The organism is Thermoactinomyces sp. CICC 10523, from assembly GCF_016055105.1.
GTDB classification, from domain to species: Bacteria; Bacillota; Bacilli; order Thermoactinomycetales; family Thermoactinomycetaceae; genus Thermoactinomyces_A; species Thermoactinomyces_A daqus.
Genome location: NZ_JAECVX010000010.1, coordinates 1 through 114260, shown reverse-complemented (window position 1 = coordinate 114260; position 114260 = coordinate 1). Strand labels below are relative to the sequence as shown.

119 protein-coding genes and 2 tRNA genes (1 of these 121 running past the window's edge) are annotated in these 114260 nt (G+C 48.8%); 88 read left to right on the top strand and 33 right to left on the bottom strand.

The genetic code is table 11. The features are described from left to right. Both aceA and I8U19_RS12985 read left to right on the top strand, forming a co-directional pair. Positions 1 to 675, top strand: partial view of an isocitrate lyase gene (gene aceA / locus I8U19_RS12990; protein ID WP_198056090.1) — the 3' portion only. Its footprint begins 606 nt before the window's first position; only the last 675 of its 1281 coding nucleotides appear in the window; its start codon lies off the left edge, out of view; the stop codon is at positions 673 to 675. A gap of 124 nt (positions 676 to 799) precedes the next feature. Beyond that, on the top strand, positions 800 to 1501 hold the full coding sequence (locus I8U19_RS12985) for a creatininase family protein (RefSeq protein ID WP_198056089.1): 702 nt from the start codon (positions 800 to 802) through the stop codon (positions 1499 to 1501). A 103-nt stretch (positions 1502 to 1604) separates the two neighbouring features. Here the strand turns inward: I8U19_RS12985 and I8U19_RS12980 are convergent, their stop codons facing one another. Next, positions 1605 to 3077 carry a nicotinate phosphoribosyltransferase gene (locus tag I8U19_RS12980; RefSeq protein ID WP_198056088.1) on the bottom strand — a complete coding sequence of 491 codons (1473 nt, stop codon included), beginning with the start codon at positions 3075 to 3077 and terminating at the stop codon, positions 1605 to 1607. A gap of 37 nt (positions 3078 to 3114) precedes the next feature. Further along, positions 3115 to 3525, bottom strand: coding sequence for a M67 family metallopeptidase (locus I8U19_RS12975; RefSeq protein WP_052153939.1), 411 nt, complete (start codon positions 3523 to 3525; stop codon positions 3115 to 3117). A gap of 273 nt (positions 3526 to 3798) precedes the next feature. On the opposite strand from I8U19_RS12975, the gene I8U19_RS12970 reads away from it, so the two are divergent. The 4 genes from I8U19_RS12970 (at position 3799) to I8U19_RS12955 (ending at position 7022) form a co-directional block, all read left to right on the top strand. Further along, on the top strand, positions 3799 to 4665 hold the full coding sequence (locus I8U19_RS12970; RefSeq protein WP_033099540.1) for a DUF72 domain-containing protein: 867 nt from the start codon (positions 3799 to 3801) through the stop codon (positions 4663 to 4665). Between the two features lie 50 nt (positions 4666 to 4715). Further along, positions 4716 to 6191: a bifunctional metallophosphatase/5'-nucleotidase gene (locus tag I8U19_RS12965; RefSeq protein ID WP_198056087.1), complete on the top strand. Its 1476-nt coding sequence runs from the start codon at positions 4716 to 4718 to the stop codon at positions 6189 to 6191. Positions 6192 to 6373: 182 nt separating this feature from the next. Next, positions 6374 to 6631 carry a DUF6154 family protein gene (locus I8U19_RS12960; protein ID WP_033099539.1) on the top strand — a complete coding sequence of 86 codons (258 nt, stop codon included), beginning with the start codon at positions 6374 to 6376 and terminating at the stop codon, positions 6629 to 6631. An 88-nt stretch (positions 6632 to 6719) separates the two neighbouring features. Beyond that, a complete protein-coding gene (locus I8U19_RS12955; protein WP_198056086.1) occupies positions 6720 to 7022 on the top strand; it encodes a YunC family protein in 303 nt (100 codons plus the stop codon). Positions 7023 to 7126: 104 nt separating this feature from the next. Here the strand turns inward: I8U19_RS12955 and I8U19_RS12950 are convergent, their stop codons facing one another. Then, positions 7127 to 8053, bottom strand: a complete 927-nt coding sequence (locus tag I8U19_RS12950) for an RluA family pseudouridine synthase (protein ID WP_052153937.1) — start codon at positions 8051 to 8053, stop codon at positions 7127 to 7129. A gap of 216 nt (positions 8054 to 8269) precedes the next feature. Here I8U19_RS12950 and I8U19_RS12945 point away from each other — a divergent pair, with 216 nt between their 5' ends. After that, entirely contained in the window at positions 8270 to 8689 is a 420-nt protein-coding gene (locus tag I8U19_RS12945) for a thiol-disulfide oxidoreductase DCC family protein (RefSeq protein WP_033099537.1), read from the top strand. A gap of 435 nt (positions 8690 to 9124) precedes the next feature. Here the strand turns inward: I8U19_RS12945 and I8U19_RS12940 are convergent, their stop codons facing one another. After that, the gene (locus I8U19_RS12940) at positions 9125 to 10384 is read right to left on the bottom strand and encodes a helix-turn-helix domain-containing protein (protein ID WP_033099536.1); all 1260 of its coding nucleotides are present in this window, start codon (positions 10382 to 10384) and stop codon (positions 9125 to 9127) included. Between the two features lie 405 nt (positions 10385 to 10789). Between I8U19_RS12940 and I8U19_RS12935 the strand changes: the two genes are divergently transcribed. Next, entirely contained in the window at positions 10790 to 11242 is a 453-nt protein-coding gene (locus I8U19_RS12935; protein ID WP_033099535.1) for a hypothetical protein, read from the top strand. A gap of 64 nt (positions 11243 to 11306) precedes the next feature. Here I8U19_RS12935 and I8U19_RS12930 read toward each other — a convergent pair whose 3' ends face one another. Both I8U19_RS12930 and I8U19_RS12925 read right to left on the bottom strand, forming a co-directional pair. Beyond that, a complete protein-coding gene (locus tag I8U19_RS12930; RefSeq protein WP_033099534.1) occupies positions 11307 to 11516 on the bottom strand; it encodes a cold shock domain-containing protein in 210 nt (69 codons plus the stop codon). 172 nt (positions 11517 to 11688) lie between these two features. Next, complete coding sequence (locus I8U19_RS12925; RefSeq protein ID WP_198056085.1) at positions 11689 to 12120, bottom strand: DUF2621 family protein; 432 nt, start codon at positions 12118 to 12120, stop codon at positions 11689 to 11691. A gap of 859 nt (positions 12121 to 12979) precedes the next feature. Here I8U19_RS12925 and yfkAB point away from each other — a divergent pair. Both yfkAB and I8U19_RS12915 read left to right on the top strand, forming a co-directional pair. Further along, on the top strand, positions 12980 to 14110 hold the full coding sequence (yfkAB, locus tag I8U19_RS12920) for a radical SAM/CxCxxxxC motif protein YfkAB (RefSeq protein WP_033099531.1): 1131 nt from the start codon (positions 12980 to 12982) through the stop codon (positions 14108 to 14110). A 260-nt stretch (positions 14111 to 14370) separates the two neighbouring features. Then, entirely contained in the window at positions 14371 to 15033 is a 663-nt protein-coding gene (locus I8U19_RS12915) for a DUF975 family protein (RefSeq protein WP_033099530.1), read from the top strand. Positions 15034 to 15205: 172 nt separating this feature from the next. On the opposite strand, the gene I8U19_RS12910 is transcribed toward I8U19_RS12915, so the two are convergent. Further along, a complete protein-coding gene (locus tag I8U19_RS12910; protein ID WP_198056084.1) occupies positions 15206 to 15760 on the bottom strand; it encodes a GNAT family N-acetyltransferase in 555 nt (184 codons plus the stop codon). A 267-nt stretch (positions 15761 to 16027) separates the two neighbouring features. On the opposite strand from I8U19_RS12910, the gene I8U19_RS12905 reads away from it, so the two are divergent. The 18 genes from I8U19_RS12905 (at position 16028) to I8U19_RS12820 (ending at position 33171) form a co-directional block, all read left to right on the top strand. Further along, positions 16028 to 16279, top strand: coding sequence for a hypothetical protein (locus I8U19_RS12905; RefSeq protein WP_033099528.1), 252 nt, complete (start codon positions 16028 to 16030; stop codon positions 16277 to 16279). Positions 16280 to 16487: 208 nt separating this feature from the next. Next, positions 16488 to 17180, top strand: coding sequence for a DUF3891 family protein (locus tag I8U19_RS12900; protein ID WP_198056083.1), 693 nt, complete (start codon positions 16488 to 16490; stop codon positions 17178 to 17180). Positions 17181 to 17390: 210 nt separating this feature from the next. Further along, positions 17391 to 17777 (top strand): VOC family protein, encoded by a 387-nt coding sequence (locus I8U19_RS12895; protein WP_198056082.1) that lies wholly within the window; start codon positions 17391 to 17393, stop codon positions 17775 to 17777. Positions 17778 to 18388: 611 nt separating this feature from the next. Then, the gene (locus tag I8U19_RS12890; protein ID WP_198056081.1) at positions 18389 to 19297 is read left to right on the top strand and encodes a hypothetical protein; all 909 of its coding nucleotides are present in this window, start codon (positions 18389 to 18391) and stop codon (positions 19295 to 19297) included. Further along, positions 19294 to 19926, top strand: a complete 633-nt coding sequence (locus I8U19_RS12885; protein ID WP_232337272.1) for a class D sortase — start codon at positions 19294 to 19296, stop codon at positions 19924 to 19926. The genes I8U19_RS12890 and I8U19_RS12885 overlap by 4 nt, the downstream gene beginning before the upstream one ends. A 20-nt stretch (positions 19927 to 19946) precedes the next feature. Then, positions 19947 to 20858 carry a conjugal transfer protein gene (locus I8U19_RS12880; protein ID WP_033099525.1) on the top strand — a complete coding sequence of 304 codons (912 nt, stop codon included), beginning with the start codon at positions 19947 to 19949 and terminating at the stop codon, positions 20856 to 20858. A gap of 1 nt (position 20859) precedes the next feature. Then, positions 20860 to 21123 carry a hypothetical protein gene (locus I8U19_RS12875; RefSeq protein WP_033099524.1) on the top strand — a complete coding sequence of 88 codons (264 nt, stop codon included), beginning with the start codon at positions 20860 to 20862 and terminating at the stop codon, positions 21121 to 21123. After that, positions 21120 to 21515 carry a TcpE family conjugal transfer membrane protein gene (locus tag I8U19_RS12870; protein ID WP_052153934.1) on the top strand — a complete coding sequence of 132 codons (396 nt, stop codon included), beginning with the start codon at positions 21120 to 21122 and terminating at the stop codon, positions 21513 to 21515. Before I8U19_RS12875 ends, I8U19_RS12870 begins: the two co-directional genes overlap by 4 nt. Continuing rightward, positions 21512 to 24043, top strand: coding sequence for an ATP-binding protein (locus tag I8U19_RS17685; RefSeq protein ID WP_198056080.1), 2532 nt, complete (start codon positions 21512 to 21514; stop codon positions 24041 to 24043). Before I8U19_RS12870 ends, I8U19_RS17685 begins: the two co-directional genes overlap by 4 nt. Positions 24044 to 24085: 42 nt before the next feature. Beyond that, positions 24086 to 25564, top strand: coding sequence for a CD3337/EF1877 family mobilome membrane protein (locus I8U19_RS12860; protein WP_033099523.1), 1479 nt, complete (start codon positions 24086 to 24088; stop codon positions 25562 to 25564). A gap of 43 nt (positions 25565 to 25607) precedes the next feature. Further along, the gene (locus tag I8U19_RS12855; protein ID WP_198056079.1) at positions 25608 to 26174 is read left to right on the top strand and encodes a hypothetical protein; all 567 of its coding nucleotides are present in this window, start codon (positions 25608 to 25610) and stop codon (positions 26172 to 26174) included. Continuing rightward, positions 26158 to 27285: a peptidoglycan DD-metalloendopeptidase family protein gene (locus tag I8U19_RS12850; protein ID WP_052153933.1), complete on the top strand. Its 1128-nt coding sequence runs from the start codon at positions 26158 to 26160 to the stop codon at positions 27283 to 27285. Before I8U19_RS12855 ends, I8U19_RS12850 begins: the two co-directional genes overlap by 17 nt. A 63-nt stretch (positions 27286 to 27348) precedes the next feature. Then, a complete protein-coding gene (locus I8U19_RS12845; RefSeq protein ID WP_198056078.1) occupies positions 27349 to 29982 on the top strand; it encodes a helicase HerA domain-containing protein in 2634 nt (877 codons plus the stop codon). Between the two features lie 105 nt (positions 29983 to 30087). Then, positions 30088 to 30387 (top strand): hypothetical protein, encoded by a 300-nt coding sequence (locus tag I8U19_RS12840; RefSeq protein WP_033099520.1) that lies wholly within the window; start codon positions 30088 to 30090, stop codon positions 30385 to 30387. 151 nt (positions 30388 to 30538) lie between these two features. Beyond that, a complete protein-coding gene (locus I8U19_RS12835; protein WP_198056077.1) occupies positions 30539 to 31675 on the top strand; it encodes a type III polyketide synthase in 1137 nt (378 codons plus the stop codon). Then, positions 31672 to 32208 carry an isoprenylcysteine carboxyl methyltransferase family protein gene (locus tag I8U19_RS12830; protein ID WP_033099519.1) on the top strand — a complete coding sequence of 179 codons (537 nt, stop codon included), beginning with the start codon at positions 31672 to 31674 and terminating at the stop codon, positions 32206 to 32208. Before I8U19_RS12835 ends, I8U19_RS12830 begins: the two co-directional genes overlap by 4 nt. Before the next feature lie 143 nt (positions 32209 to 32351). Further along, on the top strand, positions 32352 to 32924 hold the full coding sequence (locus I8U19_RS12825; RefSeq protein WP_052153932.1) for a S1 RNA-binding domain-containing protein: 573 nt from the start codon (positions 32352 to 32354) through the stop codon (positions 32922 to 32924). Between the two features lie 28 nt (positions 32925 to 32952). After that, positions 32953 to 33171: a hypothetical protein gene (locus tag I8U19_RS12820; protein WP_033099518.1), complete on the top strand. Its 219-nt coding sequence runs from the start codon at positions 32953 to 32955 to the stop codon at positions 33169 to 33171. Positions 33172 to 33261: 90 nt separating this feature from the next. On the opposite strand, the gene I8U19_RS12815 is transcribed toward I8U19_RS12820, so the two are convergent. The 3 genes from I8U19_RS12815 to I8U19_RS12805 form a co-directional block, all read right to left on the bottom strand. Further along, complete coding sequence (locus I8U19_RS12815; protein ID WP_033099517.1) at positions 33262 to 33633, bottom strand: type II toxin-antitoxin system RelE/ParE family toxin; 372 nt, start codon at positions 33631 to 33633, stop codon at positions 33262 to 33264. Further along, a complete protein-coding gene (locus I8U19_RS12810) occupies positions 33630 to 33953 on the bottom strand; it encodes a hypothetical protein (protein ID WP_033099516.1) in 324 nt (107 codons plus the stop codon). The genes I8U19_RS12815 and I8U19_RS12810 overlap by 4 nt, the downstream gene beginning before the upstream one ends. Positions 33954 to 34092: 139 nt before the next feature. Continuing rightward, the gene (locus I8U19_RS12805) at positions 34093 to 35580 is read right to left on the bottom strand and encodes an FAD-dependent thymidylate synthase (RefSeq protein ID WP_198056076.1); all 1488 of its coding nucleotides are present in this window, start codon (positions 35578 to 35580) and stop codon (positions 34093 to 34095) included. A gap of 201 nt (positions 35581 to 35781) precedes the next feature. On the opposite strand from I8U19_RS12805, the gene pdxK reads away from it, so the two are divergent. The 7 genes from pdxK to I8U19_RS12770 all read left to right on the top strand — a co-directional run bounded on the left by pdxK (position 35782) and on the right by I8U19_RS12770 (position 43526). Further along, complete coding sequence (gene pdxK / locus I8U19_RS12800; RefSeq protein WP_198056075.1) at positions 35782 to 36597, top strand: pyridoxine/pyridoxal/pyridoxamine kinase; 816 nt, start codon at positions 35782 to 35784, stop codon at positions 36595 to 36597. 390 nt (positions 36598 to 36987) lie between these two features. Continuing rightward, positions 36988 to 37989, top strand: a complete 1002-nt coding sequence (locus tag I8U19_RS12795) for an ABC transporter ATP-binding protein (protein ID WP_198056074.1) — start codon at positions 36988 to 36990, stop codon at positions 37987 to 37989. Continuing rightward, a complete protein-coding gene (locus I8U19_RS12790) occupies positions 37967 to 38932 on the top strand; it encodes an ABC transporter ATP-binding protein (RefSeq protein WP_033099512.1) in 966 nt (321 codons plus the stop codon). Before I8U19_RS12795 ends, I8U19_RS12790 begins: the two co-directional genes overlap by 23 nt. 80 nt (positions 38933 to 39012) lie before the next feature. Further along, positions 39013 to 40620 (top strand): ABC transporter substrate-binding protein, encoded by a 1608-nt coding sequence (locus I8U19_RS12785; protein ID WP_198056073.1) that lies wholly within the window; start codon positions 39013 to 39015, stop codon positions 40618 to 40620. Positions 40621 to 40701: 81 nt separating this feature from the next. After that, entirely contained in the window at positions 40702 to 41712 is a 1011-nt protein-coding gene (locus I8U19_RS12780; RefSeq protein ID WP_198056072.1) for an ABC transporter permease, read from the top strand. A gap of 24 nt (positions 41713 to 41736) precedes the next feature. Further along, the gene (gene nikC, locus I8U19_RS12775; protein ID WP_198056105.1) at positions 41737 to 42624 is read left to right on the top strand and encodes a nickel transporter permease; all 888 of its coding nucleotides are present in this window, start codon (positions 41737 to 41739) and stop codon (positions 42622 to 42624) included. A gap of 119 nt (positions 42625 to 42743) precedes the next feature. Further along, on the top strand, positions 42744 to 43526 hold the full coding sequence (locus I8U19_RS12770) for a TIGR00266 family protein (RefSeq protein WP_033099599.1): 783 nt from the start codon (positions 42744 to 42746) through the stop codon (positions 43524 to 43526). A gap of 37 nt (positions 43527 to 43563) precedes the next feature. Here the strand turns inward: I8U19_RS12770 and I8U19_RS12765 are convergent, their stop codons facing one another. Continuing rightward, positions 43564 to 45324 carry a UbiD family decarboxylase gene (locus tag I8U19_RS12765; protein WP_370589778.1) on the bottom strand — a complete coding sequence of 587 codons (1761 nt, stop codon included), beginning with the start codon at positions 45322 to 45324 and terminating at the stop codon, positions 43564 to 43566. Between the two features lie 318 nt (positions 45325 to 45642). Here I8U19_RS12765 and I8U19_RS12760 point away from each other — a divergent pair, with 318 nt between their 5' ends. Both I8U19_RS12760 and bcaP read left to right on the top strand, forming a co-directional pair. Beyond that, on the top strand, positions 45643 to 45879 hold the full coding sequence (locus I8U19_RS12760) for a glutaredoxin family protein (protein ID WP_033099508.1): 237 nt from the start codon (positions 45643 to 45645) through the stop codon (positions 45877 to 45879). Between the two features lie 128 nt (positions 45880 to 46007). Continuing rightward, positions 46008 to 47426 (top strand): branched-chain amino acid transporter BcaP, encoded by a 1419-nt coding sequence (gene bcaP / locus I8U19_RS12755; protein WP_370589257.1) that lies wholly within the window; start codon positions 46008 to 46010, stop codon positions 47424 to 47426. A 31-nt stretch (positions 47427 to 47457) separates the two neighbouring features. On the opposite strand, the gene I8U19_RS12750 is transcribed toward bcaP, so the two are convergent. Together I8U19_RS12750 and I8U19_RS12745 are read right to left on the bottom strand one after the other, a co-directional pair. Then, entirely contained in the window at positions 47458 to 48534 is a 1077-nt protein-coding gene (locus tag I8U19_RS12750; RefSeq protein WP_081943667.1) for a M23 family metallopeptidase, read from the bottom strand. Between the two features lie 164 nt (positions 48535 to 48698). Beyond that, positions 48699 to 49661 carry an ABC transporter substrate-binding protein gene (locus I8U19_RS12745; protein WP_198056070.1) on the bottom strand — a complete coding sequence of 321 codons (963 nt, stop codon included), beginning with the start codon at positions 49659 to 49661 and terminating at the stop codon, positions 48699 to 48701. Between the two features lie 175 nt (positions 49662 to 49836). On the opposite strand from I8U19_RS12745, the gene I8U19_RS12740 reads away from it, so the two are divergent. From I8U19_RS12740 to lipA, 3 genes are all read left to right on the top strand, one after another. Continuing rightward, entirely contained in the window at positions 49837 to 50850 is a 1014-nt protein-coding gene (locus I8U19_RS12740) for a FecCD family ABC transporter permease (RefSeq protein ID WP_198056069.1), read from the top strand. Continuing rightward, positions 50847 to 51896 carry a FecCD family ABC transporter permease gene (locus I8U19_RS12735; protein WP_198056068.1) on the top strand — a complete coding sequence of 350 codons (1050 nt, stop codon included), beginning with the start codon at positions 50847 to 50849 and terminating at the stop codon, positions 51894 to 51896. The genes I8U19_RS12740 and I8U19_RS12735 overlap by 4 nt, the downstream gene beginning before the upstream one ends. A 115-nt stretch (positions 51897 to 52011) precedes the next feature. After that, complete coding sequence (lipA, locus tag I8U19_RS12730) at positions 52012 to 52911, top strand: lipoyl synthase (protein WP_033099505.1); 900 nt, start codon at positions 52012 to 52014, stop codon at positions 52909 to 52911. A gap of 105 nt (positions 52912 to 53016) precedes the next feature. Here lipA and I8U19_RS12725 read toward each other — a convergent pair whose 3' ends face one another. Then, entirely contained in the window at positions 53017 to 53682 is a 666-nt protein-coding gene (locus I8U19_RS12725; RefSeq protein ID WP_198056067.1) for a YhcN/YlaJ family sporulation lipoprotein, read from the bottom strand. 130 nt (positions 53683 to 53812) lie between these two features. Here I8U19_RS12725 and I8U19_RS12720 point away from each other — a divergent pair, with 130 nt between their 5' ends. After that, complete coding sequence (locus tag I8U19_RS12720) at positions 53813 to 54115, top strand: YutD family protein (RefSeq protein WP_033099503.1); 303 nt, start codon at positions 53813 to 53815, stop codon at positions 54113 to 54115. Between the two features lie 11 nt (positions 54116 to 54126). Here I8U19_RS12720 and I8U19_RS12715 read toward each other — a convergent pair whose 3' ends face one another. From I8U19_RS12715 to I8U19_RS12695, 5 genes are all read right to left on the bottom strand, one after another. Next, positions 54127 to 54372 carry a hypothetical protein gene (locus tag I8U19_RS12715; RefSeq protein WP_033099502.1) on the bottom strand — a complete coding sequence of 82 codons (246 nt, stop codon included), beginning with the start codon at positions 54370 to 54372 and terminating at the stop codon, positions 54127 to 54129. Between the two features lie 53 nt (positions 54373 to 54425). Then, on the bottom strand, positions 54426 to 54698 hold the full coding sequence (locus tag I8U19_RS12710; RefSeq protein ID WP_033099501.1) for a DUF3055 domain-containing protein: 273 nt from the start codon (positions 54696 to 54698) through the stop codon (positions 54426 to 54428). Positions 54699 to 54854: 156 nt separating this feature from the next. Further along, entirely contained in the window at positions 54855 to 55475 is a 621-nt protein-coding gene (locus I8U19_RS12705) for a helix-turn-helix domain-containing protein (protein WP_033099500.1), read from the bottom strand. Positions 55476 to 55655: 180 nt separating this feature from the next. Further along, positions 55656 to 55991: a spore coat protein gene (locus I8U19_RS12700; RefSeq protein ID WP_033099499.1), complete on the bottom strand. Its 336-nt coding sequence runs from the start codon at positions 55989 to 55991 to the stop codon at positions 55656 to 55658. A 15-nt stretch (positions 55992 to 56006) separates the two neighbouring features. Further along, positions 56007 to 56246: a hypothetical protein gene (locus tag I8U19_RS12695; protein WP_370589393.1), complete on the bottom strand. Its 240-nt coding sequence runs from the start codon at positions 56244 to 56246 to the stop codon at positions 56007 to 56009. A 254-nt stretch (positions 56247 to 56500) separates the two neighbouring features. Here I8U19_RS12695 and I8U19_RS17510 point away from each other — a divergent pair, with 254 nt between their 5' ends. The 5 genes from I8U19_RS17510 to I8U19_RS12670 all read left to right on the top strand — a co-directional run bounded on the left by I8U19_RS17510 (position 56501) and on the right by I8U19_RS12670 (position 60391). Beyond that, the gene (locus I8U19_RS17510) at positions 56501 to 56935 is read left to right on the top strand and encodes a DUF86 domain-containing protein (RefSeq protein ID WP_052153930.1); all 435 of its coding nucleotides are present in this window, start codon (positions 56501 to 56503) and stop codon (positions 56933 to 56935) included. Positions 56936 to 56989: 54 nt separating this feature from the next. Continuing rightward, on the top strand, positions 56990 to 57628 hold the full coding sequence (locus tag I8U19_RS12685) for a helix-turn-helix transcriptional regulator (RefSeq protein WP_198056065.1): 639 nt from the start codon (positions 56990 to 56992) through the stop codon (positions 57626 to 57628). Positions 57629 to 57900: 272 nt separating this feature from the next. Then, entirely contained in the window at positions 57901 to 58632 is a 732-nt protein-coding gene (locus I8U19_RS12680) for a class I SAM-dependent methyltransferase (RefSeq protein ID WP_033099497.1), read from the top strand. Further along, a complete protein-coding gene (locus I8U19_RS12675; protein ID WP_198056064.1) occupies positions 58629 to 59420 on the top strand; it encodes a TIGR01457 family HAD-type hydrolase in 792 nt (263 codons plus the stop codon). The genes I8U19_RS12680 and I8U19_RS12675 overlap by 4 nt, the downstream gene beginning before the upstream one ends. Further along, on the top strand, positions 59417 to 60391 hold the full coding sequence (locus I8U19_RS12670; RefSeq protein WP_198056063.1) for an MBL fold metallo-hydrolase: 975 nt from the start codon (positions 59417 to 59419) through the stop codon (positions 60389 to 60391). The genes I8U19_RS12675 and I8U19_RS12670 overlap by 4 nt, the downstream gene beginning before the upstream one ends. A 208-nt stretch (positions 60392 to 60599) precedes the next feature. Here the strand turns inward: I8U19_RS12670 and I8U19_RS12665 are convergent, their stop codons facing one another. After that, a complete protein-coding gene (locus I8U19_RS12665; RefSeq protein ID WP_033099494.1) occupies positions 60600 to 61118 on the bottom strand; it encodes a phosphatidylglycerophosphatase A family protein in 519 nt (172 codons plus the stop codon). A gap of 265 nt (positions 61119 to 61383) precedes the next feature. On the opposite strand from I8U19_RS12665, the gene I8U19_RS12660 reads away from it, so the two are divergent. The 8 genes from I8U19_RS12660 (at position 61384) to I8U19_RS12625 (ending at position 72629) form a co-directional block, all read left to right on the top strand. Further along, positions 61384 to 62169, top strand: a complete 786-nt coding sequence (locus tag I8U19_RS12660; protein ID WP_198056062.1) for an SDR family oxidoreductase — start codon at positions 61384 to 61386, stop codon at positions 62167 to 62169. Between the two features lie 52 nt (positions 62170 to 62221). After that, complete coding sequence (locus tag I8U19_RS12655; protein WP_198056061.1) at positions 62222 to 63319, top strand: phosphotransferase; 1098 nt, start codon at positions 62222 to 62224, stop codon at positions 63317 to 63319. Positions 63320 to 63544: 225 nt separating this feature from the next. After that, positions 63545 to 64816, top strand: coding sequence for a dicarboxylate/amino acid:cation symporter (locus I8U19_RS12650; RefSeq protein ID WP_198056060.1), 1272 nt, complete (start codon positions 63545 to 63547; stop codon positions 64814 to 64816). Positions 64817 to 65180: 364 nt separating this feature from the next. Continuing rightward, complete coding sequence (locus I8U19_RS12645) at positions 65181 to 67067, top strand: OPT family oligopeptide transporter (RefSeq protein ID WP_198056059.1); 1887 nt, start codon at positions 65181 to 65183, stop codon at positions 67065 to 67067. A gap of 6 nt (positions 67068 to 67073) precedes the next feature. After that, positions 67074 to 67430, top strand: coding sequence for a PqqD family protein (locus I8U19_RS12640; protein WP_052153928.1), 357 nt, complete (start codon positions 67074 to 67076; stop codon positions 67428 to 67430). Positions 67431 to 67702: 272 nt separating this feature from the next. Beyond that, a complete protein-coding gene (locus tag I8U19_RS12635) occupies positions 67703 to 69316 on the top strand; it encodes a peptide ABC transporter substrate-binding protein (RefSeq protein ID WP_198056058.1) in 1614 nt (537 codons plus the stop codon). Between the two features lie 69 nt (positions 69317 to 69385). Continuing rightward, on the top strand, positions 69386 to 70444 hold the full coding sequence (locus I8U19_RS12630) for a M42 family metallopeptidase (RefSeq protein WP_232337270.1): 1059 nt from the start codon (positions 69386 to 69388) through the stop codon (positions 70442 to 70444). A gap of 34 nt (positions 70445 to 70478) precedes the next feature. Next, positions 70479 to 72629 carry an aKG-HExxH-type peptide beta-hydroxylase gene (locus I8U19_RS12625; protein ID WP_198056056.1) on the top strand — a complete coding sequence of 717 codons (2151 nt, stop codon included), beginning with the start codon at positions 70479 to 70481 and terminating at the stop codon, positions 72627 to 72629. A gap of 72 nt (positions 72630 to 72701) precedes the next feature. Here the strand turns inward: I8U19_RS12625 and I8U19_RS12620 are convergent, their stop codons facing one another. After that, positions 72702 to 74081 carry an MFS transporter gene (locus I8U19_RS12620; protein WP_198056055.1) on the bottom strand — a complete coding sequence of 460 codons (1380 nt, stop codon included), beginning with the start codon at positions 74079 to 74081 and terminating at the stop codon, positions 72702 to 72704. A gap of 445 nt (positions 74082 to 74526) precedes the next feature. Between I8U19_RS12620 and I8U19_RS12615 the strand changes: the two genes are divergently transcribed. From I8U19_RS12615 to I8U19_RS12585, 7 genes are all read left to right on the top strand, one after another. Beyond that, positions 74527 to 74718 carry a hypothetical protein gene (locus I8U19_RS12615; protein WP_033099486.1) on the top strand — a complete coding sequence of 64 codons (192 nt, stop codon included), beginning with the start codon at positions 74527 to 74529 and terminating at the stop codon, positions 74716 to 74718. Between the two features lie 92 nt (positions 74719 to 74810). Continuing rightward, positions 74811 to 76754 (top strand): radical SAM protein, encoded by a 1944-nt coding sequence (locus I8U19_RS12610; protein WP_033099485.1) that lies wholly within the window; start codon positions 74811 to 74813, stop codon positions 76752 to 76754. A gap of 14 nt (positions 76755 to 76768) precedes the next feature. Beyond that, positions 76769 to 77734 (top strand): multinuclear nonheme iron-dependent oxidase, encoded by a 966-nt coding sequence (locus tag I8U19_RS12605; RefSeq protein WP_198056054.1) that lies wholly within the window; start codon positions 76769 to 76771, stop codon positions 77732 to 77734. Continuing rightward, positions 77719 to 78540, top strand: coding sequence for a hypothetical protein (locus I8U19_RS12600; RefSeq protein WP_033099484.1), 822 nt, complete (start codon positions 77719 to 77721; stop codon positions 78538 to 78540). Before I8U19_RS12605 ends, I8U19_RS12600 begins: the two co-directional genes overlap by 16 nt. Continuing rightward, positions 78537 to 79790, top strand: coding sequence for a tetratricopeptide repeat protein (locus I8U19_RS12595; protein WP_198056053.1), 1254 nt, complete (start codon positions 78537 to 78539; stop codon positions 79788 to 79790). The genes I8U19_RS12600 and I8U19_RS12595 overlap by 4 nt, the downstream gene beginning before the upstream one ends. Beyond that, complete coding sequence (locus I8U19_RS12590; RefSeq protein WP_198056052.1) at positions 79763 to 80941, top strand: TldD/PmbA family protein; 1179 nt, start codon at positions 79763 to 79765, stop codon at positions 80939 to 80941. The genes I8U19_RS12595 and I8U19_RS12590 overlap by 28 nt, the downstream gene beginning before the upstream one ends. A 191-nt stretch (positions 80942 to 81132) precedes the next feature. Continuing rightward, positions 81133 to 81381: a YuzB family protein gene (locus tag I8U19_RS12585; RefSeq protein ID WP_033099481.1), complete on the top strand. Its 249-nt coding sequence runs from the start codon at positions 81133 to 81135 to the stop codon at positions 81379 to 81381. On the opposite strand, the gene I8U19_RS12580 is transcribed toward I8U19_RS12585, so the two are convergent. Then, positions 81369 to 81728, bottom strand: coding sequence for a DUF3899 domain-containing protein (locus I8U19_RS12580; RefSeq protein ID WP_033099480.1), 360 nt, complete (start codon positions 81726 to 81728; stop codon positions 81369 to 81371). The two genes, I8U19_RS12585 and I8U19_RS12580, sit on opposite strands and share 13 nt — an antisense overlap. A gap of 189 nt (positions 81729 to 81917) precedes the next feature. Here I8U19_RS12580 and I8U19_RS12575 point away from each other — a divergent pair, with 189 nt between their 5' ends. From I8U19_RS12575 to I8U19_RS12545, 7 genes are all read left to right on the top strand, one after another. Continuing rightward, positions 81918 to 83564 (top strand): peptide ABC transporter substrate-binding protein, encoded by a 1647-nt coding sequence (locus I8U19_RS12575; protein WP_198056051.1) that lies wholly within the window; start codon positions 81918 to 81920, stop codon positions 83562 to 83564. A gap of 339 nt (positions 83565 to 83903) precedes the next feature. Continuing rightward, positions 83904 to 85538 (top strand): peptide ABC transporter substrate-binding protein, encoded by a 1635-nt coding sequence (locus I8U19_RS12570; RefSeq protein ID WP_198056050.1) that lies wholly within the window; start codon positions 83904 to 83906, stop codon positions 85536 to 85538. Between the two features lie 89 nt (positions 85539 to 85627). Next, positions 85628 to 86557 (top strand): ABC transporter permease, encoded by a 930-nt coding sequence (locus I8U19_RS12565; protein ID WP_198056049.1) that lies wholly within the window; start codon positions 85628 to 85630, stop codon positions 86555 to 86557. A 7-nt stretch (positions 86558 to 86564) separates the two neighbouring features. Further along, positions 86565 to 87497: an ABC transporter permease gene (locus I8U19_RS12560; RefSeq protein ID WP_198056048.1), complete on the top strand. Its 933-nt coding sequence runs from the start codon at positions 86565 to 86567 to the stop codon at positions 87495 to 87497. Between the two features lie 13 nt (positions 87498 to 87510). Then, a complete protein-coding gene (locus I8U19_RS12555) occupies positions 87511 to 88536 on the top strand; it encodes an ABC transporter ATP-binding protein (RefSeq protein WP_198056047.1) in 1026 nt (341 codons plus the stop codon). Continuing rightward, complete coding sequence (locus I8U19_RS12550; protein WP_033099475.1) at positions 88529 to 89509, top strand: ABC transporter ATP-binding protein; 981 nt, start codon at positions 88529 to 88531, stop codon at positions 89507 to 89509. Before I8U19_RS12555 ends, I8U19_RS12550 begins: the two co-directional genes overlap by 8 nt. An 86-nt stretch (positions 89510 to 89595) precedes the next feature. Continuing rightward, entirely contained in the window at positions 89596 to 90420 is an 825-nt protein-coding gene (locus I8U19_RS12545; RefSeq protein ID WP_033099474.1) for an MBL fold metallo-hydrolase, read from the top strand. 32 nt (positions 90421 to 90452) lie between these two features. On the opposite strand, the gene I8U19_RS12540 is transcribed toward I8U19_RS12545, so the two are convergent. Beyond that, positions 90453 to 91070, bottom strand: a complete 618-nt coding sequence (locus tag I8U19_RS12540) for a DUF975 family protein (protein WP_232331070.1) — start codon at positions 91068 to 91070, stop codon at positions 90453 to 90455. 145 nt (positions 91071 to 91215) lie between these two features. After that, a complete protein-coding gene (locus I8U19_RS12535) occupies positions 91216 to 91443 on the bottom strand; it encodes a NifU family protein (protein WP_033099472.1) in 228 nt (75 codons plus the stop codon). Positions 91444 to 91666: 223 nt separating this feature from the next. Between I8U19_RS12535 and cysK the strand changes: the two genes are divergently transcribed. The 4 genes from cysK to I8U19_RS12515 all read left to right on the top strand — a co-directional run bounded on the left by cysK (position 91667) and on the right by I8U19_RS12515 (position 94456). Further along, a complete protein-coding gene (gene cysK, locus I8U19_RS12530) occupies positions 91667 to 92593 on the top strand; it encodes a cysteine synthase A (protein WP_198056045.1) in 927 nt (308 codons plus the stop codon). Positions 92594 to 92597: 4 nt separating this feature from the next. Continuing rightward, the gene (locus tag I8U19_RS12525) at positions 92598 to 93731 is read left to right on the top strand and encodes a bifunctional cystathionine gamma-lyase/homocysteine desulfhydrase (RefSeq protein ID WP_033099470.1); all 1134 of its coding nucleotides are present in this window, start codon (positions 92598 to 92600) and stop codon (positions 93729 to 93731) included. A gap of 19 nt (positions 93732 to 93750) precedes the next feature. After that, positions 93751 to 94071: a YuzD family protein gene (locus I8U19_RS12520; RefSeq protein WP_198056044.1), complete on the top strand. Its 321-nt coding sequence runs from the start codon at positions 93751 to 93753 to the stop codon at positions 94069 to 94071. A 145-nt stretch (positions 94072 to 94216) separates the two neighbouring features. Continuing rightward, the gene (locus tag I8U19_RS12515) at positions 94217 to 94456 is read left to right on the top strand and encodes a DUF1450 domain-containing protein (protein ID WP_033099468.1); all 240 of its coding nucleotides are present in this window, start codon (positions 94217 to 94219) and stop codon (positions 94454 to 94456) included. A 98-nt stretch (positions 94457 to 94554) separates the two neighbouring features. Here the strand turns inward: I8U19_RS12515 and mqnE are convergent, their stop codons facing one another. After that, a complete protein-coding gene (gene mqnE / locus I8U19_RS12510; protein ID WP_033099467.1) occupies positions 94555 to 95655 on the bottom strand; it encodes an aminofutalosine synthase MqnE in 1101 nt (366 codons plus the stop codon). A gap of 534 nt (positions 95656 to 96189) precedes the next feature. Between mqnE and I8U19_RS12505 the strand changes: the two genes are divergently transcribed. Both I8U19_RS12505 and I8U19_RS12500 read left to right on the top strand, forming a co-directional pair. Then, the gene (locus tag I8U19_RS12505; protein ID WP_198056043.1) at positions 96190 to 96438 is read left to right on the top strand and encodes an aspartyl-phosphate phosphatase Spo0E family protein; all 249 of its coding nucleotides are present in this window, start codon (positions 96190 to 96192) and stop codon (positions 96436 to 96438) included. 74 nt (positions 96439 to 96512) lie between these two features. After that, positions 96513 to 96869 carry a HesB/IscA family protein gene (locus tag I8U19_RS12500; RefSeq protein WP_033099464.1) on the top strand — a complete coding sequence of 119 codons (357 nt, stop codon included), beginning with the start codon at positions 96513 to 96515 and terminating at the stop codon, positions 96867 to 96869. Between the two features lie 50 nt (positions 96870 to 96919). Here the strand turns inward: I8U19_RS12500 and I8U19_RS12495 are convergent, their stop codons facing one another. After that, the gene (locus I8U19_RS12495) at positions 96920 to 97180 is read right to left on the bottom strand and encodes a hypothetical protein (RefSeq protein ID WP_232331071.1); all 261 of its coding nucleotides are present in this window, start codon (positions 97178 to 97180) and stop codon (positions 96920 to 96922) included. Positions 97181 to 97299: 119 nt separating this feature from the next. Beyond that, a complete protein-coding gene (locus I8U19_RS12490) occupies positions 97300 to 98304 on the bottom strand; it encodes an NAD(P)/FAD-dependent oxidoreductase (protein WP_033099463.1) in 1005 nt (334 codons plus the stop codon). Positions 98305 to 98675: 371 nt separating this feature from the next. Between I8U19_RS12490 and I8U19_RS12485 the strand changes: the two genes are divergently transcribed. Both I8U19_RS12485 and I8U19_RS12480 read left to right on the top strand, forming a co-directional pair. Next, entirely contained in the window at positions 98676 to 99863 is a 1188-nt protein-coding gene (locus I8U19_RS12485) for an NAD(P)/FAD-dependent oxidoreductase (RefSeq protein WP_033099462.1), read from the top strand. Between the two features lie 330 nt (positions 99864 to 100193). Further along, positions 100194 to 100346 (top strand): YuiA family protein, encoded by a 153-nt coding sequence (locus I8U19_RS12480; RefSeq protein WP_198056042.1) that lies wholly within the window; start codon positions 100194 to 100196, stop codon positions 100344 to 100346. A 49-nt stretch (positions 100347 to 100395) separates the two neighbouring features. Here the strand turns inward: I8U19_RS12480 and I8U19_RS12475 are convergent, their stop codons facing one another. Further along, positions 100396 to 101163: a chlorite dismutase family protein gene (locus I8U19_RS12475; RefSeq protein WP_033099461.1), complete on the bottom strand. Its 768-nt coding sequence runs from the start codon at positions 101161 to 101163 to the stop codon at positions 100396 to 100398. Positions 101164 to 101347: 184 nt separating this feature from the next. On the opposite strand from I8U19_RS12475, the gene I8U19_RS12470 reads away from it, so the two are divergent. Next, positions 101348 to 101608, top strand: coding sequence for a YuiB family protein (locus I8U19_RS12470; protein WP_033099460.1), 261 nt, complete (start codon positions 101348 to 101350; stop codon positions 101606 to 101608). Positions 101609 to 102110: 502 nt separating this feature from the next. On the opposite strand, the gene I8U19_RS12465 is transcribed toward I8U19_RS12470, so the two are convergent. After that, the gene (locus I8U19_RS12465; RefSeq protein WP_152568457.1) at positions 102111 to 102554 is read right to left on the bottom strand and encodes a hypothetical protein; all 444 of its coding nucleotides are present in this window, start codon (positions 102552 to 102554) and stop codon (positions 102111 to 102113) included. Next, entirely contained in the window at positions 102464 to 102715 is a 252-nt protein-coding gene (locus I8U19_RS17880; RefSeq protein ID WP_198059481.1) for a transposase, read from the bottom strand. The genes I8U19_RS12465 and I8U19_RS17880 overlap by 91 nt, the downstream gene beginning before the upstream one ends. Positions 102716 to 102894: 179 nt before the next feature. Between I8U19_RS17880 and I8U19_RS12460 the strand changes: the two genes are divergently transcribed. Genes I8U19_RS12460 through I8U19_RS12450 form a run of 3 tightly spaced genes read left to right on the top strand, consistent with a single transcriptional unit; the run spans position 102895 to position 105685 of the window. Beyond that, on the top strand, positions 102895 to 103983 hold the full coding sequence (locus tag I8U19_RS12460) for a class II aldolase/adducin family protein (protein WP_033099456.1): 1089 nt from the start codon (positions 102895 to 102897) through the stop codon (positions 103981 to 103983). A gap of 12 nt (positions 103984 to 103995) precedes the next feature. After that, entirely contained in the window at positions 103996 to 104799 is an 804-nt protein-coding gene (locus tag I8U19_RS12455; RefSeq protein ID WP_052153922.1) for an SDR family NAD(P)-dependent oxidoreductase, read from the top strand. 13 nt (positions 104800 to 104812) lie between these two features. Continuing rightward, positions 104813 to 105685 (top strand): diacylglycerol/lipid kinase family protein, encoded by an 873-nt coding sequence (locus I8U19_RS12450; protein ID WP_198056041.1) that lies wholly within the window; start codon positions 104813 to 104815, stop codon positions 105683 to 105685. 87 nt (positions 105686 to 105772) lie between these two features. Here the strand turns inward: I8U19_RS12450 and I8U19_RS12445 are convergent, their stop codons facing one another. Together I8U19_RS12445 and I8U19_RS12440 are read right to left on the bottom strand one after the other, a co-directional pair. Then, positions 105773 to 106567, bottom strand: a complete 795-nt coding sequence (locus I8U19_RS12445) for a cobalamin-binding protein (RefSeq protein WP_198056040.1) — start codon at positions 106565 to 106567, stop codon at positions 105773 to 105775. A 24-nt stretch (positions 106568 to 106591) separates the two neighbouring features. After that, positions 106592 to 107077 (bottom strand): divergent PAP2 family protein, encoded by a 486-nt coding sequence (locus I8U19_RS12440; RefSeq protein WP_198056102.1) that lies wholly within the window; start codon positions 107075 to 107077, stop codon positions 106592 to 106594. Between the two features lie 402 nt (positions 107078 to 107479). On the opposite strand from I8U19_RS12440, the gene I8U19_RS12435 reads away from it, so the two are divergent. The 7 genes from I8U19_RS12435 (at position 107480) to I8U19_RS12405 (ending at position 111832) form a co-directional block, all read left to right on the top strand. Next, positions 107480 to 107746, top strand: coding sequence for a hypothetical protein (locus I8U19_RS12435; RefSeq protein WP_033099453.1), 267 nt, complete (start codon positions 107480 to 107482; stop codon positions 107744 to 107746). Between the two features lie 73 nt (positions 107747 to 107819). Further along, positions 107820 to 107905: transfer RNA gene (locus I8U19_RS12430), tRNA-Leu, on the top strand. Positions 107906 to 107912: 7 nt separating this feature from the next. Continuing rightward, positions 107913 to 108001: transfer RNA gene (locus I8U19_RS12425), tRNA-Leu, on the top strand. A gap of 173 nt (positions 108002 to 108174) precedes the next feature. Beyond that, positions 108175 to 108765, top strand: coding sequence for a Uma2 family endonuclease (locus tag I8U19_RS12420; protein WP_198056039.1), 591 nt, complete (start codon positions 108175 to 108177; stop codon positions 108763 to 108765). Between the two features lie 630 nt (positions 108766 to 109395). Continuing rightward, on the top strand, positions 109396 to 110232 hold the full coding sequence (locus I8U19_RS12415) for a sulfurtransferase (RefSeq protein WP_198056038.1): 837 nt from the start codon (positions 109396 to 109398) through the stop codon (positions 110230 to 110232). Between the two features lie 3 nt (positions 110233 to 110235). Further along, positions 110236 to 110625, top strand: coding sequence for a hypothetical protein (locus I8U19_RS12410; protein WP_033099408.1), 390 nt, complete (start codon positions 110236 to 110238; stop codon positions 110623 to 110625). Between the two features lie 295 nt (positions 110626 to 110920). After that, positions 110921 to 111832 carry an aldo/keto reductase gene (locus tag I8U19_RS12405; RefSeq protein WP_198056037.1) on the top strand — a complete coding sequence of 304 codons (912 nt, stop codon included), beginning with the start codon at positions 110921 to 110923 and terminating at the stop codon, positions 111830 to 111832. A gap of 160 nt (positions 111833 to 111992) precedes the next feature. On the opposite strand, the gene I8U19_RS12400 is transcribed toward I8U19_RS12405, so the two are convergent. After that, on the bottom strand, positions 111993 to 113387 hold the full coding sequence (locus tag I8U19_RS12400) for an RNA-binding domain-containing protein (RefSeq protein WP_198056036.1): 1395 nt from the start codon (positions 113385 to 113387) through the stop codon (positions 111993 to 111995). A 176-nt stretch (positions 113388 to 113563) separates the two neighbouring features. On the opposite strand from I8U19_RS12400, the gene I8U19_RS12395 reads away from it, so the two are divergent. After that, a partial coding sequence (locus tag I8U19_RS12395) for an IS256 family transposase (protein ID WP_198056035.1) occupies positions 113564 to 114260 on the top strand: 697 nt, incomplete at its 3' end.

Below are 114260 nucleotides of genomic sequence, written 5' to 3'. Positions count from 1 at the left end.
CGCAATCTGATTGCGGCGAGGCTGGCCGCAGATGTGATGGGGGTGCCGACCGTGCTGATTGCCCGCACGGATGCCAATGCCGCCCAATTGATTACCAGTGACATCGATCCACGTGATCACGAGTTTATCACCGATGAACGAACGGCGGAGGGATTCTACCGGATTCGCAACGGACTGAAAACAGCGATTGCCCGCGGGCTTGCTTACGCACCGTATGCCGATCTCATCTGGTGTGAAACGTCGGAGCCCGATCTGGAGGAAGCACGGCAGTTCGCTGAAGCGATTCATGCCAAGTTTCCGGGGAAAATGCTGGCTTACAACTGCTCTCCGTCGTTCAATTGGAAAAAGAAATTGGATGAAAAAACGATTCTCCGCTTCCAAGAGGAGCTCGGGAAAATGGGATACAAATTCCAATTTGTGACCTTGGCCGGCTTCCATGCCCTGAACCACAGCATGTTCCGGCTGGCCAAAGAGTACAACAGAGAGGGAATGGCCGCCTACTCCAGGCTGCAACAGGCCGAATTTGCACTGGAGAACGAAGGGTACAGCGCCACGCGCCATCAGCGGGAAGTGGGTACGGGCTACTTTGATGAAGTTTCCATGGTCATCTCCGGAGGAACCTCTTCAACCACTGCCATGTCAGGTTCGACAGAAGAAGAACAGTTTACGGCGTGACCGGGAGATTGTCTGGAAGAAAGCCGTCCGGGTTGCTGCGGGCGGCTTCTTTGATGTGTCCGGCAGGCAAGAGTTGATCCCGGATCGAACAGTTTATAGAAGAGTTCCTTAGGGGGATGAATCAATGAACCATTTTTCAACATGGCCCGAAGTGAAAAACGTGGAGATCGCCTTTTTGCCCATCGGTTCGCTGGAGCAGCATGGGTATCATTTGCCAATCGCTGCCGACAGCATCATTGCCGAAGCGATTGCACATGAATGCGCCAAAAGATTTGACCACTCGTTTGTCTGCCCGGTGCTTCCTTATTCCGCATCATTCGAGCATGCGGGCTTTCCTGGTTCGATCTCGTTGCAGTCCATTACGATTATCATGGTTGTCAAGGATATTATCCGCTCATTGGAGCGCATGGGCGTGGACAAGATCGTGATGATCAACGGGCACGGCGGAAACTATTTGTTGGGGAATATTGCACAGGAGATGAATGTGGATCATTCACGCATTTTGCTTGCGCCCAGCCGCAAACATTGGGAAAAGGCGTATGAACAGGCCGGGATTTCGGCCGCTCCTTCGCGTGACATGCATGCGGGGGAGGGAGAAACATCCATTCTCATGTACTTGGATGAGGCATTGGTGAGGATGGAGCAGAGGGTGGATGTGGATTCGCCGGAACGCGATCTGCTGACGGCATGCGGAATAAAACCTTATACGGAAACGGGAGCGATTGGATTTCCGACCCGGGCCAGTGCAGACAAAGGGAGAATCCTCCTGCAAGCTTTGGGGGAGCAAATTTCAATGACAGTTCGGAAATTCATGGAAGGAACATGATAAGCAAGACTTAAAGCCAACCAAAACAAAGAGCGACACAAAACCGGGGCAAACCCCGTTTGCGTCGCTCTTTGTTTTGGATTCTCATCCGGTTCATCGCATCCTAATCGTGGTGGCCATTTTCCGCTTTGATCGATTCATAGATATCATGCAAAAGCTGTTGTTTCGTCTGCCATAAGTTTTCTGATAGATCCACATGGTATTCTTCTGGATTTAATATGCGCAAATGCTCCTCCCAGAAGAGAGAGAGCTGCTGTTGATGATAACGGCGGATTTCGTCCAATGAAGGCAGCTCGTAAACCCGTTCGCCGTTTTTAAAAATCGGTTGCAAGAGGGGAATGGCCCGGAAATGTTTCACCTTTTTGCGTCGGAAAGGTTGCAGCGGGTGAAACAGAACCAGCGGTTTGGATTCATCCACTTGTTCTTCAAGCAGGGTGAGCAGATCGCCGCGGGCTTTTCCGTTCTTGCGGTCCACAATGCGATAAATGTTTTTGAGGCCCGGAGTCGTCACTTTCGATGGATTGGAAGAAATTTTAATCGTCGGTTTCCATTCGCCGTTTTCATAACGGGAGACCATTTTGTACACAGCGCCCAATGCCGGTTTGTCATAGGCGGTGATCAATTTGGTGCCGACGCCCCATGCGTCGATCTTCGCCCCCTGCGATTTCAGATTTAAAATGGTGAATTCGTCCAAATCGCTGGAAGCGACGATTTTGGTTTCCGTAAGTCCGGCTTCGTCCAACATTTTCCGGGCTTTTTTGGAAAGGTAAGCGAGGTCGCCGCTGTCCAGACGGATTCCGGCCAGGGTTTTTCCTTGCTGTTTTAACTCCAGTCCCACCTGAATGGCGTGCGGAATACCGCTTTTCAAGGTGTCGTAGGTGTCGACGAGAAGCACCGCTTGATCCGGAAAAGCAGCGGCATAGGCCCGGAACGCTTCCAACTCGCTGTCAAAGTCCTGCACCCAGGAGTGCGAATGCGTGCCCGATGTGGGAATGCCGAACACATTGCCGGCCAGTGTGTTGGAGGTGGCGTCAAACCCGCCGATATAGGCGGCCCTGGCTCCCCAGACGGCGGCATCCATTTCCTGGGCGCGGCGTGTCCCGAATTCCAGAAGCATGTCGTCTTTGGCAATATGGCGAATACGGGCTGCCTTGGTGGCGATCAGTGACTGGTAACCGATGAAATTGAGGAGCGCCGTTTCAATCAACTGAAGCTCGATCACCGTTCCCTCCAGCCTGACCAGGGGTTCATCGGGAAAAACGATGGTTCCCTCCGGCATGGCATGGATATTTCCGGTAAAGCGGAACGAACGTAACAGATCAAAAAATTCCGGTTCAAAGTGTTCATTCATTGAACGCAGGTATTCGATGTCTTCTTCGGTGAAACGCAGATTCTCCAGATAATGAACGGCTCTTTCCAAACCGGCGAAGACAACATATCCGTTGCCGAACGGCAGGCTGCGAAAATACAGGTCAAATGCCCGCCGGTGATGATGCGTTTTGTTTTTGAAGTGTGCGTACATCATGGTGATTTGGTATTTATCCGTATGCAGTGCGGAAATCGGTGGCAAATTCATTTTTTGTAAACTCCTGTCTGTCTGTATTGCCATGGGATTAATCAGTGATTTTATAAATGATCGGGATCGCTTGGTTTTTCTTTATATAGTAAGCGCCTAGTTGCACTTGTTTATCCTTCAGGGAAAGAATCCAAAAACTTTTGTGGACAAAATGCCAGCCTGAGCGGTCGCGGGCCGATGGATAAGCATCGCTGAGCGGATGGGAATGCAAAACGCCGAGCCATTCCAGCTGAAGGGAACGGATTTTTTTGACGGCTTCAAAGTAGGCACGCGGTTCAAAATCAAGGAAACAAGGGCCGCTGTTTTGTCCGGGGATTGGAAAAAAATGCGTGATCACGGACCCGTGGCCGGCCAAAAAACCGTATCCCTGATGCGGATACTGATTCAGGCAGTACTCCTTCATCTGTTCAATTACATAAGAGTGAATGGTAAGAAAGGATGGCTTCATCCCTCAGCTCTCCCCGCCGGATTTGATCAACCCAATCTATGAATCTCCCATTATTTTATATTTCTCTGAAGATGAAGTCTATGGGCAACTTGCGTGATTGGGAGAAAACGATCAGGGATTTCCGGCATAAGCGGTTGATGGAACAAGCTTAAGCAAACTTGCAACACACTTTTGAAGAATACGCGACCTGACGTTTTTTTCCGATATCACTAATGGTAGAATGAAGGGAGAAGCTCATTATTTACGGAATTTTACCAGAAAGGCAGATTTCTGATGAGTAGAATAGTAAACCCGGTTCAAGTGGGTTTATGCGGATGGGGAGATCATGATTTGTACCCGCCGGGAACGGGATCGCGGGAGAAGCTGGCGATTTACGCCGGTTATTTTCCTGTAGTGGAAGTGGACAGCACCTATCATGCGATCGCCCCGAAGGAGCGGATGGAGCGATGGGCAGAGGAGACACCGGAGTCATTTCGCTTTGTCGTCAAGGCTTACCGCGAATTGACCGGTCACGGGCGAACGGAGCGGGCGCCGGTACGCTCCTGGACGCAGCTGGTCGAAGAAATGATCGAATCGGTTATGCCGATGATGAAGTCGGGCAAACTATCAATGTTACTTTTTCAGTTCCCTCCTTGGTATGATTGTAGCCAAAAACATGTGAAATATATTCGCCGGGTTCGGGAAGCGTTTCGCGATTTTCCGGTGGCGATCGAGTTCCGCAACCAGAGCTGGTTCCGGGCGGAGTTTCATGATAAAACGCTGCAATTTTTGGAGCGGGAAAAATTGATACACGTTATTTGCGATGAACCCCAGGCCGGGGAAGGTTCGGTTCCGGTTGTACTGGCGGTGACGAATCCGGAGCAGGTACTGATTCGCTTTCACGGACGCAATCGGTCTGGATGGAATAATACCGGCCAGCCCAACTGGCGGGACGTCCGTTATGCATACCGTTATTCCGATCAGGAGCTGGAGGAATGGGTCGGGCCGATTCGGGAATTGCAGAAAAAAGCGAAGAGCATTACGATCCTTTTTAATAACAATTCGCAGGGGGATGCCAAGGACAGCGCCATGAAAATGATCGGGAAATTGGGATTGCAGTTCGAGGGGTTGGCGCCGAGACAGCTGGCCTTTTTTGAATAACCGGATGTGAAAGCCGGCCGGCAAGAGAGCCGACTTAAGGGAGGTTTTTTGTGGGCTTGATAAAACGATTCCACCTTTTGCATACCAATGATTTGCACAGCCGTTTGGACGGGGCGGCGCAAATTCACCATCTGGTCACTTCGCTTCGGGAGAAATGGGCCGCGCAGGGAGAAGAAGGACTTTTAATCGATGTCGGCGATCATATGGATCGCATGCGCATGGAAACGGAAGGGACGGATGGGTGGGTAAACCGGGCGATTTTGGAGAAAACCGGCTATGATTTGTTTACATTTGGCAACAATGAATTGCTCACTTTTTCCAAGGATCATCTTGATGCTCTCTTCCGTGATGCTTCTTTTTCGGTGATCAGCAGCAATGTTTTTGAATACGGAAGCGATCGCCAGCCCGGTTGGCTTTCGCCGTACAAGATCAAGGAAGTAGCCGGGGTGAAATTTGGTTTCCTGGCGGCGACGATTCCGTACCCGCTGGTGTATGAGCAAATGGGCTGGACCGTGAAAGATCCGCTGACCGTTCTGAAAGAGGCCGTTCATTCTCTGCGGGGGCAGGTGGATTTGCTCATTTTGCTGTCGCATTTGGGATTGCCGAACGACCGGTTGCTGGCAGGCCAACTGGAGGGAATTGATATGATTCTCGGTGCGCACACGCACCATTTGCTCCCCGAACCGGAGCGGGAGAAGGGGACATGGATCGCGGCGGCCGGCAAGTTTGCCGAGTATCTCGGCCATGTTTCCTTGGAAATCGATCTTGAGCAGAAGCGTTTAATCCGTGTGGAGGGGCGCTGTTATGAGCTGAAAGGCCAGGAGGCATCGGCTGAAATTCTCAGTTTGATTGACCGCTACCGGGAAGAGGCGGAACGTAATTTGTCCGAACCCATCACTTATTTGCCCGAACCGTTGATTACCGACTGGTATGGTGAAGCGCCATTTGCCAATCTGCTGGCTGACAGCCTGCGTGACTGGGTGCAGGCCGACATCGCCCTGGTGAACAGCGGCCAATTGCTCAAGTCGGTCCGTTCCGGCCTGATTACCCGCAAAGATTTGCACCGGGTTTGTCCGCACCCGATCAACCCGGCTTTAATCAGGATTAAAGGAAAAGCAATCAAGGAGACGCTGGAAGAATCGCTGTTGCCCGAATTTCAGGAACAGCCGATTCGCGGATTTGGCTTTCGGGGAAAAGTTCTCGGATCGATGGCTGTGTCGGGAATGAAGGTAGAGTATGATTCCCGTGCCAAACCGCATGAAAAAATTCTTCGCATCATGGTAGGGCCGAGGGAACTGAATGAGGAAGAAGAATATGAGCTGGCCACCATCGACATGTTTACCTTTGGTGCCGGATACCTCGGCTTGAAAGAAGGGGAGATCATTCGCTTTTATCTGCCTGAGTTTTTGCGGGATTTGCTGGCAGTGCAGCTCAAAAAAACAGATGCGCTCCAAAGATGCAGGGAGCCGAGATGGATTGATGAAACAAGGAAACATTCATGTCTTTTCGGCACAACCCAAGTGTGAAAGCACAAGCAAAATCAGGTGGGGTGCGGGAACCGCGCTTCGGATTGCGATGGCTCTTTCTGAGATGGATTCCGTGGATCATTCTTGAAACGCATTAATAAACCATTTATTGTTAACCTAAAGGAAAAACCTCGCAAAAGGATAAGCACTGTTCTACAATATACATAAGGGAGGTTGCCGCGATGAGTTTTGTGGATGAAGTATATTCGCTATACAGGGATCAGTTAAATGATGATGAAGAAGATGCGGTTGCGATCGTTCTCAGCATTCTGGAAGAGCAGTCACGCGAGAATGTACTCCAGTTGATTGATGAGATGAGCGATGATGAGATTATGCAGATGCTGGGTGTCTATTTGGTGGAGATGCTGAAAATGAAAATGATTCAGGATGGAAAGCTCCAGCCGCACAGGTCGTTGTTAACTCCGTCCCGGTATCATTGATTCATAAAAAAATTGGCGCATTCTCTCACTTTTTTGGGCGTTTGCTCATACTTTGTTGTAAGAAGTAAGGGCTGAGGAGGGAATGCGCTTGATTGAGATGAAGCCGATTGACATCGATGGTCGCCAGGTTCTCGGAATCGAGGTTAAGTTGCCGAAAACAACATTGCTGGTGATCACAACCGATAAGGGATATATCATGTGTGGAGCATTGGATATCGCTTTATTGAACGAACGTCTTTCCGACCGCAACATAATTGCGGCAAGGGCAGTGGGAGTCCGTACATTGGAACAGCTGCTCGATGCTCCCCTCGAATCGGTTACGCACACGGCCGAGTCGATGGGAATTACTTCGGGAATGACGGGCAAAGAAGCACTGGTCAAGATGATGTGAAGAATACCTTTGTTGATTTTTGTCTACAGCCTCACCTTCGGATGTGATGTTCCGAAGGTTTTTCATTTTCCGCGAAAGTGGATTGCCGGTCAGGCCGTCCTGTCTCACGGATCAGTATGGCAGCAAAGCCGCAATCGATCTGCCGCCTGTTTCATATCGTCCGGAAGCGGGGAGGTGAAACGCATTTCTTTCCCCTGCAAGGGATGGAGGAAAGAGAGCACGCTGGAATGAAGCGCTTGCCTTTTGATCAGGGAAAGTTCCCCTTGATACAAGCTGTCTCCCATAAGGGGAGCTTGTAAATGAGCAAAGTGGACGCGAATTTGATGCGTTCGTCCGGTTTCCAGGCGCACCTCGACCAAGGCTCCCTGTTCATTTTGGTCTCGCACTTGATAATGGGTAACCGCATGCTCTCCGCCCTTCTTTATCTTCCGGCGGGTGGGGTGGCCGGGATCACGACCGATCGGGGCATCAATCGTGCCGGCAAGACGGGGCAGAGGGCGGCCGAGCAGCGCCAAATATCGGCGTTCGATTTTTTTCTGCCGCAGTTGCCGGTCGAGCAGCTGGTGCATGTATGCATTTTTGGCAATCAGGATCAAACCCGAGGTATTCCGGTCGAGGCGGTGAACGGGTCTCGGTACGCCCGAAACCCCTTGCTGTTCCCATACATGCAGGATGCCGTGAACCAGAGTGCTCCTGTCATCGGGACGGACGGGATGAACGGTCACCCCGGCCGGTTTGTCGATTACCATCAGATCGAGATCTTCATAAACGATGGTGAACGGCACCGGCTCGGGTTGCAGATCGGATTTCTCGAGCGGGCGAACGGCAGCCTTGATCTGATCGCCTGTTTTCACTTTTTGTTTCATCCAGGGGGAACGTCCGTTTAACAGAATTCCCTTCCGCCGGGTTAACCGATTGATCATGCGGCCGGACAGCTGGAGGGGGCCTTTGAGAATTTCTTCAACGGTCATCCCTTCCAAATCGGCCTTGATCGTATAGGTAATCCATTTATTGTTCATTGTTTTCACCATGGCGTTTTCCCTTTTCCAAAGATGTGATAAAGAATATGGTTTAACTACAGTTTAACTCCATTCAAACAAAAGGCAAACGTACCATGAAACATAAATGTGAATGTCTTTTTGGGAAAAACCGGGGATGGAAGAAAAAATGAGCGGAGAGTGCTGCCCCTTGACTGATCATTCGGAACCGGGGGAGCTCAAGGCGGAAGAACAGAGAGGGTGGGTAAAATGAATGGGAGGAATTTCCCGTTTGCGGTGATTTTTTTCGACGGGGTATGCAACTTCTGCAATCATTGGGTGCAATTTTTGCTTAAAAAGGATAAGGCCGGTGTTTTTCGTTTTGCCTCGTTGCAATCCAAAGTGGCCTGTTCCGTTTTGCCTGGATATGGAATTGAACCGGGGGCGCTGGAATCGATCGTTTTACTGGAAAACGGACGATGTTACACAGAATCTGCAGCAGTCCTGAGGATTTGCCGGCGGCTGAAAGGAGGATGGAGATGGTTTTCCCTCCTTGGAGCGATTCCGCGTCCGGTTCGCGATTATCTGTACCGCCAGGTGGCCAAACGGCGTTACCGTTGGTTTGGGCGTACCGAGAGCTGCATGGTGCCGGACAAGGAGATGCGGGACCGCTTTCTTGAAGATTTTTAAACCAATTTGATCGGCCGCACCACATCCCTCTGTCGAAAAATCGCCTTCCGATTTTTTCACGAATTGCTGAAGGTGTCCGGAGATCGGGGAGGGCGGGAGGCGGTCGGAAAATATGCGTTCGCCAGGGAATGTGTGAAGTCGTTAACAGGTGAGAGAAATTGATGCAAGGGGAGATTACCGAGATGTCATCCTGAAGCGATGAACCCGGAGGGACGATTGATCCGAAAGTCTCCATACCAAGGGAAAAGTTGTCGCAAACGGATAAAGGGAAGGCTCCCTTTCATGATGGGAATGGTTCGGTACCCAAGAGCACCAAAATTTTTCTTTCACACACGAGTAAGGAAGCCCTCCATTTTTTAATCAATCGGTTCGGTATCACTTGGAGGATCGCCGAAAACGCCGAGATACACCACAGGAAGCCCCTCCTTTTTCAACTTACCCCTTGGCCAGTTGGAAGTATTGCTTCGAGTATTTTGCGTAGTTGGGTTCATCATTGAGTGCCAGATAGGCTTGTGCCAGTCCAAACAATGCTTCAAGCTTGCTGCTGGTATCCGTATCTAACTCATAGACTTTTAATAAATATTTGATTGCATCGGATGTTTTTTGTTCTGCAAGTAAGATTTTTGCTATATATAGCAATGTTTTAGAGTATTTTAACATATCATTTTCTCTATTTGCAATTTTCGATGCTTTCTGTAATATGTCGTGAGAAAGCTGGAATTCTTTTTTCTCAAAATAGACAATTCCGAGCTTTTGATATGCTTCCAGGAGGAGCCAGTGTCTTCGCGAGATTTTGCTTTTCAAATCAATGGCTGCTTTCAGGCATTTTTCGGCGCGGTCAAGTTCTCTACGCCCGCGGTAAATGTCGGCCAAGGTGATGTACAGCTCGAGTTGCCGTTCAAAATTATCGTTAATTCTCGCAATTTCCAGTCCTCTTTGCGCACAGGCGGCCGCTTCGTCATAGAGTTTGATCTCCATTTTCAGTTTTGCCTGCAGATCATAGATGCCGATCGCTGTTTCGATATTGATATCAAGTGAATCCACGGTGATTTGCTCCAGGGTTTTCAGTGCTTCCTCCGCTCTCCCCAATGCGCGCAGATAGATCGCCTTATTGGTTAAAAGGATGGTGTAATAATATTTTCGCTCCCCGCCAGGATCAAAACTTTTGATTCCTTCTTCCACATAGCGCAAGGCTTTCTCTTTGTTTTTGGTGTGTTTAAACTCGATGACCGACAGGTTGTTCAAAATGCAGGGTTTTAAATTATGCGGTTGATAGTCGACAGTTTTTTCGATCTCCTGCAAGGCCTTGTGAAAATACTCAACGGCTTTGTTGTTTTGCTTTAATTTGAAGTGACATCTTCCTTTTAAAAAGTGAAGAAGTGGGCCATCGTAGGAAGGGGGGAGGTTGGAGAGTTCTGCAAGGGTTTTTTTGGGGTCGGCGTACAGCTTGTTCTCCAGGATCAGCAAATCCAGCCGGCGTTCTTCGGCTTCTTCCTGATCTTTTTTGGAAAGTTCGCTGAGAGACAGATCCAGCTTACGGAGAAGGTAGCGAACCTTGACATGATTTTGCGTCAATCCGCGTTCAATTGAGGAGAGAGTGGCCCGGGGAATATAGTCATCAGCCAGATCGTCAAGGGTCATCCCGCGTTCCTTGCGAGTTTTGCGGATCAGTTGCCCGACCTTGACAAAATCCATTAAGCTTGGATACCTCCTTCTCTACTATTCGCATTTTTCTAACAAAATATATCACAACGTGTGTGGCAGTTACAACATGATTTTTGATATTTTTTGCAGTATAAAATTAATTATTACTGCACTTCCAGAAATATACGAGATATTTTTTTTATTTTTTGGCAGAAAAAATACCATAGAAGAATATTTCCGCAATATAGAAAATATTTATCTAATTCTAATAATTGATTGAATCAACCTTCAGCTCTTCTTTATACTAAGTTTGTAAGGGAAGAAAAGAAGCAAGAGTTCCAAAAAGATTGGATCCAGACAAAAGAAAAAGCGAATTCTTGATCGCCTCTTCCTTCCGGGAAGAGAAGCGAATGGATAAATCCGTTCCCGATTTTTTGGTGAAAGGAAGTGTCACGGGTGAAAAGGATGATCTTTTTAAATTTGAATAATGACCTTAAACGGGTTTTGTTGCAAGCGCTTCAGAAACAGATGGAATATTTTTATAACAAGAGTTTGCAAGAACCCCGCAAATTTTTGTCCGCCGTCTATTATGAAGAGGCGAAAATGCTGGAGGAAGCCATGTCACAAATTCAGACACAATGGACGGAGGCTCTTCCCAGCGCACAGGTGGTATCTCCCCCGCCCTCCGATTTGTGTGCGGAAGATGAGCGCCAATTCTATGTATCCTTTTGTGAACTGAAAAACAAAAAAATCGGCTCTCTGTTTGCTTTTACAGAGGAAGCGGAGCCGATCGAGGTCACGTACGACAACAAAAAGGGATTTACGATTAAGGTAAATAATTGCATTTCTGCACAAACTTACGATCTGGATACAGCCTTTTTCACGTTCCTGGACTTGATTGAGGAATAACCTTGCCGGTTGCATGATTAAAAAAGCACTTTCCCTAAGGAAAGTGCTTTTTTGTGGCTTGAGTTTAGCGGACTTGGTTCAAGCGAACAACGTTGGCGGATTGGGGTCCGCGTTCACCCTCTACGATATCGAACTCAACCGGTTCGCCTTCTTCGAGGGTTTTGAATCCATCGGCTTGGATCGCGGAGTAGTGTACGAATACATCGCCACCGTCTTCGCGCTCGATGAATCCATAACCTTTTTCAGCATTGAACCATTTAACCTTACCCTTCATCTTAGGGCCTCCTTCTTCCATTAAAAAGCGGTCAAACTCAAGCACTTGAAAACCTTTTGTTACGCTAAACAAGAGGCCACAAGATGAAACTTGACTTGCATCCGACTTTTTAACGCTTAATTATAAACACATCATAACACGCCCGTCGAAACGGTTCAAGTTTTTTCCTTCCTTATTGGAATAAATGTTGATAGGCGGAAAGATCGATCTGTTTTTTTTGCAGTGTTTTGATCAACCACTTGTGATCCCGTTTGGGTGTGGCCAAAATGTAACCTTTCACGATATGTTCTTCCGTTAATTTTTCAGCCTGTTCATGCAAAACCAGTTCACCGATTTTTCCGGCAATTTTCTGTTTGGCCACATCGCGGAACAGTTTGGGCACGGGTTCAACCAGTTCATTTAACAGCGCTTTTTGTTCATCCGACCAGAGATGCAGCGTTTGGTTTATATAATACTCCTGCCAATCGAGGATCGATTTCCCGTCTTCCTTGGGCAGTGCTTTTAAAAACTTGCGGAACATGAAGTAACCGCCGATTGCCAGGAAAAGGAGAAACACGATCCAGAAGAACAGATAGAACCATTCAAGCCATGCAGGTACTGTCACAGAAGGCCACACCTCTTTTCTCGTCCTCTTTCAAAAATTCATTATAACGAAGGGGAAAGTACAGCTGCAAGTCGGAGCCGGGACACACGCCGATTTCATGACGGGAAAAAGGCATAAAAAAACGCCTTCTTCCATTTATTTGGAGAAAGCGTTCCTAGGTTTTCCGCTTAGAAAAAAGTGTGGATGGCATAACCGATCAGTCCCCAGCAAGGAATACTCAAGAGAGAAGCATTGATTAAACCGACAAGTGCATTGTTCATCTGAATGACCTCCTGTGTGATTTTTTGATTTATGGCAATTCCGCTTGGAAATGATGATCCTTATCCAATCAAGAGACGAACTGCGAAATAAATGATTCCCCATACCGGAAGGCTCATGAGCGTTGCATTAAACAAACCGATTGAAGCGTTATTCATGGCTGTTTCCCTCCATCAATCTCTTGATGAGTTTATTATAGAATGGCTTTTTGCGTTTGTCCGCGATTTTACGCAATTGAAAACGAAATGTAATCTTGCGGTTACGTTAAGACGCTTTTTGAAACAAAAAAACATCCTGACAAATGAGGGCATTGCGCATCAAAAAGACTGATTTTCAAGGCTTGCAGTGGAGGTCACACCATCGTGCGCCTGTGCGGGCCCGGTAACATAAAACCGGGCTCTGAAATATTGTTGTAACATTGCCGGAAATATTGACGTTACTTCAGCGCTGGGCTATACTCTCACCCGTGCCTGTTTTTTGAAAAAATGCATGTCTTTTCGGTACAACCCAAAGGATGAAAATCCGGTAAACCCGGATGGATGAGTGCGCCCCGCCCCGACATGTGACGGCACTTTGACAGAAGAAAAAAGGAGAGCGTGAAATGCAACCAAATCAAAAAGGGATAAGACCGGTCACTCCGCAATATGATCCTTGGGATGCATGGATGACGAGAGCCGCGACAGGAAAGTACGAATTGACCAGTGTGGAATTTACGGTAACCAACCTTTGCAACTTGCGATGTGAGCATTGTGCGGTTGGAGAGACACTGGTGGAAAGGGAAGGACTGCCGATCAGCGTAGATCAGTTGATCCGTCGTCTTGATGAAGTGGAGACATTAAAAACATTAAGCATTACAGGGGGAGAGCCGATCTTAAATCCCCGTGTCGTAAAAGAAACGATTCGTCCGTTGCTTAAATATTGCCGGGAGAGGGGGATTTATACCCAGCTCAATTCCAACCTGACCTTGCCGTTAAGCCGGTACGAGGATTGGATCGAGGATTTGGATGTCTTACATATTTCCTATAACTACCGGGATGCGGAGGATTTTTACCGTATCGCTTTTCAGAAAGCAAAAAAAGACGTGGATTTTAAAACGGCGGAGACCCTGTTTAACCGGTTGAAAGAAAATGCGCGCCAATTGTCCGCACAAGGTGTTTTCATTTCAGCCGAGTCGCTGTTAAGCCCGTTTACTTCCCGCCATATCGTGAAGATGCATCAGGATATTGCGGAAATGGGCTGCAAGCGGCATGAAGTTCACCCCCTTTACCCGAGCGATTTTGCAAGGGGAATGGAGCTGCTGACACTGGATCAGTACCGGGAAACGGTGCACCGCCTGCTCGATGGACACCATCCGGAAGTATGGATCTTGTTTGGCACCCTTCCATTTTACCCGTGCAGCGACAAAGCGGAGGATCGCGAGCTGTGGCAAAGGCTTCATCGTGAGCCGAATGTGACGGTCAGACAGGATCCCGATGGACGCAACCGCCTGAATGTCAATGCGTTTACCGGAGATGTCATCGTGACGGATTTTGGGGATGTTCCCGCTCTGGGAAATATCAAAACAGACCGGCTGGACGATATTTTTCAGCAATGGCTGGAACATCCGCTGGCCAAGAAAACCCATTGTTTTTGCCTGAAAGCGAAATGTGCCGGCCCCAACCTGTTGGTCGCCCATGCTTATTATGCCGATTGGGATTTCAGCAAACGCCGTGCCAAAATTGAAATACAGTGAAGGGGAAGAGATCTGTTTTCAAGTTGCTGTCACATGACGGGGAGAGGGGCTCCTCCCCTGCTTTCCGTGATGTCGGTTTTGACTTTCTTCAGGCTGTGCCGGAAAGACATGAGTGTTTTTTGGGGAGTCAGACAAAATACGGGGAGTACACGTTTGCTCGCAACCTTTTTACCAAAATCGAAGTAAAAATATAAATATTTGAATATAATGTTCTGTATATTTATACTATTGAATATAAAACAAAAAAGGAAGTGAGATCGTTGAGCTATTCTTCTCTTCGTCAAGCCGCGCGAGATTCTTTGCGGGGGAAATGGGGCATCGCGGTCGGAGTTACAATTTTATATCTTATTTTAGTTAACGGTGTTCCGACCATTATTGATCTGTTTTTGAAGCCGAGTGATCCGCAGAACGAATTGGACGGGGTGTCGCTCCTTAACACACTGATTCAATTACTGTGGTGGATCTTTGTATATGCTCCGCTCATTATTGGATATGTCGTGTTTATCATGAAGTTGGTGCGCCGGCAAGAAGCAGAAACCGGGGATCTGTTTTCACGTTTTAAAGGGGAGTGGTATCTCCGGTCCATCGGTGTGGTTGTGTTGCAATCAATTTATATTGCATTATGGAGTATACTGTTGATCATTCCCGGGATTATCAAGTCCTATTCTTATTCCATGGCTTATTATATCCTGCTGGATCATCCCGAATATTCGGCATTCCAAGCGATTACGGAGAGCCGGAAGCTGATGAACGGCCACAAGTGGCAGCTGTTTGTGCTGCATCTCACGTTTATCGGCTGGTTCCTTTTGTCCTTCATTTCGCTGGGAATCGGGTTTTTCTGGTTAATTCCCTATTTCAATGCGGCACAGATGCAATTTTATTTGAAAATCAGCGGCCAGTCTACGGAAGCATCAATTCGCTGACAAAGAGAAACCCATCCGTCCGGTTTTCCTGGCGGATGGGTTTGTCGTGCGATTGTCGCCTGCCCGTGAGTCTTTAAATTGCGTTTCTTGATCTTATTGCCCGCGTGCCGGCGACACAGGACGCAGGCGTCTGCGGGGGTTTTCCGGATCGGTACGGGGTCAATCCGTTCGGTCAAATCGAGGGCATCGGCCACTCTTCCGAGGTGATGGAATAAATTTCGTGGTCCTCCCATTTGCCGTTGATGCAAAGATAACGTTTCGAGAGGCCTTCATAACGGAATCCCGCTTTTTCGACCACGCGTTTGGAGGGGAGATTGCGCGGCATAATGGCGGCTTGGACACGGTGCAACCCGGCCGTCGCAAAAGCGTATTGAACCGCTAATTTGACTGCCTCGGTCATATATCCCTTTCCTTGCATCCGTTCATCCATAAAATATCCGATTGTGCAGTTTTGCCAGGCCCCGCGCACGACATTGCTCAGGTTGACCCGGCCGATGAGGGAATGGTTTTCCAGCAAAAAAATGCCGAAGGGATATCCCTGATCTGATTTCCATTGCCGGATCGCCTGCTCGATGGCGGAATGTTGTCCGGCGGCAGTGAAGTAGGATTCCGGCCGGATCGGTTCAAAGGGTTGAAGAAAGGAGCGGTTTCGCTGCACCAATTCCAGCATCGGTTGTACATCGTCCAGCGTCAATGGGCGAATGCGGATTTTTTCTCCGTTTAACATATCTCCCTCCGTTGCTTTTGTATTTCTCTGCGAGCAAAACATAATAACCCTTTATTTGGAACTTTGTCAACAGGCTGCTTTTTATTAATATTGTTTTTTCTGTGAGTAAAAATTCGGTGGTGTGAAAATGGAACCCGGATTCCGGACCGTTTGACAATGGGTTATGGAAATGGGTGATCCAAACAGAATATAATGAACTTAGGACGTTTATTCTTTTTACTGTGTGTGGTTGTTGACAGCAAGGTTGTAGTCATCGGAGGAGTGCATATGGATCTGTTTCAAAAATTTGTCCGGGAAAACGTGGACGGGCCGGAGCAATCGAAATCGGAACGCATTCTTTTGGTGCCGCGTCCGTTGGAAAAAGAGTTTGAGCACTTTTGCCGCAAACGCAATCTCAGTTTTAATGAAGGGTTGATCATGCTGATTGAAACAGCGCTCAACCAGGAGAAGAAGCCAAAGCAACCGGAAGAGGAGGCTGTACAGCCGAATCCGCAAATGTTTATGAACGATGCTTTGTAACCTTCGTTGTAAAGAAGCCGGAACCCGTCTGTATCCGGCTTCTTTCCGTGTGAGTGCATCGCTGGACAGGGCCGTGGGGGGCTTCCTTCGCATTTTGTTTTCTGAATTGAGATACGATTGGAACCGCTTTCCTACGCAATCATGTCCGCTTTTGCCATCCATGATTTCGCGTTTTTTCACCCGGTCTAGCACGAAAAGGAGGGACAGCATGATCGTCAGGAAGAAGGAAAACGGGTTTGTCTTGATCAAACAGCATGATCACAGTTTAGTCTCAGGGGAATTTGCTGCGCATGTAAAGCAGGAGATCGAACCGCGGGAAACAACCCTCTATGCCATCTCCCATCATGATATCGGATGGAGGGAATTGGATCAATCAGTGTTGTGGAATGATGATGCGGATGCTCCCTATTCATTTGATCAGTATCCGATGTTGCCGAAAGTGAAAGCCTACAGCGAAGGAATTTCCAAGGTAGAATCGTTCTCACCCTATGCCGGATTTTTATGCAGCAAACATTTTGCTTCGTTTTTTCAAGATGCCAAAGATCCGGTCGGACAGCAATTTCGACAGCAGGAACTGACCCGGCAACATCGTTTGCGAAAAGGTTTTACCGGGACGGAAGAAAGAAACAGCGACGCCAACTTCCGATTGTTGCAGTTCTGTGATGATCTGTCGCTCTTCCTCTGTTTGAACGATCCGGGGACCAATGAGCATCCTTGGTACAGAAACGGGATTCGCTATGGGGGAACAACATATCAATGGGTGTGGGAAGGGGAAGAGCAGCTTCGCTTGGCTCCTCAGTTCTTCAGTTCTTCCTTTGACATTGAGCTTCCGTATCAAGTGGTGGACAAGAACCGGGATATCATCGGGCGGGGAACGTATCGCTTTCGCATATCCGTTTGAACATTGGACGGGCTGGTTGACTTTTTTTCCGGGGCAGACCAGCCCGATTCGCTTTTGAGAAACATTTTGCTTCTTCGCCCAAAGGCCGCTGCAAAAAAGCCAGTCCCCATCTGCTTGCAAAAGACAATGAATCTTCCGTGTATTGTGAGTTTTGCTTGCGGCCGTTAAGGGAAATTTTTCAAAGAAAAAAGGAACAGGTGAGAATGACCGATGAAAATTACAGGATTTAATCATTTGACAATACGGGTGAACGATTTGCGGCAAAGCCTTCCCTTTTACCTCGATGTTTTGGGAATGAAGCTGGTTCATCGCGGGCGGAGCGATGTTTATCTGGAGTGGGGAGAGGCATGGATCTGCTTGATAGAGACGAAGCAGCGGCGGAGACAAGAGGGAATGGGAATCGACCATGTCGCTTTTACGATTGCGGAGGAGAATTTTTCCGAAGCCGTTTCCCGATTAAAGCAGCATGGAGTGCCCTTTGTCAGGGAACCTGTGTTTCGCGGAGGGGGATGGTCTGTCCAATTTACTGATCCGGATGGGACAGTGTTGGAATTATTTACGGGGACTTTGGAGAAGCGGATGAAAAATTGGCGATAATCGCATAAAAAAAGTATGTTGGCTGCCCTGATCACGGTCGGTCAGGGAAATGAATAATTATTAATTTTTTTGTATAAAAATTAATTGCGGGAGGGACGGTTTGAAGACATCGGTAATATGTTTGACTGGGAGACGGATTTCCGGCCGGTTTGCTTTCCGCTTAAAATTCACGGAGTGAAAGATTGTTTTTGCTGATATCCTCGGCAAAAGGAGGGAGATGTCCATTCGGGCAATGGGAATTTTTAAAATTTTAAAAGCAAAAAGTCGCCTTCTCTGCCGTTTAAAGATTCATCTTTATAGTGGAAATGTTGCTTCTTATACAGAGGAATAAAAATATATTCGTGCCGGTTTAAATAGTCGATAAAAAAAATATATCAGGAAATTTTACAAAATTGTGTTGAAAAAAGTACGATTTGTGTAATATTATAGGGAAAAGAAATGGATATTGTACATGATCTTTCCAATTGAGGCGGACCACTTTTTTCCATTGGAAGGCGGAAAATCGGACTGACAGCGTGTTCTCCTGTTGCCGGCTTTTTTGCAATGAATAATTATAAATGGAATTGCTTGTCGGCGGATTGCACCGCCTTACCCTTAAGGAGGGGGATAAAGTGAAAGATCCCAAACAAATATTGGATTCCTGGCGTACTGATATAAAGTCGCATAACCTCTTTTCCAATTTGCTCATGCAATTCGATTTGGAGTATCCCAATTCGGGAAAAAATCGTAAAAAACCGGTTCCCAAGCGGCATCTCAACCGGACGGTGGCGACTCTTTCCCTTTGCCTGGTCACTGGTTTGACCGTTGGCGCGGGTTCAGCCTTTGCGGAAAGCGAGTGGGGCAAGGATACACCGCCGCTTGACCAGCCGGCTTCTAAGGTGGGCGTCCAAGCTCAGCCTCCCCGGGCGGAGGATCGTTCAGTGGAGCAGATCATTCAGGACCGGCCGACCGAAAACGGCACAGGAAAGGATTTTCAGCAATTAAAGCCCGATGTGCCCGTTCAGGAGAAGCAGACTGAGCGGAGAAGCCTGAATAATGCGAACTCTGTGCTTGATCGGCCATCCGAATCCAGGGAGGATCAGTCCCGGGAAACCCAAACAAAACAACCGGATCACCAGCTTCAATCAGGTCAGCATCAGGAATTGCCTCCGAAGTCAAATACATCACCCCATGCGACTGACCAATCCAAAGAGGCATCATCCAAGGCGGCCAAGCACAGCCAGACCCATCATTATGTTCCGCCTGTGAGGACGGTTCAGGGACATGAACAGTCTGAAGGTTCCAAATACAGTGCTTCCCGATTCGAGATGCAGTATGCTTCAGGAGCAACCCATTCTCCAGATGTCACGGCGAATTCCAAACAACCTTCAGAGAAACTCGCAGCGGAGCCCAAAACAGTAAACGGCGGTGCTCTTCCGAAAACAGCCAGCGGTGATTTAAATGGTGTAGTGTTCGGTGGTGCAGCTGCTCTGTTGGGGTCCGCTTATACCATGTTCAGAGGCAGGAAGGATCAAGCTTGAAATGGGATCGGTGGCTGGCTTGTCTCCTGGTTACGCTCGGTTCCGCCTATGCCGGTTATTCGGGTATCCAGTATTATGAAAAAATCAGAGCGGTTCAACATGTTTCCGCTGATCTGGCAGCGCTGGCAGGCGACCGCAAAACAGCGGATGCGACACAGAAAGCGGCAACGGATGGAGGACACGACCGGGTTGTCGTTCCGTACAGGAAACGTCCAAAGACTGGCCAACATTTTGCTGATTTGATCATACCAAAATTAAAGGCGAAAATGCCCGTTATTGAAGGAACCGACGAAGATGAGCTTGCTGTCGGAGTCGGGCATTATGCGGGAAGTGTGCTTCCGGGTGAACCGGATAACTGCGTTTTATCCGGTCACCGCGATACAGTTTTCCGGCATGTCGGGGAGTTGAAACAGGGTGACGAGTTGCAGGTCGTTACTTCGCAAGGAACATTTGTCTATGAGATTACCAGGACATGGGTGACGGACCCTGACGATCGGTCGGTGATCGTTCCACTTGGAAGGGCTGTTCTCACATTGACCACATGTTACCCATTTTCATATATAGGGCCGGCTCCAAAGCGGTATATTATCCAGGCACAGCTGAAGGAGAAAATAACGATTCCGCAATGACGGTACAAGGAGGATGAACAATGGAACGGCCGATAATTCGTCGAAAGGTGCTCCGGTTTCTGTTTTGGGCTTTGCTTCTTTACACGGCGCTGAGCACCACCGTTGTCTGGGCGATTCAGTTTGGGTTTATTGCTGTGCCGCCCAGGGCAGCCGTCGTCGCCGGTCCGGCGAAAAACACAAGTTCCGCTGCTCCCTCATTGAGCGAGGTCGCTTTCAGCGAGCAGTTTGCCAGAGAGTATTTGCTCTGGACACACGGAAAGGAGGAGTCCCGGGCCGAAAGGCTCAAGCTGTTTTGGAAGCCCAACCTGGATGTACAGGGAGGATTGGACTTTTCAAAGGCCGGCTGGGATTCCTATGCACGAAATGTCGATGTCTGGTCAATCAAAGACCGGCCGGATCAGTCGGGAATCAAAGATGTCACCATCTATGCAGAAACCATTTTGACCAATGTCAACAACCCGAAAGAGGAAAAGCGGGTGGATCGCTATCTTGTGGTGCCGATTAAAAAAGCGGGCGATTCATACATTGTTGTCGATATCCCGCACTTTATCGCACCTCCGGTCGCGACTGTACAAGATCAGAGCGGGGATGAACCCGATCAGGATCAAGGGGAGATGGTAAATGATTCTACGCGGAGACAAGTGGAAACATTCATGAAATCTTTCTGGAAAGTATATACAACCGGTGAACCAAATGAAATTGCCTATTTTCGCAAAGATGGACAGCCGGCCTCCGGCTTGACCGGGATCATGGGATTTGTCGACTTGAAGAATTTGGCTGTCTACCGCAAGGACGACACTTATCATGCCGAATGCGATGTCACATTGCAGGATCTGGCCTCGGGGGCGCAGCTGAATTATCATTATGATTTTGATCTCGTACAGGTAGGCGACCGTTGGTATGTATCAAGAATGGGACAAGGAGAGGTTTAGTGTGATGAAATCCTATCTGCTGTGGCTGATGGTTGCGGGTCCGGGTGAGAAACTGGAGCAATCGCTGGGAGGAGAAATCGGTTCGCTGTTTTTGCTGGCGGTGATCTTTATCAGTTTGACCCTGTTTTGGAAGCGGGCCTTTACGGCTTTTATCGGATTTGCCCTGTTCGCGATGCTGGTGAGTGTCTTTATTTTCCAACCTCAACTCATTACACATCTGGGTTCCGACGGATTTCGCTGGTTGTTTGAGGCTTATCTGAAATGAAGCAGATCCGCGTCTACAATAAGGTCTTTCGCATTGAGAAAACAGTCTACTCCATTCAGGGGGTTCACCTGCCGCTGCCCGTTTCTTACCGGCAGATGGCCTTCTTCGTCGGAACCTTGATGGTGATGGTGGTCTTGAATAAATTTCCGCCCCTGTCATGGGTGGATTACTTCCTGATCAAGTTTATCGGGATTCCGGCGCTCGTCGCCTGGTTTTTTACGCGAAAGACGCTGGACGGCAAGGCGCCGCACCGCTTTCTCATGCGCGTGATCGAGCATTTTTTCAGTCCGCATCATTTTGCGCGTTACCAAGAAATCGCACGGCCCAAAAATCATGTTTACGTTTATGAAGGAGAAGTTACATATCGGAAATCCGGGGGGGATACCCAGTGACGCGCGTTCCGTTTCCGGTCAAATACTTTGAACGAAATCTGGTGTTTGGCAGTGATGAGTCGGTTTACGCTTATTATGAATTGCAACCGTTTAATTACGATTATCGGTCAACCGACGATAAGCTGAGCCTCCATGCGAATTTGGAGGCTTTTTATTGGAACATTCTCGCTGATACGCACGCTTTGGTCGTACCGGAATTCCAAAGCCTGGAGGAGCATGAGGAAGCGATGGTCGGCCGCTTGAACGGGAACGATGCACTCCGCGAGGCGGGCGTTCATCAGATCCGCGCGGTGATTGAGCATCTGAGGGGAAAAGAAGTGCACCAACACCGCTTTTTTATCGGTGTGAAGCTAAAAGAGGCGAGCGTGCAGGGATTATCCTTTTTTAACGAACTCGCTTACCTTTTGAAAGATTTTAAGCGATTCCTGCTTAATCAGTCAGGAACCGACTCACCTGAGATTTATGAAGAAGAGATTCAGGCTTATATGGTGCAGGAAGAGTTGATTTTCTCCCGCATCAATGGATTTTTGCGGGTTCGCCGGGTGACTCCGGCCGATTTGGAATGGTTGATTCGCCGCGGGTTTTACCGGGGGATTGGTGAGACGCCGCGGCGGCACAACTGGAAACCGCAGGCGATTCCGGTCACGGTAAAAGGCAAAAAAGCGCGCCGGCCGTCCCGGGATATCCTCACCCTGGCGGAAGGGAGATTCAATGATTCGCACGGCCGGCAGCTGATTGTAGAACAGCATGTGGGCGGCAAAGTGAAGAAGGGCTATATGGCTTTTTTAACGTTGTCCCATATTCCCGACAAAGCACCCTTTCCCGGACTGGAATGGCTTTACTGCCTGCAACGCCTCTCTTTTCCGGTCGAGGCTTCGGTGCGGACGGAAACGATTGAGTACAGCAAAGCCCTGACACAGGTGTTGAACAAGAAGAAGGAATTAAAAGCGGAAGATGAACATGCCTTGGAAAGCGGAGTGGAAACTTCTTACCATATTTTGCACAGCCGCCAGGAAGCGAACGAACTGGAAAGCAATTTGCGCACGGATAAATTTCCGCTGATCACAACCTCCATCGTTTTGTGTGTATCCGCGTCAACCGAGGAAGAACTCCATTTGCGCATTCAACTGGTGAAAGATTTGTACAGCGACATGCTGATCCAGGTGGAGGTTCCGTTCGGTGATCAGTGGCGGGCTTTTAATGAATTTCTGCCTGGAGCGAAACGGTACATCACGGATTATATCCATTACATGGATCCTGCGGCGGTGGCGGCCAGCATGATCGGAGCCACCCGCCAGCTGGGGGACGGGCAAGGCCATTTTATCGGGATGTCGCAAAATCTTCCCGTTTTCTTCCAACATGACCGGGGACCAAAAGATAAAAAATTGAGTTCAACGGCATCTGCGGCATTTATCGGGTCGCTGGGGGCAGGGAAATCTTTGGGGGCCAATCTGCTCGCCTATCAAGCGCTTTTAAACGGGGCTAAGGTGTTAATCTTCGACCCGAAAGACGAACGGGCGCATTGGCCTGATTTTTTGCCGGAACTAAGGGAGATCACGAGCATCGTCACTTTGCGCGCCACTCTTGAAGATCGCGGGAAATTGGATCCGTTGATGGGAGCGGCCAGCACTGCGGACCGGTTGGCGGCAGCGGAAACGGCGAAACGGATTCTGCAATTTTTGGCGCGGGCGGCTGATGGAACATATGAAGCGATTGTGATCGGAAAAGCGGTGGATCAAGTGGCCAAGGAGGATCGCCCTTCGATGATGCGGGTGATCGACCGGTTGCGTGAAGGGCTCAAATCGGCGCCGGAGAAACGGCAGGACAGCCTGGAAGAGATCGTTGATGTCTTGAGCTATCTCGCCACTTCCGGACAGGGGCAGCTGTTGTTTGGGGATGGAACGCAAAGGGCGATCGATTTGTCGATGCCGCTGACCATTTTGCAGGTGGAGGATCTGAAGCTGCCGGAAGAGAGCCAGACCGATTTCGGCCGGATGGGGATCGCGTTGTTAATGGCGATTTCCGACTTTTCGCGTCGTTTTTCCAATCAATCTTCTGATGAGTTTAAGCTGGTACTGTTTGATGAATCCTGGCGCTTGGCAAAAGTTCGCGAGGGCCGGGCGATTCTGGAGGAGCTGGTTCGTACCGGCAGAAGCAAAAATGCCGCCATTTACTTAATCAGCCAAAACGCAAAAGATATGTTGGGCGAAGAGATTCGTTCCAATCTGGGATGCCGGTTCGTCTTCCGGTGCCGGGATTTGAAAGAGGCGGAGGCGGCCTGCCAAATTCTCGGAATTGAACCCAATGAGGGAAACATCGAAACCATCAGGAATCTGCCTACGGGTACGTGTCTGATGTCGGATTTGGAAAAGAGAGTGAATGAATTGGAAATCCGCGTTCTGGAGGAAAGGCTTTTCATCGCATTTGATACCCGCCCTGGTTCGCGCGCAGAGAAAAATGCGGATCTGGTATCTCTGCCAACCCAGGAACGGAAGAAAGGAATGCTGCCTGCCCGTTCGTTCCAGTGAGGAGGGCTTATCAACGAGAATGAAAAAGAAGGGGAACGGTTCATGAATCTTAGGAAAAGAAAGTGGGGGGCCGTCATCGCCCTGGTTTTGGCCATGGCGATGACCGTGAACGCAGGGGTTGTCTTTGCTGCCGACAGCACGTCCCAATCGTCGGACGGATATAGCCTGATCAGTGACCTGCTGACCATTTTTCCGCAGGATGAGATCAAAAAGGCGCGGGCCCAAGGGTATGACGTGAAGTTTGCCAAGTATTTTCCGAGTCAATATAAATTGGAAATTTACACCGAAGATGCTTCGTTTCTGGATATTGATAAGAATGTATCAAATGGCGCCTATACCTTGATGAATGAAGTGAATAACTTTATCTGGCAGGCGCTCCTGTCGTGGAACTTTACCGTGATTTTGGTTGTGGAAAACGCTTTTTCCCTGAATGTGGTGGATCAGTTTGCCACTGCGGTGCAAAAAGCGGTGCAGCAGTTGGCCGGCTTTACGGGCACGGGCTATGGAAGCCAAGGGTTGATGGGGAATTTTCTGCTGTTGATGATCATTCTCGCCGGTGCGTACATCGCCTACAAAGGCATGATCAAAAAGAAGACGACCGAAGCGCTCAACGGGATGTTGACCACGATTGCCGTATTGATTCTGGGTCTTGTCTTCTTTGCCAATGCCGGAGGAGTGATGCGGTATTTTAACGATATCAGCAGCGGTTTGAGCCAGGAGGTGATGGGAGTCGGGCTTGATTTTCAAAGCGAGCTGTCCGGCAACCAGGTTACCTACCCGGCCGATGTCTCGTCAATGGTGATCGCCGACAAATTGTATAACATGATGGTTTATGAACCTTACATCATGTTGCAATATGCCAAAACATCAAGCGACCAGCAGATGACCCCGGAACGCGTCAACAAGATTTTGGCCCACCAGCCGGGAAGCGAGGCGCGAAAGCAGGCGGTAATGCAGGAGGCCAAGGGAGATCCGGCGGCAGGGATCAAACCAAATCCCATGGTGACCACTGATGGGGTATTTCAGCGGTTAACTTTGCTCCTGCTGTTGTGCGTCGCCCACTTTATCCTGGGATTGCTTTTTTTCATCATTGCCGGCGCGATGATTGTGTATCAGTTTATGTTTGTTCTCACTGCCTTATTTGCGCCGTTTGCCTTTTTGATGGCCCTGTACCCCGCCTGGTCCAGCGTGGCTGTCAACTGGTTTAAAAGATTTGTCGGATATCAGTTGATCAAGCTGATTATCGGGATTTTTTTCAGCATGTTGCTCACTATTTCGCAATTCCTCTATCAGATGAGTCCGCCGCAAAAGGTCGGATATGTCTGGACGATCGCGATGCAATTGATTTTGGTTGTCGGCGTCATCTGGAAGCGGAATGAACTGTTCAGCATCATGAAAGTCCCGGTGGGTAAGGTAGAAAACTTTACGGGTGAGCTGAATATCAAGATGCCGATGGATTATGTCAATAAATATACAACGAACTTAAGGTCTAAAGTGGGCAAAATCAAATTCCGAAGATAAAAGGCGATCGAACCGGATGGGATTGTGAAAGGAGTGCCGGCAAATGTTTCAGACGGATTTGCCCAGCCACCGCCGCCGTCTCCTCGTTTTTGTGCTGGTTGTGTTTCTCGTGGTTGGTTTTGCCGTGCGCTTTGTATTGGTGAAGCTGGGCTGGACAGACCAGCCCCGGCCGACTGCAACGGAACCAAGTGCACCTTCGGCAGAACCGTCGGAACCGGCGGCAGTCTCCTCACTGCCCCCGGAGGAGCTCAGTGCCGTGACTGAAACAGCCAATCGCTTTATCCGAGCTTACACGACGATCGATTTCAGTGACCGGTCCAAGTGGCTGCACGCTTTGGATGGATTGACCGGAAAGGAATTTTATCAGTATTTGCAGGAAGAGGCGACAGCCCGTCCTGCCGATGGTTTGACAGCGACTTCCTTTGGCAAGATTGAACGCCTGCAATGCAGCGGAAGCGGATTGACGGCTTCCTGCATCGGCGCAGTGGTTGTACAGGAACAGAAGGGGCAACAATTCACGCCTGTCGAAAGGGTGTATCAACTGTCACTCGCCAAAGAGGGTGAGCATTGGGTGGTGGAGGAGGCGGAAGTACGTGGAGACTTCGACTGAATCCGCTGTGCTGACCGAACGGATCTACGGGGCTGTTCATGACCGGATTTCTTCCAGGGTCAAGTGGGTGATCCTGAGCGCGGCGGCCGTTTTCGCGGTTATGTTCTTTTTCGCTGTCGCCGTGTTTGGCACGATTTTCACGAGTTTGTTCATCAGCCAAAACAGAGCTTCATCCGCTGATCCTTATGCGCAGTGGGAAGTGTCGCAGGGGTTCCCGCAGGCAGCCAAAAAATATTTGCCGATATACCAGGCGGCAGGCAAAAAGTACGGTGTCCCCTGGCAAATTTTAGCGGCAATTCACAAGGTGGAGACGGATTTTGGCCGGAATCTCAGCACAAGTCCGGTTGGGGCCAGAGGACAAATGCAGTTTATGGATAAAACTTGGCTGGGTTGGCGTTATCCAGGCGGAAGCAAATTGGGGGATTTGCCCGACTCCGTCAACCTGACCGATCCGCGCCTGATCCAAAAGTATGGCGGATACGGTGTGGATGCCAATGGTGATGGAAAAGCCGATCCCTATAATCCTGAGGATGCGATTTATGCGACGGCCAAATACCTGGCTGCCAATCACCAGCCCGGAGAAGACTGGTTTGCGCGCGGAGGTGCGGTTTGGCAGTACAATCACGATTATGAAAATTATGTATTGAAAGTGAAAAGTTATGCCGAACAGTTTGCCCATCCGGTGGTGACCGGGGCAGGATCCGGCTTGGCGACCGGGCAATTGGCCTGGCCTGTGTCTGGAGGGCGGATCACCTCGACATTTGGAACCCGGTTTGATCCAGTCAAAAAGGTGGTTCAGCTGCATAAGGGAATCGATATCGGAGCGCCACTGGGAACACCGATCTTGGCAAGTGACGGAGGAGTGGTCATTGAATCGAGGGTGTCCAGCGGTTACGGCTGGATTATCGTAATCGATCACGGAAATGGTTGGCAGACTCTTTATGCCCATATGTATCCCGAGCATGTGAAAGTGCAGGTCGGGCAGAAAGTGGGTAAAGGGCAAGTGATTGCCGAGGTTGGTTCAAACGGATGGAGTACCGGGCCGCATTTGCATTTTGAAGTGCATAAAAACGGACAGTTGATTGATCCGCAACTGCTTTTGAGACGATAAAAGGGATGAGACACAGAGAGGGAGAATTTTCCTGTAACATTTATTAGGAAAGGCGGGGTTTTGTTGTTCCCTTGGAATAATGTTCCAAAAGGCGGAGACGATATCTTCAGCAAAATAGCCAAATGGTTTTTTTATCTTCTCGTCGGTTTTGCGGTGTTCATCGGTGTCTTGTATCTGTGGAAGTTATTGGCGAACCTCTTCCATGAACAGAACCATGCAGAGCGAGCGACATCAGCGATCGGAAATTTGTTTTCATGGTTGGGAACGGCTCTTTTGGCATTGCTTCCGATTTTGCTCATCCTGGCGATTCTGGGTCTGCTGGCCCTTTTTGGCAGCCAGCTGTTTACACGGTCCCATTACCGCAAACGGGCTGAAAAAGGGGTGAAGTATCTCCGCATTTTGCCGGCGGACGATACGCAGTTGGATCTGGACAAAATCTCCGAGCTGACACGGACGTTTGGCGGGATGATCCGCCCGATCCGCATGCGCCTGAAGTACGGACGGCCTTGGTTTCGCCTTCGCTTTGCCATTCCGCCGGACAGCAACGAAATCGGCATTTACATGGCGTATCCGATTGACAAGGAAAACAGCGTGAAGGATACCCTGCGCAGCGTCTATCCATCGGCCGAACTGCACGATATCACGTATGACCAATTTCCGCAGCCGCAAAAAGGCGGATCAGGCGGGCATTTCATCTTTCAACTCGGAAGGAGCAAAGGATTGCCCCTGGCCTCTTTGCAGCAAACCAAACAAAGTCAGCTGGGCAGTATTTTAAACTGTTTGCGCCCCGGTTCGTATCTGGATTTGCAGTTTGCTCCGGTCAGCTGGAAAGAGTTGGAGGAACGTTCGGAAGATGCAGTGGACAGTCTGAAAAACAAGAGGATGAAGGATATGGATCCGGAAGAGCGGATGCGGCGGGTCAGTCTGATGCAGCGGTTGACCGGTCGGGAATTGACATTCCATGTTCGCCTGTCCTTGTGGTCGAACAGCAAAAACGCGGTGTCGGTCATCCGTTCAACCGCCGAATCGGTGGAAACGGCAATGAAATACGACGGATCGATTCGCTTTATCCGCCATGACTGGTGGAATCCGCTTTCCGATGCCAATCTGATTCCCATCCCTTTTCCCTTTACGATCATGACGTGGACATGTGATGAAATCGCCAACTTATTCCATCTGCCGCCGGCCAATCACTATATTTACCAGGAACCCAAGGAAGAAGGACCAGATGCGCGCGGTTTTATTGTTCACCTTCAAGCAAACCAGCGTTCCCTGAAAGCCGATGAATTGAATGAAGGCGTGCTGATCGGGAAGGTTCATCACCCGCTGGAAAAACGGGAATTGCGCGTTTCGTATGATCAATTGAGTAAACACTTCATCCTGACGGGGGCAAGCGGGATGGGGAAATCCAGTCTGGCAGTCGAGATGATTCAATCGATTTTGGATGAATGGTTTGAAGATCCGGAGCAGAATCCGGGTTTTACCATTATCGACCCGGCGCGGGAGATCATTCCCATCATTGAAAACCGCTTGCGGATCGCTGAGCGGTTCGGTGTCAAAATCCCCCGTGAGAAAATCCATCATTTTAATTTGTCTCATGACACCACTCATGTTCCTGCACTCAATCTGTTTCACAGGGTAAAGAATCTGCCCACGAACCAGATCGCCCAACAGATCGCCACCGTTCTGGTAACACGGGAAGAGGATGAAGAAGCCTTGATGCGTACCAAGCGTTTAATGGGCATGGCCGTTCAAAGTTTGCTGGAAGATAACCAAACCCACACGATTCTCGGAGTGGACGATCTGTTTCGAAATCGAGACTTTCGGAGAAAAGTGGTCGGAAATGTGCAAGATCCCTATGTAAAAAGGTTTTGGGTAAACGTCGATGAAAATGAGCTGAAAAAAGAAGCGGAACCCGTTTTGGACCGGGTGGAGCGGATCTTGCAAAACCCGACGCTGCGCCGTTTGTTCTGCCAGAAAGAAATGAGTCTGGATATTTGGAAATATATGGAAGAAGGACATATCGTTCTTGTTGACATGTATGGACTGAAAGATTTTGATCTGCGGGTAACAGCCGGTCACTTGCTCAATCAGTATTATCAGGTGGCACGAACGAGGCCGACCGGGTCCAAGTTTCACCTGATGCTGATCGATGAAGCCCATATGGTGCAGATTCCTCTGATTACTGAAATTTTGATGGAAGACCGCAAGTATTCATTTGGCATCGGTTTAATCACCCGCGAGATCGACCAGTTTGAAGATGAACAACTGATGCAGGCGATTCGCTCCAATATCGGCATGGTGCTCAGCTGCGGCCAGACGGAAGGTTCCGACGAAGTGGAAAGCCTGACCCGCAAACATGTCAAAGCGTCGTTCGTGGAGCGATTGCCCGTACGGCATGCGGCTGTTTACATTCGTACGAAACGCAGGCAGCGGAGCGATGTCACAACCTGCGTTGTCTCCAATGAACCTCCTTATGTTTATCGGATTGACGGCAAGAAAGCCGATCATCGCACGCGGGAGAAAGATGAGGCGATGAATTGGGGGCTGGAATGGGGACTGGAAATCATGCAGGCTTCGGATGAAGTCCGTCCCATCGAGAGCGTGGACAGGGAGATCTATGACTATATGAACGAAAATCTCAACTTTGACAACTTAAGGGACGAGCGGGATGACCGCTCGCAAACTGCCAACTAGGATTTTTCTTTGATCAGCCGGCCTGAGACAGGAACCTGGCTATTTACACTTTGCCTGGCACAGGCCGGTTTGTCTCTATTTTACTTAGAAAGGGAGAGGAGCCGATTGTTTCATGTTTTTAGAAATATATTAGGTCTACTTAAAGACTTGTTTCATATAATTGAGATCATATTTTTGGCCTTTGTGTTTTTTGATTTGATCAATTCTCTTTCATTGGGAATAATCGTCTTGTTGATTTTGTTAATTGCCGCTTTCTTTTTTCATAATATTAGTAAAGCAGTGGCATGGGGGATTGTCGGCTTTTTAATTATCCCTGGCGGGGTTTTACTGAAATTGGTGATGGCTGTGTTGTTTGGCGGTGTTCGGTATCTGATCGGACATGGCTTTCGCTTTTTTAAAAAATAGTTGGCCGGTGGCTGTTATGATCGCAAAAGGCATCCGGACGGGATTTGATCCGGGTGCCTTTTTTTGATTTTTAAAAGCAAAACGATTGACTGCATAATTAGCAGAGGAAGGAAAAAAATAACATTAAAGACGGAGTTGAAGGTGACACGAAATGCCCAGATTGATTGCGATTGGGACGGCGGTTCCCGAGTATGAAGTGAAACAGGAAGAGGTACGCGCCTTTGCCAAAAAGTTGTTTGGTCCGTCCTTCCAGAATATTGACCGGTTTTTAACTGTATTTGAAAATGCCGCAATCGATCGGCGAAAGTTTTGCAAACCGCGGGAATGGTTTGAGCGCAACCATTCCTTTGCCGAAAAGAACCAAGCTTATGTGGAATCGGCCATCGCTCTGGGAGAGAAGGCCATCCGCTCCTGTCTGGACAAGGCTGGGATCGGACCGGAACAGATTGATCATCTGTTTTTTGTGTCGACGACCGGGATGTCCACACCCAGCATTGATGCTCATTTAATCAACCGCCTGCAAATGTCCGGCTCCATGAAGCGAACGCCCATCTGGGGATTGGGATGTGCCGGCGGTGTAGCCGGTTTGGCACGTGCGTATGAATATACCAAGGCGTTTCCGGAGGCAAATGTTCTTTTGCTCGCTGTGGAGTGCTGTGGTTTAACATTCCGGAACCGGGATCAGTCCAAAAGCAATTTGATCGCCACCTCGCTTTTTGCCGATGGAGCGGCAGCAGTGCTGGTGGCCGGTGATCAGGCCGCGGGTTGCTTTTCCGAAACCGGGCCGGAGATTTTGGACAGTCAGAGCATGATGTGGCCCCATTCCCTTGACGTAATGGGGTGGGATGTGGAGGATGACGGATTAAAGGTTGTGTTTTCCCGGGATATCCCTGCATTGGTGCGGGCAAGGGTGCGTCCGGTCGTCGATGCTTTTTTGCTTCGCCATGAGCTTGATTTGAGCAATATCGGCACCTTTATCATGCATCCGGGCGGCAGGAAAGTGTTGGAGGCGTATACAGAAGCGTTTCATACAGAAAAAGAGAAGCTGAAAATGTCTTATGAAGTTTTACGGGATTATGGGAATATGTCATCCGCCACCGTGCTGTTTGTCCTGGAAAAAACGGTGACGCAAGGAGGGTGGACGGGAACGAACGGATTGATGGCAGCGATGGGGCCGGGCTTCAGCCTGGAGATGGTGTTGCTGAAATGGGAACCGAACCTGCCGAACCTGTCCATTTCCGGACGATTGGTTGCAGAGAATGAAAAGATGAAGGAAGAGGTTAAATGAAGTTGGACGGATCCCTGTTACTGCTGATTATTTTGCTCGGACAACGATGTTGGGAACTGCGGTTGTCCCGGAGAAATGCCCGTTTGCTCCGGGAAAGGGGGGCGGTGGAAATGGCGGGAAGCCATTATCCGCTCATTGTGCTGATGCATCTGCTCTTTTTTGCCGGAATTCTGGTGGAGCATTTTTATCTTGGGAGCAGAGCGCCGCAATGGTGGCCGATCCCTTTTTTCTGCCTGGTGCTGGTACAGGGACTGCGCTTCTGGAGCATTTGCTCGTTGGGAACGTTTTGGAATACGCGCATCTTTGTCATTCCGGGAAGCCGCCCGCTAACAACCGGTCCTTACCGCTGGATGCGGCATCCCAACTATGTGGTGGTAATGCTCGAATTCATTTTGATCCCCATTTTGTTCGGTGCGTATGCCACCATGGTTTGGGCTTCGCTTCTTAATGCTTTTATTCTGTTTCACATTCGCATTCCTGCAGAGGAAAAAGCGTGGAAAACACTGGGAGGTCAATCTTTGAGCAGGGGGTGACCCTTATGGCCGGACCGGCAAGGGAATGGAAAGAGACCAGCAGAAGCTGCTTGTCACTTTTTTGATGGATGGAAAAGAAACATTGCCAATGAAAGCACTTTCAGGTTACAATCATAATCAACTCACCAAAGGAGGGGGCAGACATGGCCAAGCCATATGATTTGGATGAACGCATTTCAGAATATATAAAAAAATCTTCGCCGTCGAAACTGGTGCCGCAATATCAAGTCGGCAGTAAAGTAAAGGTGAGGATCACCCGCCTTGTTGATTTTGGTGCCTTTGTTGTTACGATGGACCCTTTTGCCTTGTCGGGATTAATCCATAACCGCCATATCCCCAAAGAGCAGGAATTGCATGTTGGACAGGTAATCGAGGCAAAGGTAAAGGAAGTGAAGGAAGATAATAAGATTGAATTTCGCCTGGATGAAAATCTGACGGTTCATGAAGCTTTTGCTGACCTTGAAGTCCTTAAGGAGAAGCTGCCCGACCATAGCTCGAAGGTGAAGCCGCCTGATGAGACAAAGGAAATTATTCATTTCCTGTCCAAGGAATTCGGCATTATCTCCGATGAATCAAAAAAGAAAGTAGAAGAAATGGTTAATGAGGTGGGGGTGTTCCGGTTTACATTGTCGATGATGAAAATATTGCCGGTTTTTAAGCGGGATTTGGTTTATCATTTTCTTAAAGAAGTGGAACAAGTGAGGGATTCTCTTTAACAAACGAAAGATCGAATTTTCCCGTCATATGCGCGAGCGTTTGGCCCAGCGTTTGGGAAAGGATTGGAGCGGGAGGGAGATCGAACAAGTCATTCGGGACAGCCGTGTGCTCTTGGAAACCAAAACGCATCTCTATCTTTATCACGAAGGGTTGGATCTGAGATTTCCCTGTGTCAAGGATGGTGAGACTTGGGTTGTGAAATCGGTCATCGTTCAGGGCATGGGGATGGAAGCGCAAGAAGAATAAGCAAAGAGACAAAATCCGCCTGACAGGGCTCCTGCCGGAGTGTTTTCAGGCGGATTTTATGCTTTTTGATTTGCTTCCGTCCGCATTTTGTCATTCCCCCCAATCAATCAGATTCCGTTTTCGGGCGCGTTGGTAGACATCGTGTGGATTTTGCGGCCGTTGGGCGAGGCGTAAGCCGACTGCGAGAAAATAAATCGTGTTTTCTTCGGGATTGAAGCGGTAGATCAAGCGAAGATCGGGGCGCTGTTTTCTGCGGGGGCGGGCGACGGAAAAAAATTTTTTCTTGTAATATCCGGTTAAGGGTGCATATTTAAGCGGCGCAGCTTTGAAGGGATGACGGATGACCTGGTCGATGGCGCGGTCGATCTGTTGCAGGCATTCATTAAAACGCTTTTTGTTCATCATGGATGCCAACAAGGAAAGGTCTTCGGAAAAAAGGGGATGATATACCTCTTTAATCATGTAGAAGATCCTTTCTCCATTGAACGTAAGAATTCCATTCTCGGCGTATGATTCGGTTTCTCCAGCCAATTTTCTTTCGGCAGTTGCAAGCGTTCGCTCAGGTTATGGGCCAGTTGGATATCCTCCTGCATTTCTTCCAGTTCCTCCAGACGGTCCACCAGCTGTTCATAGGTATCAATATCAAGAATGACGGCTTTGAGCTCATTATTATGGGTGAGGCCGAGTTTCTTGAAGGAGCGGAGCATTTCGTTGAACAATTTATTCTTGTTGATCGCCTGAAGGTCGTTGGCTGATATAAATGCTTCAAATAATTTTGACATGGAGGGAAGGCCTCCTCTCTGTTCTCATTACTTATATTATAGCGTTTGGCAGGGAAAAGAGGCAAAGCGGAAGGAAAAAATCTGTTTTCAACATTCGTCTTATAAAGGGAAGGGGGTGCCTCTCTGCACCCGTCTTCCCTCAGGCGGAAGGCATCCGCCGTTGTGCATACTTGGCGAGAATCGGTTGGTTTGCCTTCAGTTCTTTCAGAAGCTGTTCAAAGGTCGCCCGGATATCCCATTGTGCTTCCGGAGAGGTGCGCAAATTGATCAGATGGTACAATTCCCACAGGCTGACTGTCGCAAAGATTTGCCGGTGATGGCTGTTTGTAACCAGATAGGGAGCCGTTTCCGGACAGACAGAAGCGATCGCGTTGAATCCTTCTTCCACTTCTTCGAGCAGGGCTTGGAACATTTCGCTGAGACCGGCTTCGGACACATGAGGGGGAATGGTCCGGCCCAAACGGATCGTGGGCTCGCCGAAGCTGAAATGGGTGCGGCGGTTGTGGCGCAGCAATTGATGCCAGTTGGCTTCGGAAACGACCATTTCCATTTGGTAGGTGAGATGGTCAAATTCGCCGATCGGATTGTCGAAAAAGCGCAGGTGAACGAGGGCCTCTTCGGCGATCTGTTCCAGTTCAGCCGATGTGTACCTGTTTGCGCGGGCGCTCGCTTCTTCATACGAGAGCGGACTCTGGCTGATGAGGAGCGCAGTCGCCAGTTTGCGCAACGCGTCTTCGTAGGCCGGCATCGAAATGAAACGGGCATGGGGACCACTGACCGGATGCCGGGGGAGCTTGCTTTGCGCAAAACGCAATTGGAGTGCTTCCCTGGTTTTCAGCAGATATTCGTTCGGTTTTACGTATTTGAGCAGGGTGGGGATCACCTGGCTGATCTCTCTCTCCATTGCCCGCGCCAATTGACGCGATTCAGCATGAGGGCTGGATAATAGCCGAACCAGCGTATCGCGGAGAGCGCGTCCGTTTCCAGTCAGCCCCAGGTTGGTCAGGGTGGCTAACGTCAACACATAACGGGCATCTTCAAATGCGATTTTTTCAATGCGGGAGCGATAGGCCCGCTCGGATTCATGTTCTGACCGCGGAAATTTTTGCGGCAGGAACTGCATCAGACCGTGCATCAGTTTTTCATAGGTGTCATATGCTTTTTCGTTGATGGAGATGAAACGCGCTTCGAGATCGGGATGGGCCCTGAGCTCTTGCGGGATATAAAAATCGCCTCGTTTGGGACGCTGATAGCGCTGGCTGTATTCGGTAAAGCTGTTAAACGAGTTGGCCAGTTCCAGTTCGGCCGAAGCAAGGCGGCTGATTTTTTCGATTCCGATATGGGCGACAGCGTGTTCCGCCACACTCGAATGCCCGTAGCCAACCACCCATTTTTCGTGGAAACGGGCGGCTTTTTCGGAATAAGTGCCTGCAAGTCCGCCTGCATTTACGCCGACCGCCAATTCGTCGTCGGCCAGCAGTTTGGCCAAATTTTCCCGGAAGCTGGCCGGGCTCCGGCTGACATAAGCAAAAATGACGGCGATCACTTCTTCCGGCAGGTTGTAGATGGCATAAACGTTTTGATCCAAATTTGAGACATAACGTGAAAGATCGATTTTGTCGCTCATTTTTATCCCTCCATCGTCCATGCCTTTCATTCTATCACGCCCATCAGGATTGGGGAATCGCCAATCGCGGCCGGAACCGGAGGAGGATGGATTTCCCATAGCGGGGAAATGCATGGTTTACGTTGACGGAATCATCGATTATGATGGGGTTAAATGATAATAGACAAACATGAGGTTACAGCATGGAAAGGGCGGATTTTGATGACTAAGCCAGTGAAAGCATTAACCATTGCCGGTTCGGACAGCAGTGGCGGAGCAGGCATTCAGGCCGACTTGAAAACATTTCAGGAACGCGGGGTCTATGGCATGACTGCGCTGACCACGATTGTGGCAATGGATCCTGACCAGGATTGGAACCATCAGGTATTTCCCGTTCCGATCCCGACCCTGAAAGCTCAGTTGAAAACGATATTGCAGGGAATCGGGGTGGATGCGCTGAAGACGGGGATGTTCGGATCGGTTGAAATCATTGAGATTGCCGCAGAGGTGATCGCATCGCAAAATATTCCGGCCGTCGTCGACCCGGTGATGGTCTGCAAGGGAACCGATGAGGTGCTTCACCCTGAATTGGCGGATGCATTAAGGGAAATTCTCGTTCCCAAGGCGACTGTTGCCACTCCCAACCTGTTTGAAGCCGGACAGCTCAGCGGACTGGGGGCGCTGAACACGGTGGAGGATATGAAAGCCGCCGCGCAAAAGATCTATGAGTCGGGGGCGAAATATGTCCTGGTAAAGGGCGGCGGCAAATTGCAGCATGAGAAGGCCGTCGACGTATTTTACGACGGGGAGACGTTTGAAGTCCTGGAGAGCGAACGCATCGAGACCACTTATACACATGGGGCGGGGTGCACTTATTCGGCCGCAATTACGGCAGAACTGGCCAAGGGCAAATCGGTCAGGGAGGCAGTGTTCACGGCCAAAGCATTCATTACGGAGGCAATTCGCCATGGTTTCCCGCTGAACCGGTTTGTGGGCCCTGTTTTGCATATGGCGCACCGGTTGCACCAAGGAAAATAACATCCCGAGCCGGCACCGATTCTCCGATGATCTGGGGATCGGTGCTTTATGTTTTGCCCGGGTGAAATGACTGTAATCATTCGCGGACTTTCCGGGAAAGCCGTCAAGGATCGAAAACGGTACGGTTTTGAAGATTAGCACCCGCCATTTTCACAGCTTAAGGGAAGAGCAAAAAAATGATGCCGGGGGAAGCTCGTCCAGTTATGTTTAACAAATGATGGCTGGTGACGGTTGGCAGCCGCTGGCTTTATGACGCGGGTAAATAAACTATTTTCCTACAGAAGGTTTTTTTGATTTGTAGATAGAATATAATTAATTGACATTATTTTTATACATTATAAAAAATGATTAATAGATAAATGGTTCAAACTATAATCCGAGGTGATCTCTTTGGCCCAACCTGTTTTGGAAATTAAGCACCTGAAGTTGCATTTTTTTACGGATAAAGGCGTGGTCAGGGCGGTGGACGGGCTGGATCTTACCGTGCAAAAAGGCGAGATTGTCGGCTTGGTTGGAGAATCGGGATGTGGAAAAAGTGTAACCTCACTGGCGATTATGGGGTTAGTGCCAAAGCCCCCGGGCAAAATTGTTGATGGTTCCATTATTTTTGCGGGGCAAGATTTGACTAAGTTAAACAATAAACAGATGCGTCAACTTCGCGGCAAAGAGATCGCCATGATTTTTCAGGAACCGATGACCTCGCTCAACCCGCTGTTTACAATCGGGAACCAACTCATCGAAGCCATTCGCACCCATGAGAAGATCTCCAAAAAAGCCGCCAGGGAGAGGGCGCTGGACATCCTGAAAAAAGTGGGCATTGCCCGCGAAGGGGTATTGGATGAGTATCCGCACCAGCTGTCCGGGGGAATGCGCCAGCGGGTGATGATCGCCATGGCCATGGTGCTGCGCCCGCGCCTGCTGATTGCCGATGAACCGACGACCGCGCTCGATGTGACCATTCAAGCGCAAATTTTGGATTTGATGAAATCCTTGAATGAGGAATTCGGCACCTCGGTTTTGTTGATCACCCATGATTTGGGAGTCGTGGCGGAAATGTGCGACCGCATTATCGTGATGTATGCGGGGCAGGTGGCGGAAGAAGCAGACCAGAGGCGCCTGTTTAAAAATCCCGCTCATCCCTATACACAAGGCCTGTTAAAGTCGATTCCCAAACTGGACGAGCAAAAGAAGCGGCTATACGCAATCCCCGGGCAAGTCCCCAGTCCGTTCAATTTGCCCGCCGGTTGCCGCTTTGCCCCGAGATGTGAATTTGCAATGGAGATCTGCCGCAAAGAGGAACCTGAAATCGTGAAAGTGGATGAAAAGCATTTCAGCCGCTGTTTCTTGAATCAAAAGGAGGCAATCGATCATGGCGCTCATGAGCGTTCGTAACCTGAAGAAAACATTTCCGATCCGCGGCGGCATTTTCGGCAAAAAGATTGGAGAAATAAAGGCCGTTGACGATGTCAGTTTCACTGTGGAAAAAGGGGAGACACTCGGGCTGGTGGGGGAGAGCGGTTGCGGCAAATCCACCACCGGACGGACGATACTCCGACTGTATGAGCCGACGGCGGGCGAGGTTGAATTTGAAGGAAAGTCGATCTTGCAATACTCTCCGGAAGAGATGCGAAAAGCGCGGCGGGAAATGCAGATGGTGTTTCAGGATCCGTTTGCTTCTCTGAATCCGAGGCAGAGAATTGGGAAGATTTTGGAAGAACCGCTTATCGTTCATGGACTGGGAGGAGCGAAGGAACGAAAAGAACAAGTGGAGGAACTGCTGAAGGTGGTCGGGCTGGACAAGTTTCACATGAACCGTTACCCACATCAGTTCAGCGGCGGCCAGCGGCAGCGGATCGGCATTGCCCGCGCGCTTTCCACCAAGCCGAAACTGATCGTTGCCGATGAACCGGTATCGGCATTGGATGTGTCGATTCAGTCGCAAGTGCTTAATTTGATGATGGATTTGCAGGAGCAATTTGAACTTACCTATATCTTTATCGCTCATGATTTGAGCGTGGTGAAACATATCAGCACCCGGGTCGGCGTGATGTATCTGGGACGGATGGTGGAACTGGCCGGACGGGACGAGTTGTATCGCAATCCGCTTCATCCTTACACCCAGGCCTTGATGTCCGCCGTGCCGATTCCCGATCCGGATGCCGGGAAGGAGCGAATCATCCTGTCCGGCGACGTGCCCAGCCCGGCCAATCCGCCGCTCGGTTGCGCGTTTCATCCGCGCTGCCCCTACGCCATGGATGTCTGCAAAGAAGTCCGTCCGGAGATGAAAGATGCAGGCGGCGGCCATCAGGTTGCCTGCCATCTGCTTGATCAATAGTTTGAAAAGGAGGTGAGTCGCCAAAGGGATCGTCCGGCAATCCAAAAACATGATGAATCCATTTAAAGGAGGATGTTTATATGCCAAAACGGCTTTGGATATTCTGTTTCACTTTTATTCTGGTTTTATCATCATTTTTAGCGGGATGTTCCAACAATAAAGCGGGCAGCCAGGAAAAAACCTTGATCTATGGCCGCGGAGCCGACTCCAAACTGCTTGATCCGATTCAAGTGACGGACGGCGAATCCCTCCATGTCACTGAACAGATTTTTGATACGCTGGTCAGATATGAACCGACATCGACCAAGGTGGAGCCGTCTTTGGCGGAGAGCTGGACAACTAGCCCTGATGGCTTAAAGTGGACGTTCAAACTGCGCCAAGGCGTCAAATTTCAGGACGGAACCCCGTTTAACGCTGATGCCGTCGTGTTTAACTTCGAGCGCTGGATGGATAAAAACAACCCCTACCACAAAGGAGGGGAATTCCCTTACTTCGGTTATATGTTTGGCGGATTCAAAGGGGATAAAGGTGCAGTTATTAAAGATGTCAAAGCATTGGACGAATACACGGTTGAGTTTGATCTCAACTATCCGCAGGGCCCGTTTTTGAGCAACCTGGCCATGTCCCCGTTTGGCATTGCTTCGCCGACCGCCATCAAAAAGGAAGGACCTGAACAATTTGCACAAAAACCCGTGGGAACCGGTCCCTTTGTCTTCGTGGAATGGAAAAAGAACGATCATATTACATTGAAGAAAAACAAGGACTATTGGCGAAAAGGTTATCCCAAGCTGGAACAAGTGATTTTCCGCTCCATTCCGGATAACACCGCTCGCTTGACCGCGCTGAAATCGGGAGACATCGATATCATGGACGGCCTGAACCCGAACTCGGTCGGACTGGTGAAAGGGGACAGCAACCTGCAACTGTTTAACCAGCCGGGGATGAATGTGGCTTATCTGGCTTTTAACACTCAGAAGAAACCGTTTGACAATCCGAAAGTGAGACAGGCGCTCAATTATGCCGTCAACAAAGAAGGGATTATCAAAAGCTTTTATTCCGGTCTGGCCGAACCGGCGGTCAATCCGATTCCTCCGTTTATGTGGGGCTATAACGGCAAAATCAAGGATTATGAATTCAATCTTGATAAAGCGAAAAAACTCTTGGCTGAAGCGGGCTACCCCAATGGTTTTGAAGTCGATTTCTATGCTCCGACCGAACCGCGCCCCTATCTGCCGGACGGCAAAAAAGTAGCGGAGTATATGCAGGCCGACTTCGCCAAAATCGGCGTAAAAACGAAAATCGTCACCTATGACTGGCAGACGTACCTGGACCGCACCGGAAAAGGGGAGCATTCGATGGCTCTCTTCGGGTGGAACGGGGATAACGGCGACCCGGACAACTTCCTGTACGTGCTCCTCGACAAAGACAATACGCGTACGCCCGATGCGGGAAACATCGCCTTCTATAAAAGCGATCCGTTGCACGATCTGTTGATCAAGGCGCAGCGTTCCAGCGATCAGGAGGAACGGACGAAACTTTATCAGCAAGCGCAGGAAATCATTAAAAACGATGCGCCGTGGGTACCGCTGGTTCATGCGACCGTACCTTATGCAGCCAAAAAAGAAGTAACCGGGTTTATCCCGCACCCGACCTCAACGCTCTACCTGGAAAATGTGGATTTGAAGTAAAAGATCGGGCCAGGAGTGGCATTGCTCTTGCGTGGGGCAATGCCACTTTCGACATAGCCAACAACGAGGTGGAAGGAAACGATGTTAGCCTATACAATTCGCCGGATTTTCATGCTGATTCCCGTCCTCATCGGGATGTCGCTCGTTACGTTTGCCATCGTCCATGCGATTCCCGGAGATCCGGCAAAAACCATTGCCGGGGAGAAAGCGTCTCCGCAGGAGTTGGCGGAAATCAGGCATAATCTGGGACTGGATCAGCCTTTTTACAAACAATATTTCCTTTATGTCAATGATTTGCTGCATGGAAATTTGGGTACTTCCCTCATCACCCATGTCCCGATTTCCGAAGAGATTCAGCTCTATCTGGCTGCGACGGCAGAGCTTTCGCTGGCGGCGATGGCGATTGCCATCTTTTTTGGTGTTAATCTGGGAATTTTATCGGCCTGGAGACAAAATTCATGGCTGGATTATTCCGGGATGGTGGTTGCTCTCCTCGGTGTCTCGATTCCGGTCTTCTGGCTGGGTTTGATGGAGCAGTGGCTGTTTGCGCAGAAGCTGGGAATATTTCCTTCCAGCGGACGAATTGATCCGCGCCTCGGCTTTGAGGGATTTTCGGGATTTTATGTGCTTGATTCCCTGTTCAGCGGAGATTTCACCGTCTTGGGAGATGTGATGATGCATTTGATTTTGCCGGCAGTCGCGCTGGGAACGATACCGATGGCGATCATCGCCAGGATGACCCGGTCCAGTGTGCTGGAGGTGCTCCGCTCCGATTTTGTGCGGACAGCCCGCGCCAAGGGATTGTCCGAATTTTGGGTGGTGTACAAACATACGTTGAAAAATGCCTGCATCCCGGTATTGACGGTGGCCGGCTTGCAAATGGGGTTGCTGCTCGGCGGTGCGGTCTTGACGGAGACGATTTTCAGTTGGCCGGGAGTGGGGCGGTATATTTACGATGCGATTGGGCAGCGCGATTACCCGGTTATTCAATCCGGCATTCTCGTGCTGGCGACGATTTTCGTGGTGATCAACCTGCTGGTCGATCTGATTTACGCTTGGATCGATCCGCGCATTCAATACGGGAAGGATTGATGTTCCATGCCATCATTGCCGGAGATGAATGAAAATTCTTCTGTCACATCGATCGATTATGCCCCCTCCATCCATGAATCGCCAGTCAGGTATTTTTTGCGGGCATTCTGGCGGCATCGTTCGGCCGCGATCGGCAGTGTCATCATTATCCTCTTTATTTTGCTGGCTGTGTTTGCTCCTGTCATCACCCCGTATCAGTATGACCAGCGCAGCAGCGCCTTATTGGCTTCACCTTCGGCCAGCCATTGGTTCGGGACGGATGATATGGGGAGGGATATTTTTACCCGCGTCATTTACGGAGCGCGCATCTCACTTCAAGTCGGTTTTTTTGCGATTGCCGGTTCGATTGTGATCGGCAGCTTCCTCGGCCTGATTGCCGGTTACTACGGCAGATGGCGGGATACGATTATCTCCCGCATTTTTGATATTTTGCTCGCCTTCCCCAGCATTTTGCTGGCCATTGCCATTGTGGCCATCTTGGGGCCGGGGTTGAACAATGCGATGATTGCCGTTGCCGTCATCAATATTCCCGCCTTCGGACGGCTGATGCGGTCACGCGTGCTGTCGGTCAAGGAAGAAGATTATATCCTGGCGGCACGGGCCATGGGGATGAAAAACAGCCGGATTTTATGGAAACATATTTTGCCCAACTGCTGGTCGCCGATCTTGGTGCAGGGCACATTGGGATTTGCGACAGCCGTCATTGAAGCGGCCGCTCTCGGCTTCCTCGGATTGGGTGCACAGCCGCCGCAACCCGAGTGGGGGACGATGCTGTCCGATTCCCGCGAATTTATTCAATTGGCTCCTTGGACGATGATTTTTCCGGGACTGGCGATTGTGTGCACCGTACTCGGTTTCAACCTGTTGGGAGATGGCCTGAGGGACTTGTTTGATCCGAGAATGAAAGAATAGGGAATGAAGCGGTGAAATAGGTTAAAATAATAGCGTGAAAAATGCAGGCAAAGGGGCGGAACAGCGGAGGTTCCATTGCCGTTCTCAAAAAAGATCGCGATTTCAAGGAGCTGACTGAATTGGCCCAATCACATGAGATCGAATACCGCATTTATGGCGATGACATGCAGTGCGTGGAAATCGAGCTGGACCCGGGTGAAAGCGTGATCGCTGAAGCGGGCGGTTTAATGATGATGGAAGACGGAATCGAGATGGAGACCATCTTTGGCGACGGGTCTTCGTCCAGTAAGGGGCTTGTCGGCAAACTGTTCGGTGCGGGCAAAAGGCTGTTGACGGGCGAAAGCCTGTTTATGACTGTGTTTACCAATGCGGGGCAGGGGAAAAGGCATCTCACCTTTGCTGCCCCGTATCCCGGAAAAATCGTTCCGTTTGACCTGGCTGCCCTCGGGGGCAAGGTAATTTGCCAGAAGGATGCCTTTCTCTGTGCGGCGAAGGGGGTCTCGGTCGGTGTTGAATTTCAGCGGCGGCTGGGAACCGGATTTTTTGGCGGGGAAGGCTTTATTATGCAAAAACTGGAAGGGGACGGACTCTCATTTATTCACGCCGGCGGCACGATTGTGGAGAAGGAACTGGGGCCGGGTGAACTGCTGCGCGTCGATACGGGATGTCTGGTTGCGATGACGCCGACGGTCGATTATGACATCCGCTTTGTCGGGGGATTCAAAACGGCCCTGTTCGGCGGGGAAGGCCTCTTTTTCGCGACATTGAAAGGGCCGGGGAAAGTGTGGATTCAATCGCTGCCGTTCAGCCGGCTGGCCAGCCGCGTTTTTGCTGCCGCCAATTACGGAAAAAAAGATGAGGGAAGTATTCTTGGAGGTCTGGGTAACCTGTTTGAAGACTAGAAAAGCTTGTGCCGAAATCGGGCACAAGCTTTTTTTTTTATGAACCAAAGTATTCTTTCCAGCGATCATCAACAAGTTTTTTGACTGCCGGATCAGATTCCAGTTCATCCGGATAGCCCGGTTTCATCCGGGTGTCGACTACAATGGGGAGGCGGTAATGCGGGCGGTGCTGCTTCCAATCCGACCGCGCATACAGGTCGTGGGCCGGGTCAAACCGTGTGAAGACCGTCCACAGAAACGCCGTCTGCCCCGAAGCGGCGGCAAGGTCGTCAACAAGGAATATAAACGGCCATTCCTGCAGGGCATCCCCGTATTGCTCCAGCAGATGTTCCGCCAGCCGGGGGTTTTGCTCAAACGGGTCGGCTTCCAGGACGAGCGCCCCTTTGCAGTAAACAGCCACACCTTGCACCCCTGGGAGATCGGGGCCGTGATATTCCGCGGGCAACGTGCGCCTGACCTCCCCGGTTCCAAGCAGTACCGCCTTGCTGCCGTGATTGAAGCGGCGTCCCGTGTAGTCGAGCGTATCCATTGAGGTATCATGGAAAATGAACAAGTCCGATGCAGGTTCAAACCGCTCCAAAACCGTTTCAAACAAGCGGTCAAATGCGTCGAGCGAAATGCTCCGGTCAGTCAGGATCAGGAATTTTGTCAGCGAGAGCTGCCCTTCGCCCAAAATGCGGAAAGCGTGGGCCATGATCTCCCGTTTGTAACTCTCCCTGACGATGGCCGCGGCCAATGGGTGGAAGCCGGTTTCCGCATATGTCCACAAATCGCGCACACCCGGCATCACCATGGGGAAAGCGGGGGAGAGAAGGCGCTGCAAAAATTCACCGAGATAGTAATCTTCCTGGCGTGGTTTGCCGACTACTGTCGCGGGATAGATCGCATCGCGGCGATGGCGGATCTCTTTCACATGGAAGACCGGGAACGGGTGCTCCAACGAATAGTAACCGTAGTGGTCGCCAAACGGACCTTCGGGACGGCGCTCATGTGGTGGAACCACGCCGGACAGGACGAATTCCGCTTCCGCGATATAAGGGTAACCGCCATCAGACGGTCTGACGACGGGCAGCTTTTCTCCGAGAATCAGGGAAGTTAAGAGCAGTTCGGGCAAAAATTCAGGCACAGGTGCAATCGCCGAAGCAATGAGCGCGGGCGGCCCTCCCAGATGCACCCGCACAGGCAGGGCTTGATTGTGCGATTCCGCTTCATAGTGGTGAAATCCTCCGCCCTTCTGGATCTGCCAGTGCATGCCAGTGGTTTGTTTGTCGAAAATTTGCATGCGGTACATACCGAGGTTATGCTGTCCCGTAACCGGGTGTTCCGTATACACAAGAGGCAAGGTGATAAACGGCCCTCCGTCTTCTTGCCACGAAGTGATGACGGGCAACCGGGTCAGATCCACTTCAGCTTGCTTTTGTTCCAGTACAGGTGCTTTACCGGCAGAAACGGGCTGACATCCCACTTTCATCAGGTCAAACAGGATGCGCCGTTCTTTCCACAGTGCACCAAGTGTGGGCGGCATTAAAGTATGGGCCAGGGAAACGATTTTTTTCATCAGTTGCTCCGGCCGCGGGCCAAAAGCCAGTTCCACCCGTCGGGAAGTACCAAAGAGATTGGTGACAACGGGAAACGAACTTCCTTTTACGTTGGTGAAGAGCAGGGCGGGACCTTCTTCGGCGATCACGCGCCGATGAATTTCCGCCAGCTCCAGATGCGGGTCGACGGGAGCCGCTATTTCCACAATCTCTTTTTCTTGACGCAATTGTGTAAGAAAACTTCGCAGGTTTCTGTGCAAGTCGATCATCTCTCCCGAATCAGGCATGCAGATCAAACGGATGAAAATCCGCAAGCCTGCGTCTATTCAGTGTTTGGTCAAATGCCCTGATATTTTTCGTTTCTCTGTGACAAAGATAGCATATCGGGTCAGGGAAGCCAACACATCCGGATGCGGAAAACATCAATGGCCTGTCGAAGAGATTCAGGGGTCGATAAGAAAGCACTCGAAGGAGGGACCCGCCTGTCCGAGAAACTGTGGTATATTATGGTTAAGTCATCCCGGTATGGGAAATGACAGGGAGAGAGTTTTTGCCCCGCATGAAGGGAGTGTCGAACAATGAAAGTGATTGTATATTCCCGGCCGCATTGTATTGAATGCAATGTTTTGAAGCGATTTTTAAATGATTATAAAATCGAATACGAAGTACGCGATTGTGCAGAAAACCCCGCCTTTTTGGAAGATGTAAAAAAACTGGGTTTTCTGGGCGTTCCTGTTACAGTCATCGGGGATACGGCGATTCAAGGCCTGAAGCCGGACGCGATTTTAGAAGAATTAAAGAAACAAAAAGCCTAGTTTTTGAGATAACCTGCCGGAATTGGCAGGATTTTTTATTTATTTTCTTAAAGAATTTATATATAATAAGTACACATCCGATTTTTCAAAAAAATAAAAATCGGCTTATCCGAAGAGGAGGTTTTGCCGTGCAGCTATTCCGTAAAAAGAGTATTGACGCCTCGATTCAAACGAGCCGTCAGGGAACTCAGCTCAAGAGGGAGTTAAAAGCGACTGATTTGGCCATGCTGGGGATTGGTGCCATCATCGGAACCGGGATCTTTGTTCTGACGGGTGTTGGTTCGCTGACAGCGGGTCCCGCCTTGATTTTATCTTTTGTGATCGCAGGTTTGGCCTGTTTGTTTGCAGCTTTGGCCTATGCTGAATTTTCCTCGCTGGTGCCGGTTTCCGGGTCGGTGTACACTTACAGCTATGCCACGTTGGGAGAATTTGTCGCTTGGATTATCGGATGGGATTTGGTTTTGGAATATTTGTTGGCGGTTAGTGCAGTATCGTCCGGTTGGTCCGGTTATTTCAAATCGCTGTTGGAAGGGTTCGGCATACATCTGCCTGCGGCGCTAACCAATGCACCAGGGGGATCAGTGCCCGGAGCCATCGTCAATTTGCCTGCACTTGTCATTGTCTTAATTATTACTTTTTTACTTTCAATCGGTGTAAAAGAGTCAAAATGGGTTAACAACATCATGGTTGCCATTAAGTTGATTGTCGTTGCATTATTTATAATTGTTGGAATTTTCTATGTAAAACCGGCCCATTGGTCTCCGTTCATGCCTTTTGGTTTCTCCGGAGTCGGTTTGGCTGCCGCGACCGTCTTTTTCGCCTACCTCGGTTTTGATGCTGTCACCACCGCGGCGGAGGAAACGCGTGACCCGCAAAAAGATTTGCCCAAAGGCATTTTGTGGTCGCTCGGCATCTGCACGTTCCTCTATATTATTGTGACGGCCATTCTGACGGGGATTGTGCCCTATCAAAACTTTGCCAGCCATCAAGATGCTCCGGTCGCTTTCGCGATGCAATTCGTCCATCAAAACTGGCTGGTCGGACTGATCAGCCTGGGGGCATTAGTCGGGATGTTTACCGTGATGCTGGTCATGTTGTACGGACAGATTCGCATCATCTTCTCCATGTCGCGTGATGGTTTGTTGCCCCCGATTTTTTCCCATGTTCACCAGCGATATCGTACGCCTTACGTGACCACCTGGTCATTTGGGATCTTCGCTGCGTTGCTCGGAGCTTTTGTGCCGCTTGACGAATTGGCCCAATTGGTCAATCTGGGGACGCTGGCCGCATTTGTTCTGATTTCGATCGCCGTTATGGTCCTGCGCTACAAACAGCCGGATCTGCCGCGGAAATTCAAAACGCCTTTGATGCCGTTGGTGCCGATTTTGGCGATTATCTTCTGCGTCTTTTTGATGGTTCAGCTTCACGAAGCGACATGGATTCGCTTTCTGATCTGGCTGGCAGTAGGTTTGATCATCTATTTCATCTATGGTTACCACAGCTCCAACCTGAATAAAAGAAAAAGCGATGAACAAAAAGCTGGGTAAATCACAAATGGAAAAAGCATGATGGAGGGACTTAGCCATCATGCTTTTTTTTGGTTGAGGAATGGATCGGGTGAGTGGTTTCGGAACTGGCCGAACGGTGGCGGCGTTTCTTCCGTTTCCATTTCAGATAGGCCTGCCGTTCCCATTTTTTCAGCAATGGATAGGGATCAAATGAGTAGGTGCTTTTTCCGTTGAATTTGTATATTCCATAGTGAAGGTGGGGCGGGAATTTGCCGGCAGTTCCCGGCGGCCCGTAACCGGAAGAACCGACGCTGCCGATCAGATCGCCCGGTTTGACGACATCTCCTTTTTTCAGCCCTTTGCGGAAGCCGTTCAGATGGGCGAAATAGTGATAGTTATTGTTGACGTCGCGGATTCCGATGCGCCACCCCCCATAGCGGTTCCAGCCAATCAATTCAACATAGCCGTAGCAGGTGCTCAGTACGGGCGTTCCGTAGTTGGCGAAAATATCCGTTCCTTCATGGATGCGCAGACCTCCCCAGCCGCGGCGGTCTCCCCAGGTATTGTGATACGTGTAATTATATTGAAGCGGGATCGGGAAGCGGCGTTCTTCCAGATGGAGCGTTTGGTATCTGGCGTAGATTTTCGCGATGTGCGTGATCACATCCACCGTGGTCGGATGTTTGTAATAGTCCCAGATCCGTTCGCGGATTTGTTCTTCTTTCAAACCTTTTTGCGCCAGAAAGGAAGCGACGGAGTAGAGAACATCAAGGTCATCCTGTGGATCTGCCTTGCCGTCACCGTTGGCATCCTTTCCGATTCCCTGAAAAAAGGCAATCGATTCAGGCACCCGGTCATCAGGGTCAGGATTGATCCGGCCTGCCCACAAGGAGGAGGGAACCTCAATTGAAGTGAGCCTTTTCTTTCCGCTTTTTTCTTTTTTGTTTTTGGCAGCATGTGCATTTTTCTCATATTGGTCCATGGCTGCCAGATATACCCACGGCACGCCGGTTAATGTTTCCATGGTTTCATACAGGTGAAGTTTGTCCGACGCTTCCTGATCTTTGTCCGACGCGTCAACAGAACATGGAAAAGCGGAAAACAACAAAAAAAAGCTTAGCAGGATTTTACAGCTTTTTACCATCATGACCACCGATTTTTGGTTTAAAAGGTTTTACAGATAGTTTGCCTGGCATTCATCGAAAACATTTTGGCATTTTCAGGGAGGAATTCGGAAAGGGGAGACCGACGCTCGGGACAGGATACAAAAAAGGCATGATCCTGGGGAGGTCATGCCTTCACGGGAGGAGGTTATGTTGTTTGTGCTTTGATTTTGCTTATATAGGAATTGAGTTGATCCAACATCAAAAAGGCTGCTTTGACGCCGCCGGCCGTATTCCAGATCACATCATCCACTTTAAACGCACGATGTTTTTTAACCGCCTGGAGATTGGCCCAAAGCGGATCGCTTAAAAACGTCTCTTCCTGTTTATTTCCTTTTTTGTCGCCTGTATCATAGGTGAAATAGAAGATAATGTCTCCGTCGGCTTGTGGAATTTGTTCTTTTGTGATCGTGACCGCAAAGGAATTTTTATTTTGCAGCGGCGGGCGCTGAAACCCGACATCTTTTAAAATCACGCCGGAAAAGCTGTCCAGTTGGTAGAGTCTCGTTTCCCCGGACAAAAAGCGAACCATGGAAACTTTCTGATTCAGAAGGTCTCCGGCGTTTTTCCGCACTTCGGCCACCTTTTGCTCATATTCCTTGAGGACTTTGTTGCCTTCTTTTTCTTTATTGAGCGCTTTGGCATACAGGGAGAAATTGACTTTCCAATCCCCGCGCAAGGTTTCAGCAAACACGGTCGGGGCGATTGCCGACAATTGTTCATATACCTTTTCCTGGCGCATTTTATTTCCGATGATCAAATCCGGTTTTAAACTGGCGATCGTCTCCAGATCAGGCTGGCTCTCCGTTCCGACTACAGTCACACCTGTCAGTTCTTTTGCCAGATGAGGGTACCAGGGATGGCCGGTAAAACCTTTAACCGCTCCCACCGGCTTGACTCCCAGAGCAAGGCAGGCTTCCAGACCTTCATTGGTAAGGACGACAACGCGTTTCGGATGGGTCGGGACGATGGATTGCCCCATTGCATGTTGAATCGTGCGGCCGCTCTCTTTGGTTTGATCTGATGAATCAGATGAGCTGCATCCCGCAAGCACAAGGGAAAAGAGAGCGAGTGCAAGGAACGGGGGAAGAATTGCTTTTATGGAACGCACCGAATATGCTCCTTTCGTTATAAATGATAATGATTATCATTTCCTGATTTCTTCTTTACTATAAAAATAAAGAAGCCGGGTGTCAATTATTTTGATAATGATTTTCAACCTCATTGACATCATCTTTTCCTTTTTCTAGACTTAAGTTGGTCTGGAAGAAAGAGAGGTAGTGGATATGGGGGGTTTATATACCGGGCGGTTCAAATGGGCCGGACTGCTCGCCGGAGTGGTGTTGGTTGCTGTTTTGGCCATGATCAGTATCAGTGTCGGCGTTACCCGGGTTCCGCTTTCAACGGTGGTGGAGTCATTTATTCATTATCAGCCGACAAATAATGAGCATTTGATTATTCGGACAACCAGAGTTCCCCGAACGGTGTTTGCGCTCGTCGTCGGAGCAAGTCTGGCCGTGGCCGGGGCACTCATGCAAGCTTTGACGAAAAACCCGCTCGCATCACCGGCGACACTCGGGGTAAATGCCGGAGCCAGCTTATTTATTGTCGGAGGGGTGACGCTTTTTTCGATCACTGCCGTCCCGTCCTTGATGATTCTTGGCTTTATCGGGGCAGCTGTCGCGGCGGCAATCGTTTATTTTCTGGGATCCGTCGGCCGGGAGGGACTGAGTCCGTTGAAACTAACCCTGGCCGGAGCCGCAATTGCCGCTTTTTTTGCTTCGATCACACAGGGAATGTTGGTGATGAATGAAAAGGGACTGAATGAGCTGTTATTCTGGCTGACCGGCTCAGTTGAAGGACGGAGCCTGGAAAGTGCCCTGCCGGTGTTTCCCTTTATGTTGGTCGGATGGTTGCTGGCGTTGTGGATGGCACCCAATATTGACATCTTGACGATGGGAGAAGATGTGGCCAGGGGACTGGGAATGAAAACTGGTTTGATCAAAGGAATCGGCGCGCTGATCGTCGTTTTGCTGGCCGGTGGCTCGGTTGCGGTGGCCGGTCCGATCGCTTTTGTCGGGCTGGTAGTTCCCCATTTTGTTCGTGCCTGGGTCGGAGCAAGCCACCGGTTCATCATTCCTTATGCCGCCGTTTACGGAGCCGCTTTGCTTATGGCGTCCGATATTGCCGGACGATTGGTGATGAATCAGCAGGAGATTCCGGTTGGGGTGATGACGGCTATTCTTGGAACCCCGTTTTTTATTTATCTTGCGGGCAGAAAGGGGAGTGAGGAAGGATGAAGCGGTACACTTCCCTCCGCCTTGGTTCGCGCTTCTCCGCCTTGATTGACTGGCGAGCCGTCTCGATCTTGTTTTTGCTTGCCGCATTCGCTTTTCTTGTCATGGTGCTCAGTGTCGGAGTAGGTCGGGTTCAGCTTTCTCCGCTCGATGTGATCCGGGTCTTTTTGGGGATCGGGTCCAAATTTGATCAATTGATCGTTGAGACATTCCGTCTGCCGCGCATCCTCCTGGCGCTGATTGCCGGAGCCTCGCTGGCCGTTTCCGGCGCTCTTTTGCAGGCGGTGATCCGAAATCCGTTGGCCTCACCAGATATGGTCGGGGTCACGGGCGGTGCCTCAGTCGGAGCGGTTACGGTGATCACTTTTTTCAGCGACCGTTCCACCAACCTTTCAGTTTCATTATTTTGGGTGCCGGCCGCATCGTTTATCGGGGCGGCTGTCATTGTGGGACTGTTGCTCTTTTTCTCCTGGGGAAAAATCTCCCCGTTCCGGCTGGTGCTCCTGGGGATCGGTTTCACGCTGGCTACCCAGGCGGCAACCAATTTCATTATTCTGATCGGTCCGCCGTTTAGTGCCTTGCAAGCGAAAACCTGGCTGACCGGAAGTATTTACGGGAGCAATTGGAACCAGGTTGCTGTTTTGCTCCCCTGGCTTGCCCTTTTGCTACCGCTGGCTTTCGTGTTTTCCCGCCATCTCAATGTTTCGCAAATGGGCGATTCGTTGGCAACAGCTCTTGGTGCCCGTCCCTCCCTCCAGCGGCTGTTGGTTTTATTGATTGCGACAGCGCTTGCCGGAGCTGCCGTATCCTTTGTCGGTACGATCGGCTTTGTCGGATTGATCGCTCCTCATGCGGCGCGCAAATTGGTCGGAGCCGCCTACGGTCTTTTGTTGCCGGCGTCGGCACTGTTGGGAGCCATCATGGTCATGGGTGCCGATTTGCTGGGGAGAACTTTATTTGCACCACTGGAAGTGCCGGCCGGTGTGCTGATAGCCGTGATCGGCGCCCCCTATTTCCTCTTTTTGCTCTATTGGAGTCGGAAAAAGTAAGAGGAAAAGGGATGATTTGGCGTAAGTTGATCTACTTTGTGGTAATATAATCTTGTTGTATTGTTTGCAGCCAAGGTACAGCGGGCGATCGTACCTGCAGTGAGGAGGGAGCATTATGGCAGAAAGCCAATCTCAGGCTAGAGAACGTAAACCGGAATGGTTAAAAATTCGTCTAAATACAAATGAAAACTATCAAGAGCTTAAAAAGATGATGCGGAGCAAAACCTTGCACACCGTATGTGAAGAGGCTCGTTGCCCCAATATTTTTGAATGCTGGGCCAATCGGACGGCCACATTCATGATCCTGGGGGACATTTGTACGCGGGCTTGCCGTTTTTGTGCCGTCAAAACCGGTCTTCCGACGGAACTGGATTGGCAGGAACCGGAGCGCGTCGCTGAGGCAGTGGAACAGATGGGGGTACGCTATGCGGTTGTGACCTCCGTTGCGCGTGACGATTTGAAAGATGGCGGCGCGGCGATCTTTGCGGCGACCATCAAGGCGATCCGCAAACGCAATCCCTTTACCAGTGTCGAAGTGTTGATCCCGGACTTCATGGGGAATTGGGATGCGCTGAAAGTGGTGATGGATGCGAAACCGGATGTGCTCAATCACAATATCGAAACCGTAAGGCGCCGCTCTGACCGCGTTCGCTCCAAGGCAAAATATGACCGTTCGCTCGAGCTTCTGAAACGGGCCAAAGAGATGCAACCGCAGATCCCGACCAAATCAAGCATCATGGTGGGAGTCGGTGAAACATTTGATGAAGTGGTTGAGGCAATGCAAGATTTGCGGGCGCATGATGTGGATATTGTCACGATCGGTCAATATTTGCAACCGACCAAAAAGCATTTGAAAATCGACCGCTATTATACGCCGGACGAATTTAAGCAGTTGAGAGAAATCGGACTGAGCATGGGCTTTTCCCATGTCGAATCGGGGCCGTTGGTGCGCAGCTCGTATCATGCGCATGAGCAAATGGCATCCGCTCAGAAAAAAGAGGAGAAAATGGCATAAAACCGACTGGCAGGTGATAATGGCAGATCATTATCGCCTGCTTTTTTTATGGAATATGGTCACACAAAAAACCAGCCTTCCAAGCCGAAAAGCTGGTTTTCCCGCTTAATCCTGCCTCGGGTTCATTTGGCTCCGCCTGTTCGGTTGTGATGATTCATTCACTTCCGGAGGGGTGGTATCGCCCATTTCCCGGAGAAGCTGTTCCAAATCCCCTCTGATCCCTTCTACATCATAATCGCTCGTCATCCGCATGCCGATGGAATTGATCTGCGACTCCAGGGTGCGGTTTTCCGTCACGTGAACCTTAAAGTAGCGGGGAGTAATACTTTCCGCAGTACGCTTTGCCTCTTTTACCGTTTTTGGATCCATGCGTCCGTTTTTCGTTTTAATCCCAAGAAATACATGATCATCTGTAACAAGTGCGGTGGCTTCCTTTACATTGGGCAAAACCGTGACCATTTGCGCGATATGCTTTGCCAGGAGGGGGCGGTCCACAAAGACATCGGGTCCTGCGGCACGACCGTTTTGATGATAATTTTCCGGTGTGTATTTGAAATATCCGATTTCGTTCTGCCCACCGCCGCGTGCATTTTCCTCACCGTTAATTTCATCATTTCGCACCATCCCGATCCGCGAATCCTGATCTTTTTCCCGGTACAGCGGTTCATGGGTTTGTTGTAATCCCTGATCTGCCTGCTGCTGGTCATCATTGTTACAGGCGGGGATGAGAAGAAGCATCGCCGCGAACAGAATTAGGTATCGTCGTTTCATCGAAGTTTCGGCACCTCCTTTTTTTAACGTGCCCAAACAACGGCAATCCATACGAAAAAGGATGAAGATGTTAACGGGAGGATATGGTAACATATAAATGTAAAATTGGAATAGAAAAGGTAGGACGTTTATGGAGCGAATTCATATAAATGGGTTGGAGTATGAACTCCTTTCCAACCATCGCAACGGTTGGAATATGGAAGCTTTTCGCAAACGGTTCAGTGAGATCCTGGAAAAATATGATTATGTCGTCGGCGATTGGGGATATGGTCAGCTGCGACTGAAAGGTTTCTTTGCCGATGATCACACCCGGGCCACAACAGAAACCAAGATCAGTTATTTACAAGAATATCTAAATGAATTTTGCAACTTCGGATGTGCCTATTTTGTGCTCAGAAAGGTGAAAAGTGCAAAGCCAGCCCGGAAGGAATAGGGCTGGCTTTTTTACGGGTTCGGTTGATCGTGTGTTGGATGGCTTCCCGGAAATTGGCGTTCAATCCCTTCATGAAATTCGCGCATTTCGTAGGTGAATTGCGGTCCGGCATGTTGACCGGGGCGCCATGGTGTGGATTTCCCCAAGCGATATGAGGTTGCCGCTCCGTAAGGGCCGTCGGGGAATTCTTCGGGCACAAGTTCGCTGCGATGCGACTCGACGGTGCCAAGTTCTTTGCTTTTATTTTGCCGGCTCATGCCTCATCTCCTCCTTCCTTTCTAACGTGCGGAAGAAAGAGGAGAAATATTCGTCAGACAACCGTATGTAAAAATTGCTTTAATTCCTCTGCTTCTGCTTCCGAAATCTGATAGACGTGTTCCAAATAACCGGGTTCTTCCAGATCATCCGGCCCGATGATGGCAAAACGGTTGGATTGCAGGTCGAGAACCAAAACTTTTCCGTAAAAGCGTTCGGTTGTCACAATGGCGAGGTCAAAACGGTTGGATTCACCGACAAAGCTGATAAAGCGGGTATGGGTTTTTTCCGATTCATCGTATAAAAACATCAGATCTTGGTTTGACATGCGAATGGCTCCTTTTTGCTCAACTTCCTTCCATTATACAATAACGATCATAACTTGTCGGTACAATCCGGACGGAAGCATTGGCAAAACCGGAAAGTGCCCCGCCACCTGCAGATCCGATGATTACGTTCACGGGGGCAATCCCGTTTTTGCGGGCTATAAAAGGCCGAAAAAGCGCGTTTTTTTCTGGCGACGCGGAAGTAACCCCTGTTCGCTGGTAGCAGCGGTCAGTCGCTGGGTAAAGGTCACATTGCGCAATTCCATTCGGAGTTGATCCTGTTTTTTGCGGACTTCGTCGAACATCTGCTGCACCTCATTGGCGGAAACGGAATCGATGCTTACGGCGACCAGTTTATGCTCCATTTCCTCCAGGGTGGTGAACAGCCCGAAGATGTGATTTTCCAGCCGGTCCATCCGGTCAAACAGCTCTTCAACCATTTCCCCGACGCTGTCGAGTGTTTCCGTGATCTGCTGCAGGGTTTCGTCCGGCAATTCCGTGTCTGTCAATTCAGACTGATCGGGTCTCAGATGAATTTTTCCCTCTTTGATCAAGTCCATGCGCACTTGCTTCATCGATTTTTGCGGTTCCGAAAGACGGTTCTGGATGTCGGACAGCCGTTTCAGGCCCTCCTCAGTCAAGAGATAATGCCCTCTTTCATTCCAATCCGGTTGAATATAATCTTCAAACATATCAATCCACTTGCGAACCGTTCGAGCCGTCACTTGTAAACGTTCGGCGGCTTCTCTCGTCGAAATGCCCGCTTCCTGATTATTCATTGCCAGACAGCCCTCCTTGCAAGAATATTATTACTTTTACGATTTCGAGGGATGTAAATAAATTCCTTCTCGCTGACAAAGGAAGTCAGGAGCTGACAAAACCTGCTGTCCGGCAACAATTGTGACCACCCGCTCCACAGAAAGACCCCTCCGCATTTGTTCCTTGGAGGGGGTACGCTTTTACTGATAGGGAAATTGTGTGCGATAGTTCGCGAATTGCTGCGCTTTTTGCGCGATCTTGCCGGCAGGCGCCGCCTCCAGTTTGTACCATCCTTTTTGATGCATCAAGTCGAATAGTTGATGCTGCGCCTGGTGAATCTCGTTTAACAGTTGCATTTGCGTCTGAAACAGTTGCGGATTGCTCGCTTCATTGACAGCGGCATTGTAACCGTATGAGATATATTTTTCCGTGGACAAGATATCGTTGATAAAGTCACGGTCGTTCATTTGCGGCCCTTTTACCTTTGGCAAACCGGTTGATTTTTGCGATGTATCGGCATTCGATTGAAACTGCATCGTCTTCCCTCCTCATCAATTCATCTGTCGGTTGGCGGCGTTCGGTTGGCTTGTTGAAGCGGCGCCGGTGGAAGATTGTATTTGCGATAACAGCATTTCATAATGGCGCTGATGCATTTGTCCGATTTGATTGATGAGTGATTGCACGGATGCATCTTGGCACAGGCCGGCATAATGGTTGCATTTTTTCATTGCCAGCAATTCCCAGGACATTTCATCGGTCAGATAATGAAGATCTTTGTCGGAAAGCTGCACCTTACTGTCCCTCCTTTTCAGATCAACAACAGCTGCTCCTTTTAGCATCTATTCTTTGCGATTGCAGGAGGGTTTATTCTGAACAGTCTTGGGCTGATGTTTCCTTTCATTCCGGACAGGCGTTATAATTTATCACGTGAAAGCATTAATGAATTTCAACAATTTGGCATCTGATTGTGTGACACTTCTCCTGCCTTATTTTCGTTGTTGTAAATGGAAAGGTCAGGTTTTACGGAAGATTGGGGGAACGCGGTGTGATTTATGATGTAAACGTAAACAGGATTAAGGAGCAATTATCCCATCTTGAGCTATGTGCAGACCTGCTGGAGCGTCTGGCTGTCGGAAAAAGGGAGCTGGAAGAGCGATTTGCCGCGGAACGGGCGCTCCATTTGGCATCTGAATGCATGATTGATGTGGGGAGTGTGATGATCGACGGATTCATCATGCGAGACCCCGGAGGATATTTCGATATTGTCGACATTTTGGAAGACGAGCGGGTGATCGATCGCGAAACCGGAAGCAAGCTCAGGAATCTGCTGTCCCTGAGGGAGCGTTTGGTTCGCCGTTACACCGAGACGGCATGGACGGATCTGATCCCGTATGTGCAGGATTCCGGCTGGTTCGCGGATTTTGCCAAACAAGTGAAAACTTATCTACAAAAGGAACTCGGTGAACAAAGTATACGATAAAAAAGGGTATAGAAGTAAAAAGGGGCTTTTTGTGGCCGAGGGAAGGTGAAGGGCATGAATGGAGCGAGTTCTACCCGCAGACAGATTATGATGATGTTAAAAACCGAGGGAGCTCTTACCGTCGGGGAAATCGCCGAGCGGTTGGGTGTTACGGAAATGGCCGTTCGCCGGCATATCAATACGCTGGAACGGGACGGTTTGATCGCGGCCAAATTGCTCCGTCAGGCGATGGGACGTCCGACGAATCAATATTATTTGACGGAAAAATCGGAGGACTGTTTTCCTAAAAGCTATTCCAATTTCACCCTGGATTTGTTGCAGGATCTCGAGGAAAATCACGGGTTGGAAATGATAGAACAAGTATTTCGCAGCCGGGAAAAACGGCTGACGGAAGAGTACCAGGCCGATTTCTCCGGCAAAAGCCTGGATGAAAAAGTGGAACTTTTGGCGAAGATCCAGGATTCCAAAGGCTATATGGTTGAAGTGAACAAACAAGAGGACGGAAGTTATCGGCTGGTGGAATACAATTGTCCCATTGCCCAAGTGGCCAACCGGTATAACCATGCCTGCAAGTGTGAGATCAATTGGTTTAAAAAGCTGCTCAATGCCGATGTCGAACGGATGGAGTGCAAGGCAAAAGGGGGACAAAACTGCATATACACCATCCGGGCACGGCAAATGGCCAAAATATGATTTTTTACGCAGCATCAGGCGGGCGGCACGTTCCTTGTGCCGTCAGCTTGATTGCGAATTGAGAAGACCATGGGGGTTGGCGCTTTTCTTTGCTCCCGGCTCCTTCGTCGAAAGGCCGCTGCTAAGCACCAATCTCCTTCTCCTTAATTGTCAACAGGCTTGCGGCACATTTCTTGTGCCGTTTTCATTTGTGGTACAATCAAATGGAAGCAACCGCGACTGTGAATTGAAATGAAGCGGGGAATGAGGTTTTTATTGCGGGAGGGAAAGAGATGCCGTCTTGGTACGAAGAAAGTTTTGGCGAAGATTATTTGATCGTATACAAACATCGCACTCGCGAAGATGCAATATGTGAAGTCGGAAAAATAAGCCGGTGGCTTCATCTGCGCGAGAATGACCTCATTCTGGACTTGTGTTGCGGAACCGGCAGACATACACTCAGCCTGGCCAAGCGTGGATACCATGTGGTGGGGCTGGATTTGTCAAAAGTTTTGCTGACTCATGCCGTGAAAGATGCCGGTGAGTTGGCGGTTCCCTTCATTCACGGGGATATGCGATATCTCCCCTTTGTCGACGAAATGTTTGACGTGGTCCTGAATTTGTTTACCTCTTTTGGCTATTTTTCCGATGATGAGGATAATCAGCAAGTGCTTCGGGAGATTGCTCGCGTATTGAAGCCGGGAGGGCGTTATCTCCTCGATTTTCTCAATAAATCATATGTGGTGCAAAATCTTGTTCCCAAATCGGAACGGGAAGAAGACGGTGTCCGCATCCGGGAGGAACGCTGGATTGACGGGGATTTTGTGTGCAAAGCGATCACGATCACGGATGAAAGTGGAACACGCCGGTATCAGGAACGAGTCAAAATGTACGATTCCGGGCAATTGGAGCAGATGCTGGAGAAAGCGGGTCTCAATGTGGAAAAAAGATATGGCAGTTTTGCCGGCGAGCCGATCCAGTCTTCCAGCAAGCGAATCATTTTAATAGGTTGTGTGAACAAATGAAGGAATATAAAGGATACTTTATTGATTTGGATGGCACGTTGTACCGGGGTACTGAATTGATCCCGGAAGCGCTCGAGTTTGTCCGCGAGCTGGACCAAAAGGGAATCCCTCATCTTTATCTGACCAACAATTCGTCCCGCACACCGGAGCAAGTTGCGGATAAGCTGCGGCAATTTGGATTTCCGGCCCGGCCCGGGCAAGTTTATACAACTGCTCTGGCGACTGCTCAATATGTGCAGGAAAACTTTCCTGATGCGCGCGTCTATGTGATCGGGGAAGAAGGACTGTTGCAGGCGCTGAAAGAGAAAGGATGCCGCATTACGGAGGAGCATCCCAATGCTGTTGTGGTCGGAATCGATCGCGGGTTTACATATAAAAAGATGAAAAAAGCTTGTTTGGCGATTCGGGCGGGGGCGACGCTGATCGGTACCAATGCGGACCGGGCCTTGCCGACAGAGGAGGGGCTTTTGCCCGGAAGCGGTTCACTGGTGGCCGGCATTTCTGCCGCAACCGGAGTGAAGCCGTTATTCATCGGGAAACCGGAGCCGATCATTCTCCGCTATGCCTTGAAAAAATTGGGGGTTGCTCCGGAAGAAGTGCTGATTGTCGGTGATAACCTGGATACGGACATCCGTGCCGGGATCGAAGGCGGAATGGACACGCTGCTGGTCTTTACGGGAATTACAACGCCCGAGATGGCGGAAAAGGCTGAGATTAAAGCAACCTACACTGCCCGAAACCTGAGGGAATGGATGAACCGGGCAAACGAAGAGAGGCGAGCGCATTGAACGATATCCGGGAAGATATTATCGAAGTTCCGTTGCCATTGCCTTTTGCATTGAAAGTGGTCAACTGTTATCTGATCAAAGGAAAAAACGGATTCACAATCATTGATACCGGCCTTCATACCGATCAGGATTTGCAGGTCTGGGAAGAAGCGCAAGCAAAGCATGGCTGGTCGTGGAACGATGTTGAAAAAATTGTGCTGACCCATTATCACCCGGATCACTACGGACTGGCGGGAACATTGCAGCAGCTGACCAATGCCCCTGTTTATCTCTCGCGAACAGACTGGGAGCAGGCTCAGTTCTTTTTCGGGCGGAAAAGCGATATGCCGGAACGGATGGCCGCTTTTTTTGCCGAACATGGCTTGACGGAAGACTGGGTGAAAAAAATCCCCGGCCACTTGCGCAGTTTTCACAGTTGGGTTGAGCCGCATCCAGAGCCGACATGGATTGCTCCGGGGGAAACGATTCGGATGGGGGATCGCGATTATCAGGTGATTCATACCCCGGGCCATGCGGACGGTCATCTCAGTTTTTATGATCCCGAACGCCAAATCATGATCGGCGGTGATTTCCTGTTGCCGAAAATTACCCCGAACATCAGTTTATGGCCGGGGGCTGATCCCAATCCCCTCGCCACTTATCTGTCCACCCTGGATAAGATGAAAAAAGTGCCGGTAAAGCGAATATTTCCGGCTCATGGCAACGCCTTTACTCATTACCGGGAGCGGATTGCCCAATTGGAAGAACACCATGAGGCGCGTCTGCAATTGATTGCGAAATACGTCCGGGACCTGGGAGAGCCGACGGCATATGATGTGTGCAAGTGCCTGTTTGGAGACCGCCTGTCCATTCACAACCTGCGGTTTGCCCTTTCCGAAACGTTGGCCCATCTGGAGTATTTGCGGGTAAAAGGGAAGATGGATCTGTTTGAAAAAGAGGGAACTAAGCGATATCGCTGCAAAGTGGATTAAGATGAAATCCTGAGTGACTCGGAGGGACGCTGGGGAACCATTGAGCGACCATCTCGGGACACAGGGAGGTCTAGGGGGGGCATACCGGCCCGTCTGGAAATGCGCTTTGACGGAAACAAACGTTGACAGAAAAGGCGGTTTCTCCATGGATGAGTGTGATCCGGAAGGAAACCGCCCCATCTGGTGGAACTTGTTGTGGATGTGCCGGTCAATCCGGCGGAGCTTGTTTGCGGTTATGGGCGAGCCGGGAGGAGGCGGAGGCCGCGATCGCTCCGACGATATCATCCAGGAAGGTATGGATTTCCCCGTCGTGCTTGTCATTTAAACGTTTCAATACACCCGGTTTGACGCGGTCGATATAGCCGTAGTTGGTCAGACCGATACTTCCGTAAACATTGAGAATGGCCATTGACAACACTTCATCAATTCCGTATAAACCCTCATCGCGAACCAGCATATCCAACAGCGGTTCTTCGAGCTGCCGGCGCTCCGCCAGCATATCGAGTTGTATTCCCGTCAGCACCGCGTTTTGCACTTCTCTTTTTTTCAGCACTTGCTTTACATTTTCCAGGCATTCCTCGAGGGTTAAGCTTGGCAGATAATCTTTCTGCAAGAAAAACGTGAGTTCAGCGATTTCTTTCAGTTCGACCCCGCGTTTGGCGATCCACTGCAAGGTCGTTTGATACAGTTCCTCTTCCGATACACAATTCTGGGTTGACCCGGTCATACGGCGATACTCCTTTAAATCAGGTGAAATTCTTGAATAACTGCAACTGGGAATGATCCTTATGATGGACCCCGAATACCCCAACAATCCAGGGATGAAAGACTGGGAAAGTCAGGAGCGGGCATTGCGCTCCAAACTCGCAACGGAAGGCGGCAAGAGCCCGGCATACCAAAAAGCCCCCAACATTTTCTGCTGACATGCAAGGCAGCCTGTTTTTCTATTTTCTCCTGACATGGTGAGTTTATGAAAAAGAGAGGTGATGGAGATGGAGAGAAAAGTGGCACTGGTTACCGGCGGTTCAACGGGGCTGGGCAAAATGGCTGCGGCCCAGTTGGGAAAAGCCGGATATCGATTGGCGGTAAATTCGCGGACGGATCGCGGGCATGCGGACGGTCTCTCCCCAATCCTGGGGCCGGAAGAAGGAGAAGTGCTCCGTGTTTACGGCAATGTCAGCCGGAGAGAAGAAGCTGAACAGGTTGTCGCTGAAACCCTGGCACACTACGGCCGGCTCGATGTCCTCGTTCATGCGGTTGGCCCTTTTATTCGCGAGCGCAAATGGTTTGTGGAGCATTCGGCGGCGGAAATTGAGGAGATGATTGCAGGCAACCTCCTGAGCGCCATGTGGATCACACGTGCGGTTCTTCCCGGGATGCGCAAACGAAAATGGGGCCGAATCATTTTTTTCGGGTTTGGCAGAGCGATGGAGGCACCGGCATGGCCGGATCGTTCCGTATACGCCGCAGCGAAAACCGGACTGGTTTCCTTTACGAAAACATTGGCTGTTGAAGAAGCACCGTTCGGCATTACCGTCAATATGGTTTGTCCCGGGGATATCGTCGGGAATAACAAGGAAATGCTGATAGATCAGGTGCGGATGCTAAACGATGAAGAAACGCCGCGGGGACGACCGGGCAGTGGCGAGGATGTGGCACGGGTCATCCGTTTTCTTGTCGAAGAAAAGTCTGATTTTGTGACCGGAAACTTGATTAATGTGACAGGAGGCCTCGATGTCATTCACCCTGTTTCCAAGAGGAAACACCCTGATTTCTAGGCACCTCACCCTCACGTCGCGAATAGAATAACACGACGAGGGGTGAGGGATTATGTCATCTGATTTTCAGCCCGGATATTTGTCCGAACTTACCGGAGAAGAGCAATTGGAAATGCTCCTCCACTACCATTACGGTTTTCACGTGAAAGAGGCCAAGCCGATTCGCGGCATTGTTCGTTTGCGAACCGATCAGGGCACTTATGTGCTGAAAAGGGTGAAACCGGGAGAGAAAGATCGTTGGCACTTGATCAAGCAAGTGGCGGAACACGTCAACGGGAAGCAAGAGAAGCGCGTAACTCTTCCGGAACCGCTTGATACAGGAGCGAAGAAACTCTATTTTGACGGGTTTCGCTATGCCTATGTGCTCTTGCCCTGGATGGAGGGGGAAACGGTATCGCTCTCCGGCCTGAATGAGTGGGCCCGTCTCTCAGAGTCACTTTCCCTCCTGCATCAGGCGACAGCAGATTTTCAACCTTCAAAGGAGCATGCGGAATATTCCCGGCTGTCCGCCAAAGAATCACATCTGAAAAAGGCTTTGCAACAGATTGAAATTTTTCATTTGGCTGCTAAATTAACTTCCTATCCAAGTGATTTGGACCGGACATGGTTGGACATTTCCGGCTATACCATCGGCATGATGGAAAATATGATCAAATATTATCAAAAAATCAACGGCGACGAGGCATGCCGGGAAACGGTCAAATTCGGCAAGATCTGCCATTCCCGGCTGCATCGGCATAATTTGTTGCAAGCTGGCGAACAATCCGTTTTTCTCGATTGGAATGAGATGACCCTCGACGTGAGAACGGCCGATCTGGCCGATTGGTTGATGTATGCCTATGGATGCACGGGCAGCCCCGGGGTTTTGCAGGCGATTCTTGCAGGTTATCAGCAGGTGGCTCCGCTGGATGAATCCGAGTATTCACTCATTTATGCCCAGTTTTTGTTTCCCGGAAAATTGACACGACTTCTGCAAAATGTCTATTTGAATCAAACATTGTCGGAAACAGCCGCTGTTTCCCGCGTCCGTACGGCGATTGATATCGAGGAGAAAAAAGAAGGGCTGCTAAAAATGTACGCCAATGTTGTCAAAGATCATTTCGGAGTGACTATTCCGCAGTTGGACTGGTTGGAAACGAAGAAATCATAACGGATGTACAAAATTATGAAAGGCAGCAAACGACGGATTCGCCGTAAATATTGAGAATCGACAGATCCGGTCCCTTGGGGCCTTTTTTATTTGATTTTGATAATCTATTGCACAATATGAAATCGTTTACAATTTAATAAATTTAATTTATCATTATAACAAGATGAAGCTGATGAACCAAACTTGTATAATCGCTGAAACAAATGCAGGAAGGAGCGAATCAAATTGCGCCGAATCCTGAATAATCTGACCTTCCAAGTGGTTGTGGCCATTATCGTGGCAGTGGCGCTCGGGGTTTTGTGGCCTGACGGGGCAAAGCAGATGAAACCGCTTGGGGACATGTTTATCAATCTTGTAAAAATGGTGGTGGCCCCGATCATTTTCCTGACCATTGTCTTGGGGATCGCCAAGATGGGGGATATGAAAAAAATCGGTCGTGTCGGAGGAAAGGCGATTTTATATTTTGAGCTCGTCACCACCTTTGCCTTGATAATCGGGGTGCTGGTCGCTCATCTGCTTCACCCGGGGGCGGGAATCGATGCGAGCAAGCTGGACAAAGGGGATATTTCGCAATATACGAAAAGCGGGGAAGAAATGGATTGGGTCGGGTTTTTTGTCAATATCGTTCCTTCCAGCATGATCGGCGCTTTTGCCGAAGGGGATACCCTGCAAGTGGTCTTTTTCGCCGTGATTTTCGGTTTTGCCTTGGCCGGTTTGGGGGATTACGGAAAAAACATCATTGATCTGTTTGAACGGTTTTCCAAGGTTTTTTTCAAAATTGTCTCCTATGTTATGAAGGTGGCTCCGCTCGGCGCTTTTGGCGGAATGGCCTATACAATCGGGAAATTTGGGATTAAATCGCTGTTGCCGCTGGGAAAATTGATGCTTTCCGTCTATTTGACGATGATCCTGTTTGTTTTTGTCGTTCTGGCGCTGATTTGTCGTATGTATCAATTCCGGATCTGGCATTATCTTCGATTTATCAAGGAAGAATTGTTAATCGTCCTTGGAACTTCTTCCTCGGAGGCGGTCCTGCCGCGCATGCTGGACAAAATGGAGAAGTTCGGATGTTCCAAATCTGTTGTCGGTCTGGTGATCCCGACAGGATATTCATTTAATCTGGATGGCACCTCCATTTATCTCTCGATGGCTGTTATCTTTTTATCACAGGTTTTTCACGTTCACCTTTCCATCTGGCAACAAATCACCATTATTGCAATTTTGATGTTGACTTCCAAGGGGGCTGCGGCCGTCACGGGTGGGGGATTTATTGTCCTCGCTTCCACATTGGGTTCGATGAATTTGATTCCGGTCGAGGGATTGGCGCTGCTGATCGGGGTGGATCGCTTTATGTCGGAAGCTCGGGCGATTATCAACTTGATCGGAAATGGGGTGGCAACCATGGTTGTCGCCAAGAGCGAGAACGAATTTGATGAAGAAAAATATAAGGAAGCGGTTCTCGCTATGAACAAGAAAGAATCGAAAATATCGGCTTGACCGATGGCATGGAAAAGCCACGGATCCCTTGTGACAGGGGAAACGGGGCTTGTTTTTTTTGCGAAAGTTTGTTGCAGGCCGGGGTGTGGTGTCCTTGGAATTCTGCTTAGTTTCATCTTATGATTGTGTCAGACAAGGCAGAATCTAGGTGCTGTTTTGCCTGTATCATTCATGGCCGGGATGTTTGTCATGCCAGTTATTGAGGAAAGATTTTTATACAGTTTTGTCAGAGTTGAACGTGAAATGATAAAAATTTGAGATAATTAGATGAAAATAGTTAATGTTTCATGTTATTATGATGAAGGATTGTATAATAATTGAATAATTGTCAAATAATTTTAACTCGGAGGAGGGAAAGTCAAATATGAGTAAGGACAAGCAAAAATTTGTTCCTTATGTGCCTGCGACGAAGTCACTTCCGGAGTTGACGGGATTTGCCATCGTCCTGGGAATTATCTTGGCCATTGTCTTTGGGGCGGCCAATGCGTATCTCGGGTTGAAAATCGGTTTGACGGTGAGTGCGTCGATTCCGGCGGCCGTAATCTCACTGGCTATTTTACGGGGAATTTTCAGAAGGAAATCGATTTTGGAAAACAACATTGTGCAAACGATGACCACTGCGGGTGAAGCGGTGGCCGCCGGGGCAATTTTTACGTTGCCGGCGCTGTACCTGTGGCATTTAAATCCGAGCAACTGGTTGATTGCGTTTATCGTGTTGACCGGTGGTTTCCTCGGCGTGTTCATGATGGTCCCCTTGCGTCGCCTGCTGATTGTGAATGAGCATGAAGTCCTTCCTTATCCGGAAGGGACTGCTTGTGCAGAAGTACTTAAATCCGGAGAAACCGGCGGCAGCCATGCCCGCAAGATTTTTTCCGGTTTTCTGGTGGGAGGGATATTCAAGGCGTTGGGAGATGGATTCCATTTATTTAAAACTTCCATCTCCGCGATGATCCCGGGGTATAAAAATGCGGCGATCGGGATGGATGCAATGCCCTCTCTGCTCGGGGTCGGCTATATTATCGGACCGCGCATCTCCGGGCAGATGATCGCCGGCGGATTACTGGCTTCCATCGTGTTTGTTCCGTTGATTTCCTTTTTTGCCAGCGGAAATCCCAGTGTCTTTTATCCTGCCGGCCAGCCGGTCGGAACATTGGATGCAGGCGCGATTGCCGATTATTACATCCGTTACATCGGGGCTGGCGCCGTGGCCATGGGAGGATTGATTACCTTAATCCGCACGCTTCCCATGCTGTTCAGCTCGATCCGTGACACAATTGCCGGTTTGGCCCGACAAAAAGAGAAGGGGTTTAAAATTACGCGGACTGATTTTGATATTCCTATTCCCTATCTGCTGATCGGGGCTGTTCTGTTGATCTTGTTGATCGCCTTTACCCCGGTGGTTCATGTCGGGATCATCGGTGCAATTGCAATTGCCGTTTTTGGCTTTTTGTTTGTGGCTGTGGCTTCGCGCATTGTGGGGATTGTGGGCAGCTCCTCCATGCCTGTTTCCGGGATGACCATTGCCACCCTCCTGATCACAACCCTGATCTTCAAAGCGCTGGGCATGCACGGGATGACGGGGATGGTTGCTTCCCTGACAGTCGCGGCCATTGTCTGTGTATCGCTTGCAGTTGCCGGCGATATTTCCCAAGACCTGAAAACAGGATACCTCGTTGGTGCGACTCCGTGGAAACAACAAGTGGCGATGATGATCGGGGTTGCAGCAAGTGGCCTGCTGATCGGCTGGGTATTATATCTGTTTAACCAGGCTTATGGTATCGGCGGCGATGTGCTTTCCGCTCCCAAAGCAGTTTTGATGAAAATCATTGTTGAAGGATTGATGCAGGGGCATTTGCCTTGGCAGCTGATTATCATGGGTGCGGCTCTCGCCATTTCCATCGAGTTTCTCGGGTTGAACTCTTTGACCGTAGCTGTGGGTTTCTATCTGCCTGTCTCAACGAGTGTGCCGATCATGATCGGCGGCCTGATCCGCTGGGTGACGGATCGCTTTGCCAAAACAGAGGAGGAGAGAAAAGAGCGGGAAGAAACGGGTACTTTGTTTGCCTCCGGTTTGATTGCCGGTGAAGCATTGATCAGTGTCGTAATTGCACTGTTAATCGTGCCGGGACTGATCAATCCGGATGCACCGGCCAAATTTGCCAGCAACTGGCTGCCGCTCATCCTTTTCCTTGGTTTAACAGCGGTGTTGTGGGCGGTGACTGTGAGAAAATCCAAGTCGAATAAGGCGTAGATGGGTATGTTCAAACGTAAAAACAAGGAAAACTTGCTCCAGTTTACTCCTTTTTTAAAACCGGCTTACCTTCTCGAACCAATCCCGGGCGAAGAAGGTCTGATGCAGGTTGTCATTCCGCGGACAAATCCGATTGAACGTTTTTCCGTTCGCTTTTTGAAGCAACCGGCTTTCATCCGCGTGCGTCTGGATGAACTGGGGAGCTTCGTTCTCTCTTTGTGTGATGGGCAAACGACAGTAAGCGAGATGGAAGAGAAAGTGGGGGAGAAGTTTGGAGAAAAGGCAGAGCCGGTTTTACCCAGGCTGGTGAAGTTTTTGGAGATCTTGGAAGCAAACGGTTTGATCGGCTGGAAAAAAGAATGATCATGATCGCTTTGAGGCTGTTGACTCTTCTCCGTCAACAGCCTCTTTGGTAATTTTGCTCTTTCATTTCACCTCAAATATTCTTGATTTATATTATACATAATATTTGACATATAAAAAATATTAACTTATTATTAAATTATTGGAGTCATATTTTGGTGTTTTATCATAAAAAGATTTAAAATTGAAAAAACTTTATTTTCATTCTTAATACAGCCTTGTCTTTGTAAGGCATGACATCATCAGGGTAACCCGGAGAGGTGGAAATTAGTTTGAGAATTTTTATTATTCTGATCGCGATCGCGCTGGTCTTGGGTGGTTGCGACTTCAATGACGAAGCGGGTAAGCCAAACCAAGTGCTCCATGTTGTCAATCATGTGACAAGCGAGCCTGCGAGTTTGGATCCGTTATTGGTGAATGACATTGGATCCGGGGAAGTACTGTATCATGTGATGGAAGGGTTGGTTCGCCTGGACAGGGAAGGAAATCCCCGGCCTGGTATGGCGAAAAGCTGGAAAGCCAGCGCTGACATGAAGAAATTCACATTTGAACTCAGAGCGGCAGAGTGGTCGAATGGTGATCGTGTCACAGCTCATGATTTTGAATACCAGTGGAAGAGAATGTTGAGCCCCGAAAATAAGGGGAAATCCATGTTTTCTTATAAGCTGTATTGCATAAAAAACGGTGAAAAGTTTCAACAAGGTGAAGCTGAAGCTGACGATGTGGGGGTGAAAGCGCTGGATGATGACACATTGGAAGTCACGCTTGAACAACCTGCGCCATACTTTCCCAGTCTTGTTGGAAATTATGCATTCTATCCGGTCGACAAAAAGGTGGTGGAAAACAATCCGGATTGGAGTCGTGAAGCAACCAGCTATGTAGGAAACGGCCCTTTTAAATTAAAAGAGTGGAATCATGACGAAAAAATTGTACTGGAGAAAAATGAGCGATTTTGGAATGCAAAAGAAGTGAAATTGGAAGAGATCGAATTCCCGTTCATTTCCTCGCCGACAACGGCATACCAGATGTTTTTGAGCAAAAAATTGAATTATCTTGGCTCAGGTGCCATACCAACTGATTTGCTCCCCGCATTGACGAAAGAGGGGAAAGTGCAAAACCACCCGATTTTGGGGACCTACGTGTACAAAATGAATGTGGAGCAACCTCCATTTGACAACCAAAAAATCAGGTTGGCCTTTTCCATGGCCATTGACCGTGAACAGCTGTCGGAGAATCTCTTGCAAAGCGGACAACAGGCCGCTGTGAGCTGGGTGCCATGGAAGATGCCGGATCCCGTAGAGAAAAAAGAGTTTTATCAGGTAACGAAACCGGTTTTAACTCCCCGGGCTCAGGCAGAAAAAGCGAAAAAATTATTGGAAGAAGGAATGAGAGAAGAGGGGATCCGTCAATTGCCCGAAATTACTTTGGACTACAGCAATTCCGAAACAAACAAAAAGATTGCCGAAGCGGTTCAGCAGATGTGGAAAAAGACTCTTCAAACAGAGGTGAAGTTAAGGGGTTCGGAATCAAAAGTGTATTTGGCCAAATTGGCTTCCAAAAACTATCAAATAGCGTCAATGGGCTGGGTATCGGATTTTAATGATCCCGTTGTGTTTATCGATTGCTTTGTGACGGATGCAGGTGCAAATGAAACCAATTGGTCCAATAAGGAATATGACCGGTTGGTGGATACCGTCAAGAGCAGTCCGGATCAGCGCATACGCATGCGAGCGATGCACAAGGCGGAGGAAATCCTTATGAATGAAGCGCCAATCATGCCCATTTTTTATTTGACGGAGAGTTCGATGGCAGATAAATCGGTGAAGAATGTTGTCGTGACCATAGGGGGGACGACGGATTACACATACGCCTATATAAAGGAATAAGATTCAAACGATCGGTTTGAAACTTTCCGGCAAGAGGACGCTGAATGAATGAGAGAGTGGGGGATTGGAATGGCGATAAATGCTTGGCTTCCCACGTTAAAACAACTGTCGGAGTTGCCGGGACCGGCGGGGCGTGAAGGCCCTGTCCGCGATTGGTTGCGACAGAGATGGAAAAGGCATGTGGAAGAGTGGGAGGAAGATTCGTTGGGGAATATTTTGTGCAAAGTGGGTGGTCAGGGTCCGAGAGTCTTGATTGCGGCCCATATGGATGAAATCGGGTTCATTGTCCGCTATATTACCGATTCAGGTTTCATTCTGGTTGAATCGGCTCAGGAACCGCGTGATGTTCCGCTGGACAAGCTTTATATGATTGGATGTCGGGCTCAAGTGATCGGGCGCGGCGGGGTGGTTGCGGAAGGGATTTTTGCTGCGCCGGCCGGACATGTTCTGTCACAGTCGTTTGTGAACCGCACTCTCACCTACAAAGATTTTTTTGTTGATATCGGAGCCAATTCCAGGAAAGAAGCGGAGAAAAAAGGTGTCCATATCGGGGCGCGTGTGGTATGGTATCGCCCTTTGCTGCAAATGGGGACAAGAGTGATCGGGAAAGCGATGGATGATCGGGCCTTGCTTGGAGTTATGGATCTTTTGTTGAAGCAGCTGATACAACGCAAAGAATCGCTGGCGTATGAAGTTTGGTTCGGCGCAACCGTTCAGGAAGAAAACAAGGCGCACGGGGCCTATGCGATCGGTCGCAAGCGGGAGTTCGACTTGGCCATTCCTTTGGACGTGGGATTGGTGGGGGATATCCCCAATATCAGTGAAGATGATTATCCCGCCCGTTTGGGAGGCGGTCCCATCCTGGTTCACAGGGATTCAGTTGTCCATTATGATGAAGGGCTTCTGTGGAAAATGGCGGATGTTGCCGAGCAACATCATATTCCCTATCAACATGGTTTGTTCAGCAACTATGGTTCCGACGGCATAGCTTTCGTTGACAGCGGAATTCGCTCCATTCTGGTCACGATTCCCACGCGGTATACACATACGCCGTTTGAAATGATCGAATTGAGCGACATTGGGCATACCGTGGAATTGTTGAGTTGTTTTTTGCAACAAAAACGCTGAAAAATCGCCTGAGCATGGATGAGGGGGAGAGTGCATGATGCTGGCAGGATTGACTTGGGAACAGTTTTTTCAAGAGTATTGGCGCAAGAAACCCCTTTTTATCAAAGGAGGGGCTCTCAAGTTGTTGCAAACGCAATGGCAGGCGGCGGAGTTTGAGGAAATGGCACGTCAGGTGGAGGAGTTGGACCCCCGGCTTGTTAAAAGAAATGCCAATGGCCTCACTTTCGTGCAAAAGGTGAGCATCGTGAATGAACGGTTGAGTGAATTGGCCGTCCGATTTCAAAAGGAGATGTCCTGTCCCAGCATTTGGTTTGACGGAGTGAGGGCGAATCACGGACACAGCATCGGTTGCCATTTTGATGACAGCGATAATTTTGTTTTGCAACAAGAAGGGGTGAAAATTTGGAAACTGCACCCGCCTGACATCATTGCAGACGAAGTGCTTCAAAAAAGAATGCTGAAAAACCCGGATGTGGGGAATATCTTTATGCCGGATGAGTATCTGGAATTTATCCTGGAGCCAGGCGACTTGTTGTACATTCCGATATTCTGGCCGCATTGGGGTGTTTCCGAAGGTCCTTCCCTCAGCCTTTCCCTGGTTTGCAACGCTACGAACGGCTTGCGTGATCTGTTGCCGCTTGTATCCCGACAACTGGCGGAAGACCCGGAATGGTGGAAGCCGCTGCCGATGATGCGGCTGGATGAAGGCGGGCAAGACGATGAATTTGACCGGATGTTGGAACGGTTGCTGGCCCGCATGCAAGAGGATTCGTTTAAAGAGCGGGTAAAATCATTGTGGCGGAAACAGCGTTGCCGCCAAGTTTACGGAGAAGCGCAGGAAGAGACGAACAATCGGGGAAACAGCAGAGGCGGCCAGGAGGAACTGCTGATTGATATGGATCGTGTTCGGGAGATATATGGTCAGCCTGTTTCGTCATTTGACCTGAAACAAGTGGTTTTGCCGGGAGAGCCAACCGCATTCAACGCTTTCAGGGAACTAGTGTTTCGCGTTTATTTGAAACGGTTCTTGCTCGTCTGCTCCAAAGGTTTTCCCATGTTGGAAACAAGAGAATTGAAGGATTCAACTCAGACTTTGTTGACCCTCTTGTTGCAGTTGGATCCCAAACGATTGGCGCAAGCGGCGGTGCGCCCGGAATTAACCTCCTGGATCTGGCGGGCGCACGAGGCGATCAATTTTGGTTATGGCCCGCGAGTGGAGGAAATATTCTCATATTTAGGAACATTCTTTCTTCCGTTTTTTCTGCAATCGGACTTACCTGATTTGGAGGGGGAAAGTCTGGTTCTCAGGCGTTCCACCAAAGACACCATCCAGTTATGGCCCATTGGCAAACAGATACACGCAGCAAAAGGATTTGCGTCCCTTATGAGAGTGAACTTCAAAAATCGGGCCATCCAATTGCAAAATGATCAGGAGACGGTCGAAGTCCCGCTGGAGACATTTTGGAAAGAAGAGGGAGAGATGCGGATCGGTCAGGGGATGGAGATCACTCGCCTGGCCGTGCTCAGGAACACCTCCGCGGTCATTTGTGCGGGGCATGACTGGTATGAGAACTTTTTGCCCGGAGATTCAAAAAAGGATGTAACCGGTCTGCGACAAACATGCAGTAATGAAGAACGGACTGATTTGAATCGATGCCTTGATGAAGGGATCGGGCTGGTTCGTGCTTTTTGGCCGGAGGCTTTTGCCGAGTTGAACGAACAGATTTCATGCATTTTGCCCTTGAAGTCAAAAGGTTATCTTCCATATCAGACAACAATCAAAGCATTTCGTGGCATGATTGCGACAAGCGCACGCCCGTCCTACCTTGCTGCCCAAACGTTGGTTCATGAAACCGGGCACAACAAATTCAATTCCGTTTTGGATCTGTATCATTTGTTTGAAAATGATCCGGGTGTTTTGTTTTATTCACCGTTTGACGATGACCAACGGCCTCTGACATGGATCTTCCATGAAACCTTTGCATTCCTTCAGGATATTCACATTTCCGGGCGGTTGCTGGGGGCCGTGGAGCAGATTGAAGACCTTTCTCTCGAACGCTATTTGCGCAAGACATCAGAGCGGGTGGAGAAGGCGTTGGACATGATCCGGAAGCATGCCCGGCTGACCGCAGAAGGGGAACGGATCGTGGCAGGGTTCGAAGAGGCACTGCAAAAAAGGCCGTGAAATGAACTGTGCGAACAACCTGAAAAACAGACTGACACCTTGCACTTGGTGTCAGTCTGCTACCATCCCGGTTTATGTGGTTTTGTTCACGCCCTTTTCCGACTTGATGCCTGTTCGTTCCAGTAATAGCGTGGTTAGCGCGATCAATTGCAACGCGATCGCACAGGTGATCATCATTTGAAATCCGCTTGCGCTGATTTTCCCGATTTCCGGGCCTTCAACGAGACGGGAGAACAATCCGGCGGCAAATGCACCTGTACCGAACTGGATCATTTGGAAAAAACCGATGAATGCCCCGGTTTGTTCGGGAGGGACGGAGAGGAGGGCAATTTTATTTTGGGAAGGCATGGCAATGGTCCCCCCTATTCCCAATAACAAGTAAATGGCGATGAAAAGCAAAAGGTGATGAAAGTTGCCGCTGAACCAAAAGAAGACGGAACCGCCAAGTGACAGGATCATTCCGACGGCTAAAGTGAAACGCGGGTTTTTGTCGGCAGCACGCCCGGCAATACCGGAAAATGCCAAGCCCATGACGGAATCAATGAGAATGATCAAGCCCACGAGGTCAGGTGGGATGGCATGCACATCCCGCAAATAACTGGGGGCGTACAGAGAGATGGCGTTGCTTACCAGGTACAGGCAAAAGACGCGCAAGCACGCCAGGATAAATGTTTTGTTATGAAAAGCGCCGGGCGGGAAGATGGCCCCCTCTCCGTTGTTGCTTTTTTGGGACACAATGATGCCGATGATGCCCGCAGCCGCAAGGATCGCCCAGACCAGTTTGCTGGCTGTGGACAGATTGTTCATAAAAAGGCATTGAATGCCAATCACGGTCATTAATAAGCCGAATGCGCCGACGAACGGGATTTTGGATTTTTTTTCGGGCGAAAGTCCACGCGGAAGGTGGATCAACGCCATGATTAGCGAGATTATTGACAAACCGAACAGACACCAGAAAATTGAATTCCAATGATAATGCTTGATCAGGAGGCCGCCGATGGCCGGACTGATCAGGGTGGCTGTGGCCAGTGTGCCGGAGAACCAACCAAAAGCCCAACCGATTTTGTTCTCCGGAAAACTTTGACGAATGAAAATGACCTGAACAGGAACAATCATCGAGTCAGCCAGCCCTTGCAAGGACTGAAAGATGAGGAAGAAGTTCCAATCACGGGTCAACCCGCTGCAAAGTGTGGACAGCGCAAATAAAACAATCCCGGTGAAAAACTGGCGGCGGGCACCGAAATGATCGGCTGTTTTTCCGAAAAACGGCAAACCGACGGCGAATAGGGCAAAGAAAAGAATATTCCGCCACTGAAGCGTCTCATACGAGATGTTGAAATCCGACACGATATCGGGAAATGCGATCGTCAACATGGAAGTGCTCATGACACTGGCAAAGACACCCATCGAAATGGTTAGGATCAAAAAGTGGTTTTTGAATGTACTCTTCAAGTTCATACCCTCCCAAATGGCGTCTTCGGTATTTTCATAAAATCATTCAGGGAAAACGGCTTTGCGATCGAAAAAGGGTTCTGGTTTTCGTCCGGGGGATACACGTTTCTGTTGGGCTTTGATCAATATATCATAAGACTATAATTTATAAAATAGTATTATAAATTATTTTTAAAATAAAATTCAGAAAAGAAAATTGAAGAAGAGGGGTTTTGAAAGCATATTTATATCTTTATTGTTTCGCTTGTAGAGAGATGTCTTTAAACAGATTGCTTGATTTTTTGGCAGTATGGGGGCAGCTGTGGTGGATCGCTGTCTATCGAAAAAGGATTTTATATTCAATTAAAATTGGTACAAACGAGAGTGAAATAATATAAATTTAGAAAATAAAAAATATTGACAATTATATGATAATATTATAGATTAATAACAGGAGGTGATCGCCTTGAGCAAGGAAATCAAAAAAGAGCTCAAAAATGAACTCGAACAACTGACTGTTGTTGAGGCGAAGGAGTTGCAAGTGGGCAATGCGTTTCATGCTTTCCGTTTCTCTTCCGCCATTGAGGAACTGGACGTTGTGGAAGCGAATGAATTGAAAGTGGGCAATGCTTTCCATGCTTTCCGTTTCAATGCTTAATTGATAGTGCTTTGAAAGAGGTGTTGCAACCCATCGATCCGGATGATGCAACACTTCTTTCTTTAGTCCATTCAAGATCGGAGGTGAGTATAATGGGTGACGAGATCCTGATCGTTTTTCCCCCCACCACGGAAGCACGGTTATTCCCTTACCTAAGCTTGCCCATGATCACTTCGTATTTGCGGAAACGGGATGTTCCTGTGGTCCAGAAGGATCTGAATATTGAGCTGTGCCATCAACTTTTCTCGGCGGACAAGATCGGACAGTTTATTTCGTTGCTGGAAAAACAGGGGCGAAACGATTTACAACACAGATATCGTCTGGAAATGGCTAAATTTTTGTGGAAAAACCAGCGTGATTTTTTTTCGCAGGTTTTTGATAAACAATACTCCTCATTAAAGGTTGCCCACCGAAATACGAGATTTGTCCGCCAGGGAATTGAAATGTTGCTGGAAAACTCCATTTTGAAAGAGCAAATCACTTCGCTTGATGAGATCGGGAAAAAGGCTCTGGATTACCAGACCCCATCTGAAGAAGACATCGCTGCCCTCACTTTGTATGAATCTTTCATTCCGTTGATCAATCGATTGAATCCCAGGGTTTTTGCTGTCTCCATCGCCTATTACAGCCAGATTCTCCCCTCCTTGCTTTTAGCCAGATGGGTTAAAGATTGCATCCCGGATACGTTTGTGATCTTTGGTGGGCAACAAATCATGCTGAGACATGAAGATATGGCGAATATTCCGGCATTCCGCAGATATGTGGATGGTTTGGGAACAGGTGCGGGAGAGGAAACCATGCTTCGTCTGTGGCAATATTTGACCGGTGGGGGCGGGCAGGAAAAAGTGCCCGATGTGGTTTGGCTGCAAGACTCACCTCCATCTCAACCTTCACCCCGTTCAACCGTGCATATTCAAAATGTGCCTCCCCCTGACTTCAGTGATTTGCCATTTGACAAATATCTGAGTGAGGAAGTGAACCTTTCCCTGATCACCTGCATCGGCTGTTATTGGGGCAGATGCGCTTTCTGTTCCTACGGCAACCGCTCCCGCAAACAGCAAAACTACCAACAGAAAACAGCCAGGCAAATCGCTGACGAGTGTCAATATTTGCTGGACAAACACCAGGTTAAGCGGATCAATTTCATCGATGAAAACACAAATCTCCGTTTAGTGGTTCATGCGATGAGAATATTAAACCAGCGTGGATACCGGATGCAGTTCAGCACCCGGAATCGCATGGAAGAATGTTTGCTTGATCTGTCATTTTGCAAGGAGTTAAAGGAACGCGGTTGCGTATTGATGTCGGTCGGATACGAGACGAATTCGCAACGCCTGCTTGACTTGCTGGATAAAGGGGTGCAGGCTGCCCATTATCAGCAGATCATCGATAATTTGCACCAGGTGAACATTCCGCTGCGACTGTCGGTCATGGGAGGCATTTTGGACGAGACAGAAGAGGAATTGCGAGCATCGGAAGAGTTTTTGATACGCAATGCGCACAAAATCGGTATTGATGTGATGCAAATGTTGGTGGCCGAGCCCAAAACGTATCTCACGGAATCACCGGAAAAATACAACATAAAAATCAAATCGAAAACCAAGCTGCGCGGCAACCAATTGCTGAATTACGGCATGGGGCGGATGGGATACGATTTCGACTATGTGGACGGGGATACTTTTGAACCCAGACTTCAAAATTTCTTGACGATTTTCCGCAATGTCAAACCGCAGAAAAATGATGAATTGCCCCCGGATGCCCGTTTTTCCGGGCAGGATGATGATTGGGATGAAATCGGGATTAAAGAGATCGAGTTGTTGCCGTGGGTTAAGGTGATTCAAGCCCCTCTTCGTTCCGGACAACCTGTGCAAACGTTTATAGTCGACATGTTGTGGCAACGGTTTTTTCGGATTCCTGATCTGCTGCTGGAGTCATCCGGACAGGTTATGCGGACATCAACGGAAAATGCGGAAGGCATGGAATTACTGAAACGTTTGGTCAAGGCGGGTATGGGCAGAGTTATCACTCAAGCATAAGGAGAGATCAGTTGATGAGTCCTGTTGCATCGGTCCGTTTTCCTGAAGTGAATGAAAAACTGGGGTTGGGTTTGGGGATGGATCTGCCCTGGGGAGAAGAAATCGGTTTTCAAAGAGATTCGGGACAAGGGGATTCAATCACCCCGAAAATGAAAAAATTTTTTGACCAGTACCGCGGTCAATTCAACTACATTTTTATCGCTTTCCAGCCGAAAAACCGAAACCGGTTGAACGCGGAGGAATATTTTGAGGCTTATGATTGTCTTTTTGCCGAAGTACCGGAAATCAAGGCGCGAGCTTTCCATCAAACCATTTTGAACATGGGAACGATGGAGAATTACCGCAAGGGGGAAATTATCGAATTTACCAACCGGTTGATTGAGCGCTACGATTTCAAATGGATTGTGGAAGACTTGGGCCTGTGGTCAGTTGAAGGGAAGTCGGTGCCGTTTCCGCTGCCCCCTTTTATGACGATGGAAGGTTTGAAGGCCTGTATTCGGAACATCAGAGAATACCAAGAAAATTTGCTGGCTCCTTTGTCGGTGGAATTTGCGGGATTTACGGAAGGAACCAACTTTTATATTGGCGATATGGACGCATATGACTATTTTCGGATTATAGCGGAAGAGACGAATTCCCCTGTTACGATTGATATCGGGCATATTCTCAGCTACCAGTGGTTGATGGGCCGCACGGGAGAACGGATGTATGAAGAGCTGGACCGTTTGCCTTACGAATACTGCTTTGAGTTCCATCTGTCGGGATGCCAAATCATCAAAGGGAAATTCCGGGACTTGCATCATGGTGTTTTATTGGATGAACAAATTGATCTGCTTGAGTATATGCTTCCGCGTTGCCCCAATCTGAAAGCCATTACGTACGAAGATCCCAAGTATACGGATGAGGGAATTCTCATTCCCAAATCGCAACCCAATTATCAACGCATGAAGGAGGTAGTGGAAAAATGGATGGGGCAATAAAGGGAGAAAGCATCGGTTTGCATCGGGCTTTATATGGTTTGCTTTACCATCGTTCATATCGGCAGGCGTTTTTGGAAGGAAGGTATGACAAGTTGCAGTTGTCCGACGGGGAGTTGCGGCAGCTTGCCACCATCGATCATGAGGAACTGTGTGCGACGGCCAAAAATATCTGCCGAAACCTGCTGTCGGGAAACCTGGAAATCAGCGGTGGCTTAAAGGGTTCTTATCCGGGCGTTTTTCAGGAACTGGAGCGGATGGGTTATGATCGGTATGAGCTGATGTATCAATTTATGGAATCGCCCCATTTTGAGGAATATCGCGAACTCCCGTTTAGCGGTGTGGGTTTATGTGTTGAGGAAGCTTTTTACGGCTTTATGATGGAGCAGGAAGATTTTCTGAGGGAATCACCCAATAACCGGCTTCTTCTTACTCATGAATTTTTAACTGTGATGCTTTCGATTTTGGTTGTCAACAAGCACCCCAATTTCTGCATCAAGACGAACTTGATTCGCAAAAACGATTCATGTTTCTACGCCATTCAATCCTACCCTGATCAAATCGCGTCGGCTTTGGCCAATAGAAAGGTTCACGGAGATTCGCAAGGACGGACTCTCTATTTGTACGCTGCAGCGAAGGATCAATTCATTAAAGGACCGATTAACCCGTTCATCGCCCGGCTTATCGAACTGGGGAGAGCGGAGGAGATCACAAAATGGGCCAATGAATGGATGGAGACTTATCAAATATCAGAAGAAGAACTGAATGATGCGATGGAGAAATTCTTGCGGCTGGGGTTAATTGGATGATGGGGAAACGGACGATTTATACATTTGAGGAGCATGGAGAGGTGTTGGCGCATTGGCATGAAACAGGATATGACAATGAAACGCTCATTTACTTCGATCGCCATCTCGATCTGAAAAAAATAGAAAAGGCACAGATGAGGCGGATTCGGGAACAGGGTTTGAACCGGAAAGATTTGCGGTTATTGAACCGAGATATCCCGTTTCGTGATGACGACTTGTTTGCGTATGGTTTGGATAATTTTCTCTACGCGACCACCGCTTTGAACCTGGTCAAACGGGTCATTTGGGTTTATCCCGAGCCCAAGCCCGTTTCCGTTGCTGCGCTGGGGCATGTGTTGTGGGACTTGTTGTCACTTGTTCCGGGGCACGGAGAAGAAGTGAAAAACACTTTCAAAGTGAATCCGCATTCGGCATCGGCACAAGTGGCGGGGATGCAGGTGGAGATTACCACTTTGCGCCGGATTCACAAGCTTGGGTTGGATCCGGATGCTAAAATCGACATTGATTTGGATTATTTTTATGAAGAGAAGGGACAAATTGTTCACGGTGTAGACGAAGTGGTTGAGACATTAAGAAGAGAGGGGATGGGCAACGGTGAACCGACGATGACATATTCCATTTCCAGTGGTTTTCTGCCTCGTTCCTGCAGATGGTTGGGGGAAGCTGTCGCCAATAAGTGGGGTTGCACGCTCCGTTCGCTTAGCCGACGGCGATCAAGTCAAGGACATGCGGAGCAAAGCATGAGCGTAATCGCTGGCAAACGCTCAGTGGATCGGGCGCTGTTTCAGCGTTTGTGCCAGGACGAATTGCAACCGTTGGAAGGGCCCGGTTGGTCACTTCGGGCGCTTCTGGCGCTGGCCTTATCGGACATCGCAGAAGCTGAAAGGTGTTATCAAAGAGCAGTGGAATTGGGAGATCGCGCCACTTGGGCAGCGTACTCGATTGGGCTGTTCCATATGGGGCGGAAACAGTATGAGCAGGCAATTCAATGGTTCAGCAGGGCGGAAGGCCAATTGGTTGATACGATTCAGGCCCACAGTCTCTCGCTCCGGGCTTTGTGCGAATGTAAGTCGGGCCAGTTTGAGCGGAGTTTACGTACGGTTGAACGCTGCCTGAAAGAATTGCCTTTGCGCCTGGAAGCATACAAGGTTGGAGCTGTGGCCGCGGGCGAACTCGGGATGTTGTCGGAGGCAGAAAAGTTCAGGGAGCTGGAAAAAGAGTTATGCGGCGTGAGGAACCCGGAACATTGAGGGGATCAGCGGCGAACCATTGGCGTTTTTACAGAACGGTTTATTTTGAATCGCAAACGAAGCGCATCACCCGGCTGCAATCAGATCCCCGGCAGGGATATCAAGGGCTGAAATCGTTTGCATGGCTGGAAGAGAAGCTGACCTCGTGTGCAGAGGCTTTGGATGTATCTCTCCGTTCTGTGCGGAAGAGGATTGAATACTATAGAATCACCATCCGGTCACAGCAGAGTTTACTTTGGCATATGGAAAGGCCCCACTTTTCCCCTCGTGAAATTGGCGTGCTCATTCATCTTTTCGTCCGGGGACGATCGGCGTCGATACCGGTGATTTGGCAGTCCACTTGTGTCGAAGAATGGAACCTGAATCTAAACAGAGCGATTCATGAAGATATCCTGCCTGAGATCGAAGCGGCAGTGGTTGGAGAAGCGCTGAAAGAAGCTGTTAAGTTGCCTCTGCTGTTGGACCCGTGGCTGGCCTCACAGTTGATCCATGAGTGCATTGGCCACTCCTCCGAGGCGGATAATTATCTGGATTATATGTTGCCGCATGGATACCGGCTTGGTTACCAATGGACGACATACCCGTTGGATGTGTATGATGATCCCACATTGCCGGGGCATCGTGCTAGTTATGAAATGGACCACGAGGGTGAACGGGCGAGACGTGTCCAGTTGGTTAAGCAAGGCATTTGGAATGATCTGTTGCACAACCGGGAAACGCAGAAGCGATGTCAGGCACCGGGGGCCGGGCATGGAAGGCGCACCCCTGATGGAGAAAAAACATTGCCCAGGATGTCAGTCACGTATGCGGATCAGGGCAATTGGACGTTTAAGCAGTTGGTTGAGGGGATTGAACATGGGATTTATTGTATCGGGACATGGGGAGGAGGTTCGTTGGGCCTGAACTTTATCATCCGCCCTGCCTATGGAAGGATCATTCGCAACGGCCGGTTAACGGATGAGATTGTGCGTCGTTTTGATATTAAAGGAAATAAGATGGACGTTATGATGAAAGTTGAGAAATTGTCCAATGAGTTGAGGTTTTACAATCCTGTCTTCGGATGCGACAAGAACGGTCAAAACAACTTGCCCGTGACACTCGGTTCCCCGCATATTCTCTTGCAACCGTTCACGATCCACCCTGTCAGCTGAAGGATGTCAGCCTGACCCGGTCAGCGGATGCTTGTGCAAACAGGCAAAACCCCTCTTAAGCGAACGTGATCCCGACAATGCTGTGATTTTCGCTTCAGAGGGGTTTTGGTATTGTTGATTTAAATTCACCCTCCTCTGCAATCAAAAAATGATACAATGAAATTAATCCCTGAAAAAAAGGGGAAGATGCCGTGGAAAAAAGGGAAATCGTAGTGGAATTTTGCATCTCCAATTTGGTCAGTGGCTCCTTATCGGCATATTATCAACTGAAAAACCATAAACATCCATACATAAAAGTCAAAGCGGAGCGGTGTTTGGGCTACTGCGGCCGCTGTGGAAGTTCGTTTTTCGCCTTGATCGATTACAAGCCGGTTGAAGCGGACACCCCTGAGGAACTGTATGAAGAGATTGTCCGCGAACTTTCAAATTATCTGGAATAAAGCAGCAATATGGATAAACCGATGAGGATGAGTGCGACCAAAAAAGAGCCCGTCTGCACGGTACGCAGTCCCGCATCGCGCCTGGACATTGCCTTTTCATCCGGTTGCGTTGCGAATTCATGCTCGCGGCCGATACGGTTGAATTTTTTGAAAGCCTTGGCAAAGTTATGAAAAAAACCGCCACGGATTACAAAAATAGATGCGGAAATAGTGAGAAACAATAGTCCGAATAGAAATAAATGGTTACTCCATGCCAGCTTGTTTTTCGGGGCAATGACCAGGGTGATGATGAAAAAGATGGCCATAACCGCTGTCATGTAGCGGACGATGGCTTTTTTTTGTGTCATTTTTGCTCCTCCATCTGTCGGATCTTTTTGTATATTATGTGAAACGTTAATGCTTTTATTTCTATTATTAAGTTATTGTCTTTTCTATTACAACTAATTAATTTATAATGTGAAAGTCAATAATACGATAGCGAGGCGATAAGGGAATTATCTGAAAAGTACTGAATTAACTGTAAAGGAGGGTTTAATTTGATCAGTAAGAAATGGAAAAGCATTGTTGGAGTTGCCGCCTCGATCAGTTTAGCGCTAACCGGTTGCTCTTTTCAACAAAACGGAGCTTCCGGCAGTGAACAATTGAGCAAGGATCAGATACTCCGCATTGCTGATACCGGTGATATTCCCATCCTGGACAGTGCGCGGGCTACTGACGTTTCGTCGATGAACATCCTCAATAACATTCAGGAAGGGCTGATGCGCGAGGGTCAGGACAATCAGCCTGAAAATGGAATTGCCACGAATTATGAAGTGAGCCCCGATAAAAAAACCTATACTTTCCATCTTCGGGACGATGCGAACTGGAGTGACGGTCAGCCGGTGACAGCGGATGATTTCCGATATGCCTGGCTTCGCGCACTTGACCCGAAAACAGCTTCCCAATATGCGTATGCCCTCTACCCCATCAAAAACGCTCAAAAATATAATGAGGGGAAAGCAAGCGCTTCGCAAGTAGGGATCAAAGTTTTGGACAAACATACGCTTGAGGTCACGCTGGAAAAGCCGATGCTCAATTTTATCAGCATGATCACAATGACGGTATACCTGCCGCAGCGTCAGGATATTGTGGAAAAATACGGATCGGAATACGGGACCGAAGTGGACAAGATGGTATTTGACGGCCCGTTTGTTGTGGAGAGTTGGACTCCGCAGAAATTGGTCTTGCAGAGAAATGACAATTATTGGGACAGCAACAGCGTCAGCCTGAAAACGGTGGAAATCAACATCATTAAGGATTTGGCCACCGGAATCAACATGTACAACGCCGGACAGCTTGACATTGTACCGCTCAATGACGCATTTGTCGATGCCTATAAACAAACGCCGGATTTTGTCAGTGTCAAACAGGCAGGCGTTTACTATATTCTATTAAACCAAAAAAATCCATTTTTCAAAAATGACAAAATACGGAAAGCGATCACCCTGGCGCTTGACCGCGACCAGATTGCCAACCGTATTCTCAAAGACGGATCGAGCCCGGCCGGTTCACTGGTTCCGCCTTCGATGAAAGGCGAGGCGAACAAATCTTTCCGCGCCGGCGGCGAAGTAGTGGGAACCAATGTGGCACAAGCGCAAAAACTGTTTAAAGAAGGTTTGCAAGAATTGGGGCTCAGCCAGCCGCCAAGAAATATTGTGATGATTGGATATGATACGACGGCCAGACGGAATGTGGCGGTCAATATCAAAGAACAGCTGCGGCAAACACTGGGCTGGGATATCAATTTGGATTCCCCGACATGGAAAGTGCACCTGCAACGGGCGGAGACGGGCAATTATGATATGATGATGCTCGGTTGGAGTGCGGATTATGATGATCCCATGCAATTCTTTGAGATTTTCGAAAGCAACAACCCGATGAACTACTCCCATTTCTCCAACGCCCAATATGATCAATTGGTGGAAAAGGCGAAGCAGGAAACGGATGAACACCAAGAGTATCAGGATCTGAGCCAGGCGGAGAAGATCCTGGTCGGGACTGACGGGGAAGGACAGGCCGCTTTCATTCCCCTCTTCTACGGTGGCAAATCCTATATTCAGAAACCGTATGTGAAAGATGTTTACCGTCATCCGTTTGGCGCCGAATACAGCCTGAAGTGGGGTTATATTACCAACAAAAAATAGTAAAACACAAATGGGGACCTGGTCAGGTCTCCATTTTTTATTAGCAGAGTTTCATGTCAATTATCAAAACATAACCCTTTACAAATCGTTGAATTATGGGTTAAATATAAATATGCGGCTAAAATTTGATAAGTATTGAAGAGTAAATTGTCTGAAATGAGGCAATTACGTTGCGATAAACAGAAGAGGAGCGGAGGAGAGCATGGAAGAGCTTGATAAGCGGAATGTTGAAGCCGAATTGTTTATAAGATTTAGATCATACTTCCTAAAGATGGGTTTACGACCATTTTTTGGTCTAAACTATAAATTATTTTAACTTTGAAAAAAGGGGGCAATCGGATGAACAAGAGGTTCAAACTATCCTCCTTGTTCGCACTCCTCCTCGTAACCGCATTGGCCTTATCTGGTTGTAATACATTCAGCGGTACGAGCGGCGGCGGAGGCAAACAAGTGCTCAATCTCGTTGAATTGCAAGAACCGCCCAATCTGGATAGCGCGAAGTCCACGGACACAGTTTCAGCTACATTGCTGAACAATATCATGGAGGGTCTTTATCGCGTCGGTAAAGACGGAAACCCGGTGCTTGGCATTGCCGCGGCCGCCCCGCAGGTAAGCCCGGACAAAAAAACGTATACCTTTAAACTCCGCGATGCAAAATGGAGTGACGGCAAACCGGTAACGGCCCACGACTTCGAGTACGCTTGGAAGCGGGCGCTTGACCCGAAAACGGCATCAGAGTATGCCTACATCCTCTATCCTGTGAAAAACGCTGAAGCGTTTAACATGGGCAAAGCAAAAGCTGACGATGTCGGGGTGAAAGCACTTGACGACAAAACGCTGCAAGTGACGTTGGAACAGCCGATCCCGTACTTCCTGGATCTGTTGACCTTCCCGACCTATTTGCCGCAGCGCCAGGACATTGTGGAAAAATTCGGGGAAAAATACGCGCTCGAAGCGAAAAATATGGTTTACGATGGTCCGTTTGTCCTGACTTCCTGGGTGCACAACCAAAGCTTCAGTGTGAAAAAGAACGACAATTATTGGGATAAAAATACGGTCAAACTGCAACAGGTAAATTGGCAGATTGTCAAGGACGGCGGAACCCAGATCAACTTGTACAACACGGGTAAACTGGATTTCACCTATCTGCCGACTGAATTTACCGCCAAGTACAAAAACAACAAAGATGTTTTCAACATCAAGGAATCTTCATCCTGGTATCTGGAAATGAACCAAACCGAAAAGCTGTTCCAAAACCCGAAAATCCGGGAAGCGATCGGCTTGGCCATTGATAAGAAAACGCTGACTGACAAAGTGGAGCAAAACGGTTCGATTCCGGCCGGCGGCATTGTTCCTCCATCCATCAAAGCCAGCGGTTTCGATGATAAGAAAAAATATCGTGAAGTCAATCAGGACAAAGTGCAGTATGATCCGGCAAAAGCGAAACAGCTCTGGCAAGAAGGTCTGAAAGAATTGGGCATGACTCAGGATCAAGTGCCACCGATTCACATTTTGGGTGACGATACGACCGGGGCGAAAAAAGACTTGGCCTATCTCCAAGACCAACTGCAGCGCAACCTGGGCGCCAAAATCGTCATCGACTCGGTACCCTTCAAAGAACGCTTGGAGAGAGGAAAACATCAGCAATTCGATCTCCTTTATTCCGGTTGGAACGCAGACTATAACGATCCGATGACCTTCTTGGATCTTTTCACGTCGGATAACAGCTTTAACCGCGGAAAATGGAGCAATAAAGAATTTGACGAATTAATCGCAAAATCGAAGCAAAATCCGGATTTTAAACAACGTTTCAATGATTTGACCAAAGCAGAACAAATCTTGATCAATGACCACGGTATTGTACCGCTTTACTACAGAACCCGACTGGGTCTGAAACAACCGAAAATCAAAGACTGGTACTGGAATTCAATCGGATTTGAATACAGCCTCAAGTGGACTTACATCGAAGAATAAGCCGTGTGTATTTGATGAAGGTATGTGTCGGTTGCGACATATACCTTCATCCTTGCTTTTTTCCGTCATTAAGAAAGGAGTGAATCAAGGTGCTGAAATATACGCTAAGCCGGCTGGGCTATATGGTGGTTACCTTATGGGTAATCGTAACAATAACCTTTTTTCTCATGCATTTATTGCCCGGTACCCCGCTGAAAAATGAAGAGAAGCTCCCGCCGGAGATCAGAGAACAAATTATCGCTTCCTATGGCTTGGATAAACCGCTGATGGTCCAGTACGGACTGTTTTTGGAAAAGTTGGTTCAGGGTGATTTGGGCAATTCCATGAATCTGGACGGCCGTTCGGTAACAGATTTGATCTTGCAAGGCTTCCCGGCCTCGGCCTTGATCGGGATTCAAGGCGTTATTTTTGGGGTGATCATCGGGTTGGCACTCGGGATTATTGCCGCCCTGAGGCGTGGAACCTGGGTGGATAACCTTTCAACCGTCATCGCCATCGCCGGTGTTTCGGTTCCCAGCTTTGTCGCCGCCGGATTGCTCTCTTTTTGGGTTGGCGTGAAATGGGGCATTTTGCCGGTGGCCGGATGGGAGTCCTGGGAGTATTCCATTTTGCCATCATTAGCTCTTTCCTTCTTTGTCATTTCACAGATGGCTCGTTATGTTCGTTCGGAAATGGTCGAAGTGTTGGATCAAGATTATATGAAAACGGCCAAGGCGAAAGGATTGAAGCGCTCAGCGATCGTTGTCCGCCATGCCATGCGAAATGCGCTGATTCCGGCGATTACGGTACTGGGGCCGCTGACCATTAACATCATTACCGGGTCGGTTGTGGTCGAACAGATCTTCAACATCCCGGGGGATGGGAAATATTTTGTGGATTCGATTACCACTAACGACTACACGATGATTATGGGGATCACGATTTTCTATGCAATCCTGTTTATTGTCGCCATCTTCCTGGTTGACTTGCTTTACGGAGTGATTGACCCGAGAATTCGCATTGCCAGTGCAAAGGAGTGAGACACAGATGAGCGCAAACGCAGCAAAAGAATTGTCGCCGGAGCTGTTTGAGCCGGTAGCCAGTGAAGCTGGGGCGGAGGAGCGAATCCTGCGGGAGCGGATGGGCTTCTGGAAAGATGCGTGGCGTCGCTTTCGCACCAATCCGGGAGCGATGGCCGGCCTGATTGTTCTAGCACTCATTGTTTTTTTTGCTATTTTTGGCCCGATGATGAATAAGTATGACGACCATACAAATAATTTGACGATCTCCAATCAGGAGCATATAGGTGACCATTATTTCGGTACGGACAACTTGGGCCGGGACCTGTGGCAGCGTACTTGGCACGGGGCGCAAGTCTCCCTGCTCATCGCACTGTTGGCTGCCTTGATTGACTTGTGCATCGGGGTGACGATCGGCAGTATCTCCGGTTATTTCGGGGGCAGGGTCGATGATATTTTGCAACGGATTATTGAGATCTTGTATTCCATTCCCAACCTGATTGTCGTTACCTTGATGTTGTTGGTTTTCGATCCGGGAATAGTACCGATTGCGGTGGCGCTGTCGATCACCGGGTGGGTTCCGATGGCCCGTGTGGTGCGCGCACAGATCATGAAGCTGAAGTCACAGGAGTATGTGTTGGCAGCCCGCACACTGGGAGCCGGACATCGCCGCATACTGTTCAAGCACCTGATTCCCAATGTGATGGGGCCGATTATCGTGGCAGTAACATTTGCCATTCCGTCGGCGATCTTCTTTGAAGCGTTCTTGAGCATGATCGGCCTGGGAATTCGTCCGCCGCAAGCCAGTCTGGGATCGCTGGTGTTTGATGGTTATAACTATCTGCAGATTTACCCATACCAATTGTTTTATCCGGCCGCGATTCTCTGTTTGATCATGCTGGCCTTCAACCTGGTCGGAGATGGTCTGAGAGATGCACTTGATCCGCGGATGCGCAAATAGGGGGTGAATGAGGATGAGCAAATTGTTGGAAGTGCGTGATCTGCACGTTTCCTTTAAGACGTATAACGGCGAAGTAAAAGCGGTGCGCGGTGTCACTTTTGATCTTGAGAAGGGGGAAACATTGGCCATCGTCGGGGAGTCCGGTTGCGGCAAAAGCGTAACCTCGCAGACGATTATGCGCCTGATTCCCAATCCGCCGGGCTTTATCAAAGAAGGGGAAATTTTGTTTGAAGGAGACGATTTGGCCAAGGCGACAGAAAAACAGATGGAAAAAATTCGCGGGAAAGAGATCGCGATGATTTTTCAGGACCCGATGACTTCGCTCAATCCGACCATGACGGTAGGGGCACAAATCATCGAAGGACTGGTCAGACACCAAAAAATGAGCAAAGCCGAAGCAAGGAACAAAGCGATTGAAATGTTGCGCCTTGTCGGCATTCCCAGCCCGGAATCAAGGCTTGCGCAATATCCTCACCAGTTTTCCGGAGGGATGAGGCAGCGGGCGATGATCGCGATCGCGCTGGCCTGTCAGCCGAAAATTTTGATCGCTGACGAACCGACGACGGCGCTCGATGTGACCATCCAAGCGCAAATTATTGACTTGATGAAAGAGTTGCAGAAAAAGACGGGAACTGCGATTATTTTGATCACACACGATTTGGGTGTCGTGGCCGATATCGCTGACCGGGTTGTCGTCATGTATGCGGGCATTGTGATTGAAACAGGAAAACTGGACGAAATTTTTTATAACCCGCGCCATCCGTATACATGGGGATTGTTGGGTTCGATGCCACGTCTCGATTTGAGAAGCGACCAGGAGCTGCTCCCGATTCCGGGATCGCCCCCTGACTTGATTTCACCCCCGAAGGGATGCCCGTTTGCGGCTCGCTGCAAATATGCCATGAAAATTTGTAAGGAACAAATGCCGGAGCGGACCGATATTTCTTCGACGCATCAAGTTGCCTGCTGGCTTGAGCACCCGATGGCGCCGGATGTGAAGCCGCCTGTGGCAGCAGTAGGGGGGACGAAAGATGAGTAAAACCGAAACACAGGACAAAGAAGTGATCCTCTCCGTCAAAAACCTGAAAAAACACTTTGTTGTCGGCGGAGGACAAGTTGTTCAAGCGGTTGACGGAGTTACCTTTGATGTTTACCGTGGCGAAACGCTCGGTCTGGTAGGGGAATCGGGTTGCGGCAAATCAACCATCGGGCGCACGTTGATCCGGTTGTACGGTGTGACTGACGGTTCAGTCGAGTTTAAAGGAAAAAATGTTCATGAGTTAAAAGGTCAGGAGTTAAGAGCATTTAACCGCCAGATGCAGATGATTTTCCAGGATCCCTATGCCTCCCTCAATCCGCGCATGACGGTGATGGATATCATCGCGGAAGGAATTGACATTCACGGGTTGGCCAGTGGAGAGGAGCGCCGCAAACGCGTGATCGAACTGCTCAAAGTGGTCGGGCTGAACGAAGAACATGCCGATCGCTTTCCTCACGAGTTCAGTGGAGGGCAGCGGCAACGGATTGGCATCGCCCGCGCGCTGGCAGTGGAACCGGAGTTTATCATAGCCGATGAACCGATTTCCGCTCTGGACGTCTCCATTCAGGCACAAGTAGTGAACTTGATGAAAAAATTGCAAAAAGAACAAGGACTGACCTACTTGTTTATTGCCCATGATTTATCCATGGTGAAATATATTTCCGACCGGGTAGGCGTGATGTATCTCGGAAATCTGGTGGAATTGGCGGGCAGTGACGAACTGTATGAGAATCCGCTTCATCCCTACACCGAAGCACTTCTTTCCGCCGTGCCGATTCCCGATCCGAAAACGGCGAAAACGCGGGAACGCATCATTCTTGAAGGAGATGTCCCAAGCCCGATCAATCCGCCAAGCGGTTGCCGTTTCCGCACCCGTTGCCCCAAAGCGATGGAGATTTGTGCGAAAGAGATCCCGCAGTGGAAAGAAGCACAGCCCAACCACTTTGTGGCATGCCATCTTTATAACGAATAATCATCTGAGAAGGGATCATTCTCTGCGCGATGTCGAAAGGGAATTATCCCTTCTCTTATAAAATTCCTCAAAAAGGGGGACGCAGGATGCAGGCTTTTATTTGCAACACTTGCGGGACTCAATATCCGCCAACAACTGAACCGCCCGCAAGATGTGCAATCTGTGACGAGGAGCGCCAATATGTCCATCCTGACGGGCAAACCTGGACCACTTTGGAGATGATGCGAAAAAGCGGACGATATCACAACGAGATCATCCACGATGAAGAAGGTTTGTACAGCATTACGACCAACCCCCGATTTGCCATCGGGCAAACGACCTATCTCGTGCAAAATCAAGGTTTTAATGTTCTCTGGGATTGCATTGCTTACCTGGATGAAAAAACGGTGGCAGAAGTGAAGAAATTGGGTGGCGTTCAGGCGATTGCCCTGTCTCATCCCCATTACTATTCGACAATGGTGGAGTGGGCTGAAACGTTCGACGCTCCGATCTATATCCATACAGATGATAAAGAATGGGTGATGCGCCCCAGCGATTATATCCAATTCTGGACAGGGGAATCTTTGCAGCTGTCAGAAGGGATGACTCTTCATCGTCTTGGCGGGCATTTCAAGGGAGGCGCTGTTCTTCATTGGGAGACTGGCAATGCCGGAAAAGGAATCCTGCTTACCGGGGACATAATTACAGTGGTTGCCGACCGCCAATGGGTCAGCTTTATGTACAGCTTCCCCAATCTGATCCCCCTTCCGGCCCGAAAAGTGGCAGAGATAGCGGAGAAAGTGGCCGGTCTGAAGTTTGACCGTATATACAATGCGTTCCATCGCGTTGTTCTCCGGAACGCCAATCAATCCGTGCAAAAATCGGCGGAAAGATACATCGCAGCGCTGGAAGGAAGATTGTTTTCAACTTGATGAGATAAAAAACATCCCATCCGGGCCGGGAATTATCCGGCGGATGGGATGTTTGTATGTACAGGGGATTCTTCCCGGGCTTGGCCCGTAATTTTCAGATAGAAATGGGCTTTTGCCGCATTGTAATAAGGAATCAGCCAAAAAAAGCCGATAAAACCAAAGGGGACAATACTGCATAAAAGAAACCATCCCAGGAAAGTGAGTTGCAGCACAAATAATTTTGCTTTGTGCCCGTCCATGATTTCCCGGCTTTTGGTAATTGCTTCATTTACCGTATATTCCGGATGATCCAGCAAGATGAAATAGGTCATGGAGTAGGAATAGCTCTTGATGATCCCTGGAATAACGAAAAGTAATGTCCATAAAAAAGTATAGATGGCAGTGAGCAGGCTTGCGCCAACACTTTTCAGATAAAGGCCGCTTTTAAATTGCGAAAACAGATCGCCCAATTCGGCGTGTTGGCCGCGAACCTTTTTTAATATGAATAAGGTATAGCCGATCGTGATGGTGCCGGACATAAAAATACCCCAGAAAGGGATATAACTGAGAGGTCCGACCAAAATCAGAAACAGAAGGGTCACTCCTGCAGCAGAGCCCCAGGTTCCGCGCAAGGACTCGCGGGCGTATCGCCGAAGAGCAGCGTAATTCAAAAACATCACTTCCTTTATGTCGATTTATATTCAACATTATAAAGATAAGTCTATTAAATTGAAACATTTATATTTGGAATTTTTATTAACAATTTTTAACCAATAAAAAATCCCTCTTCCATCTTCGGAAAAGGGATGATCAGGATTAAAGCACCTGTTCCACTTCACGGACCTCCGGAATTTCTTCCATCAAGGCCCGTTCAATGCCGGCTTTCAATGTGATCGTCGAACTGGGGCAACTTCCGCATGCACCGAGCAGGCGGACACGAACGATGCCGTCTTCGACTTCAACCAATTCCACATCGCCGCCGTCACGTTGAATGTAAGGACGCAATTTATCTAATACTTCTTGTACGCGTTCTTGTACAGACATGCTGAGAACCCCTTTCTTTTTACAGGGTAGAAATCCTTATCAAAAGGAAGTAAAAGCAGGAAGTCAAGTTCATTGTAGGTTTTTTTATCGAAAAAATCAATGGTTATTTCCCGGAGAGCGGGTTGCCAGCGATTTTACCTTTAATTTGGAAACAAAAATTGCTAAGATGAATTTGGTGCTTTTCTTCAGCCTGTTTGACTATCTTGTCAAAGGAGAATAAGCGATGAAAAATAGATACGAAGATGTTAAGGAATTGATTGGGAACACCCCGTTGGTGCGAATTCAGCGCATGGGCATTCCGGAACAGGTAGAGCTGTATGCGAAATTAGAATACTTTAATCCCGGCGGAAGCGTGAAGGACCGTTTGGGAATCGCTTTGATTGAGGAAGGGGTGCGCACCGGGAAATTGAAACCGGGCGGAACCATCATTGAGCCGACAGCAGGCAATACGGGAATCGGCTTGGCCATGGCTGCTGTCGGAACGGAATACAAAACGATTTTTGTTGTTCCGGAGAAGTTTTCTGAAGAAAAGCAGGAATTGATGCGCGCTTTGGGAGCAAAGGTAATCAATACGCCGACGGAAGAAGGAATGAAAGGCGCGATCAAAAAGGCGCTGGAATTGGAACAAGAAATTCCGGGAGCATGGTGCCCCCAACAATTCAGCAATCCGGCCAATCCCCGGGCCCATTACCAAAGCACGGGACCGGAAATTTGGGAACAGACGGACGGGAAGATTGACATCTTTATTGCCGGTGCGGGTTCAGCCGGAACATTTATGGGGGCGGCACGTTATCTCAAAGAGAAAAACCCGCAGTTGAGAGCGGTCATTGTCGAACCGGAAGGATCAATTATCGCAGGAGGAGAGCCGGGTCCGCATAAAACCGAAGGAATCGGCATGGAGCTTTTTCCCGAGTATTTCGATCGACAATTAATAGATGAGGTGTATACTGTAAAAGATGAAGATGCGTTTGCGCTGGTGAAAGAATTGGCGCGAAAGGAAGGCTTGCTTGTCGGAAGTTCGTCCGGCGCTGCCTGCTATGCTGCGCTCAAAGAGGCGGAAAAAGCGGAACCGGGAACCAGAATCGCGGTCATTTTCCCCGACAGCAGTGAACGCTATCTGAGCAAAAAAATTTACCAAGGCGGTGTATGATACAATGAAAATCGATACCAAACTGATTCACGGGGGCACTTTTGGCGATCCGCATACAGGTGCCGTCAGTGTTCCGATCTACCAAGTTTCCACTTATAAACAAAAACGCGTGGGTGAACACGCGGGCTACGAATACTCCCGGACGGGCAATCCAACCCGGGCCGCGCTTGAACAATTGATGGCCGAACTGGAAAACGGTGCGCGCGGATTGGCGTTTTCATCGGGAATGGCGGCTATTTCCACTGTTCTTTCCCTCTTTCATCAAGGAGATCACCTCGTCGTCGGAGATGATGTTTACGGTGGAACGTTCCGCGTTTTGACCCGCGTCTTTAACCGGATGGGGCTGGAAGCCACCTTTGTTGACACCAGCAATTTGGAAGCGATTGAAGCGGCGATCCGTCCGGAAACAAAAGCAGTCTATATGGAAACCCCGAGCAATCCGCTGCTCAAAGTAAGCGACATTACCGCGATCTCCGGCATTTGCCGGCAAAATGGGCTCCTTTTGATTGTGGATAACACCTTTTTAACCCCTTATTGGCAAAATCCGCTTGAATTGGGAGCCGATATCGTTGTGCACAGCGCGACCAAATATCTCGGCGGTCACAGCGATGTTGTGGCGGGCATCGCTGTCACCAAAGAGGAGAGCCTTGGCGAGGAGATCCATTTTCTGCAAAACTCGATCGGCGGGGTTTTGGGTCCGCAAGATTCCTGGCTGTTGATCCGGGGAATCCGCACACTGGGGCTGCGCATGAAACAGCATGAGGCGAATGCCCGCAGGATTGCGGAATGGCTGGCTGATCATGAGCGTGTGAAGAAAGTGTATTATCCCGGGCTTGCCACCCATCCCGGCCATGAGATTGCCGCTAAACAGGCCAGAGGATTTGGCGGAATGATTTCGTTTGACGTGGGCAGTGCTGAACTGGCAGAGCAAGTGTTGGAGAGAACCAAACTCTTCACCCTCGCAGAAAGTTTGGGAGCCGTGGAAAGTTTGATTTCGGTTCCCGCCCGCATGACCCACGCTTCTATTCCGGTTGAGAAAAGAGAGAGGCTGGGAATTACGGATGGGTTGATCCGCATTTCCGTCGGGGTGGAAGATATAGAGGACCTGCTGACCGACCTGGATCAAGCTTTAAGCTGATGTCAGGAGGGGAAGAAACATGAAACCGATCGAAGTGCTTGTTTACGGTGCGAAGGAGTTGTGCGCAAGCTGTGTCAATCTCCCGTCTTCCCGCGAAACGGCCACCTGGCTGCGGGCGGCACTGGGACGCAAGTACGGTGAGCAAGTGAGTGTCCGCTATATCGACATCTTTAACCCGCAAACCGAAGAAGAAGCAGCATTTTCCCGCAAAGTGATCGATGAGGATCTGTGGTATCCGGTGGTCGTGATCGCTGAACAGATAGTGGCTGAAGGAAATCCCAAACTGAAAGAGATTGTCCGCATCATCGAAGAGCGGGGTGCGGTGCAGATCGGATCATAAATGATAAAAGGCTTCCGCATTATGCCGGAGCCTTTTTGTTTTTTTGAAGAAAAAAAGAACCTCTTTTTTTGCGATTGGGCAAAATAAAAGAGTCGATGTATAATGGCTATGTAGATCAGTTAGGCCAATAATGGAGTGAAGATAGATGTTCCCGTTGGTGGAATTTTGTCTTAACAATTTGACGGATGATGTTTTGGAAATTAAAAAGAAACTGGAAGCCGATCCGGAAATTGATGTGCTTGAATACGGTTGCCTCGGCAACTGCGGAATTTGTGCAAGCGGACCTTATGCCTTGGTCAACGGGGAACTGATTACCGGGGATACGGCTGAGGAATTGCTGAAAAACATTTACAAGGCAATTGAGGAAACGGAAGTTCGCTTTTAACATCAATTATAAATGAAGAAAGCATCCGGGATTGAGCCGGATGCTTTTTTTGCCTGCAAAAGTCCCCAAAACAGGAGATCAGCCGGTGCATTGCTTTCTTACTCATAGATTTTAATTGGGTTATAGAAAGTATCCCGTTCCACAGGCGTGCGGTTCGCCCCTTTGATCAGCCAGATGAGTTCGTCTTTGGTAAGAGCCTGCTGGGTTAATGCTCCGGCTGCGTGACTGATTCGCTCTTCTACAAGGGTGCCGTGCAGGTCGGATGCCCCGAACTGGGTGGCAAGCTGCGCCAGTTGGGTGCCGATATTGATAAAATATGCCTTGATGTGCGGGAAGTTATCCATCATCAACCGGCTGACGGCAATGGTGCGCATATCATCCATCGCGGACGTGCGCCGTTTGATCGATGCGTTTACATTGCGCGGCTGCATGGCCAACGGAATAAAGACCAAAAATCCATTCGTCTCATCCTGCAATTCACGCAGGCGAATCATATGAATCAGGCGCTCTTCCAGGGTCTCGATCGAGCCGTAGAGCATCGTGCAGTGCGTTTTTAGCCCCAGCTGGTGGGCGATGCGATGAACTTCCAGATATTGATCTGTGCTCGCTTTATCCGGGCTCATTTTCAGCCGGTAACGTTCGGTCAGAATCTCGGCGCCGCCACCCGTGAGAGATTCCACACCGGCAGCCATCAACTCTTTCAAAACCTCTTCAATGGAGAGGCCGGAGAGGCGGGAAAAAAATTCGATTTCCGCAGCGGTATAAGCTTTGATCGTAATATGGGGGTAATGTTTCTTTAAGATGGATACCGTATTCAGATAGTAATCAAAAGGAACGGTGTGGTTATGACCACCCACGATGTGAAACTCGCGCATTCCCTCACTGTAGCGCTTTTCTACATACTCCAGGAGCTCTTCCGGCGACATGGTGTAAGCTCCTTCTTCGTCCGGGTCGCGACGGAACGCACAAAAGGCGCACTTGGCTTCACATACGTTTGTCGGATTGATGTACAGATTTTGGATAAAATAAACGCGATCCCCGTTTTTTCGCTGGTTGACAAGATTGGCCAGCTGGGCGACAGTCAGCAAATCCGGTGTATTGTACAGGGTTAAACCGTCTTCCAGCGTAAGGCGCTCCCCGTTTTGAACCTTTTCCACGATCGGTTCCAGAGCGTGGTCAGTGATGGTGGAAAGTAACATCATAAGTTCCTCCTCTCCACGATGTGGAGATTTTTATGTTTTGGGCCGGTTTTGCCCAGGTATCATTCAAGCGATTTAGCTTTGGTTTGTGCTTATTGAGAAAAATTCGATACTCTAAATAAAAGTTGCCATGATCTATTTCATCATATCACAAAACGAAGTTAATAGAAAACGGCACGAGAGCTCTGTCGAATCCAACACCTGCCGGGGTGCCACCTTTTTCTGTCAAGCTTCGGGGATGGGCGACGGCGTTTTGCTCTCCGGATTTGCCGGATTTCAACGTATAAAGGAGATTGATGGGAAAACGCATCCCATCATTTTACAAAAATAATTTTGGTTTTCGTAAATTGTCAAGAGCTTGGAAGACAGGTTGTCTAAAAAATAGGTTTACTTGAAAAATTTGTAAAAATACCATCTTTCATTTTCACCTTTGTCATTGTATACTGAAAATAGTAAGCAAATTCGAACAAATGTGCTTAACTTTAGAGAAAAACAAACCAAGGGTCAAGTTTTGAGGAAAGGGAGGAGTTGTGGATGAACTGGTTTCGTTCGTTGGAGGACAAGATCGAGGCGGTTCGGAAGCGGATGGAGGAAACTGCACTTCGCTTGGGGATCAGTCATCCGAAGGTCTATCAGCTGAGTCGTGAATTGGATCTGCTGCACAACCAATGGGAACAGGAAAATGCCAGGTCGGAGAAGAATAAGAGCAATGTTTATCCCTTGCGCACCCACACACGGCCGGATGAATCGGGCAAAAACCTCAATATGTTTAAAGCGATCTGAATGTTCGCCGCGTTTGCTCGGTTGTATCGGCAACGGATTCCCTTGTATACTAAGAATGAAGGAGGGGATCGCCGATGATCACATTGACGAAGCAAGCAGCGTTAAAGGTAAGGGAAATGCTTGCGGAGCAGGAAAATCCGGAGAAACTGTATCTTCGTGTCGGTGTACAGCATGGAGGGTGCAGCGGTTTTTCATACAGCATGGGTTTTGATGAAGATAAGCATGTAAATGATGTCGAATTGGAATTTGATGGTGTGCGCACCTTGATTGATAAAGAGAATGAACCCTACCTCAAAGGAACGATCATTGACTACAAAGAGTCACTGATGGGCGGTGGTTTCAGCATTGAAAATCCCAATGCTGTCGCTACTTGCGGCTGTGGATCTTCTTTCCGGACGGCAACTGATGCCGGAAAACCAAGTGATTGCTGATTGCATGGGCCAACACCCGTCTCACGTTTACAAAGAGGCGGGTTTTTTATTTAAATTTCTATTTCCGAAACCATCTCGACATCGGAAAAACCGCAGGCGGGACAGAACAGATGGTGGGGACAGCGATGGGTGGCGACATCGATCCATCCGTCGGTCATCTTCAAGTCATCAATGGGACGGTACGGGCTGTAATCGCCCAGCAGGTCGCTGAAGCGCCCGTAATCCATCAAGGGAGTCGTGCATTTGGGGCATAAAATGGACAGTGCCGAAAAACCGTTGCAAACGGGGCAGGCATAAGAAATTTTCCGCATGACTTCTCTTCAACCTCCTGTGTTTAACCTGCCACTGCTCCGGTGTTTTCATGCAGCGATGAAATGCACAACCAAATTAAAAGGTCCCCGGCCTAAGCGGATGGGGACTCTTTTCATTGTTACAGTTTGAGATTGGAACTGTGTCCGGGTTGAAGGCGGGCATCCGGGTCAATATATTGTTTTGCGTTATTTACCGCAGTGGGGGCTTCGCCGAAACCGACGGCGATCAATTTGACTTTCCCCGGATAAGTGGCAATGTCGCCGGCTGCGTAAATGCCGGGGATGTTGGTTTCCATCCGGGAATTTACCTTAATGGCTCCTTTTTCAATCTCCAACCCCCATTCGACAATCGGGCCCAATGACGAGATGAAACCAAAACTGACGATCACGGCATCGACGGCCAATTCTTCCCGTACACCGGATTTCTTGTCGACGATCGTCACTTGTTCAATCCGGCCCTTGCCGTGAAGAGATTCAATTTCTCTGGGAGTGATGATGCGGACGCGGGATTGTTTCATCAATTCTACACTGTGTTCATGGGCGCGGAATTTATCCCGGCGGTGGATCACCGTCACACTTTTGGCAATCGGTTCCAGCATGAGGGCCCAGTCGACGGCTGAATCACCTCCACCCGCGATCAAAACGTCTTTGCCCGCGAAGGTTTGTTTATCCTTCACGAAATAAAACAAATTGCTTTGTTCATATTGTTCTGAACCGGGTACGTTGAGCTTGCGGGGTTCAAAGGCCCCGTTACCCGCTGTGATGATCACTGATTTCGCCAGATGGACTTGTTTTTGCGTGACAATCTCAAACAGGCGTTCCTCTTTTTTATTAATTTGCAGTACTTTTTCATCCAGGCAGTAAATCGGGTTAAAATGGTTGGCCTGTTCGATCAGGTTATTGACCAGATCTTGCGCTAAAATCTTGGGAAAACCGGCAACATCATATATATATTTTTCCGGATAAAGCGCAGAGAGCTGGCCGCCGAGTTGCGGCAAACTTTCAATCACCTTGACCGATGATTGGCGCATTCCGGCATAAAAAGCAGCAAAAATACCTGTCGGTCCTCCGCCGATCACGGCAATATCCGTGATTGAAGACGGATTTTGAGCGATGTTTGTCATGATGCCACCTCCAGAAAATTCTTAAAAGATAAACTTGATTTTATGTTGATATTTTATATATTACCTTATGTGTATAAAAAATCCCAATCAAATTGCTGGAATTCAATCTAACTCTATTCGATCTTGGGGCACTCTGCAAACACAGACCGATGTTCCTGCCTTCCTCCATCACCCGTTTTTTGAAATAACTTCTAGCTTCACGGCGGATACAGGCAAAAGAAGTGGATAAAATGTGAACAAAGAAAAGGACTTGCCAAAAGTTCGTGAAAATCATATCATAATCATTGGTATCATTCAATAAGAGCGAAGGTGCTTGGTTCCCCCAGATTGTGATAAAGTAATCAATATTAGTTAGATGGATGTGATCAGCGATGAGTGTACCAAAAGTCGTTATTCTGGGCGCGGGATACGGCGGATTGATGACCGCCAAAGGGCTGGCCAAGGAACTGGGTTACAATGAAGCCGAAATTACACTGGTCAACGAAAATAAGTATCACTACATTACGACCAAATTGCACGAACCGGCAGCAGGTACAGCCCATCCAGATCATGCCCGCGTCTCGATTCCGTCGGTAATCAACACGAAGCGGATTAACTTTATTCAAGACCGTGTATCAGCGATCAAGCTGAATGAACAGGAAGTTCAGCTTGAAAACGGTGAGCCTCTCAAATACGATTATCTCGTCATCGGTTTGGGAAGTGCGCCGGAAACGTTCGGGATCAAAGGGCTTCTTGAAAATGCCTTCTTTATCCGCAACATCAATTCCGTGCGCCAGATCCGCGAACATATGGAGTATATGTTCTCCCGCTACGCAAGCGAGAAAAAAGAAGAATTGATTACCATCGTGGTCGGCGGTGCCGGATTTACCGGGATCGAATATGTAGGTGAACTGGTTGACCGCATGCCTGAACTCTGCCACGACTATGATGTTCCGATGGAAAAAGTGCGGATCGTGAACGTCGAAGCAGCCCCGACGGTTCTTCCGGGCTTTGACAAAGAGCTTGTCGATTATGCCGTCAAGTATTTGGAAGGAAAAGGGGTTGAGTTCCTGGTCAATACGCCGATTGAGGAGTGTACAAAAGAGGGGGTTATCCTCAAAGGCGGTCAGGAAATTAAAGCTGCTACCGTTGTCTGGACCGGTGGGGTTCGGGGCAACAAACTGGTTGAAGAATCGGGGATTGAAACCATGCGGGGCCGTGTGAAAGTGGATGAGCAACTGCGCGCACCCGGATACGAAAATGTCTTCATCCTCGGTGACAGCTCTTTGGTGTTTAACGGTGAAAGACCTTATCCGCCAACGGCACAAATTTCGACACAACAAGGCCAATATCTCGGCAAACAATTAGCGAAAGTGATTCGCGGCGGACAGATTACAGAGCCGTTTGTTTACAAGCCGAAAGGTACAGTTGCTTCTTTGGGAAGAAGAGAAGCGATTGGTGTTGTCGGAAACAAAAAAATGACCGGCGGTTCCGCTGCCTTCATGAAAAAAGTGATCGACTTGCGCTGGCTGTTCCTGCTCGGCGGCGTCGGCCTTGCATTGCGCAAAGGAAAACTGTAAGAGATCAGTCTGCTCCAGCTTGAGCGTTGTCTGGCCGGACCTTGATGGAGGGCCAGGCAGCGTCCGCGCGGACATCCGTCAATAAAGGGAATGGTTCTTCCCGGCCTGACTCCTGTTTCAGGATTTTGTCAACAAACAGGGACTCTTCTGATGAAGGGTCTTTTTGTTTTTGAAAGGAAACCGGATTAATTCTATATAATGACGCGTATCACCCTTTTGTTACCGCTTTCATTGCTCTGCAGCACTTTTTATGCCTGATTTAGGGATTTTTATTTCTTGATAAAATACTATATAATTTTCAGAAAATATATTTTTATAGGAGGCGGTTATATGAAACTGCAAACAATGACCTGTTCTTACTGTGAAGGTGCAGGATATATCGATTTGGTTCTCGGCGGATCAGAAACCTGCTATGCTTGTAACGGAACGGGCCAGGCAAAGAAAAGCGCAAAAGATAAAACACAATGTAACAAAAATTCATAATTTTTATTCAAATGGAACGAGTCCCGTTAAAAGCGGGACTTTTCTTCTTTTACAGGGTATGAAGAGCATCGAGGACATCATCATGGCGAATGCAAGTAAACATGGGAACATCGCGCAGAGTATACCGGCTGGCTTCCGTTTCGCGCAATTCCTGCACGAGATTGAGGAAGTCTTTGGGATCATCGGTTTCAAACGCGACAACGAATTCCTGGTCGTCGATTCCGAAGCTGTAAGTCGTGTTTAATTTGACAGACGGATACTTGCTTCCCACCTGGATATGCTCATCCATCATTCCTTGGCGGGCAGGGAATGAAAGTTGGTACCAGTCACGGGTTTTTACAAACGGATATATGAAGAGATATTTACTTCGCCCCGGAATGATATGCGTGCGCGGGTTTTGGTGTTCCGGATCCATCTTATCAACATAGACGCTGCGTTTGGTCAGGGACAGATAAGAGTAAGTAATCTCCAAATATTTGCCAAGACCTGTTTTCATAAGTTCGCTCGTCATTTTTTGGAATGTTTCCAGGTCATTGGCGATTCTCCACAGCATGAGTTCCGCATCGGAACGGATTCCGACAAGGGAATAGCTGAGGACAAAGGTTCCCGGCTTGCCCTGATATTCTTTCACCACCGCCGCGAATTCCTGTTTTCCTTTTTCCTGTTCGGATTCGCTCAGCCGGCGCCAGGCGGGGTCCACCTTGAAAAAGGAAAAGTTGACAAATTGGGTTGGCAGACTGGGACGGCCTTGGGCACTGCTTCCGCCGGTTTCCGTTCCGGGTCTGCCTGTAAATGATGGTCTGCCTTGTGGACGCATGAAGTGCTTCCTCCTTTACTTCGATTCTTTTTTATTGTAGCGGAAAGAGAAGAGAAGAAGCAAACAGGGGAAGATGCCGAGAGATCCTATTCATTAAATTGCCATGTTTCTGTCCTTTTATTGACCTTGATTTCGATTTTCAGTAAAATGGGTGCGAACTTATCAGAGACGGAGGCGATGGGCAATGAATGTCGCCCAGTTGATTATCTCCATCCCGCTCTTGTTCGTGTTGTTTTTCGGGTTGGGGTTTATTCTCAATATGATTTTGAAAACCACTTGGTTGCCATTGGTGCTTTTTTTCGCCGTCGTTTTGTATGTAGGATGGGATGTGACGCATATTGTCACCCTGGTTAATGGTGTCCTCTTTTTTTCGGGGCTGGCCGGAGCGATTTCCGGTGTTTGGACAATTAAAACTCTTCGCACGAAAGGATATCGGATGTTTTAGCAGGCAAGAAGATTCAAGCGCGTTGGCCGCTGTGAGGCTATTGACAAACCCAGCAGTTTCTCCGCTGGGTTTTTATGCTAAATCGGAAAAAACTAGAGAAAAACAGGCGGAGATCACGGAGGAAAGATCCGCCGTCGGGCCCCTTGCTCCTTCTCCTGAGGAGAAGGGCGATAGAATATACAGCGCGATAGAAAGTTTCCTGAGTCAGTTCTTCCGCCGTATCCGCAATGTGACACAGGGCGAGCAAGAATTTGTACACGCTTCGGGCGTTCTTCAATGCGGTCACCCACTGCATCGCCTCCTTCAATCGGTTCTACTTATATATCCCGAAAATCAGTATTTCGTTACAGAGGAAAAAATAATTTTGACCAAAAGAGGAGAGTACTATTCCTTCCATTCAAAATCCCGCCTTTTTTGCACAGATTCCCAACATCCGAACAGCAGCAGAAATGAACGTTGCTTTTGGTTCAGAGATTTCCCGTCTCGGCCATGTTCAGACGAATCATGAAAAAGAGGAGGCCGGCCTGTAGGAGCTCACGGAAAAAGTACCGTTGGGTTTCTTGTTCCTCTTAAGTGGACGGCCGCTTGCCGTGTGTTTCACGATCCTGTCAATGGCGCGATCCCATTCCGCCGTGTACTTCACCGCGGATTGGCGAACCATCTGACAGGTGAATCTGTTCTTGTTGGCGTTTGCCTTTAAAAACGTCGGGTCCGTAAACAGTTCTTTCCCTTTGATCAGTCCGTGGCGGATGGCTTGCAAAACGATTTCGTCGAAGCTCTCCCGGAAGATGGTCGTATCGTTGAACCTGCTGCGTCGGTTCTTGCTGAATGTGGTGGTGTGAGCGACCTTGTCCGTCAAAGAAGCAGTATGCCACGTTGACCTGTATTTCTTCCACCAGGCGCCGTTCCGAGCCAAATACCCGATGAACAAACCGGGTCCATGCAAAGACGCCCGTTGTCCTCGCAGTATAATGGTCGGGTCATTTCTGCGATGAACGAAAAGTCGATGGCGGCGTCAATCTTGCGAAACCGGTGATCCTGTGGTACCAGCTCCCCGATATTGACCGATTCAATACTGCCTTGCCGATGGACGTGGATTTGAAACATACAATTCCGTCCTGATCTTTTTTGTTATCTTCTGATTTTGACCAAAAATTGCTGACCTGCTTGCCTTTGTCAGCAGTCTCTCAGCTGTGTTGGCTGCTGTTTTTTTATTGGACAGGGAAGAATATTTTTCCATATGCATGGCGAATAATAAGGGTTGAATTTGAGAAGAGGTGATTTAGATGCAATCCTTTGCCATTGCAGGAGATTGGAGACGAACCTCAACACTGGAACAATTTGCTGATGGATTAAAACGGGAAATGGAGGCTAATCATTACCAGCACGTACCGTCGGATGACCCTTTTGTCCAATTGGTGTTTAACTTCGTGAATCCTGATGAGCCGCAGCATTTTCGGCGCAACGGGAAAGGCACATTTGTCGTCACAATCGCTGAATCAGACCGTCCGGAGAATAATATCCTGTTTGCCGGCTACCCGGTCTTGGTCCGGTCCCTGGGCAATTTGCTGATTTATCTCGATCGCTCCGGCGGCAGCTTGAAAACTTATTTTGTCACGTTGGAGCAAGGTTGTTACAAGATCAAAAGGGAGGAGGGAGAAGAAGGCTATTTCCGTGAAGTATTTGAACGGCTGAAACCATTGGCCACCTCCAAGCTGGTGATCGACAATGTTTTTATTCCCGACTTGCCGGAGGAGTTATGGGAAGGAAATCAAACGACGCAAAGCATCTATCAGGCCGGCAAGAAGCTGGATTCCCTCAACCTGCTTCCCGCCCCGTTTCCAATCGACGAGCTTCTCTCCCCTAAAGAATTGCGACATATCCACCGTTTATACGGAATTGGGGGGTTGAGCTACGGGAACTTGAGCGCGCGCCATGAGGACAACTCTTTTTGGATGAGCGCGAGCGGTGTCAACAAAGCGAACCTCAAAGAAATCGGGCGGGACATCCTCCTTGTGAAACGGTACAATGACCAAAACACCGCGATGGAGATCAGTGTTCCTCCGCATGTAACCCCGAAGCGTGCCTCGGTTGATGCGATTGAACACTGGATGATTTATTCAGAGCATCCCGAGGTTGGAGCAATCGTCCATGTTCACGCTTGGATGGAGGGAGTGCCGTCGACGGAGATTAACTACCCTTGCGGAACCGTCCAGTTGGCGGAGGCGGTGGCCGGACTGATCCGTCAGGCAGAAGATCCGTCACGCGCTGTCGTGGGGTTGAGAAATCACGGGCTTACCATCACGGGGCGGAATTTGGAGGATATTTTTGAGCGGATCGAAGGGAAAATCATTCCACAAGTTCCCATGAGCTGAGGGGAGGATTGCATGAACAAACGGTTTGTGCTCGTTACCGGGGCTTCGAGCGGAATCGGGGAAGCCATCGCCAAGCAGCTGGTAAAACAGGGGGATTATCCCATCCTGGTTGCCCGGAATATGGAGAAACTTCAAGCGTTAAAGCGGAAGTTAAAGGATTGTTTCATTTATGCCTGTGACGTCACCAGGGAAAATGATGTGAAACAGATGGTGGATGCGGTAATCCGGAGGTTCGGCAAAATCGATGTGCTGATCAACAATGCAGGAGTGGGTGAATTTGGCGGGACACTGGACATCCCTCTCTCCGATTACGAGAAGATGATTGACACCAATTATTTGGGCGCTGTCCGCCTCACTGCCCACCTTTTGCCGCAGATGCTGCTGGCCGGGGGCGGGCGCATTATTAACATTGCATCAATGGCCGGCCTTACGGGTATCCCGAATCTGGCCGGTTACTGCGCTTCCAAATTTGCTTTGCTGGGGTTTTCTGAGTCGCTCAGGATGGAGTATTCCCCGGTGATCCGGGTGGGAGTGCTCTGTCCGGGACCGGTGTTGACCCCTTTTTTCGGGGAAAAGGATCCTGCCGCCTGTTTTCCTCCATTTATCGCCAAAAAAATGCTGGATGCCGATACAGTTGCCCGTTATGCCGTGCGCCTGATAGAGCGTCCGCGGGTTCTCGTCATTCCGCGTTCCCTCAGATGGGCATTGCGGTTGCGTCAGCTTTGTCCTGAACTGTATCTTTTTGTCACAAGAAGGTTATATGGTTCGTGGATGGGAAAAGGAAGAGACAAGGCAACGGCCACGATAAACGGTTGAGGTGGAATGTGCGATGTACCTGTTTGTTGTCAATGAAGTATCGGGCAAGGGGCGCGGCAGGGAAGTTTGGGCTTATGTGCAAAAGCGGCTCCAAGAGATGAGAGTCCCGCATGAAGCTGTGTGTACAGAAGGGCCTGGCCATGCAGAAGAGATTGCCAGGGACGCGCGAGAGGGAAAAATGTTCAAGGCAATTATTGCTGTCGGCGGGGATGGAACCGTTAACGAAGTGGGGAACGGCGTGATTGGCAGTGATTTGCCGATCGGGTACATTCCTGCCGGAACTGGCAATGATTTTGCCTTGGCTCATCGCATTCCCCTCGACCCGGAATGGGCATTGGAGCGGATTTTGCGCCATCAGGTTTACCAGGTCGATACCGGGATGTTGAAAGAGCGCCATATGATCGGCTTTATGGGGATCGGATTTGACGCGAAGGTGGCAGAAGCGGTCAATATGTCGCAGCGCAAAAGATGGCTGGGGCGGCTTACCTACGGGATTGAGGCGATCAAAACATTAAAATCGTTTAAACCGCAACCGGCGGTGATCACCGTAGACGGACGGCGGTATGAATACGACGGGGTATGGCTGGTGGCGGTCGCCAATATTCCCAACTACGCAGGCGGGATTCGCATTTGTCCTCATGCGCAGATGAACGACGGGCTTTTGGATCTTTGCTGTGTGCGGAACCTGACCCCCGGGCAGTTTTTGCGCGTTTTCCCTTCCGCCTATCGCGGCAAACACATTCATCATCCTTCTGTTGTTTTTCACAGCGGGCGGGAGATCACCATTGAAACGGATGCCCCCTTTATCGCCCATGTGGACGGTGAGGTGCTTGGCGGGGCTCCGGTGACGGTTCGCGTTGCACCAAAGTCACTGTCAATCCTGTAAAGGCTGCGGGGTGCCCCTTTTCTTCCTTTGTGAAGATGGTTCAGGGGTGCCCCGCTCTCGGGTTTGCTGAAATTTTCATCTTTGCGGTTATTCTCCGGTTTGCGGGGGGAAATGTTCCGGGTAGAGAATATGGGCGAGGTGTTTGATTCCGGTTAAAATGCGTGGGGAAGGGCGGCAATACCAGCCTTCTTCCAAGATGTATATATTTTTTTCGTTTGCCAAAGGGTGTCCTTGCCAGCCGGGCCGGGAACAGATGAGGTTTTTTTTGACGCGCCGGATGGGAATGCCTGTCCAAACGATCAGCGCCAGATCGGGATCTTTTTTCAGCACATCGTCCCAATCGGTCTGCACGCTGTCCTGGGGAACCTCGCCGTATACATTGACAGCTCCGACCAGCTGGCTGATTTCTGTCAACCAGTTTTTCGCCCCGGGGGTGAATACGGGTTTGGGCCACCACTCCCAATAAAGGCGAATCGGTTTCTCCTGATGCGGAATCTTTTGCTTAATCGCTTCAATCTCCTGTAAAAATCGTTCAGCAGCTCTTTCTCCGGCTTTTTTTCTTCCGATCGCTTCGCCAAGAGTTTTCAAATCACCGGCAATCCCCGCGAGCGTTTTTGGATTTAAAATGATGTGGGGAATCCGCTCCTGTTTCAGCCGTTCAATATTTTTTTCCATGCCTGGAACACTCAGAGAAGCGATGACCAAATCTGGTTGAAATAATTTTACTTTTTCAATATCAATATCCAGATCGGGGCCGACTCTGGGCAAATCCTGCCAGTGGGGCGGCCAGTCTGAATAATTGTCCACAGCTGCCAGCTCATCCGTCACGCCGAGGAAGTACAGCAACTCCGTGTTGCTCGGGCAAATGGAGACGATTCGCAATTTGATGATCCCTCCGTCTCTGTGCTAATACCAGATCCAATACATCAGCAGGGCGAACAAAATGCCAAACCAAGCCCCGATAAATACTTCAATCGGTTGATGTCCCAGGATTTCCTTTAAACGGATGCGCGCTTCGGGCGAAGGTTTGTTTTTGTTGAGATGGCGCAATTCCGTTAACAGGGCGGAAAAATCATCGACTAACTGGTTTAACACTTGGGCGTGCATGCCTGCCTGACGGCGGACCCCGGTCGCATCATACATCACAATAATCCCGACGATGGTGGCGATGGCAAAATCGGGTGAATTAAATCCCTGGCTCAGGCCGATCGAAGTTGCCAGTGAAGTGACGGCAGAAGTATGGGCGCTCGGCATTCCGCCGGAATTGATCAGCCAGCCCCAATTCCATTTGCGCGTAATAAAAAAATTCCAGGGAACCTTAATCAACTGGGCGAGAGAAATAGCAATTAATGAAGTCCAGAGAGGAAAATTTGCCAGAATTTTATCCAGCATCAATGGATGGACACCCTTTCATTCAAGTCGTTTGCTTGATCCAGGCAGGGGACTGCCTTTTATCTTTATTATTTTCTCCTGTGTGATAACGTTAAACTATTTAATTATATCCTATTGTAATCTTGTTTTAAAAGACAAAAACGCGAAAGTGACCGATCCGGAGATTAAAGTTTTTATATATGCTTTAATGCAAGGAAGCGGATTTGCTTTTCGGCTGAATTTGCAACAGCCGTATTAAAACGGATCAGAATGGGTTTTTGGGAGTACGGAATTCAACAGTGGGAATACAGCCGCAAGTTAATTTTAATTAAAAATAAAATAACTCAAAAGTCTTGTGAAAAATCAGGTTCGGATGGTAGAATTTTATTAACTTTTAAAATGGTGATAGGGAGATAGGAAGATATGTGGGATCATTTGCCGGACCCATTACCGTTCTTCTATGATTTGGAATGCCCGGAATGCAAAAAGCGGTTTCGATTGACGGAAAAGGACCCGATTCTGATGGAATTGATTTGTCCGAATTGCGGGCATCAGTGCCCGATAAATGATTTTGTTACTCAGGATGCAATCCTGTACGAACTTACCCTTGCCCGCAAAAAGTTGGAAAAAGCGTTTTTTCAGGCGCAACGGACCGGCATGAAAAAGGATGGAAAGAATCAGGAAGGCTGATCCCGGAAAAAATTGGCCGAGGGGTTGTCAAATGCACATAGTTATGATATATTGTCTCTTGTCGTTATAATTTGCCGAAGTGGCGGAATTGGCAGACGCGCACGACTCAAAATCGTGTTCCCAAAAGGAGTGTGGGTTCGAGTCCCACCTTCGGCACCAACCTCTTGCTGGGGTGGCGGAATAGGCAGACGCACAGGACTTAAAATCCTGCGGTAGGTGACTACCGTGTCGGTTCAAGTCCGACCCTCAGCACCAAGCATGCGGAAGGCCTTGCCCGGAAGGAGCAGGGTCTTTTTTTGTGATAAGTGCGTTGCGATTTGGGCTTGGTTTCCCTTTCTCCCTCCTGATCCTCCCGGCAATTCCTCAATCTTTGCCTCTCTGAAGTCAAATAAAGGAAAGTGGTGTATAATAACGGAGGAGGGGTTGCGATGAAATCTCCGGCTTATGAGACAAATACCCGTTATTCCTACCGGGATTATTTAAGTTGGGATCCGGATGAGCGCTGGGAATTGATCGATGGTCTCCCGTATAACATGACTCCGGCCCCCTCATCGAAACACCAAGAGATTTTGGGCAATATCTTCGTTCTCTTTTACCAGTATTTGAGCGGAAAACGGTGCAAGGTTTACTTGGCTCCGTTTGAGGTGCGCCTTTCGGAGAAAGAGGAGGATGAGCACACCTTTAACGTTGTGCAACCGGATTTGTCCATTATCTGTGATCCGCGGAAAATCGATGAGCGCGGGTGCAAAGGCAGCCCGGATCTGATTGTGGAAGTGCTCTCGCCGGGTATCGCCGCGAAGCGCGACAAAACCGACAAATTTGAGCTTTATCAAAAATATAAGATCAAAGAATACTGGATTGTTGACCCGTTTAATGAAAATGTGGAAGTTTTTCTGCTCGAGAATAACCGTTTTGCCAACCGCCAGGTTTATGTCAAGGGCGATGTTTTTACGGTCAGCATTTTCAGCGATCTCTTAATTGATCTGAACCGGATCTTTAAAGACGAGTCTTTCGAATAATCGGGAGGCTATTTTTTTTGCATAAAAACATGAGCCAATAAACCGTTTGTTGACGGAGGCATGATCAAGTATCCCGGATTCCCCGGGGCGGATTATTTATGTAAAAAGGGTTGCTGACCTGAACGAGGGCAAGGGACTGGAGGCGTCAGGATCAGCAACCTGTTTGTTTGTTATTTACAATGGCACTTGTGATGACGGTGACGGTGGTGGTGGCGACGGCGCGGGCAACAGATCAAGAAGCATCGACGGCGTCTTCTTCTTCTGCAGCACATACCCATCACCTCCTTTCAAACGGGGTAAGAACCTGGATAAAAGATTGAAGATCTATGAGAAGGAGTAAAGAGGGGAGTGCATCGGAGAAGAGATGATCAGAATCTATCATATTATATGAACGGGGAGAAGATAGAGTAACGGACAAGTTGCTCAGTTTGGCACAAACAGGCTGAATCGGCGAAAAATTATGCATAAATGGACTGTGTTTGATTAATTTTTAATAATATTACCATTTTCGCTTGCCATTTGTTTTAAAAAGGTGTATTTTATTATAAAGCCAGTCGGAATACACGGGATTTAGTCGAGTAATATTCCGACTCCTTGTAAAACTTTATTTACATAGAGGAGGTCTTGTCTATGGCTGATCTGGACGCCAATGTTCTTGTGACCACTGAGTGGGTAGCGGAGCACAAAGATGATCAAAATGTGCGTTTGGTAGAAGTTGATGTGGATACAACGGCTTATGATACAGGGCATATCGAAGGGGCGATCGCCTGGAACTGGACGACACAATTGAACGACCAAGTACGCCGGGATATTCTTACCCCTGAGCAATTGGCGGAACTGTTGGGAAAATCCGGCATTACCCCTGATACGGAAATCATTCTTTACGGTGATAACAATAACTGGTTTGCAGCTTATGCTTATTGGCAACTGAAAATTTTTGGTCATAATAAAGTGAAATTGATGAACGGCGGACGCAAAAAGTGGGAATTGGAAGGACGCCCGTTTGTTAAAGAGGTGCCGTCAGTAACGGCAGTGCAATATCCGGTCAAAACGGCTGATCAGTCGATTCGTGCTCTCTATCAGGATGTGAGATCGGCCATTGGCAGCGATTCCACTGTACTGGTTGACGTTCGCAGCCCGCAGGAATTCAGCGGTGAAGTAATCGCACCCCCGGGCATGACGGAAACGGCCCAACGCGGAGGACACGTACCGGGAGCCGTGAACATCCCCTGGGCAAAAGCGACCAATGAAGACGGTACCTTCAAATCCCTTGATGAGCTGAAAGAACTTTATAACTCGCTTGGTGTTACTCCGGACAAAAACGTGATCACCTATTGCCGGATCGGCGAACGTTCGGCACATACCTGGTTCGTCCTGCGCGAATTGCTCGGCTTCAAAAATGTCCGCAACTATGACGGCTCCTGGACCGAATGGGGCAGCATGGTCGGAAACCCGATCGAGCGGTAAACAATGAAACTGGAACCTCAATCCATTGCAGGCGAACCGATTTTACGGCAATTATATGCGACGGTCTTCACGGGGACGAAATTGGAAAAACTTCCCCTGTTTTTCGATGCCAAGGTGCTCGATCATTATCGGCAAAATCCTAATTTCCAAATCATTCGGACGGATACTTCCGGAAGATTAAAGAAAACCGGGGGCTGGTCACTCGATTTCGGCATCAGCGGCGAGGGCGATTCCATTATCCAAGTCGCGCTGGAGAGTTTGGCCGGACGCCTTCCGGAGTCGGAACATGAGCATTGGCTTTCCCATGTCATAACGCTTCCCCTCAGCAGCAACTATGTAAAAGGATTAATTCGGCCCGGTTGCCTGGATGATGGTCCGATCCGGCCGTGGTAACAGGCAAAAACCGTCCGGTTCAGCGGAACATGCCGCTCGAGCCGGACGGTTTTTTAGGATGAACGCAGAAAAGTATGCTGGTTTTTATAGAAAAATACGGCTTTTTGCCGACACCGAATTGCAGCGAAGGGTTCGGGTTATCCGCATGTAACAGTCGGGCCGCGGAAAGTGATGTTACAGCAGAATTAGGATGTTTTGCACAACGGTTAAAAGGGGATTTTCTCCTTGTCCGCAGCATTGCCTGTGGCTACGTCGGGATGAGTGGGGAAAATCGGAGACCCGGGAGGGAACCAGGATGAAAAGAGCATTGGAAAAAAGAGAGATTCCGAGGATCGGTGCCGCGGTCACCTTTTTGGGCTTTGGCGCTTTGGAAATCGGACGGGACTGGGGATTGGGAGACGGCAGGGAGAGGCAAAAGCCTGACGACAGACAAGCGGAAAAAGTACTGCATGCGGTGCTTGATGCCGGCATCAATCTCATCGATACAGCCAGCGCGTACCACCGGAGTGAAGAGCGGATCGGCAAGTTTTTGTCCTCCCGCCGCCATGAATTTATTCTCGCCACCAAATGCGGAGAACACAGCAAAGAACCGGACACCTACTACGATTTTTCCTACCGCGCCGTCAAAGAGTCGATTGACCGCAGTCTCAAGCAGTTGCAAACCGATGTGATCGACATTATGCAAATCCATTTTGGACCTGACCCCGAACGGGTAATTGATGAGGGGGAAACGCTGGCCGCGATGAAGGATGCGCAGAGGGAAGGAAAGATCCGTTACCTCGGTGCCTCGATCGACGGGGAATTGGCCACGCGGTTAATCGAATCGGGCGAATTTGACGTAATGCAAATGGGATATAATCTTCTTGATCAAACCAACGAAAAAAACATTGCCCTTTGCCGTGAAAAAGGAATTGGCGTCTTCATCCGTTCCGGCCTGGCCGCCGGCCTCCTGTCCGCCCGTGTCCTGCCTCATCTGAACGAGCAATTCAAGCATAAGAAGAAAGTGCTCGCCCTGCTGGAACTCGTCGGCGGAAACGGTGACCAACTGACGGCTCTCGCTCTGCAATTCCTCTATCGGAATCCGGGTATCAGCTCGATCCTGGTCGGCAGCAAACGACCGGAGCGAATCGGGCAAAACATCGCATTATTGCAACAGGAGATTTCCGATCATTTGCTGGAAAAAGCGCTGGAGATCGTAAACGATTAAAATTAGCGAAGAACCGGCCCATAAAGAGTTAGAGGCCGGTTCTTTGTGCTGAGGGATGAGCTTTGGGGGTGTAAGAAATAGCAGAACTAATCGATTGGTTTAATCGTTGGTTTTTTTGCAGGAATTTGAATTTTGTAAATATATGATTAAAAATTTACTTTTATTTCTTGGAGACTTTTCTATATTTAAAATTGAACGCATTAGCATTAGGATCAAGAGGCTCAATTTTCCCTTGTTTTCTTAATCGTTGGAATGCCCTTTTTACTTTGTTCTCCGAGTTCTCTCCTGTCAAGTTTCGGATGATTTTGTTCGTTACAAACGAATGGTTTTCTAGATATTCCATAATCTGATCTTCGATTGAAGCAAGTTTTTGATGTTTTAATGTAACAACTACAGAATTTTCTAATTCCTCGATTTCCGGAGCCACAAGACCTGCTTTCATCATTGCATTCTTTGCAGTATTTAAACCTTCTCCAATATCATAATTAACTGGATCAGGTAGGTTATGGAGCAATCGGACAATATTAGGATTGCGTGCATATCGCTCATCCATAATATTTTCTTTTGTAATATAACCTGGTAGTTTTCCAGGACTTTGAATTTCTACTCGATTGTCGTAAATCCTAACATGAATGTCATCATTTAAACTATAGTCCCGATGAATAACAGCGTTTACAAGAATCTCTTTTAATGCTTCGTAAGGATAATTTAATTTAATTAAATTATCTCCAACTTGATATGTAGCATCCTTTATAAAATTTTGAACGCACTCTATTGCTTTCTTTATTTGTTGCTCGATAGGACCGTTTATAGTAATAGGTTTTCCTTCTAAATATTCTCTTTTGTATTCTGTATCTGTTGTTCTCAAACGATATACCTTTATGGCGCATCTTGTATCTAGTGATGCTTGTGGTTCCTCATCGAACAATAAGATACAACCTACATTAGGATGGTAAGAACCATTTTCGCTTCTTTGTACTAATTTCTGCTTTCTTAGAAACTTCTCTTCGCTGAGAGAAGTTTCAACTCTTTTCATATAATCAGATAGATATCTTGATGTGATGATATCGTCGATTTCTACTTCCTGAATAGAAACTTTTTCGTAATTGTAATGCCCTTTTGAATACGAGAGTTTTATAATTTTCTCACCTTTTATTTTTTTTGAACTGGCGTTCAAACGGATATAGCACTCTTCATTTGCTGTATAATGTACTCGTGGGCTTTTAGGAATCAGCAGATGTAAAACAAAACCATATTTTCCGAAATCAAGAAATTCGATATCGACATTTTCTACACTTGGTTTGGTTGTTTCCATTAAAGTTGAAATAATATCGTTAGCATCTTCGATGTTTTTAAAGCCAATGATTCTTTCTCTAGTAGATTTCTTATCCTCTATTCCTATATAAATCTCACCTCCGTCTGCATTTGCAAATGCAACAAAATGTTTTTGAAGATCAGATGGTTTTATGCGAATACTTTTTATTTCGTGGAAATGATCTTCTTGTAATTCAAGTAATTTCTTTTTTTCTTTGGATGTTATCTTTCGGATTTCCAATATTGAGTTCCACCTTTCATCAAAATCATCTTATAAAATTGATAATAGTGAACTGATCAAAGTTAAGTCCGTATAATTGTATAAAAATGGCAGCTGCGAAAAATAATTGAGCCATGGTGAAATTCCTCGGTTAGAATAGTAGTTGGCAAACATTCCCAAACAAGGAGGGTTTCACAATGGCTCAATACCAGATTACCATAGATTCAGAGATTTTGCATCACCTGTTTTTGAAAGATTCAAAAGATGATGGAGTGGCCAAATTGCTGGAATCAGTTCTGAACCAGATCTTGAAGGCTCAAGTGACAGAACACTTGTCTGCGGAGCCGTATGAGCGTACAGAGGAACGCCAAGGCTACCGGAACGGCTTTTATCCCCATAAACTAACCACCCGTGTAGGAGCGATCACGCTTCGTGTGCCTCGTATCCGGGGCGGAAAGTTTTCGACTGAGCTGTTTGCCCGCTATCAGAGAAGCGAGCAAGCTTTGGTCTTGGCTTTGATGGAGATGGTGGTCAATGGCGTCTCGACCCGTAAGGTGGCCAAAGTTACAGAAGAGCTGTGCGGTACCGAGCTTTCTAAATCAACGGTTTCAGACCTGTGTAAACAACTGGACCCGATCGTGACCACTTGGAACGCTCGTCCCTTGCAGGACGAGCGGTACCCCTTCCTCATCGTCGATGCCATGGTACTCAAAGTCCGTGAGGAGGGGCGTGTGCGGGCCAGGGGCGCTCTCATGGCTATTGGCGTCAACCAGGAAGGACACCGGGAGGTTCTTGGCTTGATGCTGGGGGACAGTGAGTCTGAAGCCAGTTGGAACGAGTTTTTCAGCTGGTTGAAAAGCCGCGGGCTTTGTGGGGTGGATCTGGTGGTTTCAG

What these genes read in the sequence shown, in the direction of transcription:
- mqnE (WP_033099467.1), bottom strand. Translation starts at nt 95,655, where the DNA reads ATGTTACTTTCCACCATCACTGACCACGCTCTGGAACCGATCGTGGAA.
- I8U19_RS12630 (WP_232337270.1), top strand. Translation starts at nt 69,386, where the DNA reads ATGGCGATAAATGCTTGGCTTCCCACGTTAAAACAACTGTCGGAGTTG.
- I8U19_RS12515 (WP_033099468.1), top strand. Translation starts at nt 94,217, where the DNA reads ATGTTCCCGTTGGTGGAATTTTGTCTTAACAATTTGACGGATGATGTT.
- I8U19_RS12595 (WP_198056053.1), top strand. Translation starts at nt 78,537, where the DNA reads ATGATGGGGAAACGGACGATTTATACATTTGAGGAGCATGGAGAGGTG.
- lipA (WP_033099505.1), top strand. Translation starts at nt 52,012, where the DNA reads ATGGCAGAAAGCCAATCTCAGGCTAGAGAACGTAAACCGGAATGGTTA.
- I8U19_RS12700 (WP_033099499.1), bottom strand. Translation starts at nt 55,991, where the DNA reads ATGCAGTTTCAATCGAATGCCGATACATCGCAAAAATCAACCGGTTTG.
- pdxK (WP_198056075.1), top strand. Translation starts at nt 35,782, where the DNA reads ATGACTAAGCCAGTGAAAGCATTAACCATTGCCGGTTCGGACAGCAGT.
- I8U19_RS12960 (WP_033099539.1), top strand. Translation starts at nt 6,374, where the DNA reads ATGAGTTTTGTGGATGAAGTATATTCGCTATACAGGGATCAGTTAAAT.
- I8U19_RS12710 (WP_033099501.1), bottom strand. Translation starts at nt 54,698, where the DNA reads ATGTCAAACCAAGATCTGATGTTTTTATACGATGAATCGGAAAAAACC.
- I8U19_RS12740 (WP_198056069.1), top strand. Translation starts at nt 49,837, where the DNA reads ATGGGGGGTTTATATACCGGGCGGTTCAAATGGGCCGGACTGCTCGCC.
- I8U19_RS12435 (WP_033099453.1), top strand. Translation starts at nt 107,480, where the DNA reads ATGTGGGATCATTTGCCGGACCCATTACCGTTCTTCTATGATTTGGAA.
- I8U19_RS12940 (WP_033099536.1), bottom strand. Translation starts at nt 10,384, where the DNA reads ATGGATTTTGTCAAGGTCGGGCAACTGATCCGCAAAACTCGCAAGGAA.
- I8U19_RS12460 (WP_033099456.1), top strand. Translation starts at nt 102,895, where the DNA reads ATGCAATCCTTTGCCATTGCAGGAGATTGGAGACGAACCTCAACACTG.
- I8U19_RS12525 (WP_033099470.1), top strand. Translation starts at nt 92,598, where the DNA reads ATGAAAATCGATACCAAACTGATTCACGGGGGCACTTTTGGCGATCCG.
- I8U19_RS12590 (WP_198056052.1), top strand. Translation starts at nt 79,763, where the DNA reads ATGCGGCGTGAGGAACCCGGAACATTGAGGGGATCAGCGGCGAACCAT.
- I8U19_RS12790 (WP_033099512.1), top strand. Translation starts at nt 37,967, where the DNA reads ATGGCGCTCATGAGCGTTCGTAACCTGAAGAAAACATTTCCGATCCGC.
- I8U19_RS12820 (WP_033099518.1), top strand. Translation starts at nt 32,953, where the DNA reads ATGCGCGAGCGTTTGGCCCAGCGTTTGGGAAAGGATTGGAGCGGGAGG.
- I8U19_RS12945 (WP_033099537.1), top strand. Translation starts at nt 8,270, where the DNA reads ATGAATGGGAGGAATTTCCCGTTTGCGGTGATTTTTTTCGACGGGGTA.
- I8U19_RS12640 (WP_052153928.1), top strand. Translation starts at nt 67,074, where the DNA reads ATGTTCAAACGTAAAAACAAGGAAAACTTGCTCCAGTTTACTCCTTTT.
- I8U19_RS12450 (WP_198056041.1), top strand. Translation starts at nt 104,813, where the DNA reads ATGTACCTGTTTGTTGTCAATGAAGTATCGGGCAAGGGGCGCGGCAGG.
- I8U19_RS12440 (WP_198056102.1), bottom strand. Translation starts at nt 107,077, where the DNA reads ATGCTGGATAAAATTCTGGCAAATTTTCCTCTCTGGACTTCATTAATT.
- I8U19_RS12860 (WP_033099523.1), top strand. Translation starts at nt 24,086, where the DNA reads ATGAATCTTAGGAAAAGAAAGTGGGGGGCCGTCATCGCCCTGGTTTTG.
- I8U19_RS12535 (WP_033099472.1), bottom strand. Translation starts at nt 91,443, where the DNA reads ATGTCTGTACAAGAACGCGTACAAGAAGTATTAGATAAATTGCGTCCT.
- I8U19_RS12665 (WP_033099494.1), bottom strand. Translation starts at nt 61,118, where the DNA reads ATGACCGGGTCAACCCAGAATTGTGTATCGGAAGAGGAACTGTATCAA.
- I8U19_RS12495 (WP_232331071.1), bottom strand. Translation starts at nt 97,180, where the DNA reads ATGCGGAAAATTTCTTATGCCTGCCCCGTTTGCAACGGTTTTTCGGCA.
- I8U19_RS12490 (WP_033099463.1), bottom strand. Translation starts at nt 98,304, where the DNA reads ATGACAAACATCGCTCAAAATCCGTCTTCAATCACGGATATTGCCGTG.
- nikC (WP_198056105.1), top strand. Translation starts at nt 41,737, where the DNA reads ATGAATGAAAATTCTTCTGTCACATCGATCGATTATGCCCCCTCCATC.
- I8U19_RS12905 (WP_033099528.1), top strand. Translation starts at nt 16,028, where the DNA reads ATGGATCTGTTTCAAAAATTTGTCCGGGAAAACGTGGACGGGCCGGAG.
- I8U19_RS12900 (WP_198056083.1), top strand. Translation starts at nt 16,488, where the DNA reads ATGATCGTCAGGAAGAAGGAAAACGGGTTTGTCTTGATCAAACAGCAT.
- I8U19_RS12750 (WP_081943667.1), bottom strand. Translation starts at nt 48,534, where the DNA reads ATGATGGTAAAAAGCTGTAAAATCCTGCTAAGCTTTTTTTTGTTGTTT.
- yfkAB (WP_033099531.1), top strand. Translation starts at nt 12,980, where the DNA reads ATGCAACCAAATCAAAAAGGGATAAGACCGGTCACTCCGCAATATGAT.
- I8U19_RS12550 (WP_033099475.1), top strand. Translation starts at nt 88,529, where the DNA reads ATGAGTAAAACCGAAACACAGGACAAAGAAGTGATCCTCTCCGTCAAA.
- I8U19_RS12705 (WP_033099500.1), bottom strand. Translation starts at nt 55,475, where the DNA reads ATGAATAATCAGGAAGCGGGCATTTCGACGAGAGAAGCCGCCGAACGT.
- I8U19_RS12970 (WP_033099540.1), top strand. Translation starts at nt 3,799, where the DNA reads ATGAGTAGAATAGTAAACCCGGTTCAAGTGGGTTTATGCGGATGGGGA.
- I8U19_RS12500 (WP_033099464.1), top strand. Translation starts at nt 96,513, where the DNA reads ATGATCACATTGACGAAGCAAGCAGCGTTAAAGGTAAGGGAAATGCTT.
- I8U19_RS12815 (WP_033099517.1), bottom strand. Translation starts at nt 33,633, where the DNA reads ATGATTAAAGAGGTATATCATCCCCTTTTTTCCGAAGACCTTTCCTTG.
- I8U19_RS12715 (WP_033099502.1), bottom strand. Translation starts at nt 54,372, where the DNA reads ATGAGCCGGCAAAATAAAAGCAAAGAACTTGGCACCGTCGAGTCGCAT.
- I8U19_RS12975 (WP_052153939.1), bottom strand. Translation starts at nt 3,525, where the DNA reads ATGAAGCCATCCTTTCTTACCATTCACTCTTATGTAATTGAACAGATG.
- I8U19_RS12785 (WP_198056073.1), top strand. Translation starts at nt 39,013, where the DNA reads ATGCCAAAACGGCTTTGGATATTCTGTTTCACTTTTATTCTGGTTTTA.
- I8U19_RS12675 (WP_198056064.1), top strand. Translation starts at nt 58,629, where the DNA reads ATGAAGGAATATAAAGGATACTTTATTGATTTGGATGGCACGTTGTAC.
- I8U19_RS12930 (WP_033099534.1), bottom strand. Translation starts at nt 11,516, where the DNA reads ATGAAGGGTAAGGTTAAATGGTTCAATGCTGAAAAAGGTTATGGATTC.
- I8U19_RS12660 (WP_198056062.1), top strand. Translation starts at nt 61,384, where the DNA reads ATGGAGAGAAAAGTGGCACTGGTTACCGGCGGTTCAACGGGGCTGGGC.
- I8U19_RS12895 (WP_198056082.1), top strand. Translation starts at nt 17,391, where the DNA reads ATGAAAATTACAGGATTTAATCATTTGACAATACGGGTGAACGATTTG.
- I8U19_RS12545 (WP_033099474.1), top strand. Translation starts at nt 89,596, where the DNA reads ATGCAGGCTTTTATTTGCAACACTTGCGGGACTCAATATCCGCCAACA.
- I8U19_RS12910 (WP_198056084.1), bottom strand. Translation starts at nt 15,760, where the DNA reads ATGTTAAACGGAGAAAAAATCCGCATTCGCCCATTGACGCTGGACGAT.
- I8U19_RS12855 (WP_198056079.1), top strand. Translation starts at nt 25,608, where the DNA reads ATGTTTCAGACGGATTTGCCCAGCCACCGCCGCCGTCTCCTCGTTTTT.
- I8U19_RS12600 (WP_033099484.1), top strand. Translation starts at nt 77,719, where the DNA reads ATGGATGGGGCAATAAAGGGAGAAAGCATCGGTTTGCATCGGGCTTTA.
- I8U19_RS12685 (WP_198056065.1), top strand. Translation starts at nt 56,990, where the DNA reads ATGAATGGAGCGAGTTCTACCCGCAGACAGATTATGATGATGTTAAAA.
- I8U19_RS12410 (WP_033099408.1), top strand. Translation starts at nt 110,236, where the DNA reads ATGAAACTGGAACCTCAATCCATTGCAGGCGAACCGATTTTACGGCAA.
- I8U19_RS12405 (WP_198056037.1), top strand. Translation starts at nt 110,921, where the DNA reads ATGAAAAGAGCATTGGAAAAAAGAGAGATTCCGAGGATCGGTGCCGCG.
- I8U19_RS12760 (WP_033099508.1), top strand. Translation starts at nt 45,643, where the DNA reads ATGAAAGTGATTGTATATTCCCGGCCGCATTGTATTGAATGCAATGTT.
- I8U19_RS12415 (WP_198056038.1), top strand. Translation starts at nt 109,396, where the DNA reads ATGGCTGATCTGGACGCCAATGTTCTTGTGACCACTGAGTGGGTAGCG.
- I8U19_RS12780 (WP_198056072.1), top strand. Translation starts at nt 40,702, where the DNA reads ATGTTAGCCTATACAATTCGCCGGATTTTCATGCTGATTCCCGTCCTC.
- I8U19_RS12555 (WP_198056047.1), top strand. Translation starts at nt 87,511, where the DNA reads ATGAGCAAATTGTTGGAAGTGCGTGATCTGCACGTTTCCTTTAAGACG.
- I8U19_RS12805 (WP_198056076.1), bottom strand. Translation starts at nt 35,580, where the DNA reads ATGAGCGACAAAATCGATCTTTCACGTTATGTCTCAAATTTGGATCAA.
- I8U19_RS12475 (WP_033099461.1), bottom strand. Translation starts at nt 101,163, where the DNA reads ATGCGTCCACAAGGCAGACCATCATTTACAGGCAGACCCGGAACGGAA.
- I8U19_RS12505 (WP_198056043.1), top strand. Translation starts at nt 96,190, where the DNA reads ATGAACTGGTTTCGTTCGTTGGAGGACAAGATCGAGGCGGTTCGGAAG.
- I8U19_RS12470 (WP_033099460.1), top strand. Translation starts at nt 101,348, where the DNA reads ATGAATGTCGCCCAGTTGATTATCTCCATCCCGCTCTTGTTCGTGTTG.
- I8U19_RS12480 (WP_198056042.1), top strand. Translation starts at nt 100,194, where the DNA reads ATGAAACTGCAAACAATGACCTGTTCTTACTGTGAAGGTGCAGGATAT.
- I8U19_RS17880 (WP_198059481.1), bottom strand. Translation starts at nt 102,715, where the DNA reads ATGTTTCAAATCCACGTCCATCGGCAAGGCAGTATTGAATCGGTCAAT.
- I8U19_RS12985 (WP_198056089.1), top strand. Translation starts at nt 800, where the DNA reads ATGAACCATTTTTCAACATGGCCCGAAGTGAAAAACGTGGAGATCGCC.
- I8U19_RS12645 (WP_198056059.1), top strand. Translation starts at nt 65,181, where the DNA reads ATGAGTAAGGACAAGCAAAAATTTGTTCCTTATGTGCCTGCGACGAAG.
- I8U19_RS12570 (WP_198056050.1), top strand. Translation starts at nt 83,904, where the DNA reads ATGAACAAGAGGTTCAAACTATCCTCCTTGTTCGCACTCCTCCTCGTA.
- I8U19_RS12680 (WP_033099497.1), top strand. Translation starts at nt 57,901, where the DNA reads ATGCCGTCTTGGTACGAAGAAAGTTTTGGCGAAGATTATTTGATCGTA.
- I8U19_RS12520 (WP_198056044.1), top strand. Translation starts at nt 93,751, where the DNA reads ATGAAACCGATCGAAGTGCTTGTTTACGGTGCGAAGGAGTTGTGCGCA.
- I8U19_RS12725 (WP_198056067.1), bottom strand. Translation starts at nt 53,682, where the DNA reads ATGAAACGACGATACCTAATTCTGTTCGCGGCGATGCTTCTTCTCATC.
- I8U19_RS12720 (WP_033099503.1), top strand. Translation starts at nt 53,813, where the DNA reads ATGGAGCGAATTCATATAAATGGGTTGGAGTATGAACTCCTTTCCAAC.
- I8U19_RS12835 (WP_198056077.1), top strand. Translation starts at nt 30,539, where the DNA reads ATGCCCAGATTGATTGCGATTGGGACGGCGGTTCCCGAGTATGAAGTG.
- I8U19_RS12950 (WP_052153937.1), bottom strand. Translation starts at nt 8,053, where the DNA reads ATGGTGAAAACAATGAACAATAAATGGATTACCTATACGATCAAGGCC.
- I8U19_RS12580 (WP_033099480.1), bottom strand. Translation starts at nt 81,728, where the DNA reads ATGACACAAAAAAAAGCCATCGTCCGCTACATGACAGCGGTTATGGCC.
- I8U19_RS12980 (WP_198056088.1), bottom strand. Translation starts at nt 3,077, where the DNA reads ATGAATTTGCCACCGATTTCCGCACTGCATACGGATAAATACCAAATC.
- I8U19_RS12560 (WP_198056048.1), top strand. Translation starts at nt 86,565, where the DNA reads ATGAGCGCAAACGCAGCAAAAGAATTGTCGCCGGAGCTGTTTGAGCCG.
- I8U19_RS12455 (WP_052153922.1), top strand. Translation starts at nt 103,996, where the DNA reads ATGAACAAACGGTTTGTGCTCGTTACCGGGGCTTCGAGCGGAATCGGG.
- I8U19_RS12880 (WP_033099525.1), top strand. Translation starts at nt 19,947, where the DNA reads ATGGAACGGCCGATAATTCGTCGAAAGGTGCTCCGGTTTCTGTTTTGG.
- I8U19_RS12825 (WP_052153932.1), top strand. Translation starts at nt 32,352, where the DNA reads ATGGCCAAGCCATATGATTTGGATGAACGCATTTCAGAATATATAAAA.
- I8U19_RS12605 (WP_198056054.1), top strand. Translation starts at nt 76,769, where the DNA reads ATGAGTCCTGTTGCATCGGTCCGTTTTCCTGAAGTGAATGAAAAACTG.
- I8U19_RS12655 (WP_198056061.1), top strand. Translation starts at nt 62,222, where the DNA reads ATGTCATCTGATTTTCAGCCCGGATATTTGTCCGAACTTACCGGAGAA.
- I8U19_RS12485 (WP_033099462.1), top strand. Translation starts at nt 98,676, where the DNA reads ATGAGTGTACCAAAAGTCGTTATTCTGGGCGCGGGATACGGCGGATTG.
- I8U19_RS12420 (WP_198056039.1), top strand. Translation starts at nt 108,175, where the DNA reads ATGAAATCTCCGGCTTATGAGACAAATACCCGTTATTCCTACCGGGAT.
- I8U19_RS12810 (WP_033099516.1), bottom strand. Translation starts at nt 33,953, where the DNA reads ATGTCAAAATTATTTGAAGCATTTATATCAGCCAACGACCTTCAGGCG.
- I8U19_RS12870 (WP_052153934.1), top strand. Translation starts at nt 21,120, where the DNA reads ATGAAGCAGATCCGCGTCTACAATAAGGTCTTTCGCATTGAGAAAACA.
- I8U19_RS12625 (WP_198056056.1), top strand. Translation starts at nt 70,479, where the DNA reads ATGATGCTGGCAGGATTGACTTGGGAACAGTTTTTTCAAGAGTATTGG.
- I8U19_RS12830 (WP_033099519.1), top strand. Translation starts at nt 31,672, where the DNA reads ATGAAGTTGGACGGATCCCTGTTACTGCTGATTATTTTGCTCGGACAA.
- I8U19_RS12610 (WP_033099485.1), top strand. Translation starts at nt 74,811, where the DNA reads ATGGGTGACGAGATCCTGATCGTTTTTCCCCCCACCACGGAAGCACGG.
- I8U19_RS12735 (WP_198056068.1), top strand. Translation starts at nt 50,847, where the DNA reads ATGAAGCGGTACACTTCCCTCCGCCTTGGTTCGCGCTTCTCCGCCTTG.
- cysK (WP_198056045.1), top strand. Translation starts at nt 91,667, where the DNA reads ATGAAAAATAGATACGAAGATGTTAAGGAATTGATTGGGAACACCCCG.